Source organism: Vreelandella halophila, from assembly GCF_019903425.1.
GTDB classification, from domain to species: Bacteria; Pseudomonadota; Gammaproteobacteria; order Pseudomonadales; family Oleiphilaceae; genus Halospina; species Halospina halophila.
In genome coordinates this window covers 1,374,641-1,462,034 of record NZ_JACHUZ010000013.1, presented here as the reverse complement: position 1 = coordinate 1,462,034, position 87,394 = coordinate 1,374,641, and the positions used below count along the sequence as shown (strand labels likewise).

Annotated in this window: 85 protein-coding genes and 1 pseudogene (1 of these 86 only partly in view); 44 read left to right on the top strand and 42 right to left on the bottom strand. The window is 63.9% G+C overall.

All coding sequences use genetic code 11. The features are described 5' to 3' along the window. The 5 genes and pseudogenes from H4I92_RS11050 to mlaD all read right to left on the bottom strand — a co-directional run. Positions 1–287 (bottom strand): annotated as a pseudogene (locus H4I92_RS11050) (type 2 periplasmic-binding domain-containing protein); the annotation flags it as partial. A 23-nt stretch (positions 288–310) separates the two neighbouring features. Further along, positions 311–1,573 (bottom strand): UDP-N-acetylglucosamine 1-carboxyvinyltransferase, encoded by a 1,263-nt coding sequence (murA, locus tag H4I92_RS11045; RefSeq protein ID WP_077530646.1) that lies wholly within the window; start codon positions 1,571–1,573, stop codon positions 311–313. Positions 1,574–1,601: 28 nt separating this feature from the next. After that, positions 1,602–1,847 (bottom strand): BolA family protein, encoded by a 246-nt coding sequence (locus tag H4I92_RS11040; RefSeq protein ID WP_077530645.1) that lies wholly within the window; start codon positions 1,845–1,847, stop codon positions 1,602–1,604. Between the two features lie 112 nt (positions 1,848–1,959). Continuing rightward, a complete protein-coding gene (locus H4I92_RS11035) occupies positions 1,960–2,655 on the bottom strand; it encodes an MlaC/ttg2D family ABC transporter substrate-binding protein (protein ID WP_218668199.1) in 696 nt (231 codons plus the stop codon). Between the two features lie 41 nt (positions 2,656–2,696). After that, complete coding sequence (gene mlaD, locus H4I92_RS11030; RefSeq protein ID WP_077530644.1) at positions 2,697–3,146, bottom strand: outer membrane lipid asymmetry maintenance protein MlaD; 450 nt, start codon at positions 3,144–3,146, stop codon at positions 2,697–2,699. A gap of 128 nt (positions 3,147–3,274) precedes the next feature. Between mlaD and H4I92_RS11025 the strand changes: the two genes are divergently transcribed. The 13 genes from H4I92_RS11025 (at position 3,275) to H4I92_RS10965 (ending at position 12,528) form a co-directional block, all read left to right on the top strand. Then, entirely contained in the window at positions 3,275–4,258 is a 984-nt protein-coding gene (locus H4I92_RS11025) for a calcium/sodium antiporter (protein ID WP_077530643.1), read from the top strand. 8 nt (positions 4,259–4,266) lie between these two features. Then, entirely contained in the window at positions 4,267–5,241 is a 975-nt protein-coding gene (locus tag H4I92_RS11020; RefSeq protein ID WP_077530642.1) for a KpsF/GutQ family sugar-phosphate isomerase, read from the top strand. A 9-nt stretch (positions 5,242–5,250) separates the two neighbouring features. Next, entirely contained in the window at positions 5,251–5,781 is a 531-nt protein-coding gene (locus H4I92_RS11015) for a KdsC family phosphatase (protein ID WP_077530641.1), read from the top strand. Beyond that, positions 5,778–6,383: an LPS export ABC transporter periplasmic protein LptC gene (gene lptC, locus H4I92_RS11010; protein WP_077530640.1), complete on the top strand. Its 606-nt coding sequence runs from the start codon at positions 5,778–5,780 to the stop codon at positions 6,381–6,383. Before H4I92_RS11015 ends, lptC begins: the two co-directional genes overlap by 4 nt. 23 nt (positions 6,384–6,406) lie before the next feature. Further along, positions 6,407–6,949, top strand: a complete 543-nt coding sequence (gene lptA, locus H4I92_RS11005; protein ID WP_077530639.1) for a lipopolysaccharide transport periplasmic protein LptA — start codon at positions 6,407–6,409, stop codon at positions 6,947–6,949. 9 nt (positions 6,950–6,958) lie between these two features. Further along, positions 6,959–7,684 (top strand): LPS export ABC transporter ATP-binding protein, encoded by a 726-nt coding sequence (lptB, locus tag H4I92_RS11000; RefSeq protein WP_077530638.1) that lies wholly within the window; start codon positions 6,959–6,961, stop codon positions 7,682–7,684. 152 nt (positions 7,685–7,836) lie between these two features. Next, complete coding sequence (locus tag H4I92_RS10995; RefSeq protein ID WP_077531738.1) at positions 7,837–9,387, top strand: RNA polymerase factor sigma-54; 1,551 nt, start codon at positions 7,837–7,839, stop codon at positions 9,385–9,387. A 66-nt stretch (positions 9,388–9,453) separates the two neighbouring features. Further along, positions 9,454–9,762, top strand: coding sequence for a ribosome hibernation-promoting factor, HPF/YfiA family (gene hpf, locus H4I92_RS10990; RefSeq protein WP_077530637.1), 309 nt, complete (start codon positions 9,454–9,456; stop codon positions 9,760–9,762). Between the two features lie 15 nt (positions 9,763–9,777). Next, positions 9,778–10,263 (top strand): PTS IIA-like nitrogen regulatory protein PtsN, encoded by a 486-nt coding sequence (gene ptsN / locus H4I92_RS10985; RefSeq protein WP_077530636.1) that lies wholly within the window; start codon positions 9,778–9,780, stop codon positions 10,261–10,263. A gap of 33 nt (positions 10,264–10,296) precedes the next feature. Next, a complete protein-coding gene (rapZ, locus tag H4I92_RS10980) occupies positions 10,297–11,169 on the top strand; it encodes an RNase adapter RapZ (RefSeq protein WP_077530635.1) in 873 nt (290 codons plus the stop codon). A gap of 16 nt (positions 11,170–11,185) precedes the next feature. Continuing rightward, positions 11,186–11,455, top strand: a complete 270-nt coding sequence (locus H4I92_RS10975; RefSeq protein ID WP_077530634.1) for an HPr family phosphocarrier protein — start codon at positions 11,186–11,188, stop codon at positions 11,453–11,455. Continuing rightward, positions 11,452–11,976 carry a ribosome biogenesis factor YjgA gene (gene yjgA, locus H4I92_RS10970; protein WP_077530633.1) on the top strand — a complete coding sequence of 175 codons (525 nt, stop codon included), beginning with the start codon at positions 11,452–11,454 and terminating at the stop codon, positions 11,974–11,976. Before H4I92_RS10975 ends, yjgA begins: the two co-directional genes overlap by 4 nt. A 258-nt stretch (positions 11,977–12,234) precedes the next feature. Further along, positions 12,235–12,528, top strand: a complete 294-nt coding sequence (locus H4I92_RS10965) for a ComEA family DNA-binding protein (protein WP_077530632.1) — start codon at positions 12,235–12,237, stop codon at positions 12,526–12,528. Here the strand turns inward: H4I92_RS10965 and H4I92_RS10960 are convergent. The 7 genes from H4I92_RS10960 to H4I92_RS10930 form a co-directional block, all read right to left on the bottom strand. Then, positions 12,525–13,367: a carbon-nitrogen hydrolase family protein gene (locus H4I92_RS10960; protein ID WP_077530631.1), complete on the bottom strand. Its 843-nt coding sequence runs from the start codon at positions 13,365–13,367 to the stop codon at positions 12,525–12,527. The two genes, H4I92_RS10965 and H4I92_RS10960, sit on opposite strands and share 4 nt — an antisense overlap. Beyond that, positions 13,364–17,305 carry a YhdP family protein gene (locus H4I92_RS10955; RefSeq protein WP_179105690.1) on the bottom strand — a complete coding sequence of 1,314 codons (3,942 nt, stop codon included), beginning with the start codon at positions 17,303–17,305 and terminating at the stop codon, positions 13,364–13,366. The genes H4I92_RS10960 and H4I92_RS10955 overlap by 4 nt, the downstream gene beginning before the upstream one ends. A gap of 66 nt (positions 17,306–17,371) precedes the next feature. After that, on the bottom strand, positions 17,372–18,847 hold the full coding sequence (rng, locus tag H4I92_RS10950) for a ribonuclease G (protein ID WP_077530629.1): 1,476 nt from the start codon (positions 18,845–18,847) through the stop codon (positions 17,372–17,374). Continuing rightward, positions 18,840–19,454: a Maf family protein gene (locus H4I92_RS10945; protein ID WP_077530628.1), complete on the bottom strand. Its 615-nt coding sequence runs from the start codon at positions 19,452–19,454 to the stop codon at positions 18,840–18,842. Before H4I92_RS10945 ends, rng begins: the two co-directional genes overlap by 8 nt. Positions 19,455–19,459: 5 nt before the next feature. After that, entirely contained in the window at positions 19,460–19,939 is a 480-nt protein-coding gene (mreD, locus tag H4I92_RS10940; RefSeq protein WP_077530627.1) for a rod shape-determining protein MreD, read from the bottom strand. Position 19,940: 1 nt separating this feature from the next. Then, positions 19,941–20,810: a rod shape-determining protein MreC gene (gene mreC / locus H4I92_RS10935; RefSeq protein WP_077530626.1), complete on the bottom strand. Its 870-nt coding sequence runs from the start codon at positions 20,808–20,810 to the stop codon at positions 19,941–19,943. 94 nt (positions 20,811–20,904) lie between these two features. Continuing rightward, positions 20,905–21,948, bottom strand: a complete 1,044-nt coding sequence (locus H4I92_RS10930; protein WP_077530625.1) for a rod shape-determining protein — start codon at positions 21,946–21,948, stop codon at positions 20,905–20,907. 221 nt (positions 21,949–22,169) lie between these two features. Here H4I92_RS10930 and gatC point away from each other — a divergent pair, with 221 nt between their 5' ends. The 12 genes from gatC to lnt all read left to right on the top strand — a co-directional run bounded on the left by gatC (position 22,170) and on the right by lnt (position 35,697). Then, positions 22,170–22,457, top strand: coding sequence for an Asp-tRNA(Asn)/Glu-tRNA(Gln) amidotransferase subunit GatC (gene gatC, locus H4I92_RS10925; RefSeq protein ID WP_077530624.1), 288 nt, complete (start codon positions 22,170–22,172; stop codon positions 22,455–22,457). A gap of 8 nt (positions 22,458–22,465) precedes the next feature. Beyond that, positions 22,466–23,920, top strand: a complete 1,455-nt coding sequence (gatA, locus tag H4I92_RS10920; protein ID WP_077530623.1) for an Asp-tRNA(Asn)/Glu-tRNA(Gln) amidotransferase subunit GatA — start codon at positions 22,466–22,468, stop codon at positions 23,918–23,920. Between the two features lie 240 nt (positions 23,921–24,160). Further along, on the top strand, positions 24,161–25,615 hold the full coding sequence (gene gatB / locus H4I92_RS10915) for an Asp-tRNA(Asn)/Glu-tRNA(Gln) amidotransferase subunit GatB (protein WP_077530622.1): 1,455 nt from the start codon (positions 24,161–24,163) through the stop codon (positions 25,613–25,615). 111 nt (positions 25,616–25,726) lie between these two features. Further along, positions 25,727–26,146: a PilZ domain-containing protein gene (locus tag H4I92_RS10910; RefSeq protein ID WP_077530621.1), complete on the top strand. Its 420-nt coding sequence runs from the start codon at positions 25,727–25,729 to the stop codon at positions 26,144–26,146. 33 nt (positions 26,147–26,179) lie between these two features. After that, positions 26,180–27,163 carry a sulfate adenylyltransferase subunit CysD gene (gene cysD / locus H4I92_RS10905; protein ID WP_422821988.1) on the top strand — a complete coding sequence of 328 codons (984 nt, stop codon included), beginning with the start codon at positions 26,180–26,182 and terminating at the stop codon, positions 27,161–27,163. Positions 27,164–27,198: 35 nt separating this feature from the next. Then, positions 27,199–28,863: a sulfate adenylyltransferase subunit CysN gene (gene cysN, locus H4I92_RS10900; RefSeq protein WP_077530619.1), complete on the top strand. Its 1,665-nt coding sequence runs from the start codon at positions 27,199–27,201 to the stop codon at positions 28,861–28,863. Between the two features lie 3 nt (positions 28,864–28,866). Beyond that, positions 28,867–29,886, top strand: a complete 1,020-nt coding sequence (locus H4I92_RS10895) for a nucleoid-associated protein (RefSeq protein ID WP_077530618.1) — start codon at positions 28,867–28,869, stop codon at positions 29,884–29,886. A 639-nt stretch (positions 29,887–30,525) separates the two neighbouring features. Further along, positions 30,526–31,869 carry a tRNA (N6-isopentenyl adenosine(37)-C2)-methylthiotransferase MiaB gene (miaB, locus tag H4I92_RS10890; protein WP_077530617.1) on the top strand — a complete coding sequence of 448 codons (1,344 nt, stop codon included), beginning with the start codon at positions 30,526–30,528 and terminating at the stop codon, positions 31,867–31,869. Positions 31,870–31,881: 12 nt separating this feature from the next. Beyond that, positions 31,882–32,853: a PhoH family protein gene (locus tag H4I92_RS10885; protein ID WP_077530616.1), complete on the top strand. Its 972-nt coding sequence runs from the start codon at positions 31,882–31,884 to the stop codon at positions 32,851–32,853. Continuing rightward, the gene (gene ybeY / locus H4I92_RS10880) at positions 32,850–33,299 is read left to right on the top strand and encodes an rRNA maturation RNase YbeY (RefSeq protein ID WP_077530615.1); all 450 of its coding nucleotides are present in this window, start codon (positions 32,850–32,852) and stop codon (positions 33,297–33,299) included. The genes H4I92_RS10885 and ybeY overlap by 4 nt, the downstream gene beginning before the upstream one ends. Before the next feature lie 33 nt (positions 33,300–33,332). Beyond that, positions 33,333–34,172 (top strand): HlyC/CorC family transporter, encoded by an 840-nt coding sequence (locus H4I92_RS10875; RefSeq protein WP_077530614.1) that lies wholly within the window; start codon positions 33,333–33,335, stop codon positions 34,170–34,172. A gap of 13 nt (positions 34,173–34,185) precedes the next feature. Further along, positions 34,186–35,697: an apolipoprotein N-acyltransferase gene (gene lnt / locus H4I92_RS10870; protein ID WP_077530613.1), complete on the top strand. Its 1,512-nt coding sequence runs from the start codon at positions 34,186–34,188 to the stop codon at positions 35,695–35,697. Here lnt and H4I92_RS10865 read toward each other — a convergent pair. After that, entirely contained in the window at positions 35,694–36,677 is a 984-nt protein-coding gene (locus H4I92_RS10865; RefSeq protein ID WP_077530612.1) for an aspartyl/asparaginyl beta-hydroxylase domain-containing protein, read from the bottom strand. The two genes, lnt and H4I92_RS10865, sit on opposite strands and share 4 nt — an antisense overlap. Before the next feature lie 78 nt (positions 36,678–36,755). After that, complete coding sequence (locus tag H4I92_RS10860) at positions 36,756–37,313, bottom strand: zinc ribbon-containing protein (protein WP_077530611.1); 558 nt, start codon at positions 37,311–37,313, stop codon at positions 36,756–36,758. 122 nt (positions 37,314–37,435) lie between these two features. Here H4I92_RS10860 and leuS point away from each other — a divergent pair, with 122 nt between their 5' ends. The 3 genes from leuS to holA are packed head-to-tail and all read left to right on the top strand — an operon-like array spanning position 37,436 to position 41,597. After that, entirely contained in the window at positions 37,436–40,021 is a 2,586-nt protein-coding gene (gene leuS / locus H4I92_RS10855) for a leucine--tRNA ligase (protein WP_077530610.1), read from the top strand. Between the two features lie 20 nt (positions 40,022–40,041). Further along, positions 40,042–40,596, top strand: a complete 555-nt coding sequence (locus tag H4I92_RS10850) for an LPS-assembly lipoprotein LptE (protein ID WP_077530609.1) — start codon at positions 40,042–40,044, stop codon at positions 40,594–40,596. Next, entirely contained in the window at positions 40,593–41,597 is a 1,005-nt protein-coding gene (gene holA, locus H4I92_RS10845) for a DNA polymerase III subunit delta (RefSeq protein WP_077530608.1), read from the top strand. The genes H4I92_RS10850 and holA overlap by 4 nt, the downstream gene beginning before the upstream one ends. Here holA and H4I92_RS10840 read toward each other — a convergent pair. From H4I92_RS10840 to bioB, 9 genes are all read right to left on the bottom strand, one after another. Further along, on the bottom strand, positions 41,594–43,387 hold the full coding sequence (locus tag H4I92_RS10840; RefSeq protein ID WP_077530607.1) for an acyl-CoA dehydrogenase C-terminal domain-containing protein: 1,794 nt from the start codon (positions 43,385–43,387) through the stop codon (positions 41,594–41,596). The two genes, holA and H4I92_RS10840, sit on opposite strands and share 4 nt — an antisense overlap. A gap of 105 nt (positions 43,388–43,492) precedes the next feature. After that, positions 43,493–45,292 carry an acyl-CoA dehydrogenase C-terminal domain-containing protein gene (locus H4I92_RS10835; protein WP_077530606.1) on the bottom strand — a complete coding sequence of 600 codons (1,800 nt, stop codon included), beginning with the start codon at positions 45,290–45,292 and terminating at the stop codon, positions 43,493–43,495. Between the two features lie 107 nt (positions 45,293–45,399). After that, positions 45,400–46,335: a putative metalloprotease CJM1_0395 family protein gene (locus H4I92_RS10830; RefSeq protein ID WP_179105689.1), complete on the bottom strand. Its 936-nt coding sequence runs from the start codon at positions 46,333–46,335 to the stop codon at positions 45,400–45,402. An 18-nt stretch (positions 46,336–46,353) separates the two neighbouring features. After that, complete coding sequence (locus H4I92_RS10825; protein WP_077530605.1) at positions 46,354–46,617, bottom strand: hypothetical protein; 264 nt, start codon at positions 46,615–46,617, stop codon at positions 46,354–46,356. Positions 46,618–46,697: 80 nt separating this feature from the next. Beyond that, entirely contained in the window at positions 46,698–47,399 is a 702-nt protein-coding gene (bioD, locus tag H4I92_RS10820; protein ID WP_077530604.1) for a dethiobiotin synthase, read from the bottom strand. Between the two features lie 21 nt (positions 47,400–47,420). Next, positions 47,421–48,224: a methyltransferase domain-containing protein gene (locus H4I92_RS10815; protein WP_077530603.1), complete on the bottom strand. Its 804-nt coding sequence runs from the start codon at positions 48,222–48,224 to the stop codon at positions 47,421–47,423. Continuing rightward, complete coding sequence (locus H4I92_RS10810; RefSeq protein WP_077530602.1) at positions 48,221–48,934, bottom strand: alpha/beta hydrolase family protein; 714 nt, start codon at positions 48,932–48,934, stop codon at positions 48,221–48,223. The genes H4I92_RS10815 and H4I92_RS10810 overlap by 4 nt, the downstream gene beginning before the upstream one ends. Continuing rightward, complete coding sequence (gene bioF, locus H4I92_RS10805) at positions 48,931–50,094, bottom strand: 8-amino-7-oxononanoate synthase (RefSeq protein WP_077530601.1); 1,164 nt, start codon at positions 50,092–50,094, stop codon at positions 48,931–48,933. Before bioF ends, H4I92_RS10810 begins: the two co-directional genes overlap by 4 nt. Further along, positions 50,087–51,142 (bottom strand): biotin synthase BioB, encoded by a 1,056-nt coding sequence (gene bioB / locus H4I92_RS10800; protein ID WP_077530600.1) that lies wholly within the window; start codon positions 51,140–51,142, stop codon positions 50,087–50,089. Before bioB ends, bioF begins: the two co-directional genes overlap by 8 nt. A gap of 56 nt (positions 51,143–51,198) precedes the next feature. Between bioB and H4I92_RS10795 the strand changes: the two genes are divergently transcribed. Continuing rightward, positions 51,199–51,945 carry a ComF family protein gene (locus H4I92_RS10795; RefSeq protein ID WP_077530599.1) on the top strand — a complete coding sequence of 249 codons (747 nt, stop codon included), beginning with the start codon at positions 51,199–51,201 and terminating at the stop codon, positions 51,943–51,945. A gap of 6 nt (positions 51,946–51,951) precedes the next feature. Here the strand turns inward: H4I92_RS10795 and H4I92_RS10790 are convergent, their stop codons facing one another. Next, the gene (locus H4I92_RS10790) at positions 51,952–53,049 is read right to left on the bottom strand and encodes an NAD(P)/FAD-dependent oxidoreductase (RefSeq protein WP_077530598.1); all 1,098 of its coding nucleotides are present in this window, start codon (positions 53,047–53,049) and stop codon (positions 51,952–51,954) included. Between the two features lie 81 nt (positions 53,050–53,130). On the opposite strand from H4I92_RS10790, the gene H4I92_RS10785 reads away from it, so the two are divergent. From H4I92_RS10785 to cmoB, 4 genes are read left to right on the top strand one after another with little or no spacing between them, the layout of a single operon-like run. After that, positions 53,131–53,583 (top strand): hypothetical protein, encoded by a 453-nt coding sequence (locus tag H4I92_RS10785; RefSeq protein WP_077530597.1) that lies wholly within the window; start codon positions 53,131–53,133, stop codon positions 53,581–53,583. Positions 53,584–53,586: 3 nt separating this feature from the next. Beyond that, a complete protein-coding gene (locus H4I92_RS10780; RefSeq protein WP_077530596.1) occupies positions 53,587–54,582 on the top strand; it encodes a serine/threonine protein kinase in 996 nt (331 codons plus the stop codon). Between the two features lie 29 nt (positions 54,583–54,611). After that, on the top strand, positions 54,612–55,379 hold the full coding sequence (cmoA, locus tag H4I92_RS10775) for a carboxy-S-adenosyl-L-methionine synthase CmoA (protein ID WP_077530595.1): 768 nt from the start codon (positions 54,612–54,614) through the stop codon (positions 55,377–55,379). Then, a complete protein-coding gene (gene cmoB, locus H4I92_RS10770) occupies positions 55,376–56,374 on the top strand; it encodes a tRNA 5-methoxyuridine(34)/uridine 5-oxyacetic acid(34) synthase CmoB (RefSeq protein WP_077530594.1) in 999 nt (332 codons plus the stop codon). Before cmoA ends, cmoB begins: the two co-directional genes overlap by 4 nt. Before the next feature lie 3 nt (positions 56,375–56,377). Here cmoB and H4I92_RS10765 read toward each other — a convergent pair whose 3' ends face one another. The 12 genes from H4I92_RS10765 to H4I92_RS10710 form a co-directional block, all read right to left on the bottom strand. Next, positions 56,378–57,673, bottom strand: coding sequence for an adenylosuccinate synthase (locus H4I92_RS10765; protein ID WP_077530593.1), 1,296 nt, complete (start codon positions 57,671–57,673; stop codon positions 56,378–56,380). A gap of 54 nt (positions 57,674–57,727) precedes the next feature. After that, complete coding sequence (locus H4I92_RS10760; RefSeq protein ID WP_077530592.1) at positions 57,728–58,906, bottom strand: ATP phosphoribosyltransferase regulatory subunit; 1,179 nt, start codon at positions 58,904–58,906, stop codon at positions 57,728–57,730. 60 nt (positions 58,907–58,966) lie between these two features. Continuing rightward, positions 58,967–59,152: a DUF2065 domain-containing protein gene (locus H4I92_RS10755; RefSeq protein ID WP_077530591.1), complete on the bottom strand. Its 186-nt coding sequence runs from the start codon at positions 59,150–59,152 to the stop codon at positions 58,967–58,969. A gap of 109 nt (positions 59,153–59,261) precedes the next feature. Then, a complete protein-coding gene (gene hflC, locus H4I92_RS10750) occupies positions 59,262–60,137 on the bottom strand; it encodes a protease modulator HflC (protein ID WP_077530590.1) in 876 nt (291 codons plus the stop codon). 2 nt (positions 60,138–60,139) lie between these two features. After that, complete coding sequence (gene hflK, locus H4I92_RS10745; protein WP_077530589.1) at positions 60,140–61,366, bottom strand: FtsH protease activity modulator HflK; 1,227 nt, start codon at positions 61,364–61,366, stop codon at positions 60,140–60,142. Positions 61,367–61,469: 103 nt separating this feature from the next. Next, a complete protein-coding gene (gene hflX, locus H4I92_RS10740; protein ID WP_077530588.1) occupies positions 61,470–62,789 on the bottom strand; it encodes a ribosome rescue GTPase HflX in 1,320 nt (439 codons plus the stop codon). A 14-nt stretch (positions 62,790–62,803) separates the two neighbouring features. After that, complete coding sequence (gene hfq, locus H4I92_RS10735) at positions 62,804–63,058, bottom strand: RNA chaperone Hfq (protein ID WP_077530587.1); 255 nt, start codon at positions 63,056–63,058, stop codon at positions 62,804–62,806. Positions 63,059–63,076: 18 nt separating this feature from the next. Further along, the gene (miaA, locus tag H4I92_RS10730; RefSeq protein WP_077530586.1) at positions 63,077–64,102 is read right to left on the bottom strand and encodes a tRNA (adenosine(37)-N6)-dimethylallyltransferase MiaA; all 1,026 of its coding nucleotides are present in this window, start codon (positions 64,100–64,102) and stop codon (positions 63,077–63,079) included. Positions 64,103–64,104: 2 nt separating this feature from the next. Further along, a complete protein-coding gene (mutL, locus tag H4I92_RS10725; RefSeq protein WP_077530585.1) occupies positions 64,105–65,979 on the bottom strand; it encodes a DNA mismatch repair endonuclease MutL in 1,875 nt (624 codons plus the stop codon). A gap of 18 nt (positions 65,980–65,997) precedes the next feature. Then, a complete protein-coding gene (locus H4I92_RS10720; protein WP_077530584.1) occupies positions 65,998–67,332 on the bottom strand; it encodes an N-acetylmuramoyl-L-alanine amidase in 1,335 nt (444 codons plus the stop codon). Further along, on the bottom strand, positions 67,329–67,808 hold the full coding sequence (gene tsaE, locus H4I92_RS10715; RefSeq protein WP_077530583.1) for a tRNA (adenosine(37)-N6)-threonylcarbamoyltransferase complex ATPase subunit type 1 TsaE: 480 nt from the start codon (positions 67,806–67,808) through the stop codon (positions 67,329–67,331). Before tsaE ends, H4I92_RS10720 begins: the two co-directional genes overlap by 4 nt. Then, positions 67,801–69,336, bottom strand: coding sequence for a bifunctional ADP-dependent NAD(P)H-hydrate dehydratase/NAD(P)H-hydrate epimerase (locus tag H4I92_RS10710; RefSeq protein ID WP_077530582.1), 1,536 nt, complete (start codon positions 69,334–69,336; stop codon positions 67,801–67,803). The genes tsaE and H4I92_RS10710 overlap by 8 nt, the downstream gene beginning before the upstream one ends. 102 nt (positions 69,337–69,438) lie before the next feature. Here H4I92_RS10710 and queG point away from each other — a divergent pair, with 102 nt between their 5' ends. After that, the gene (queG, locus tag H4I92_RS10705; RefSeq protein ID WP_077530581.1) at positions 69,439–70,500 is read left to right on the top strand and encodes a tRNA epoxyqueuosine(34) reductase QueG; all 1,062 of its coding nucleotides are present in this window, start codon (positions 69,439–69,441) and stop codon (positions 70,498–70,500) included. 67 nt (positions 70,501–70,567) lie between these two features. Here queG and H4I92_RS10700 read toward each other — a convergent pair whose 3' ends face one another. Both H4I92_RS10700 and orn read right to left on the bottom strand, forming a co-directional pair. Beyond that, positions 70,568–71,494, bottom strand: coding sequence for a ketopantoate reductase family protein (locus H4I92_RS10700; RefSeq protein WP_077530580.1), 927 nt, complete (start codon positions 71,492–71,494; stop codon positions 70,568–70,570). A 129-nt stretch (positions 71,495–71,623) separates the two neighbouring features. Then, positions 71,624–72,178 carry an oligoribonuclease gene (gene orn / locus H4I92_RS10695; RefSeq protein ID WP_077530579.1) on the bottom strand — a complete coding sequence of 185 codons (555 nt, stop codon included), beginning with the start codon at positions 72,176–72,178 and terminating at the stop codon, positions 71,624–71,626. Between the two features lie 71 nt (positions 72,179–72,249). On the opposite strand from orn, the gene rsgA reads away from it, so the two are divergent. Then, entirely contained in the window at positions 72,250–73,239 is a 990-nt protein-coding gene (gene rsgA / locus H4I92_RS10690) for a ribosome small subunit-dependent GTPase A (RefSeq protein WP_245800881.1), read from the top strand. Here rsgA and motB read toward each other — a convergent pair. Continuing rightward, on the bottom strand, positions 73,229–74,164 hold the full coding sequence (gene motB, locus H4I92_RS10685; protein ID WP_077530577.1) for a flagellar motor protein MotB: 936 nt from the start codon (positions 74,162–74,164) through the stop codon (positions 73,229–73,231). The two genes, rsgA and motB, sit on opposite strands and share 11 nt — an antisense overlap. Positions 74,165–74,198: 34 nt before the next feature. Continuing rightward, on the bottom strand, positions 74,199–75,050 hold the full coding sequence (motA, locus tag H4I92_RS10680) for a flagellar motor stator protein MotA (protein ID WP_077530576.1): 852 nt from the start codon (positions 75,048–75,050) through the stop codon (positions 74,199–74,201). A 181-nt stretch (positions 75,051–75,231) separates the two neighbouring features. Here motA and H4I92_RS10675 point away from each other — a divergent pair, with 181 nt between their 5' ends. The 6 genes from H4I92_RS10675 (at position 75,232) to asd (ending at position 81,177) form a co-directional block, all read left to right on the top strand. Further along, positions 75,232–75,549, top strand: a complete 318-nt coding sequence (locus tag H4I92_RS10675) for a hypothetical protein (protein WP_077530575.1) — start codon at positions 75,232–75,234, stop codon at positions 75,547–75,549. A 59-nt stretch (positions 75,550–75,608) separates the two neighbouring features. Continuing rightward, positions 75,609–76,205 (top strand): CBS domain-containing protein, encoded by a 597-nt coding sequence (locus H4I92_RS10670; RefSeq protein ID WP_077530574.1) that lies wholly within the window; start codon positions 75,609–75,611, stop codon positions 76,203–76,205. A gap of 11 nt (positions 76,206–76,216) precedes the next feature. Beyond that, a complete protein-coding gene (locus tag H4I92_RS10665; RefSeq protein ID WP_077530573.1) occupies positions 76,217–77,638 on the top strand; it encodes an acetyl-CoA carboxylase biotin carboxylase subunit in 1,422 nt (473 codons plus the stop codon). Positions 77,639–77,660: 22 nt separating this feature from the next. Then, positions 77,661–79,451, top strand: a complete 1,791-nt coding sequence (gene oadA, locus H4I92_RS10660) for a sodium-extruding oxaloacetate decarboxylase subunit alpha (RefSeq protein WP_077530572.1) — start codon at positions 77,661–77,663, stop codon at positions 79,449–79,451. Positions 79,452–79,513: 62 nt separating this feature from the next. Then, positions 79,514–80,326, top strand: a complete 813-nt coding sequence (locus H4I92_RS10655; RefSeq protein ID WP_077530571.1) for a sulfurtransferase — start codon at positions 79,514–79,516, stop codon at positions 80,324–80,326. After that, positions 80,323–81,177, top strand: coding sequence for an archaetidylserine decarboxylase (asd, locus tag H4I92_RS10650; RefSeq protein WP_143512664.1), 855 nt, complete (start codon positions 80,323–80,325; stop codon positions 81,175–81,177). Before H4I92_RS10655 ends, asd begins: the two co-directional genes overlap by 4 nt. A gap of 10 nt (positions 81,178–81,187) precedes the next feature. Here the strand turns inward: asd and epmA are convergent, their stop codons facing one another. Both epmA and efp read right to left on the bottom strand, forming a co-directional pair. After that, positions 81,188–82,132 (bottom strand): EF-P lysine aminoacylase EpmA, encoded by a 945-nt coding sequence (epmA, locus tag H4I92_RS10645; protein ID WP_077530570.1) that lies wholly within the window; start codon positions 82,130–82,132, stop codon positions 81,188–81,190. Further along, entirely contained in the window at positions 82,132–82,704 is a 573-nt protein-coding gene (gene efp / locus H4I92_RS10640; protein WP_077530569.1) for an elongation factor P, read from the bottom strand. Before efp ends, epmA begins: the two co-directional genes overlap by 1 nt. A gap of 33 nt (positions 82,705–82,737) precedes the next feature. Between efp and epmB the strand changes: the two genes are divergently transcribed. From epmB to H4I92_RS10625, 3 genes are all read left to right on the top strand, one after another. Beyond that, positions 82,738–83,784, top strand: coding sequence for an EF-P beta-lysylation protein EpmB (epmB, locus tag H4I92_RS10635; protein WP_143512663.1), 1,047 nt, complete (start codon positions 82,738–82,740; stop codon positions 83,782–83,784). Between the two features lie 101 nt (positions 83,785–83,885). Continuing rightward, the gene (locus tag H4I92_RS10630) at positions 83,886–85,658 is read left to right on the top strand and encodes a GTPase (protein WP_077530567.1); all 1,773 of its coding nucleotides are present in this window, start codon (positions 83,886–83,888) and stop codon (positions 85,656–85,658) included. 41 nt (positions 85,659–85,699) lie between these two features. Next, a protein-coding gene (locus H4I92_RS10625) for an EAL domain-containing response regulator (protein ID WP_077530566.1) crosses the window boundary here: on the top strand, positions 85,700–87,394 show its 5' portion. Its footprint extends 393 nt past the window's final position; 1,695 of the gene's 2,088 nt are visible here — the first part of the coding sequence; it begins with the start codon at positions 85,700–85,702; the stop codon falls past the right edge of the window.

Here is an 87,394-nt window from a genome sequence, read left to right as displayed (position 1 = left end):
CCCTGGGCAAGGGCCAGCCCCGGCGCCTGGAAGGGCCCGCCCCCGCCATGTTCCATGAGCACATCCTTGCCCGCCACGCCCATGTCCGCGCCACCGTATTGCACATAGGTGGGCACATCCGTGGCGCGAATGATCAGCAGGCGCACCCCGGGGACCGTGGTGCCAAACACCAGCTTCCGGCTTTTCTCCGGATCCTCTTCGGGCTCAATGCCAGCACCGGCGAGAAGCGGCAGTGTTTCTTCCAGAATACGGCCCTTGGAAAGGGCAATGGTCAGCTGTTCAGACATAGTCCCGTCAGTGTCTGCGGAGGTCACGAGGGCATCCGGCGGATGGTGGCGCCGAGCAGCTGGAGCTTCTCCTCGATGCACTCGTAACCCCGGTCAATGTGGTAGATGCGGTCAACCATGGTCTCGCCCTCGGCCACCAGCCCGGCAATCACCAGGCTGGCCGAAGCGCGAAGGTCCGTGGCCATCACCGGTGCCGCGGTGAGCCGGTCAACGCCGCGCACAATGGCGGTGTTGCCTTCAAGGCCAATATCGGCCCCCATGCGGATCAGCTCCTGGACGTGCATGAAGCGGTTCTCGAAAACCGTCTCCGTCACCGATCCAATCCCTTCGCCCACGGCGTTCATGGCCACGAACTGGGCCTGCATGTCCGTCGGGAAGGCCGGATAGGGCGCGGTTCTCAAATTGACCGCTTTCGGGCGCCGACCGTGCATGTTGAGCTCGATCCAGTCAGGCCCGGTATTCACCTCGGCCCCGGCCTCCCTGAGCTTGAGCAGCACAGCCTCCAGAATGTCCTCGCGGGTATCCTTGAGCCGGACATGACCTTTCGTTGCAGCGGCCGCAGTGAGATAGGTGCCGGTCTCCACGCGGTCCGGAAGTACCTCATAGTGGCAGGGCTTCAGCCGTTCCACACCGTGGATCTCGATGGTCGCCGTGCCCTGGCCGCGAACATCCGCGCCCATGGCATTGAGGCAGTCGGCAAGGTCCACCACTTCGGGTTCGCGCGCGGCATTCTCGAGAATGGTCACGCCATCCGCGAGCGCAGCCGCCATCATCAGGTTTTCGGTGCCCGTGACGGTGACCGTATCCAGAAATATATGGGCTCCCTTGAGCCGCTGCGGGGCATAGGCGTGGATATAGCCACTGTCGACCTGGATCTCGGCCCCCATCTGCTCCAGCCCCTGAAGGTGCAAGTTGACCGGACGGGTACCGATGGCGCACCCACCTGGCAGCGACACATGCGCCTCACCGAAGTGGGCCACCATGGGCCCAAGAACCAGGATGGAGGCGCGCATGGTCTTGACCAGCTCGTAGGGCGCGGTGAGGTTGTTGATGGTGGTCGAATCCACCTCGACACTCATACGCTCGTCGACCATGAGCTCCACACCCATGTGACCGAGCAGCTCGATCATGGTGGTCACGTCGTGCAGGTGCGGCAGGTTACCCACGCTCACCTTGCCGTCCGCCAGCAGCGTTGAGGCCAGTATCGGCAGTGCCGAGTTCTTGGCGCCGGATATTCGGATCTCGCCGTGCAGCGGCTGGCCGCCCTGAATCAGCAGTTTGTCCACGTTATGCTCCCGGGGCTCTGGGCCGCCTTTACTGACTCTGGCGCGCCTGCCATTCCTGCGGCGTCATGGCGCGGATTGTCAGGGCATGGATGGTGCCTTCCGCCAGCAGATCCTCGAGCTCCCCGTAGATCAGCTGCTGGCGCTTCACGCGGTTGAGATCGGCAAAGCGCTCACCAACGGCGACAACCAGGAAACGGTTCCCGTCGTTCTGCACCTCAATCTCACACTCCGGCAGCGCTTCCACGAGCCGTTTCTGAACATCTTCAGCCTGCATCCAAACTCCCGTTGTCTCCGGCGGTTACTGTCGCCGGCGCGGACACCGCGCCGGGGGGCGCGATTATAGCCCAGATGACGGGTGCTTGACACGCTGTGTTCGGAGTTGCCGTCTACCCGTTTTCCTTGGCCTTCTCCTGCTCGACCGCATCCTCAAGCCCTTCGATGTCGCCCACATCCGTGGACCATTCATCGATGACCTTGCTCACGTTGCCGTCGGCGGCCTGCATTTCCTGTTCAAACCGATCGCGGAATGCCAGCCCCATGTTGATGCCCTCAACGATGACGTTCTCGACCTGCCAGTTGCCGTCATCCGGCTCGTACATGGAGTAGGCCACCCCGTAGCGCTCACCGGAATTGGTGATGATTGACAGGTTCACCGTGGCGCGGTCCTTGTGGCGGGGGTTGATCTCGACGCTGTCGACTTCCAGGTCAAAATCACTGCTGTCGATGCTGACCGCCGCGCCGCCGTAGGCGTCGTAGAGGCTGCGGCGGAAAGCACTCACAAACTCATCGCGCTCCTCCGGGGTCGCCTGCCGTGCGTACTTGCCCATGATCCGGGCTGCCACGCGCCGGAAGGCCACAAACTCACCCAGAGCCTCATCCATGGATTCATAGAAGGCTTCACGGTCCGAGTCATAGAGTTCGCGGATCTCATCCAGCTTGTCCACAAGGCGGATGCTGTTCTCACGTACGTACTCCCGGAGCTTCTCCTCCTCGGACTGGGCCATGGCCATGGGTGCTGTCAGCAGCGCCATGATGAAACCCACGAGCAGGGTAGCGGGGGTAAAAGTCCGGATTCTGTTCACTGCGTCCTCCTGTGTGCTGCAGCGGTGCCACCAAGCTGGTTTCAGCGTGGACTGGCAATCCGTCGACGGATCAGTGTCTCAATACTCATCGCCGACTGGGTGTCCTCGATATAGTCATTATCCGAGAGCGTTTCCGGGTGACCGCCAGGCGAGATCTCCACATACTGCTCGCCGAGAAGGCCGGCGGTCATGATGATGGCGACGCTGTCGATGGCCAGGTTATCCACGCTTTCCTCAATGCGCATCCGCACTTTCGCCCGGTAACCACGCGCATCCAGTTGTACGTCAGCCACTTCGCCAATGGTCACTCCGGCCAGTGCCACACGGGCACCCCGCTCCAGTGTACCGGCATCCGCAAACTCGGCGTAAAGGGTGTAGTGCCCGCCCGCGTCCGCCTGTTCGTTGCCCCCGGACGGCGCCAGCCACCCCGTGACCAGCAGCAGTGCCAGCGTGGCCCCACTGCCAAGGGCAAAGAACACCAGACGCTGCATGTGCAATGGGATCGTCTCTCCTGCCCGGCCTCCCGGATCATCCTGCCGGCCCCCGGCTGTACGAAGGTCCGGCCAGCGGATACAGTACGACGCCAGTCTGCTGCCCACAACCCACGGAGCCTTACATCATGGTCACTGCCCTGCTCGCGGTCCTGGCCGGTCTGACCCTGCTGATCTGGAGCGCTGACCAGTTCATCACCGGCGCCATCGACAGCGCCCGGCGCCTGGGGATGAGCCCGATGCTGATCGGGCTGACGCTGGTGGCCTTCGGTACCTCGGCCCCGGAGGTACTGGTCTCGGTGGTCGCCGCCATCACGGACGCCGGCGACATTGCCGTGGGCAACGCCATCGGTTCGAACATCGCCAACCTGGGCCTGGTGCTGGGCATTACCGCCCTTCTGGCCCCGGTGGCGCTGGCCCGCCCCACCCGCCGCATCGAGCTGCCCCTGCTCGCCATCGTGACCATTGGCACTTGGCTGCTGTTCCAGGACGATTACCTGAGCGCCAGGGATGGCCTTTTCATGCTTGGCATCCTGGCCGTAGCTTTCACCGTGCTTGTGCGCTATGGCCAGGCCGCCAGCATGCTGGCCGAAGAGATGCCGGAGCCCCACGAAAACCGCTCGACCGGCGTCCTGACCCTGCAGATCACCGGTGGGCTCATACTGCTGCTGGCCAGTTCCCGGCTGCTGGTCTGGGGCGCGGTGGAACTGGCGCTGACGCTGGGCGTGAGCGAGCTCGTGGTAGGGCTCACCGTGGTCGCCGTCGGAACCAGCCTGCCGGAGCTTGCCGCCAGCATCGCCAGCGCCCTCAAGGGCCGCCATGACATGGTCATGGGCAACCTGATTGGCTCCAACCTGTTCAACCTGCTTCTGGTGCTGGCGGTGCCGGCGCTGGTAGCCGGTATTCCGCTCAACAGCGACGCCATCACCCGCGACTACGGCGCCATGGTGGCGGTCACACTGCTGCTGGCGGCGCTGGCCATCGTCTACCACCGCCAGGGGCGGCTGAGCCGGATCGGAGGTGGTATACTGCTGGCATTCTACATCGGCTACGTTGCCCTGCTGGTGACCGGCGATGCGCCGGTGCCGGCCGCAACGCTGTCAGCACTCTGAGGAGAACCATGGCGCCTTCGGACGCACTCACGGAATCGGCCCGCCGCACCATCACCCTGGAACGCGACGCCATCGACGCTCTGCTGCCGCGCATCGACGACCAGTTCAGCCATGCCTGTGAGCTGATCCTGCAGTGCAAGGGGCGTGTCGTGGTCACGGGAATGGGCAAATCCGGCCACATCGGCACCAAGATCGCGGCAACCCTGGCCAGCACCGGAACCCCCGCATTCTTTGTGCACCCCGGGGAAGCCAGCCACGGCGACCTGGGCATGATCACCGGGGAGGATGTGGTCATCGCCATCTCCAACTCCGGCAGCACCGGCGAACTGGTCACGATCCTGCCACTGATCAAGCGCAAGGGCGCCTCGCTGATCAGCATGACGGGAAAGGCCGACTCCCAGCTGGCCCGCCAAGCACACGCCAATCTGGACATCGCGGTGGAGCAGGAAGCCTGCCCCATGAACCTCGCCCCCACCTCCTCCACCACGGTCACACTGGTCATGGGCGATGCCCTGGCGGTGGCACTGCTGGAGGCGCGCGGGTTCGGGGCCGAAGACTTTGCCTTCTACCATCCCGGCGGCACGCTCGGGCGGCGGCTGCTGCTCAAGGTCTCGGACCTGATGCACACCGGCGATGCCCTGCCCCGCGTGACACAGCAGACGCCCCTGGGTGAGGCGCTGCTGGAGGTCTCGCGTAAGGGGCTGGGCATGACCGCCGTGGTGGATGACAGCGACCGGGTCATCGGCATCTTCACTGACGGGGACCTGCGCCGGACCCTGGATCAGGGCGTGGATATCCACAGCACCCCTATCGGGAACGTCATGACCAGTCACTGCCGCACCGCGCGCGAGGACATCCTCGCGGCCGAAGCCCTCAAGATCATGGAAGACAACAAGATCAACGGCCTGCTGGTAACCAGCGGCGAGGGGCGCCTGGTGGGGGCCCTCAACATGCACGACCTGCTGCGCGCGGGCGTGGTCTAGGAGGACCGGATGACAGCACGCCTGAACGAACGCGGCGCCATGGTCCAACTGCTGGCCATGGACGTGGACGGCGTCCTGACCGATGGAAGCCTCTACTTTGCCGCCAGCGGCGATGAACTCAAGGCCTTCAGCATCCTCGACGGCCAGGGCCTGCGGCTGATCCAGAAACAGGGGCTGACCACCGCCTTCATCACGGGCCGTACATCGCCACTGACGGAGGCCAGGGCCAGGAACCTGGACATCGGTTACCTGATCCAGGGGCGCACGGACAAGCTGACAGCTCTGCGGGAACTCTCGGAGCGGACCTCGATACCGCTGGAGGCCATCGCCTATGTGGGTGATGACCTGCCCGATCTCGCCGCCATCGAAACCGCCGGCGTCGGCATCAGTGTGCCCAACGGCTGCGCCGCGGTGCGCGAGTCAGCGGACTGGTGCACCGCGGCGCCCGGTGGTCGTGGTGCCATCCGCGAGGTCTGCGAGTGGCTTCTGGAGTGCCGCGGGGTACTGGATCAACTGGTTGACGGGTACCGTGCGCCATGAGACTGCCCGACTGGATGCTGCCGTCCTGGCTGAGAGACCGCTCCATTGCTCTGTGGGGCATTGTCGGCGTCGTACTCCTGGGCCTCGCCCTGCTGGTCCTCCAGGAGGATGATCCGATCCGCGACACCACAGCCACGGACCTGCGCGGGCCGAAAAAGCCGGACGGCTTCGTGGTCAACGCCACCTTCCGCGCCTTTGACAGCGGGGGCCGCCTCAAGTCACGCATTCGCACCCGCCGGGCCGAACAGTTCCAGGATGAGAATCGGATCACCATGGAACGCCCCCGTGCCATGCTCATGGCCCGCAACGGCGGCGCCCCCTGGTTCGTGCGTTCGCGCACCGGCCTGTACCGGCCCGATGTAGCCGAGCTCATGCTCGAGAAGGATGTCCGGGCCCGCCACAGCAGCACCGAACGCGGGGATGTGCTGATCCTCAGTGAACGCATGATGCTGGATAACAACGAACGGATTGTGCAGACTGACGCCCCGGTGACCCTGATCGACCGCAGCAGTCTGACCAATGCCGTGGGCATGACGGGCTGGATCGACGAACGCGCGATCAGACTCGAGAATGATGTCCGCAGCCGGTACTTCAACCGTTGATGCACAGGAGACACAGCCTGCTCATGACCAACCCGGCACGCACCCGAAAAGCCTGGCGGTTCCTGGCAGGCCTGCTTCTGAGCAGCCTGGTACTGCCCTTATATGCCTTCAACCTGGAGTCTGACAAGCCCATCAGGGTTGAATCCAACAACGCCCGGCTGGATGACCAGGAAGGAACCGCCACCTATACCGGCAGTGTCCGGGTCACCCAGGGCGAGGCCCTTTTGACGGCGGACAGGGTGGTTCTCTACAGGGACGATGCTCAGGGCCTCAACCGGATGGAAGCCACGGGCAGCCCCGCCACCTACGAGCAGCCGGAAACCGAGCAGGGACCGGCCGTCTACGCCGAGGGCCAGACCATCATCTACCGCGCCGACGACGAACGCATCACCTTTGAGCGCGAGGCCTTCATCCGGCAACAGGGCGACACCTTCCGGGGCAACCGGATCGTTTACGACGTGGCCGAGCGGGTGGTCACCGCCTCCAGCGCCGAGGACGACGCCGATGACCGGGTGGAGATGACCATCCAGCCCGGTCGCGACAGCAGCAACGACAACAGCGACTGAGCGCACCCCATGGCGACACTGGAAGCCCTGAACCTGGCCAAGAGCTACCGCCGCCACCCGGTGGTGATGGACGTATCCCTCAGCATCCAGAGTGGCCAGATCGCCGGGCTTCTCGGCCCCAACGGTGCCGGTAAGACCACCTGTTTCTACATGATCGTGGGCCTGGTTCCCCATGACCGGGGCCGCATCCGCATCGATGACCGCGACATCACCCATCTGCCCATGCATGGCCGCGCCCGTGCCGGTATTGGGTATCTGCCACAGGAAGCCTCGGTGTTCCGGCGGCTGACCGTGGCGCAGAACCTGATGGCGATCCTCCAGACACGCCGTGACCTCACCAAAGCCGAACGTGTAGAGCGCATGGAGTCGCTCCTGCGCGAGTTCCACATCAGCCACATCCGCAACAGCCTGGGCATGAGCCTGTCCGGCGGTGAGCGACGGCGCGCCGAGATCGCCCGCGCCCTGGCGGTGGAACCGGCCTTCATCCTGCTGGACGAACCCTTCGCCGGAGTGGACCCCATCTCCGTCAGCGATATCAAGCAGATCGTGCGCCAGGTCCGCGACCGCGGCATCGGCGTACTGATCACCGACCACAACGTGCGTGAGACGCTCGACATCTGCGAAACGGCCTACATCGTCAGTGAAGGCCACATCATCGCCTCCGGCACTTCCGAGGACATCCTCGCCAATCAACAGGTCAAAGAAGTCTATCTGGGCGACGAATTCCGTCTGTGACATGGTCCTCCCAAAACCGTTGTCGCCCCGCCCAATTGGCCTGTACACTCGATTAAAAAGACGTTAAGCAAAATCCCTGCCGGCCTACGAAAGGATCGGGTTAAGGTTACGTAAACACGGGACAAACGGTAACGGGAAAGCAGTCGATGGTTATGAAAGCGTCCCTGCAGCTGAAGATGGGCCAGCAGCTCACGATGACGCCCCAGCTTCAGCAGGCGATACGGTTACTCCAGCTCTCCACACTCGACCTGCAGCAGGAGATCCAGCAGCAGCTGGAATCCAACCCCATGCTCGAAACGGCCGAGGAAAGCGAAGCGGACGCTGAAGCCGGAACTGACGACAACAGCGAACGCAGTGACAGCGGGGAGGAGGCTGGGGATTCCAGCGGGGCGGAGGACTCGCAGGAAGACGAATCGCGGGAAACCGCCGACGCTGAGCCCGAGAGCTGGGAAAACGAGAACTGGCAGGACAACAGCGAAATCCCCGATAACCTGCCCGTGGATACCGCCTGGGACGACGTCTACCAGACCGCCCCTGCCTCGCCCGCCAGCTCACGCCCCGAGGACGAAGGCGGCGAGTCGGACTTCGAGAGCCGCAACAGCCGCGGCGAGACTCTTCAGGATCACCTGTACTGGCAGCTCAACCTCACTCCCATGTCCGAGCGCGACCGGGCCATTGCCCACGCCCTGGTCGACGGCATCGACGATACCGGCTACCTGACCCAGAACCTTGAGGAGATCCATCAGGGGCTGAGCGCACCGGACGATGAAGACCCGCTGGAGATGGACGAGGTCGAGGCGGTCCTGCACCGGCTGCAGCACTTCGATCCGCCCGGGGTGGCTGCCCGGGACCTGCGCGAATGCCTGCTGATCCAGCTCAACCAGTTGCCGGCGGACACTCCCTGGCTGAAGCAGGCACGGCTGGTGATCAGCCACTACATCCAACTGCTGGGCAGCCGGGACTACCGCCAGCTCATGCGCCGCAGCCGGCTCAGCGAGGCCCAGCTCAAGGAGGTCCTGGGGCTCATCCAGAGCCTGCACCCCCGCCCCGGGGATGCCATTGGCGAGGAAGAGACCGAATACGTGGTCCCCGACGTGATCGTCACCCGCCAGGAAGGCCGCTGGAAGATCGAGCTTAACCCCGAAATCGCACCCCGGCTGCAGGTGAACAGCCTCTATGCCTCGCTGATCCGCCAGTCCGACAGCAGCAAGGACAACACCTATCTGCGCGACCAGTTGCAGGAGGCCAAGTGGTTCATCAAGAGCCTTCAAAGCCGTAACGAAACCCTGTTGAAAGTGGCCTCCCAGATCGTCGATCATCAGCAGAGGTTCTTCGAGGAAGGCGAGGAAGCGATGAAACCGCTGATCCTCTCCGAAATCGCCCAGGCGGTGGAAATGCACGAGTCCACCATATCCCGCGTCACCACCCAGAAGTACATGCACACCCCGCGGGGCATTTACGAACTGAAGTATTTCTTCTCCAGCCATGTGAGCACGGACGAAGGGGGCGAGTGCTCGTCCACCGCCATCCGTGCCATGATCCGCAAGCTCATCAACGAGGAGGAAAGCCGGAAACCACTGAGCGATAACCGTATAGCGACTATACTGAGTGATCAGGGCATCAATGTGGCACGCCGCACGGTGGCGAAATACCGCGAGGCGATGCACATTCCACCCTCGAACGAACGCAAACGTCTCGTCTAGAGGGTCTGACGCCTGTATGATGGCCACCTTCCGGTGGCCGGGCCGAACCGGAAACAGGAGCGGACTATGCAACTCAACATCTCAGGTCACCACATCGAGCTGACTGAAGCCCTCAAGGACTATGTCCGGAGCAAGATGGACAAGCTTGAGCGACACACCGACCAGATCAGCAACACCCAGGTGACGCTGTCGGTGGTCAAACAGAGACAGACCGCCGAGGCCACGCTCCACGTGACCGGTGGCGAAATCAACGCCAAGGCCCAGCACGACGATATGTACGCGGCGATCGATCAGCTTGTGGACAAGCTTGACCGGCAAATTCTCAAACACAAGGAGAAGCAGGTGGAGCGCATGCACGGTGCGGCCACCCGCTGATCCCAAGCGGTACCCATGGTCCATTCATCACTGTCCATTGAATCCATCCTTGCCCCGGAACTGGCCCTCTGCGGTGTTCCGGGGACCAGCAAGAAACGCATCCTCGAGACCATTGCCGAAAGGGTGGCCCAGCACTACCCTGAGCTTGAGGAGAACCAGATCTTCAACAATCTGGTGGCGCGGGAGCGCCTCGGCAGCACCGGCATCGGACAGGGCATTGCCATTCCGCACTGCCGGCTCGAGGATTGCAAGCGCGTGGTGGGCGCGCTGCTGACGCTGGATGACCCCATCAACTTCGATGCCATCGACAGTGAGCCGGTGGACCTGCTGTTCGTGCTGCTGGTGCCGCAGAACGCCACCAGCGAGCACCTTGAACTTCTCAGCCAGCTGGCGGAAAAGTTCAATGACCGTGGCCTGTGCCGGCGCCTGCGCCAGTGCCAGTGCCAGGATCCACAGGAACTCTATGACCTGATTGTCGCCAGCGAGAAGGCTTCGCCGTAACGTCGACCCATCCAGCCAGCGGGAGATCGGGCTGTGAAACTGACCATCGTGAGCGGCCGCTCGGGCTCCGGCAAGAGCACCGCGCTCCATGTACTGGAGGACCTCGGCTACTACTGCATCGACAACCTGCCCATCGGGCTGCTGCAGCCGCTGACGCGCAAGGCACTGGAGTCAGACGAGCAGCAGCGCGACATTGCCGTCAGCATTGACGCCCGCAATCTCTCCGGGGACATTGCCGATTTCGAAAACCTTTACCGCCAGCTCCAGCACCCGGACCTGAGGGTGGAGGTGATCTATCTGGACGCGGCGGACAGCATGCTGCTACAGCGCTTCCATGCGACCCGGCGCAAGCACCCGTTGAGCACACCGGGGCGCTCCCTCTCCGAGGCGATTCAGGACGAGAAAGCCCTGCTGGAACCCATCGCACGGCTGGCCGACCTGCACATCGACACCACGGAGCGTTCCATGTATGAGCTCCGGGATATGGTACGCGAGCGCGTCGTGGGCCGCGACGAGCAACAGATGGCGTTGCTGATCCAGTCCTTCGGCTACAAGCACGGCGTACCCATCGACTCGGATTTTGTCTTCGATGTGCGCTGCCTGCCCAATCCCTTCTGGGACGAATCCCTGCGCGGCTATACCGGCCTGGATGCCCCCATCCGCGAATACCTGACCGGCCAGCCCGGAACCACGACCCTGCTCGAGGACATCAAGGGGTTCCTGGACCGCTGGCTGCCGGAGTTCCACACGGTGAACCGCTCCTACATGACGATTTCCATCGGATGCACTGGCGGCCAGCACCGCTCGGTCTACATGGCCGAGGAACTGGTGGCTCACCTGCGGCAGGCATTCAGTACCGTCCAGGTCCGGCACACGGAGTTGCCCCACGCGCAACCGACGCCCTGAACACACCGGAAGCCCAATGATCCGAGAACCCATCACCATCATCAACAAACTCGGCCTGCACGCCCGCGCCGCAGCCAAACTTGTGAGCTGTGCCGAACAGTTTGAAAGCAGCATCCAGCTCGGGCGTGACGGGCGGGAAGTGAACGGCAAGAGCATCATGTCGGTGATGATGCTTGCAGCCAGCTGCGGTACCGACATTGAGCTGATCATCGAGGGTGCGGACGAGAGCGACGCCCGGGAAGCATTGATGGAACTGATCAACAACCGTTTTGATGAGGACGAATGAGCGACGCTGACACGCCCGGGCAGCCCCAGGACGAGCTGCCCAGCAAAAGCCAGGCGAAACGGGAGATGCAGGAGCTGCGGGATCTGGCGGCGGCCCTGGCCGCCCTGCCCGAGGAGCGCATCCATCAGTTGCCTGCCTCCAGTGCCCTCATCGATGGGCTCCTGGAGGTCCGGCATCTGCCCGAGGGCGACCCGCGCCGGCGCCAGACCCTCTATCTGGGCCGCCAGATCCTCGAGGAGGACGAGCAGGCCCTGCGCCGGGCGGTGGCCGGGCAGACCGCCGGCACGCCGGAACATACCCGCCGCCTGCACATGGCCGAACGCTGGCGCGAGCGCCTGATCCACGAAGGCAAGTCGGCGCTGACCGAATTCATGGACCGTTACCCGCAGACCGATGTCCAGCACCTGCGCCAGCTGATCCGTAACGCGGCCAGGCAATCGGAAAGTGGAGACCGCAACAGCCCGCGCAGGCGTCTCTACCGCTATCTGCGCGAGCGCATTGACGAGGGCGAGACGTTGTAGGAAATCGCTTACACGACGCATCGGCGATGTCCTATTCACCCAATAACGGATCTGACTAGAATAAGCAGTTGCAGGGACGCGATGCGGTGCAGGAGGCACCAGATCAAAGGGACTGACAGCGCCCAGGGATTCGGGCAGGGCCGGTGCAGTTCGGGGGCAGGGATGCCGCCCGTCTGGGCCACCTCAATCACCCCATACCGTCATCTCCGGGTCTGCTCTGTTCCCACCCCAAACGCGAACAGACAGGAGCACATCACGATGAAAGGAATCGTTACCGCAACCGCCCGCCTTCTGGCGCTCGCACTGGTTCTGGCAACCATGCCGGCCCTGGCTCAGGACGCCGCGGAAGAGACTGAAACCGTCAACATCAATACCGCCAGCGCGGACGCCCTGGCCGATGCCCTGCACGGCGTTGGCCCGGCCAAGGCGGACGCCATTGTCACATGGCGCGAGGAGCAGGGTGAGTTCACGACCCCGGAGCACCTTGAAGAGGTGGACGGCATCGGCCCGGCCACTATTAGTGACAACCGGGAGAAGATCCGCCTCGACTAGAGGCGGCGATGCTCCCATACCGGGATGGCGCTGCGGGTGCTGGCCAGCTGGTCGCGATCCACGACGGCACTGACCACACCGGGCCCATCCTCGGCGCGCTCGGCGACCACGCTGCCCCAGGGATCGATGATCATGGAGTGGCCCCAGGTCTGTCGGCGCTCATCGTGCTGCCCACCCTGATTGGGCGCACAGATCCACACCTGATCCTCGATCGCCCGGGCCCGCAGAAGCGGCTCCCAGTGCGCCTCACCAGTCCGGTGGGTAAAGGCCGAGGGCACCACCACCCATTCCGCACCCGCCTCGCGCAGCCGGCGGTACAGCTCCGGGAAGCGCAGGTCGTAGCAGATGCTGAGCCCGAGCCGCCCCGCCGGGGTATCCACGGTCACCACCTCGTCGCCAGGCTCGAACAGGTCCGACTCCTGATAACGTCCCTGGGAATCCCCCACCAGGGCATCAAACAGATGGATCTTGTCATAGCGGGCCACCCGCTCACCCTGATCGTTCCAGACCATGCAGGCGGCCCGGACTCGGCCATCCGGCACCACCGTACCATCCGGGCGCGTCCCCATGGGCAGGGAGCCGGCAACGATCCATAAGCCCAGGCGCGCGGCCTCCCGACCTACAAAGGACTGGATGGAGCCGTCCTCCCCGCGCGCCTCGGATTGGCCCAGGTCAGCCAGACGGCGGTTCTGGAAGGCCGCAAAATTCTCCGGAAGAACCGCCACGCGGGCCCCGTCCTCAGCCGCCTGTTCCAGCAGCTCACGGGCTCGCACCAGGTTCTGTTCCACCTCGAAACCACTGACCATCTGAATGGCTGCTACCGATACCGATGCCGTCATCGCCTGATCTCCCCTGCGGGCCTTTCGGGGGCCTCCACCCCCACCTCGGGCCGTTCATAGCTATCCAGGTCCGACTCCGTGTCAAACAGATTGCGGAGCTCGACTTTCGGGTCACTCCAGGTGCCTTCCACGGTATAGGTGGCACTGGTCACCCGACTCAGGATACCCCCAAACACCTTGTCGAGCACGAAAAGCGCGCCTCCGATAGGCGGCGCGTAGCCGAACAGAACCGCCGCCAACGGCAGATTCTGGGTGACCGGCAGCACCACCACCAGGCGCATATCGAGGGCCTCACTAATCAGGTCCGCCTCGCCGCTCATGCGGAAACCGCCGGAGGGCGCCTGGATCGACACGGCCGGGTCAAAAATCAGCCGGCCCTCGTGGATCAGCACCTCGCCCTCGATATGGTCGAACGGAATTCCGGACTCATAGACGTCCGAAAAATCCAACTGAAGCCGCCGCCAGAGCGTATCCGTGTTCAACAGCCCAAACACCCTGAATACGCGCGCGCCCTCAATATCCTGGTCAATGATGCCATCCTCCAGCCGGAAGTCCATGGCCGCACGCAGGCCCGCCAGGCTGAAATCCGTGGGCCCGCCAGGCCAGGCCATGTTCAGCGAGGCCTCAGCCCGTTCGCTGCTGATCGGCACCGTGGTCTGGCCAAGCAGCGTTTCGAGTCCCTTGAGATCACGCCCATCCAGGGTGCCGGAAAACTCGCTAACGCCCTTGTCCAGCGCCGACTGCCAGGTCAGGCTCCCCTCCAGGTCCAGATCTCCCATGGTAAACGCCAGGGGGTCGATACGGATACGACTGCCGTCCGGCACAAGCACCAGCGACAGATCCGTAACCCGGCGCTCGCCGAAAACAAGACGATCGATACGTATACTAGTCTCTGGCCAGTCCCGGGCACCACGGGTCAGTGCCCCGCTGTCCAGCTCTGATCCCTCCTCACCATTGGGACCCGCACGCGGAAGCACCAGGTGGTCGAGATCCACGGCCAGAGCCCGTTCATTGCCACTGCCCAGGGTCCCGCCGATCCAGTCCGAATCCAGACGCACCTGCCACTCGCCCCGGAGGTCAGCCTCGGCCAGGAGCTGGACCGGTGACAGGGTCCAGCTCCCCAATCGCGGCTCCCCAATACCAAGTTCGACCCTGAGCGGAGGCAGCAAAGGCTCCTGCGATACCCCGCCCTCACCCGATGCCACCACTTTCCCTGCCGGAATGTCCTCCACGGCCTGCCACCACTGTTGCAGGTCAGCGCCAGGCAGATTACCGGTGAGGCTGAGCACCGGCTCGTCCGGAAGCTCCGTGCGCCGTACGCCCAGGCCAATACGCCCACGCTCCACGGCCCCGTCACGCATCACCAAGCGGAACGCGCCCAGGGGCTGCCAGTCACCCTGGATGCGCACCGCCTCCGAGTCCGCGCCGCCAAAGTCCACCTGGGTTGTGAGACGGTGATCATCGCCCGCGACCTTGCTGAACGGGGCCGGCCAGTCGAGCGCCAGATCCGCAAGGTCGGCATCCAGCCTCAGTGTGGGTCCTTCCGTGGGCCGGAAGGCCGCTTTATAGCTGAGCTGGCCATCAACCCGGGGCAGTGGCCGCTCAAGCCACTGCGCCAGCCGGGCCACCGTCAGGCGCCCCTGCTGGCGGAAGACCGGCGCCTGCTCCGGGCCATCACGCAGCTGCAGCGTTACCGGCTCGCCCATGAAACGCGCATCCAGGTCCGTGTTCCCGAATCCGTCATCCGTGGAGAACCGTATGGGTCCGTTCACATCCCGCCACTCAAGCTGCGCAGGGACGAAGCGCACATGGCCATCGGCCAGGGCAAACCGGACATCCGCCCGGGCATCACGCGCCTGGCCCGGCCACAGGCTGAGGGAGAGGTCGACATGGCTGGATCCGGTCACGCGGAAGTCTTCCAGCCAGTCGCCCGTAACCCGCGCAAGGGGACTGCTGCGCCACTGCTCCGTGAGCAGTTCGCCCTCGCGGCGGGCCCCGGTATCCACATCCACGCGCAGCCCCTCCTCTTCGTCACCCGTTACCCGGATCTGACTGGGCTCAAGCTCAACACCGGCCACCGCACCTTCATCCAGCTGGATACGGCCCTCGTCGCCCTGAACCCGGACCTGCCCGGCAGCGCCCTCAAGTGCCGGCCAGTCCGGATCGTAGGTCAGCTCAGTGTCGCGGAAGCGGTACGCCATACTCGAGGTGAAGGCACGATCATCGGCCGTTTCACCGGCGTCGTCACCCCCAATATCCCCATGACCGTAATACCACCCGCTGGTCACGGTGCCACTGCCTATGGCCTCGGTAAGAAAGGAATAGAGCTCCTGGGGCACCCGTTCCCGGGGTATAAAACGGCCCAGCATGCCGGTTCTGCCGCCGGCGATACCTACCCGCAGTGACAGCGTATCGGAACTGCCCTCGTGCAGTCGCAGCCGGAACCCGCCAGAGGCATTCATGCCCTCGTGACGCCCGACAAGACGCCGTGCCACCATTTCCCAGCCGTCACTGCGACGTGCCCAACGGATATGCCCCGCGAGCCGCTGGAAACGCCAGTCGGTGTGGAAAAGTTCCGGGAACCCGATACGGGCCGGGCCGGATTCAATGGTTACGCGGCCTTCGCGGGGACCAGCCTCAAGGTAACCGTCCAGCCCGCTGCCCGAGGGCGCCCCATCAACCGCCACCACAGCGACATCCCTGAATGTTCCCCGCAGCCGCCAGTGGCCATCGTCAGGGACGGTAACTTCAAGACGCTCCACCAGGCCCGAGGGATCATGAGCGGCCAGGCGCTCCTGCTCTTCTGCCGGCAGCAGGCCGCTGCGGTGCACCATGGCACTCACCACGCTCAGGTCCAGACCCTGCGCGGACACCCTCAGCGCATCACTGTCGCGCTCCACCCGGCCCGAGAATGCGCCGGCGTCCTGTTCACCCCAACCGAAGGCCGAGCCACGTGTCTGCAGCAGCCAGCCCGCCTCCGTGCGCTGCCACAGCAGCTCAGCGCTCAGATCGCTGAGCCGGGGCACCGGTGCCACCTGAGACGTCAGTCCAAGTTCAGGCAACCGCAGCGTCATCCGTGCCCTCTGGAGCTGGGCCCGCCTGAACGTCAACCAGGTCTCAGCCCGGGCGTTGAGGGCATCAACAGACAGCCCGCGCCACTCATAGGGGGCAAACAGGCTGCTGAAAACGCCGCCAGAATCCAGATCCAGAAAGAGGTCTCCTGTGAACCCACTGCTCAGTAGGTGTCGCCCCTCCAACGCAAAAGCACCGATACGGCGGCGGTCCCCGTCACCTCCGACCAGGCGCCCACTGGCGGAAAACAGGCCGTCCTCAAAACGCACATCCATCGCCGGTACACTGAGTGACAGAGACTCTCCGGAGGCCGGTTCCACGCGGAGCTGAAGATCCGTAAGAGTCACGACCGGATCGGACAGGAGCCGACCGGCCTGATCAATCCATTCGCCCAGATGCCCATCCAGGGCCGCGAGCGCGTCCGGGGCCCGGGGTTCATCACCCCTTTCGGATGGCTGCCATATACCCGCAACAGCGAACCCGCCGTCAGGCTGCTGCGCCAGTGTCGCCTCGGCACCGCTGACACGGAGCTCGCGGAAAACCAGACGCAGGCGCACCAGCGAGGCCCAGCTGTCGAGCCGAACTTTCAGGTGCCCCAGCGAGACATCTTCCTGTCCCCGCTCTCCAACGGTCATTTCTCCAACCCGGAGAACAGGGTCCAGTCCCTGCCAGTCACCGCTCAGATCACTGAGGTGCACAGGTCTCCCAAGCGCCTGGGTGAGTGCCGTTTCAATCTCGGTTTCAAAATGATGGAGGTTGGCCATGACCTGGCGGCCCAGGCCCACGTAGAGTGCAGCGAGAATCAGCAGCGTCAGGGTGCTGATCCATACGACCGTTACCAGACGGTTGAGAAGTGCCCACAGCACCGGGCGGACACCTCCCGATGCGGCTCTTTTCATAAACCGCAACCCCGGGGCAGGCAGTCTGTGATGCTAGAGCAGGACCACATCGTACTGCTCCTGGCTGTAGACCAGCTCAACCTGGAACTTGATGGTCTTGCCGATGAACGTCTCGAGATCGGCGACGTTATCCGAATCCTCGTCGAGCAGCCGGTCGATCACGCTCTGTGAGGCCATCACCAACAGCCCCTCCACATCGTAGGCACGGTTGACCCGCATGATCTCCCGGAAGATCTCGTAGCAGACCGTTTCCGGTGTCTTGAGAAAGCCCCGCCCGTTGCACACCGGGCAGGGCTCGCACAACAGCTGCCCCAGGCTTTCGGTGGTACGCTTGCGGGTCATCTCCACCAGACCCAGCTCGGAAACCCCGGTGATCTTGGTCCGGGCATGATCCCGCTCCAGCATCTTCTCGAGCATGCGCAGCACCTGGCGCTGGTGCTCCGGGTCGGCCATGTCGATGAAATCGATGATGATGATTCCGCCCAGATTACGCAGTCGCAGCTGGCGGCTGATGGCGCGGGCCGCCTCCAGGTTGGTCTTGAAGATGGTCTCTTCGAGATTGCGGTGACCGACAAAGGCGCCGGTATTCACATCGATGGTGGTCATGGCCTCAGTCTGGTCAATCAGCGCATGACCACCGGATTTGAGCTGCACATGGCGGCTCAGCGCCTTCTGGATCTCATCCTCGACACTGTAAAGATCGAACAGAGGGCGCTCACCGGGGTAGAACTCAATCATCTCACGCAGCTGCTCGACAAAGCGGTCCGCGAACACCAGCAGTTTCTCGCAGCTCTCTCGCGAGTCGATACGGATCTTCTCCGTCTGGGCCCGCACCAGATCCCGCACCGTACGGATGAACAGCGGCAGATCCTCGTAGATCACGCCGGGTGCCTGAACATCCCGCGCCCCCTCCATGATCGAAGTGGACAGGCGGTTGAGGTAGTCCATGTCCCGCCGGATATCGTCCTCACCCACGCTTTCGGCGGCGGTACGCACAATGTAGCCCCCGGCATCCAGCTCATAGTCCCGCGCCACGGACTGGATCATCTCACGCAGGCGTTTGCGCTCGCTTTCATCCTCGATCCGCTGTGAAATGCCGATGTGGGACATGGCCGGCATGTAGACCAGGTAGCGCGAGGGAATTGAAAGATGGGTGGTCAGGCGCGCGCCCTTGGTGCCAATCGGGTCCTTGGTCACCTGCACGATGATGGACTGGCCCTCTCGCAGCAGTGAACGGATATCCGGAACCGTGCGAGGCGTGCTGCTGTCGCCATCACCACCCAGTTCAGCCACATCCGAGGCATGGATGAAGGCGGCCCGCTCCAGGCCGATGTCCACAAAGGCCGCCTCCATACCCGGCAGCACCCGTACCACCCGGCCCTTGTAGATATTGCCCACAATGCCCTTGTTGCGGGTCCGCTCCACATAGGCTTCCTGGAGCATCCCGTTTTCCACCAAGGCCACCCGGGTCTCGACTGGGGTCACGTTGATCAGGATCTCTTCACTCATCAGGCGTCACCCACCACCGATGCACGGGTTGATCCACCTGATGAAGCAGATCCGTAACCGCCTCAAGCGGCAGCCCGACCACGGCGGTATAGCTCCCGGACAGTTCCGATACCAGCGCTGCCCCGCGCCCCTGGACCGCAAAGGCCCCGGCCTTGTCCAGTGGCTCGCCGGTGGCCACATAGTTGTCAATCTCGGCGCTGGAGAGCGGGCGCAGTCGTACCCTGGAGGCAACCACCCGCTCGCGGACGGCATGGGGCCCGGTCAGGGCCACGCCACTCATCACCTGGTGCTCGCGCCCGGACAGCCGTGCCAGCATGGTCCGGGCTTCCTTCGCATTGTCAGGCTTGCCCATTACACGGCCGTCCACGACGACGGTGGTATCCGCGCCCAGAAAAAGGCGCCCGGCATCATGCCAGCCCGCCTGACAGGTCAGCGCCTTCTGCCTGGCCATCCGCAGCACATAGAGATCCGGCGCCTCATGTTCGCCGGGCGTTTCATCAACGGTGACAGGGGCGATCTCGTACCGGACCCCGATCTGATCCAGCAACTCACGCCGGCGCGGTGAAGCGGAGGCCAGTACCAGTGGCTGGAAGGCTGGGCTGAGCATTCGGATTACTCCAGCTTACGATTGACGAAATCCCAGAAGCCCCGGAAGACCGGCCATATGAGGCCGCTGGTGACTGCGGGGAGCAGATAGTCAAAACCGCCGCCCGCCTCCCCCAGCAACTGGTGAAGGAAGTGCACTACCATGTGTGCCAACCCGATCATGAGAAAGACCACGAGCGACTGCTGCGCCAGGGGAAACAGCTTCAGCCGCTGGTGGGCGGCCAACACCATGAAGGCGATCAGGGCCATGGCCAGGGCATTCATCCCCAGAATATCCGCCCGCAGCACATCCACCAGCAACCCCAGGCACCAGGCCAGCACAATGCCAAAGGTCTGGGGGGCCCGCAGGACCCAATAGATCACAACCAGCCCGATCCATTCCGGGCGCCAGTGCCCAAGCTCCTGCGGAAACAGGGAGATGGTACCGACCAGGGCAACAACGGCACTCAGGATGGCAATCGGATAACTGACCGAACGCAGTACCATGTCAGTCCTCCTCCCCGGTCGCCTGCGGCTCCGTATCCGCGCCGGTTACCGACCCGCCACTGAACACCACCAGCACCTCGCTGCTGCTGTTGAGTTTGGCCATTGGGCGGGCCTCGACCTGGGCAAAGGGCTCACCCGGGTCGTGTTTGATGCTGTTGATCCGCGCCACCGGATACCCCTCGGGGAAACGCCCGCCAAGCCCGGAACTGACCAGCAGATCCCCGACCTCCACATCGGCGGTATCCGGCACATGGGCAAGCTCCATGCGGTCATGCTCGCCCGTCCCGAACATGATCGCACGCAGCCCATTACGGTTCACTTTTACGGGAACCGCATGACTGTTGTCGGAGATCAGGATGGCGCGGGAAGCATGGGCACTGGTATGCACGATCTGGCCCATGAGGCCCCGGGCATCCAGCACCGCCTGCCCCTGGGTCAGACCATCGGATTCGCCCTTGTTCAGGATGATCTCATGAGTCAGGGGGTCCGGCGTCACGCCGATCACATCGGCGACGAGCACCCGATCATCAAGCTGCTCGGAGGCGTTCAGAAGTTCCCGTAGACGGGCATTCTCCGCAGCAAGGGCGGTATAACGCTGGGCGCGACGCTCCAGCACCAGCAGGCGGGACTCAAGGGCCTCGTTTTCCTGCAACAGATCAGAGCGGCTGGTGGTCAGCTCCCCCATCCACCCAAGGAAACGGTCGGGCGCATGCCCCAGCCAGTAGACCGGCGTCAGGCCGGTCATGAGCCAGCTGCGCACACGGTCGCCATAGGGCAGGTACAGATCCGCGCCGACCAGCACCCCAGACAGGAGCACCACCAGCAGCAACCTGGGACCAATAAGTGGGCCTTGGGTAAAAAGCGTGTTGATGGACCGTCCCCCGTTCAGAACGACAGCCGCCGCTGGCGCCGGGACGGCAGCGGCGGGTCTTCTTGCGATTCAACCGGAACCGGTGGCGACTCTGTCAGCCGTCCTGGGAAAACATGGTCGCGCCGCTCTTGTCGATACGCTCAAGTGCCTTGCCGCCACCCCGTGCCACACAGGTCAGTGGATCTTCCGCCACTACTACAGGCAGGCCGGTCTCCTCGCTGAGGAGGCTGTCCAGGCCACGCAGCAACGCACCGCCACCGGTCAGAACAATGCCCCGCTCCGCAATATCCGATGCCAGCTCGGGGGGCGACTGCTCGAGGGCGCTCTTGACGGTCTGGACGATCTGCGCCAGCGACTCCTGCAGCGCCTCCAGAATCTCATTGCTGTTGAGGGTGAACTGGCGCGGAACCCCTTCGGCAAGGTTGCGCCCGCGCACATCGATCTCGCGCACCTCGAGACCCTCGTAGGCACAACCGATCTCGTGCTTGATGCGCTCCGCCGTCGAGTCACCGATCAGGCTTCCGTAGTTGCGGCGAACATAGGTGACGATGGCTTCGTCGAACTTGTCACCGCCAACACGCACCGATTCCGCATAGACGATGCCGTTGAGTGAGATGATCGCGATCTCGGTGGTACCACCACCGATGTCCACAATCATGGAACCACTGGCTTCCTCCACCGGGAGCCCCGCGCCAATCGCGGCCGCCATGGGTTCCTCGATCAGGAACACTTCCCGGGCGCCGGCACCCAGCGCGGATTCGCGGATCGCCTTGCGCTCAACCTGGGTACTCTTACTCGGCACACAGACCAGAACCCGTGGGCTCGGAGTGATGAAGCTGTTCTCGTGCACTTTGTGGATGAAGTGCTGGAGCATCTTCTCGGTGACCACGAAATCCGCGATCACCCCGTCCTTCAGCGGGCGAATGGCCGTGATATTGCCGGGTGTACGGCCCAGCATACGCTTGGCCTCGCTGCCCACGGCCGCCACTTTCTTCTGACCGTTGGAGGTGCTGACGGCAACCACGGATGGCTCATCCAGGATGATCCCGCGTCCACGGACAAAGATGAGCGTATTGGCGGTGCCCAGATCGATGGACAGATCGCTGGAGAACGCGCCTCGGAGTTTCTTGATGAGCATCAGTGCTGTTTCAACCTGGCTTTACGGATTCGATGGCCGGCCTCGCCCTCCCCGTTTCCGCGGCGAAACCTCTTGGATGCCGGAACTTTAGCAGTGGCGGGGGTTTCAGGCAAGACAAGCCATGCCGCGACCGCTATCCCACTGCCCGGTACGGGAATGCAGGGGGTTCGGAACACCGCCGTATCTGCTATCATCGCGCCCTCCGAAGGGAAGGAAACAGCATGAGCATTTCCAGAGACAAGATCGAACAGGTGGCTTGGCTGGCGCGCATCCAGCTTGAGGATTCCGAGAAGGAAGCCCTCGAAGGCAAGCTGAGCGACATCCTCGGCATGGTCGACCAGCTCCAGGCTGCGGACACCGACGGCATCACCCCCATGGCCCACCCGCTGGACGCCACCCAGCGGCTGCGCCCGGATGAAGTGACCGAAACCAACAAGCGCGAGCGGTTCCAGGCCGTGGCCCCCGAAACGCAGGACGGGCTCTACCTGGTACCGCGGGTAGTGGAGTAAGCGCCGCCATGCACACCAGCACCCTTTCCGAACTGGCACAGGCACTCGAGGCGGGCGAAACCACCAGCGAAGCCCTGACACGCGAAACCCTTGAGCGCATCCAGGCCCACGACGGACGCTACAACAGCTTCATCACCGTCGCCGAAGAACGCGCCCTGGAACAGGCCCGCGCCGCCGACCAGGCCCGTGCCGACGGCCGGGCAGGCCCGCTGACCGGCATTCCCTTCGCGCACAAGGACATCTTCTGCACCGAGGACCTGCGAACCACCTGCGGCTCGCGCATGCTCGAGAACTTCGCGCCGCCCTATAACGCAACGGTGGCCCAGAAGCTCGACGACGCCGGCGCGGTCTGCGTGGGCAAGGCCAATATGGACGAGTTCGCCATGGGCTCGTCCAACGAGACCAGCTACTTCGGCCCTGTGACCAACCCCTGGGGCGACGGCCTGGTACCCGGCGGCTCCTCCGGCGGCTCCGCTGCGGCGGTGGCCGCGCGCCTGGTACCCGCCGCCACCGCCACGGACACCGGCGGCTCCATCCGACAGCCCGCAGCGCTGTGCGGCCTCACGGGCCTCAAGCCCACCTACGGCCGCATCTCACGCTACGGCATTATCGCCTTCGCCTCCAGCCTGGACCAGGCCGGCACCCTTACCCGGGATGCCCGGGACGCCGCCCTGATGCTCAACACCATGGCCGGTTTCGACCCCAGGGACTCCACCAGCCTGGACCGCGAGGTGCCCGACTACAGCGCCAGCCTTGAGAACGACCTCAGCGGCCTGCGCATCGGCCTGCCAAAAGAGTACTTTTCGGACGACCTGTCACCGGAAATGGCCGAACAGGTCCGCAACGCCGTGCGCGAATACGAGAAGCTCGGGGCCACGGTGAAAGAGATCAGCCTGCCCCACTCGCACCTGGCTGTTGCCGCCTACTACGTCATAGCGCCCGCCGAAGCCTCCGCCAACCTGTCGCGCTTCGACGGCGTGCGCTACGGCCACCGCTGCGAGAACCCGCAGGACCTCAACGACCTCTATCTGCGCTCGCGCTCCGAAGGCTTCGGCGAAGAAGTCAAACGCCGCATCCTGGTCGGCACCTACGCCCTCTCGGCCGGCTTCTTCGACGCCTACTACCTCAAGGCCCAGAAAGTCCGCCGTCTGATCCAGCAGGACTTCACCGACGCCTTCAGCGAGGTCGACCTGATCATGGGCCCCACATCGCCCTCACCGGCCTTCGCCCAGGGCGACAAGACCGATGACCCGATCACCATGTACCTGGAGGACATCTTCACCATCGCCTCCAACCTGGCGGGTCTGCCGGCCATGTCCATCCCGGGCGGAATGGTGAACAACCTCCCGGTGGGGTTGCAGATCATCGGCAACTATTTCGACGAAGCCCGCATGCTGAACGCCGCCCACCGCTTCCAGAAGGTGACGGACTGGCATGAAAAAGTGGCGCCGAACAGCGTCTGATGTGTTGATCTGACTTGAGAGACCACTCGCGCTGGCAAATGTAGACCGGGCGAACAGGTTAATGACAGCTGGACCGCTGAGGGCGTGGGTGCGGGGTGGTTTTACAGGAAGCTCGGTCGCCATGGATGGCGACCGCGCAGCGTCCAGGGATGGATTCATAGCGATTCCTGTAAAACCACCCAGTGCCCGCGCCTGCATCAAGGCCAGCATGCAAGAGACATAAGCGGGAGCACAGCAGCAATGCAATGGGAAACCGTGATCGGGCTGGAAGTCCACGTACAGCTCGCCACCCAGTCCAAGATCTTCTCCGGCGCCAGCACCGCCTTTGGCGCCGAACCCAACGCCCAGGCCAGCGCCATCGACCTGGCCATGCCCGGCATGCTCCCCGTGCTCAACGAAGGCGCCGTGCGCATGGCCGTCCAGTTCGGCCTGGCCGTCAACGCCAACATCGCACACCGCTCCGTCTTCGACCGCAAGAACTACTTCTACGCCGACCTGCCCAAGGGCTACCAGATCAGCCAGATGTACCACCCCATCGTCGGTAAGGGCGAGGTCAGCGTGAACCTGTCCGATGGGAGTGAGCGCACCATCGGCATCGAGCATGCCCACCTCGAGGAAGACGCCGGCAAGTCCCTGCACGAAGACTTCCAGGGCCAGTCCGGCATCGACCTCAACCGCGCCGGCACACCGCTGCTTGAAATCGTCTCCGAGCCCGACATGCGCAGCGCCGAGGAAGCCGCCGCCTACCTGCGGAAAATCCACGCCATCGTCACCTACCTCGGCATCTCCGACGGCGACATGTCCCAGGGATCCATGCGCTGCGACTGCAACGTCTCCGTGCGCCCCAAGGGCCAGACCGCGTTCGGCACCCGCAGCGAGATCAAGAACGTCAATTCCTTCCGCTTCGTGGAAAAAGCCATCAACAGCGAAGTGGAACGCCAGATCGAGCTGATCGAGGACGGCGGCCAGGTGGAGCAGGAAACCCGCCTGTACGACGCGGACCGGGACGAGACCCGCTCCATGCGCACCAAGGAATTCGCCAACGACTACCGCTACTTCCCGGATCCTGACCTGCTGCCGGTCGAGATCGACGACGACTACATCGATACCATCCGCGACGGCCTGCCGGAACTGCCGGACGCCAAGCAGGCCCGCTTCGTCACCGAGTATGGCCTGAACGCGGACGAAGCCGGGCCCCTGGTCCAGAGCCAGGCACTGGCCGACTACTTCGAGCAGGTCGCCGGCGGCAGCGGTGATGCGCGCCAGGCCGCCAACTGGATCATGGGCGAGCTGGCCCGGTTGATGAACCAGAACGAGGTCGCAATCCAGGACTGCCCGGTCAGCGCCGACAGCCTCGCCACCCTGATCCTGCGCGTCCAGGACGGCACCATCTCCGGCAAACTCGCCAAGCAGGTCTTCGAGGCCCTATGGAATGGCGACGGCAGCCCGGATGAGATCATCGAGAAACAGGGCCTCAAGCAGGTCTCGGACAGCGGCGAGATCGAGGCACTGGTCGACCAGGTACTGGCAGACAACCAAGCCATGGTGGACGACTACCTGGGCGAGGAAGTGGCCAAGAAGCAGAAGAAGAAGTTCAACGCCCTGGTCGGCCAGGTCATGAAAGCCTCTCAGGGTAAGGCCAACCCGGCCCAGGTGAACGAGATCCTGCAGAAACGGCTAGACACTAAAGGATAGGAGGCTACATTCCGTAACAGGGCGAGGGAGATCAATGCCCTGGCCCGGATTTGTATAATCCGCGCACAAGCGCTACGCTTTGAGTCAAATCGCGTCAATCGGGGTTGACTCATGTCAGCACTGTCCACATCCGCGAGCCTCACAGGCCGCCCCAACCTGCGCCACTACCACCGTATTCCGGTGAATCTGGAAGCGTTCCTTGAGCGTGGCGGCGAAACCCTGCCCAACTGCACCGTCAACGATCTGTCCCGTGCCGGCCTCCAGATCGAGTGTGCCCCTGACACCCTTGAGCAGCTGGTACCCAATGGTGAGCCTGTGGCACCCCACATGGCCATTCCGGTCCAGGTCGTTTTTACCATTCCCCTGGGCAAATCCGACAGCACCTGCATCCGCGCCCGTTGTGACGTAGTGGCGGTCCGCCGCATTGCCCGCGACTGCTTCCACGTGGGCATGTCCTTCGCGGAATTCGAGGAGGACGCCCTCCCGATGCTCGACCATTACATCAATGAGCAACTTTCGGCCGGCGCCTGAACAGACCCTTCTTACTCGCCCTCACGCTCTGGTATAATTCCGCGTTCAGTTGAAGCCGTTTGTTATAAGAAGCGGTTCCATTCCGAGTCAACAGCGGTACAGAGCGCGATGACCCAATACAACCTCACGCACCTCAAACAGCTGGAAGCGGAAAGCATCCACATCATGCGGGAAGTGGCAGCCGAGTTCGACAACCCGGTCATGCTCTATTCCATCGGCAAGGACTCCTCCGTGATGCTCCACCTGGCCCGCAAGGCCTTCTGGCCCGGCCGGATTCCCTTCCCGATGCTGCACGTGGATACCACCTGGAAGTTCAAGGAAATGATCGAGTTCCGGGACCGGATGGCCGAGAAGTACGATCTGGACATGATCGTCCATATCAACGAGGAAGGCGTGAAGCAGGGCATCGGCCCCTTCAGTCACGGCAGTGCCAAGCACACCGACGTGATGAAGACCCAGTCGCTCAAGCAGGCGATGGAAAAGTACAAGTTCGATGCCGCCTTTGGCGGGGCCCGCCGTGACGAGGAGAAATCCCGCGCCAAGGAGCGCGTCTACTCCTTCCGGGACGAGAACCATCGCTGGGACCCGAAGAACCAGCGCCCGGAGCTCTGGAACATCTACAACGGCCAGATCAACAAGGGCGAAAGCATCCGCGTCTTCCCGCTGTCCAACTGGACCGAACTGGACGTCTGGCAGTACATCCATCTCGAGAACATCGAGATCGTGCCGCTGTACTTCTCCAAGCCAAGGCCCGTGGTGGAACGCGACGGCACCCTGATCATGGTCGATGACGATCGCATGCCGCTGGAGCCGGGCGAAGAGCCCGAGATGAAGTCCGTGCGCTTCCGCACCCTGGGCTGCTACCCGCTGACCGGCGCCATCGAGTCCGAGGCGGACACGCTGCCCGAGATCATCCAGGAGATGCTGCTGACACGCAGTTCCGAGCGCCAGGGCCGGGTCATTGACCACGACAGCGCCGGCTCCATGGAGAAGAAGAAACAGGAAGGCTACTTCTAAGCGCGCCCAACCCGGTTTTTCGGAGACAAGATCCAATGTCACATCAGTCAGACCTGATCGGCACCGACATCAACGCCTATCTCAAGCAGCACGAGCAGAAGGAACTTCTGCGGCTGCTGACCTGCGGCAGCGTGGACGACGGCAAGAGCACCCTCATCGGTCGCCTGCTGCACGACACCAGCATGATCTACGAAGACCAGCTGGCCGCGCTGGAGTCGGACAGCTCCAAGGTGGGCTCCACCGGCGAGAAGCTGGACCTGTCGCTGCTTGTGGACGGCCTGCAGGCCGAGCGCGAACAGGGCATCACCATCGACGTGGCCTACCGCTATTTCTCGACCGCAAAGCGCAAGTTCATCATGGCCGACACCCCCGGCCATGAGCAGTACACGCGCAACATGGCCACCGGTGCCTCCAACGCGCAGCTCGCGGTCATCCTGATTGACGCCCGCCACGGTGTGCTGACCCAGACCAAGCGCCACTCCTTCCTGGCCTCGCTGCTGGGCATCAAGCACGTGGTCGTGGCTATCAACAAGATGGACCTGGTCGATTACAGCGAGCAGCGCTTCAACGAGATCAGGGAGGAGTACCAGCACTTCTGCGGCAACCTCGGCCTGGAGGATGTGCGCTTTGTGCCCATCTCCGCGCTCGATGGCGACAACGTCGTCTACCCCAGTGAGAACATGCCCTGGTTCGACGGCGAGCCCATGATGCAGGTGCTGGAGACCGTACCGATCTCCCACGACAAGGATTTCGAGCACTTCCGGTTCCCGGTCCAGTACGTGAACCGCCCCAACCTCGACTTCCGGGGCTTCTGCGGCACCATTGCCAGTGGCGTTGTGAAGCCGGACGACGAAGTGGTTGCCCTGCCCTCGGGCCGCTCCACCCGCGTGGACCGGATCGTTACCTTTGAAGGGGACCAGGAGTCAGCCCATATCGACCAGGCGGTCACCCTGACCCTGAAGGACGAGATCGACGTCAGCCGCGGCGACATGCTGGTGCACGCCGGCAACATGCCCGAGGTGGCCACGGCCTTCAACGCCAACGTGGTCTGGATGATCGATGAGCCACTGGCCCCGGGCCGTCAGTACGACATCAAGCAGGGGCCGCGTTACACCTCCGGCGCCATGCGCCGGGTGCACTACAAGACGGACGTGAACACCCTGGAACAGCAGGAAGGCAGCGAACTGGGCCTGAACGAGATCGGCCTGTGCGAGTTCGCGGTCAGCCACCCGCTGGCGTTCGACCCCTACCCGAACTGCGGCTCCACGGGCGCGTTCATCATCATTGACCGGCTGACCAACATCACCATCGGCGCCGGCATGATCAAGAGCACCGCCAGCGACGCCGAAGGCCTGATGAACCCGGTCACCATCGAGGAGTGGCAGCGCCGGCTGGACCAGAAGCCGCTGGTCATCGACTGCGGCGGCGAGGCGGCGGACAAGCTGGCTACGGCACTGCAGCGCAGCCTCTTCGACGTGGGCAAGACCGGCATCGTGCTGGACAACACCAACACGGATTCCGAGGAGGACCGCGGCAACATGGCCGAAGTCCTGCGCAGCCAGGGCCTGATCGTGCTCACGGCTGGCATCAGCGGCACACCGGCGGACTACAGCGTCAGTGCCGACGATGACGCCGGCATCAGCAAGGCCGTGCAGGAGCTGCTTCAGACACTGCGCCGGGAACAGCGGCTGCAGGGCTGACCCATGGCCATTCGGCAGCTCCGGCTCATGCGGGCGACCCTGCCCGGCGGCGGCCAACCGGCGCGCACCAACGCCGGCGAGGCCATGGCCGAGCCGGGTGGTGACTACGAAGCCCTGCACCGCCAGCTCAAGAAGCTGTTCAACAGCCGCCCAGGCAAGGCCTACGGCCGCTTCTCGGACGACGTCGGCAGCCACCCCATACGCGGCTGGCTCGGCAACTACCTGGACGGCCAACAGGGCTTTGAGGCCTTCACCGACCAGCTCCTGGACCAGTGGCAGGACGAGATCACGCGCGCGGACACGGACCCTGAGCGCCCGCTGCTCATCGTCCATGAGTCCCTGGCCGACGGCGAGGTACTGTACCTCTTCGCCCTGGAGATGGACCCGGTCTTTACCCTGGATGCCAACCTGGAGCTCGCTCCCACCGAAACCATCAGCCGCTCCCGCCTGAACCTGGCGGCGCGTGTTGAGCTGGAGGACTGGCGCGGCGAGTCCGGCTCGGAGAACTACCTGACGGTGCTCCAGGGCCGCGGCACGGGCGAGATCGGCAAGTGCTTTGCGCGCTTGGTAGGCTTCCAGCAGGAGGTGGACGTGGAGGCCGAGACCCGGACTTTCCTTGAAGCGGTGGAGTCGTTCGCCCAGCAGCAGACTGAGCCGGAACACGCCCAGAGCGTTCGCCACAAGGCGTTCGAGTTCTGCAATGAGCAGGAGGCGCTGGGCGAGCCGGTGCCCCTGTCGGCGCTTTCCAGCTACATCGACGACAGCCAGCCGGAGCGGTTTGCCGAGCATGTGGCGGAATCCCAGGCAGTGGGACCGGACCAGGTGCTGCACCCGGACCGCCGCAAGGTGCGCAAGCTGGTCCGCATCGCCGGCAAGGGCAACGGCTTGAGCCTTTCGTTCTCTTCCGATCTGGTGAACCAGGCGGTCCACTACGACCGCGACCGCGATGCCCTGATCATCACCCAGGTCCCCCGCAGCCTCAAGGAACAACTCCAGAGTTATCTAGACGACTCCTCTGACTGAGGTGTTGTCTCCAGCTTGGATGGTTTCGGTTTTGGTTCAGGGACTTTCCGGAATTTAAGTTTTGTCTCAGGCATGATGGCCAGTGCCAGGCATTACGCTGGGGGAGCCCTTTCAGGGACCGCTGTGAACCCATCCATGGGCGCTGGCGCGATGACATCCTGTCATCGAGCCTCCCTGAAAGGGCTCCCCCACCGCAATGCTGTTGGGTGAGTCGGTATCGCATCCATTCCCGCCTGAAGCTCATTGCTTTGCCTTTGCAGATCCAGTGAATGCCGAGACACCAATCACTCGCCAAGAGCAGAAATAATCTTCCGGGCAAGGGTAGCTCCCCTGTTAAGCCCTCGCTGGCCGAATTCTTTCACTGCGAGGTACAGCTTTCTGTTGAGGCCCTGAGAGGGCCTGCGAACAGCAACTGTCTATGAGCGTTGGGGCATGGGGGTCTTTTCCGGGAGGCTCGATGGCAGGGATGCCATCGCGCCAGCGCCCATGGATGGGTTCACAGCGGTCCCGGAAAAGACCCCCATGGTCCGACGCCTGCAATCGGCCAACAGGCCTGAGACAACCCAATACGTTTGTGACAGAACCAGACCGCAGGCGTTATAATCGCCGATCTTCCAACCAGACAGAACGCCGCCAACCATGGGAAAGAAACTCTTCATCAAGACCCACGGCTGCCAGATGAACGAATACGACTCATCGCGCATGATCGACCTCCTGCGCGAGAGTCACGAAGTGGAGCTGACCGACACCGCCGACGACGCGGACATCCTGCTGCTCAACACCTGCTCCATCCGTGAGAAAGCCCAGGAAAAGGTCTTCCACCAGCTCGGCCGCTGGAAGAAACTGAAGAAGGACAACCCGGACGCCATCATCGGCGTCGGCGGCTGCGTCGCCAGCCAGGAAGGCCAGGCCATCATCGACCGGGCCCCCTACGTGGACATGGTCTTCGGCCCCCAGACCCTGCACCGCCTGCCCGAGATGATCACCAAGGCCAACAGCGAAGGCAGCGTCGGCGTGGTGGACGTGAGCTTCCCCGAAATCGAGAAGTTCGACCAACTGCCCGGCCCAGGCGTGGACGGCCCCACGGCCTTTGTCTCCATCATGGAAGGCTGCAGCAAGTACTGCTCCTTCTGCGTGGTCCCCTACACCCGGGGTGAAGAGTTGAGCCGCCCGGTCGAGGACGTCCTTGAAGAGGTTCGGGACCTCGCCAGCCAGGGCGTGCGGGAAGTCAATCTACTTGGCCAGAACGTCAATGCCTACGACGGGGAAACCCTCGACGGCGACACCATGGACCTGGCCGAGCTGATCACCTGGGTGGCGGACATCGACGGCATCGACCGCATCCGCTTCACCACCTCCCACCCAGTGGAGTTCTCGGACGCCCTGATTAACGTCTACGAGCAGGTACCGGAGCTGGTGAGCCACCTGCACCTGCCGGTCCAGGCCGGCTCGGACCGCATCCTGGCGCTGATGAAGCGCGGTCACACCGCCTTGGAATATAAATCCAAGATCCGCAAGCTGCGCCGCATCCGCCCCAACCTGAGCCTGTCCTCGGACTTCATTATCGGCTTCCCGGGCGAAACCGAGAAGGACTTCGAGGACACCATGAAGCTGATCAACGATGTCGGCTTTGATGTCTCCTTCAGCTTTGTCTATAGCGCCCGCCCGGGCACCCCGGCGGCGGACCTGCCGGACGACACGCCCGAGGACGTCAAGAAGGAGCGTCTGCGGATTCTCCAGGACCGCATCAACCAGCAGGCCATGGACATCAGCCGCAAGATGGTGGGCAATACCGAGCGCATCCTGGTCACCGGCGTCTCCAAGAAGGACCCTGGCGAGTACCAGGGCCGGACCGAGAACAATCGGGTCGTCAACTTCCGCACCGAGGTGCCCGGCGTGGTCGGCTCCTTCGTGGACGTGGAGATCACCGAGGCATTGCCGAATTCACTGCGCGGCGTCATGATTGATGACAACCGTTACTGAGCCGAGGCCCGATTGAGCGCCGACACCCGAGAATTCCAGCTGGAACCCGCCGATACCGAGCGCCTGGCCGCCCTCTGCGGCCAGTTCGACGAACACCTCAAGCACATTGAAAAGCGCATGGGCGTGCGCATCGGCTACCGGGGGCATCACTTCCGGATCACCGGTGACGGCGAGGCGGCAACCGCCGCCATGGAAGTGCTGAAACACCTGTATCGGGAAACCGAGGCCAGTGACGACATCGACCCGGACACGGTCCACCTGTTCATCCGCGAATCCGGTTTCGAGCGTCTGCCCGAGACCAGTGATTACGACGGCGCCCAGCAGGTGATTGAGACGCCCCGGCTGAAGATCCAGCCCCGGGGCGAGAACCAGCAGCGCTACGTGCACGCCATCCGCACCCATGACATCAACTTCGGCGTGGGCCCGGCCGGCACCGGCAAGACCTGGCTGGCGGTGGCCTGTGCGGTCGAGGCCCTCCAGGCGGAAGAGGTCAAGCGCGTGATGCTCGTGCGCCCGGCCGTGGAAGCCGGTGAAAAGCTGGGCTTCCTGCCCGGGGATCTCTCCCAGAAGGTGGACCCCTACCTCAAGCCGCTCTATGACGCCCTCTACGAGATGCTTGGCTTCGAGCAGGTGAACAAGCTCATCGAGCGTGGCGTGATCGAGATCGCCCCGCTGGCCTTCATGCGCGGGCGCACCCTGAACAACTCCTTCATCATCCTGGACGAAAGCCAGAACACCACCCGGGAACAGATGAAGATGTTCCTCACGCGCATCGGCTTCGGCTCCACCGCCATCATCACTGGCGACATCACCCAGATCGACCTGCCACGCGGCCAGCATTCCGGCCTGGAGCACTGCCTGCGTGTACTGCGGGAGGTCAAGGGCATCGGCATCACCTACTTCGGCGCCGAGGACGTGGTCCGCCATCCGCTGGTCCAGCGCATCGTGGAAGCCTACGACGACTGGGACGACCGCAACGCATGAGCCGTGTCACCCTGGACCTGCAGCTTGCCTCCGAGCACACGGACCTACCCGACCAGGCGGATTTCGAGACCTGGGCGGCACACGGCTGGCAGGGCCACGGCGAAACCGAGGTCACTCTGCGCGTTGTGGACGAGGCGGAAGGGCATGAGCTGAACCAGCAGTACCGGGGAAAGGATTACGCTACCAATGTCCTGTCTTTCCCCTTTGAAGCGCCCCCTGGTGTCTCACTGGGCCTGCTCGGCGATCTGGTCATCTGCGCTGGGGTGGTCGAACAGGAAGCCCGGGAGCAGGGTAAGACGTCCAGGGCCCACTGGGCACATCTGGTTATTCATGGCATGCTTCACCTTCAGGGTTACGATCATCAGGACCCCGATGAGGCGGAAACCATGGAAAATATTGAAGTGCGTCTCCTTGCCGAACTTGGTTTTCCCGACCCCTATCGGTAGCATCCCGCGAACAGGAATCCGGACAGCGACCCCATGAGCGACGACTCATCCAACGGCCAGACGAAGAGCTCCTGGCTGGAGCGATTATCCCAGGCCTTCTCCAGTGACCCCCGTACGCCCGAAGATCTGCTGCGCATACTGCGTGACGCGGAATTCCAGCAGCTGATCGACTCCGATGCCATGAGCATCATTGAGGGCGCCATGCAGGTCACCGACATGCGCGTGGAAGAGATCATGATCCCGCGCTCGCGCATGGTGACCGTCAAGGCTGAGGCGGATCCTTCTTCGTACATCAACGAGATCATCGAATCCGCCCACTCCCGGTTTCCGGCCATCGGCGACACTTCAGACGAGATCGTCGGCATCCTGCTAGCGAAGGATCTGCTGCCACTGGCGCTGCGCAACAACCTCACCCGCGACAGCATCCGCGATATCCTGCGCCCCGCCACCGTGGTGCCGGAGAGCAAGCGCTGCAACCAGCTGCTCAAGGAGTTCAAGGAAAACCGCAACCACATGGCCATTGTGGTCGACGAATACGGGGGAGTGGCAGGGCTGATCACCATTGAGGACGTACTCGAACAGATCGTCGGAGACATTGAGGATGAGCACGATGTTGATGATGACGACCGCATCCGCGAGCGCGAGCACGGGATCTATGCGGTCAAGGCCCAGACGCCCATCGATGAGTTCAACGAATTCTTTGGTACGGACCTGGACCAGGAGGCCTTCGACACCATCGGCGGCCTGATGCTCAAGGAGTTCGGCCGACTCCCAAGACGTGGTGAAACCACTACCGTGGACCGCTTCCGGTTCAAGGTGCTGAACGCCGATAACCGCAAGATCCGCCTGATCCAGGTCAAACCCATCGCATGACGCCGGACGCGCCATGATCCAGAACCGCCTTATCCGCATTCCCGCGCTGATCGCCATCGGCGCGCTCCAGACACTGGCGTTTGCGCCCTTTTACCTGTGGCCCGCTGCCCTGCTATCCCTCGTACTGATCCTGCTTCTCTGCACCGGCCGGGAGGCGAAGCCCCTGTTCCGCGATGGCTGGTTCCTCGGCCTGGGTCTGTTCGGAAGCGGCGCCTCCTGGGTCTACGTGAGCATCAGCGAATACGGCATGACGGCTGCGCCCCTGGCCGCTGTCATGACGCTGCTCTTCGCCATGGGTCTGGCCCTCTTCCCGGCCATTGCCTTCTGGTGCTGGGGCCGGCTGGCCGGCAGCCACACCGGTCGCAGCCTCTGGCTGTTCCCGGCGGTCTGGGTCCTGATGGACTGGGTTCGGGGCTGGCTGCTGACCGGCTTTCCCTGGCTCTATGCCGGCACCGCCCAGGTGGATGGCCCACTGGCCGGCTGGGCGCCGGTACTGGGTGTGCACGGCGTCACCTTCATCACGGCGGCCACGGCGGCCCTGCTGGTCGCCGCCTGGCGGCATTACCGTTCTGCGCCGTACTGGGCACCCATTGCCTTCACCGCGGCGGCCTTGCTGCCCTGGCTTCTGGCCCCACTGATCAACCTGGTGGAATGGACACAGCCACAGGGAGAGCCCCTGTCAGTGGCCGCCGTCCAGGGCAACATCTCCCAGCATGACAAGTGGGATCCGGAAAAGCTCAGGGAGCAGATCCGGATCTACCGGGAGCTTACCGAGCCGCTCTGGGGCCGGGACCTCATCCTTTGGCCGGAAACCGCCCTGCCGGCCACCCAGGGGCAGGCCTCCCGGGTCCTGGATGCACTGGAAAGCCGTGCCTTCAAGGCCGGAACCACCCTGGTTACCGGCCTTCCCTGGTACGGCAACAGCCCGCGCTATCCGGAGCCGGTCTTCCACAACAGCCTGATGACGGTAGGCCCCGGCCAGGGAACCTATCACAAGCAGCGGCTGGTGCCCTTTGGTGAATACGTGCCGCTGGAATCGCTGCTGCGCGGTACCATCGAATTCCTCAACCTGCCCATGTCGGTCTTCCGGCCGGGCCCGGAAAACCAGTCGCCATTGGCATTCGACGACACCAGCACCCACCCGGCCATCTGCTATGAGATCGCCTACGCGGACTTCGTCGCCCGCAACGCGGGGGAAACGGGCTTCCTGATGACGGTGAGCAATGACGCCTGGTTCGGGCGCTCACTCGGCCCGTTCCAGCACCACCAGATCGCACGCATGCGGGCCCTGGAAACCGGTCGGGAACTGCTGCGTGGAACCAACAACGGCATCACATCCATCGTGGACCGGGAAGGCCGCATCCGCACCCGGGCCCGGCAGTATGAACGGGATGTTCTAAAGGGGGAAATCCAGCCGATGACCGGGACCACGCCTTTCATGGCCACCGGCTCATGGCCGGTCATAACGCTGGCGGCCGTTATGATCGTATTCGGCCGCCAACGGCGGAAGCGCAACACGGACTAGGCGATCGAGGCCACCAGCCCGTCCAGTGCCATCAAACCACCCAGAAGCACCCCGCCCAGGGCCAGCGCCAGAAGCGCATTCACGGAATACTTGAGCGCCTTGTACTGGCGCCGGTTGGTCTTCTTAAGTTCACGTACCCGGGCCAGTGCCGGCGAGATCCGCGCGAACAGGCTGTTGGCAAAGCCGCGCTGGTCGCCGTCCATGTTCGGCACTACCGTCAGCCGCATCAGCCCCTTGTAGAAGAAGTTGATCACCCGCCCGAGCAGCCAGGTCGGCCGCTCCACGTCGCACATCAGGATCAGGCGATACTGCTTGGCATCGTTGTGGGCGTAATGGAGGTAGGTCTCGTCAAAAATCAGGTCCTCGCCATCGCGCCAGGAGTAGTCCCTGCCATCAATGTTGATGTAGCAGCGGTCGTCATTGGGCGTGGAAAGACCGAGGTGATAGCGCAGCGAGCACGCCACCGGGTCGGCGTGACGGGTCAGCTGTGAGCCCACTGGCAGGATCGAGAACATGGCCCCGTTCACCGATGGCACCTGGTCCAGGATTTTCAGGGTTTCCGGGCAGCTCGCCTGGGCGGAGTTGTGCTTGGTGCCGTACCATTTGAGATAGAACTTGCTCCAGCCGTATTTCTGGAAGGTACGGAAGCCGATGTCGTAGTAGGCACTGGATTCCGGATCGCTGGTCTGATCGAACACCCGGTTCTCATACAGCCCCACCGCCTCACGACGGATGGTTTCCCAGTTGTCCTGAATCACCTGCAGTTCCGGAAACTGCTCCCGGTTCATGATCGGCGCCCGCGCCCGTTTCTCGGTGAAGAGATAGAGCAGACAGTTCAGCGGACTGAAGATCGGCCAGCCCTTGCGCCAGTACTCACCAACGCTCTTATAGCGCTCCTGGCCACGGAATCGGTACACATAGACCATGGACCCCACAATAAAGGCCACGATCAACACAAAAACGGTCACAGTGACCGGCATGGAAAACCTCCCGGAATGAATGGTTTGAACCGCCACTCATTCTGGGATAGTTCGAAAAATCAAGCAAAGGCCGCTGGCTCAGTCTGTGCCCGGCTCCACATCCGGCGTATGCGCCGTAACCCGCTCGAAGTAATGGGATTCACACCGCTCACAGGGCTCCAGGCGGGTTGTTTCAGACAGTGTCCGCATGTGACCACAGTTCAGACAGCGCAGAACGCCCGCCATGGCGAGCTCGCCCGCGAAATAGTGATCCGCGTCGCTGTTCTGCAGTTTCTGCTGCAGCTCAAGGGTATCCAGACGGGTGGGATCGGCAATCGACAGAAGCCGCTCTACCAGCCAGTCCTCGATCCATTCCAGGTCCGTGCGCAGCCATTCCGCCACGCCATCACCGGTACTGGAAACGAAACCCAGAAGATGGGAGAGATCCCGCCGCAGGTAGGCGGCGAGCAGATTGAGCTCATCGCGGGTGAGCTCCGCCACTTCCTGCTCGAACTCAACCGCGTCCTCAATCTCCTGCTGGAGCTGCTCCCAGGTTCGTTCCTCCGCTTCTGCAAGGCGGGACTCCACCCGCTCAAGCATACGGTTATAGGCGGTTTCGGCACCGTCACTGAGGCGGGGGCGCTGCTTTTCGGCCACGGTTCTCTCCTGCTGATGGGTTGGAAGTCGGCATGCCTACCTGTCACCTTCTCTCTACGCTAGAATGAGCCCTTTCCCGATGCAACAGCCATTTTCGATCCGAGAGCAAAAGGCACCGACCCATGGAAGAGCATTACCGCCCCGACGCCGTCGAGCGCAACGCCCAGCAGTACTGGGAGTCCAACGATGTCTTCGCGGTACGGGAAGAGCCCGGCAAGCCCAAGTACTACTGCCTCTCCATGTTTCCCTACCCCAGCGGCAAGCTGCACATGGGGCATGTGCGCAACTACACCATCGGTGATGTGATCTCGCGCTTCCAGCGCATGCAGGGCAGGAATGTGCTGCAACCCATGGGCTGGGATGCCTTCGGCCTGCCGGCGGAGAACGCGGCCATCAGCAACCGTACCGCCCCGGCGGCCTGGACCCGGCAGAACATCGAGCACATGAAGACCCAGCTCAAGCGCCTGGGCTTCGGCTACGACTGGAACCGGGAGCTGGCCACCTGTGATCCGGAGTACTACCAGTGGGAGCAGTGGTTCTTCACCAAGCTCTATGAAAAGGGCCTGGTCTACAAGAAGAACGCCACCGTCAACTGGGATCCCGTGGACCAGACGGTGCTGGCCAATGAGCAGGTAGTGGATGGTCGTGGCTGGCGCTCCGGTGCCGTGGTGGAACAGAAAGAGATTCCCCAGTGGTTCGTGAAGATCACCGACTACGCCGATGAACTGCTGGACGACCTGGATAAGCTCGATGGCTGGCCGGAGCAGGTCAAGGCCATGCAGCGCAACTGGATCGGCCGCTCCGAGGGCGTCGAGCTCGATTTCCAGATGGAGGACGGTTCCGAAACCCTGAGGGTCTACACCACCCGCCCGGACACCCTCTACGGCGTTACCTACATGGCCCTGTCGGCCCGCCATCCGGTGGCTGAAAAAGCTGCTGAACGCTCCCGTGAAGTGGCGGAGTTTGTGGATGAGTGCCGTAACACTGTCGCCTCCACCGCCGACATGGAGACCATGGAAAAGAAAGGCGTGGAGACCGGCCTGTATGCCCTCCATCCGCTGACCGGCGAACGCCTCCCCGTTTACGTCGCCAACTTCGTGCTGCACGAGTACGGTACCGGCGCGCTGATGGCGGTCCCCGCTCACGACGAGCGCGACCACGACTTCGCCCGCAAGTACCGCATCGCCATCCGGCAGGTCATCAGCCCCAGCGACGGCCGCGATGTGGATACCTACGAGGAAGCCTTCACCGAAAAAGGACTCCTGGCAAACTCCGGCCCCTACACCGGCATGAGCTCGGAGGAAGCCATTGCAGCCATTGCGGAGCAGTTGGAGAAGCGCGGCATCGGTGAGCGCAAGACCAACTACCGCCTGCGCGACTGGGGTGTCTCGCGCCAGCGTTACTGGGGCGCCCCCATTCCCATGCTCACCCTGGAGAATGGTGAGTCGGCCCCTGTCCCGGAAAGCGACCTGCCGGTCGCCCTGCCCGAGGATGTGACCATGGACGGCGTCCAGTCGCCGCTCAAGACCGATCCCGAGTGGGCGAAGACCACCTATAACGGCCAGCCGGCCTTCCGCGAGACGGACACCTTCGACACTTTCATGGAGTCCTCCTGGTACTTCGCGCGCTTCTGCAGCCCCTGGAAAGACGACGGCATGCTGGACCCGGAGGCGGCCAACTACTGGCTGCCCGTGGACCAGTACATCGGCGGCATTGAGCACGCCATACTGCACCTGCTCTACGCCCGGTTCTTCCACAAGCTGCTGCGCGATGTGGGCCTGGTGAACAGTGATGAACCCTTCAACCGCCTGCTGTGTCAGGGCATGGTGCTGGCCGAGACCTGGTACCGCGAGACGGACAACGGCGGCAAGGAGTGGTTCTCGCCCCAGGACGTGGATGCCGAGTACGACGGCAAGGGCAACGTGGTCAGCGCCACGCTCAAGGCGGATGGCAAGCCCGTCCACCCCGGTGGCGTGACCAAGATGTCCAAGTCCAAGAACAACGGCATCGACCCCCAGGCCATCATCGACGAATACGGCGCCGATACGGTGCGCCTGTTCATGATGTTCGCTGCGCCCCCCGAGCAGTCCCTGGAGTGGTCCGACAGCGGTGTGGAAGGCGCTCACCGCTTCCTGCGCCGGCTCTGGCGGATGGTGCACCAGCATGTGACGGACGGGGGCACCGGGCATGCCATGCCGGATGACGCTGATGAAGCCCAGCAGGGTATGCGCCGTAAGACGCACCAGACCATCGCCAAGGTCAGCGATGACTTCAGCCGGCGCCTCACCTTCAACACGGCCATTGCCGCCGTCATGGAGCTGCTCAACGACGCCGGCCGCTTTGACGTCCGCAATGACGGGGACCGGGCCGTGATGCAGGAGGTTCTGGAAACCGCCGTACTGGTGCTGGCCCCTGTGGCACCACACATCACGCACGAGCTGTGGCAGGCACTGGGTCATGACACCCCGGTGGTGGATGCGGAATGGCCTGTTGCCGACGAGTCCCTGATGAAGCAGGACAGCATCGAGCTGGTGGTGCAGGTCAACGGCAAACTGCGCTCGCGCATCCAGGCGGACGCCGAGGCCGACCGCGACCAGCTCGAGGCCCTGGCCCTGGCGGACGACAACGTGCAGCGCTTCATCGAGGACAAGACCGTTCGCAAGGTGGTCGTGGTCCCCGGCAAACTCGTGAACGTGGTCGCCAACTGATCCGGCTCCGGAGGTCATCCATGCCCCAGGCCGCCTGGAAACCCATACTCACGCTGGCCCTGGCCACGGTGCTCACCGCCTGCGGCTTCCAGCTCCGGGGCACGGGTATGGTCCCGGATGCCCTGGCACCGCTGGCCCTGTCCTGTGGTGACGGTGTGCCCGGGCCGGTCTGCTCGGGTTTGCGCGAACGCCTTGACCTCTACAAGCTGCTGGCTGAGGACGGGGAAACCGCCGAGTACCGGCTCAATCTCAGTGGTTATGAACAGGAACGGCGCACCAGCGCGCTGGATGACCGGGCGGCCGCCGCCGAATACGAACTCAGTGCCCGGGTCGCGGTGGAGCTGACCACCGAGGACGGTATCCCCCTTCTGGCGGATACCGAACTGAGCGCCAGGGAGTTCTACCAGGCGGACGAGCAGCAGGTCCTGGCCGGTGAACGGGAACAGCAGGGCATTGAGGGCCTTCTCCAGGACCAGCTGGTCCAGCAGGTTACCCGCCGGCTGATGCCCTTCACCGAGGAGCGCATTCGCCGGATCCGTTCCGAGCACGAAAGCAGCACGGACACGGACAAATGAAGGTCACCCCGGAGCAGCTCCCGGATCAGTTGGCCAAGCGCCTTGATGCCGGCTACCTGGTCACCGGTGATGAGCCTCTGCTGGTGCAGGAGGCCTGTGACCGCATCCGCGAACGAGCCATTGCCGAAGGCTACGAGGAGCGCACAGTCTTCCAGACGGATGCCCAGTTCGACTGGCAGCAGGTCCACGACGAAACCCAGGCGCTGTCACTGTTCGCCAGCCGCCGCCGCATCGAGGTGCGCCTGCACAGCGGCAGACCCGGCAAGGGCCGTGAGGTTCTGGAGGCCTTCGCCAAGGCCCCTCCGGAAGACGTCATCCTGATTGTCTCCGGTCCGCGCCTGGACAGTGGCGAGACCAGCAAGGCCTGGTTCCGAAACTGGCAGAAGGTCGGCCTCCACGTGCCGGTTTGGCCGGTGGACCCGGCGGACTTCCCGCGCTGGCTCTCACGCCGCGCCGAAACCATGGGCCTGAAACTCACCCGCAATGCCGTGACCCAGCTCAGTGAACGCCTGGAGGGCAACCTGCTGGCCGCCCACCAGGAACTGGAGCGACTCAGGGTGGTCGCCGGGGATGAACCGGTGGATGACGCGGTTGCCATTGGTGGTGTTGAGGACAGCAGCCGCTACAACGCCTTCGAGCTCAGCGCCGAGGCGCTGTCCGGTAACCGGGTACACGCCCTGCAGATGCTGCGGCGCCTGGAGGAGGAAGGAACCAGCACACTGGCCATACTGGGCGTTCTCCAGCGTGACCTGAAACATCTTGCCAACCTGCAGCACAGCCTGCGCCAGGGCAGTAACGCGGCCACCTGGTTCAAGCACAACGGGGTGCGCCAGCCGCCACTGAGAAAGGCACTGGAAAAGGCTTCACGCCGGCACGGCAGCCAGTCGATCAGCAGGGCCTGGGAACAGGCCAGACAGGTGGACCGGGCCAGCAAGGGTCAGGACCCGGCCATGCCGCCCTGGTCCGCCCTTGCCGCCCTGGTTGAGACGCTCTCGGCTTAGCCGAACTCGGCTTCGTCGAACGCCATCATGCTGTCGCCGCCATTGCGGATGGATTCAGCCAGGGCAACCGACTGCGGCAGGATGCGATCGAAGAAGAAACGCGCCGTCTTGAGCTTGCCGGTGTAGAAGCCGGAGGTATCGTTCTCCGCCCTGGGCGCGGCTGCCTGCACCATGCGAACCCAAAGAAAGGCTTCAGCCGTGAGCCCGAACAGGTCCAAGTAGTCCACGGCGGCCGCACCGATCTCCGCTGGATTGCCATCCGATGCCTTGATGACGCTTTCGGTCACATCGGAAAGACGTTCAAGAGCCGCCGCCAGGGGCTGGATGTATTCGGCGACCGCCGGCTCATCCTGGTTGGCATTGATGTAGTCGGCCACGTCATTCGCGAAGAGTTCGAAGAATTTGCCGCCGTTACCAACAACCTTGCGCCCCATCAGATCCATCGCCTGGATGCCGTTAGTCCCCTCGTAGATCTGGGTGATCCGGGTATCACGCACCAGCTGCTCCTGGCCCCACTCACGGATGTAGCCATGACCGCCGTAGACCTGCTGGCCGATCACGCAGGTATCCAGTGCCCGGTCGGTCAGGAAAGCCTTGGCCACCGGCGTCAGCAGCGCCACCATGCCGTCGGCTTTCTCCTTCGCCTCCGGATCCTCGGCGAACTTGGCCTGGTCCAGCCACTGCGCCACATAGGTAATGAAGGCACGGCTGCCCTCGGTGTGGGCTTTCATCTTCAACAGCATCCGACGGACGTCCGGGTGAACGATGATCGGGTCCGCCTGCTTTTCCGGAGCTTGAGGGCCGTTGGGCGAGCGGCTCTGGATGCGCTCGCGGGCATAGGCCAGGGCATGCTGGTAGGAGGCTTCCGCCGCCCCCACGCCCTGGATGCCCACACCCAGGCGCTCGTAGTTCATCATGGTGAACATGGCCATCAGGCCCTTGTTGGGCTCGCCCACGAGAAAGCCACGGGCATCATCGTAGTTCATGACGCAGGTCGCGGAACCGTGGATGCCCATTTTCTCCTCCAGCGAACCGCAGGAGAGGTTATTGCGAGCGCCCAGAGAACCGTCCTCGTTCACTTCGTATTTCGGTACCAGGAAAAGCGAGATGCCCTTGGGTCCGGCCGGGGCGTCCGGCAGCTTGGCGAGCACCAGGTGGATGATGTTCTCCGCCATGTCGTGCTCACCCCAGGTGATGAAGATCTTGGTGCCTGAGATGCTGTAGGAGCCGTCATCGTTGGGCTTCGCCTTGGTGCGGATGATGCCCAGATCTGTGCCGGCGTGGGGCTCCGTCAGGTCCATGGCGCCGGACCAGGTGCCGTCGTACATCCTCGGGAGGTACTTCTCCTTGAGTTCCTCGCTGCCGTGGGCATGCAGAGCCAGGCAGGCGCCGGCGGTCAGCATGGGGCAGAGACCGAAGGCCATGTTGGCCCCCTGCATCATCTCCTCGACCTGCCCGACCAGGCTCTTGGGCATGCCCATGCCGCCGTAGTTGGGATCACCGCCGAGACCGACCCATCCGCCCTCGGCGAAGGTCTGGTAAGCCTCCTTAAAACCGTCAGGCGTGGTGACCTCACCATCCTTCCATTGACAGCCCTGCTCATCGCCACTCTGGTTGATGGGGGCGAGCGTTCCCGCTGCGATCTTGCCGGCCTCTTCCAGAATGGCATCCGCCGTCTCCGGATCCACGCTTTCGCTCAGACCGGGCAGAGAAGCCCACTGGCCCGGTGCATCGAAGATCTCGTTGAGCAGGAACCGCATGTCCTGCAGGGGCGCCTTGTACTCAGCCATGGATTGTCCTCACTTTGAACGTCTGCGGGGCTATTCTACCCCGGGATTTCTCACAGAAAAGCCCGCACATGGCGGGCTTTTTCATGCTTACCGGATCATACCGGTTCAGAAAGCGAAATGCTCTTCCTGCATGTCCATAAGGTTGTCCGCACCACTGACCATGGCATCGGCGTGTGCCTTAGCCCGTGGCAGCATCCGCTGGAAGTAGAAGCGGGCTGTCTGGAGCTTGGCTGTATAGAAGGCTTCTTCGGTGGTGCCTTCTTCCAGCTTACGCTGGGCCACTTCCGCCATCTCCGCCCAGAGGTACGCGAGCACGCCGTAGCCTGAGTACATCAGGTAGTCGTAGGACGCCGCCCCAACCTCTTCACGATCCTTCATGGCGGCCGAGCCCAGCTTCATGGTCAGGTCGCCCCACTCCTTGTTGAAGGCCGCCAGCGGCTCGATGAACTCCGCCAGCTGCTTGTTGTCACCATGCTCCTTGCAGAACAGGTGCACTTTCTTGGTGAAGCGCTTGAGCGATTCGCCCTGGGTCATCAGTACCTTGCGACCCAGCAGGTCGAGGGCCTGGATGCCCGTGGTGCCTTCGTAGATGGTACCGATGCGCGCATCACGGACGATCTGTTCCATCCCCCACTCGGAGATATAACCGTGACCGCCCAGAATCTGCATGCCCTGGTTGGCCGCGTCGACTCCGGTTTCAGTCAGGAACGCCTTGGCAATCGGCGTCAGGAAGCCAAGCAGCTCGTCAGCTTCCTTACGGGCGTTCTCATCCCGGCTGCGCGTGGCGATGTCCGCCTGCTGAGCCGCGTAATAGATCATCGCACGGCCACCTTCAGCCAGCGCCTTCTGGGTCATCAGCATGCGCCGGACGTCGGGGTGGACGATAATGGGATCAGCCGGGCCGTCCGGATTCTTGGCCCCGGAGAGCGAGCGCATGGCCTGGCGGTCCTTGGCGTATTCAAGCGATCCCTGGAAGGCCAGTTCCGCGGAGCCCAGCCCCTGAATGGCGGTACCGATACGGGCGATGTTCATGAAGGTGAACATGTAACTCAAGCCCTTGTGCGGCTCGCCAATAAGGAAGCCTTTGGCACCATCAAAGTTCAGCACGCAGGTGGCGTTGCCGTGGATGCCCATCTTGTGCTCGATGGATCCGACGGAGACGCTGTTGCGCTCGCCCGGGTTGCCGTTCTCGTCGGGAATGAACTTGGGTACCACAAAGACCGAGATGCCCTTGGTGCCCTTGGGCGCATCCGGCAACTTGGCCAGTACCAGGTGGATGATGTTGTCCGACATGTCGTGATCGCCAGCGGAGATGAAGATCTTCTCACCGGTGATGCTGTAACTGCCGTCAGAATTCGGTTCCGCCTTGGAGCGCATGATGCCGAGGTCGGAGCCACAATGGGATTCGGTCAGGCACATGGTGCCGGTCCATTCACCACTGATCATCTTGGGCAGATAGGTCTGCTTCTGCTCTTCGGAACCATGGGCTTCCAGCGTGTTCAGGCAGCCGTGACTGAGGCCGGGATACATACCGAAGGACCAGTTGGCCGTACCCACCATTTCACTCATGACCATGGAAAGAGAACCGGGCAGCCCCTGGCCGCCAAGCTCCTCATCCGCAGTCATCGAAGGCCAGCCACCCTCAATGTACTGCTTGTAGGCTTCCTTGAAACCGGTGGGCGTCTTCACCTCACCGTTTTCCAGGGTGCAGCCCTGCTGGTCCCCGGTCTGGTTCAGCGGCGACAGCACCTGCTCACAGAACTTGGCCCCTTCCTGGATAATGGCATTGACCATGTCCGGCGTGGCTTCCTCGCCACCCGGAATCTGCTGATAATGCGTTTCAGTATCCAGCAGCTCGTTCATGACAAACTGGATATCGCGCAGCGGTGCTTTGTACTGGGGCATGGCTCGTACCTCGGTTCATGCAATTAAACGGCTGTTTGAAACATACGTTTGGAGCGGGTCTCATGTCAAGAGACATAACCGCCGTGAATGCATTTCCCAAGGGTCATTCAGGCCGTGGCACGGAAGCCTGAATCGGTGGCGGTCGCGGGGTCCGTGGACGCTAAATCCTCCACATCGCGGAAGAGGCTGATGCGGGCATCCTCCCCTCCGGAACGGTCGGAGTCGGTGGCCTGCGTTTCCGGCGTGCTCTGTGGCCCGTCATCGCTACTGCCACCTTCTTCCTGGCGTGATGACCGCAGCTCCGACTGGGCCTGCAGCAGCTGACGGGTCGCCTCCTGGGCCACCCTGAGATCCTGGGGAGAGGGTTCGGCCGGCGCCAGTGCGGCGGAGCGCACTGTCTGCATCTTGCTGATGGTAGCTTCCGGGTCATCAGGGATCGGGCTGGTATCAATGGAGACCTGCCCACCAACGGCATAGAGCTGGCCCTCCGGTCCCCGCTGGTAGGTGTAGGTGGGCGCACCGGCGTACTGCCCCCCCACCACCTGATGCGCCTGTTCATGCTGGCGCACTTCCTGGTCCCGACTCCTCAGTTCCTGAACGGCCGACTGCTGTTCCGGGGATGGCCCGTCATCCTCCTGCCCCGGCTGGCGTCGGTCGCCCCGATCTTCCTCCTGTCCGGAGTCCGGCCCGGCCTCATTGCGCGGCCGTGCCGGGCGCGGCTGAGAGGCCTCCTCCCCGGCTCCCGGGCCATTACGATCTCCCTCCGCTGGTCCCTGCTGCCGAGCCTGCTCACTGATGGAGACCTGGACGCCACCACTACTACCCCCGTCACTACGCGTGGAAGGAGGTGCTGGCCTGGACGGAACTGTCGGGTTGGAAGGTGTTGCCGGATTGACGGACGTTGTGGAAGAGGATGGTGACGTGCTGCTACTGGACGTACGGGTCTGTGGCACGTTGCCGGAGGCCGTACCGGGAGGTGCGGCGCTTCGGGTTACAACGCCGCCGCCGTTGCTGATCGCGGGCTGGATGGATGTAAGCTGCACGGCGATTCCATTCCGGAGTCAGGCACGTTCATCGAGCAGCGTCCCCACCATCTCGTCCGCTGTCCGAACCACTTCAACGGAAGCCTCGGCGTTCCGCTGGTTGACCTTCAGATCCACGATGGATCCCGCCAGGCTGTTCTCACCGGCACCACCCGGGGCAGCGGCCTCCTGCGGAGGCGTTTCCGTGGTTCCCGACCGCGCAATACGGCTGGCTGCATCCTGCATGCCACGCTGGGCATCCTGAATGCCATTCACACCAATGGACAGGGTATTACTGATCATGGGCACACCTCTCGCCCCGAGCGTTCGTGAACATTACACCACAGCAGTGTTTAAAATTCAAACAGCTCTGCCAGAGCCATTCACTCGCCGCGCAGAGGCAGTGACAGGTAGCGGGAGGCCTCTTCCGCCATGGCAGCCGGATCCTGGGAAGCCAGCCAGGGCACACGCCCCATGCAGGGCGCCGGCATGTACTCGCAGAGGGTCTCGAAGGTCTCATCTTCCCGGGCCATGGACTCCGGGGTGCAGCGGTTGGCCACCCAGCCCGCCAGCCTGCAGCCGTCATGCTGGATCAGCTCGGCGCTGAGCAATGCGTGATTGATGGCCCCAAGGCGCAGTCCCACGACCAGGATCACGGGAAGCTGGAGATCGGTTACCAGATCCTTCCAGGTCTCACGGTCATTGAGCGGCACACGCCAGCCCCCAGCGCCTTCAACCAGGAACAGGTCCGCCGGGCGCATCATGGCGCCACGACAGAACCCCGCCAGACGCTCGACACTGACCCGGCGTCCCGCATCCCGGGCGGCCACATGGGGCGCAATTGCCGGCTCCAATGCAACCGGGTTCACCGACTCATAGGGCATGGACTCGGTCATCCCCTGTGACAGCGCCAGGGCATCGGCATTGCGCAGGCCTTCGCTGGTCTGCTCACAGCCGGACGCCAGTGGTTTCATGGCACGGGTACTCAGGCCATTGCGGGCAGCCAGGCGCAGAAGGCCAGCAGTGACCACCGTCTTGCCGGAGTCCGTGTCAGTACCTGTGATGAAGTAGGATTGTCTTGGCATGGGCGTTATGGAAGGTTCCGGTTATTGCCTGGGTCCAGTCAGGCGCACAAAGGCGACCTGCCAGGTTGCGGGCACACCATACTGGGGATCCCGGTGGCGGTCATAGGCGCGGCGCATGGCTTTCAGGCGCCCCGGGCCGAGTGCGCCCCGGTGGCGCTGTTCATCCTTGTAGCTGGCCCCGAGGGTCTTGAGCTCTCCCAGCAGTGCCATGACATCCGGGTACCACAGCACCAGCGGCTCAACATCAACGGTCACGCCCTCAAAGCCCTCGGCCAGCCGCGTCTCCAGTTCGGCCCGGGTCAGGAAGTGGTTGACGTGGCGGCGGCCGGGATCGGCCTCCTCCCACGCGGATTCTAGCTCGGTCAGGGTGCCGTCCACCAGGGTCGCCAGATGGGCCTCGCCATCAGACCCCAGCAGCCTTGCCATCTCCCGGGCCACGGCGCCAGTGTCCTCGCACCACTGGATCATCAGGCTGGACTGGATCCAGTCCAGGCTACCCGAAGCCAGCGGCACATTCGCGGCATCAGCCACCAGCCAGCGCGCGTCCACGCCCCGCTGTGCCCGGGCATGATCGATCATTCCGGGGGACAGGTCGGCAGCAATCAGCTCCCTCGGGGCCAGCCTGCGCTCCAGCTCCGGCAGGCTGAAACCGGTACCACAGCCCAGATCGAGCCCCACACCGCCCCCGGGGACATTCATCCGGGCCAGCAGATCCAGCGCCACGCGCTGCTGAAGGCGCGCCGCCGCATCATAGCTCTCAGCGGCGGCGCCGAAATCATCGGATACGCGTTGGCGACTGACCTGGTTGAACTGCCGCGCATTCATGATGTCACCTGCTCCAAAGCCCCACTGATCCAATCCGTCACTCCAGCGGCGGAAGCCGGCCAGTGGCAAGCATCCGCCGCCAGATGACAGCGCTCTCCAGCCAAACCGAGCGCTTCCGGTACAGCCCCGCTGACCAATGCATCACGCCCGCAGAACAGATGCCGCGCTCCAGGACCCGCCTTATGCCAGGCATCCCGCTGATCGAGCTCGGCAAGCCACGCCAGGCTGTTGGCCAGCCCCTGCTGGTACTCCGCGGTCAGATCCGGCCACGCCAGCGCCTTCAGCTCACGGCGCACCTGCCTGGGGGAAGCGCTGCCCTGGCTGACCAGGGCGCAGAAGCGCCCGAGTGTCTGCTCCACATCCGTCAGCATGCCCTCCCGGAAACCACGGAAGTCGGCGCCCGCCATGCCCACGGGCCAGTCCGGCGCCTCCAGAAAGCGCGGCGTCGAGCACAGGGTGACCACGCCGCTCACCTGCTCCGGGAACCACTCTCGGGCCGCCATGGCCACCTGACCGCCCAGGGACCAGCCCAGCCAGGGCACCCCCGCCGGAACACGGGCCATCACGGATTCCAAGGCGGACTCCAGGTCCTCATGCCCCACCGCCATCCGGGCCGGCTCCAGCACCACGGGCTCCACGCCAGCGGGCAGCAGGGGCCGCAGCGCCTCTGCCGGGACACCCCAGCCGCCGACAACCACCACCGTGGTCATGCCGCCCCCGTTTCGCTGCGCGCAGCCCTGAGCGCCTCCAGAAGCCGCTCCATGTGTTCATCCGTGTGGCTGGCACTGAAGGTGAGGCGCAGCCGCGCCTCACCCTGGGGAACCGTCGGCGGACGGATCGCCGGCACCAGGATATCGCGCCGCGCCAGCGCCTCGCTCAACGCCATGGCCCGGTCCGAAGGCCCCACGATCAGTGGCTGTATCGGCGTCCAGGATTCCATCAGCCGGTAGCCGAGCGCCATGGCCTCATCCCGGAACCACGCCACCAGCTTCGCCAGGCGTTCACGCCGCCAGCCCTCTTCCCGGCAGAGTTCCAGGCTGCGCCGGGTCGCGGCCGCCATCGCCGGCGGCATGGCCGTGGTGTAGATGTAGGTGCGGGCCTTCTGCACCAGGTAGTCCACAAATTCCTGTGAGCCGGCAACAAAGGCGCCACCGACACCCAGTGCCTTGCCCAGTGTGCCCACCAGTATCGGCACTGCGGACTGGTCAAGACCGCGGACCTCGGCGATACCGCCGCCCTTGCTGCCCAGCACCCCCAGACCGTGAGCGTCATCAACCATCAGGGGCAGATCCCGCTCCCGGCAGAGCGCGGACAAACCGTCCAGCGGTGCCAGGTCGCCGTCCATGCTGAAGACCCCATCGGTCGCCACCATCGCACAGCGGGATTCCGACTCCAGCAGCCGCGCGGCGGCCTGGGTGTCAGCATGGGTATAGCGTTTAAGGCGGGCACCCGCGAGACGGGCACCGTCCAGTAGTGAGGCGTGGTTCAGGCGGTCCTGAAGGATAACGTCATGGCGGCCGGCTATGGCGGCGGTGACACCGAGGTTGGCCATATAGCCCGTGGAAAAGAGCGCCGCCGCTTCGCGGCCGGTATGTTCCGCAAGAGCTTCCTCGAGTTCCTGGTGGAGCCGGTGGTGGCCATTCACCATATGCGAGGAGCCGCTGCCCACCCCGTGTTCACGGGCCGCGTCCGTAAGCGCCTCAATCACACCGGGGTGGTTGGCAAGCCCGAGGTAGTCATTGCTGCAGAAGGCCAGCATGCTGCGGCCGTCCACAACAATCTCCGGGCCCTGAGCGGAGTCCAGAACCCGGCGTTCCCGCAGCAGCCCCTGCTGCCGCAGTGTTTCAAGCTCCGCTTCGTAATCAGGCATTGGCCGCGTCGTAGAACAGGGCGCTCTGGCGTTCCTGCTCCATGCGACGGCTCAGCTCCTCGGCTTCATCCTCGTCCGAACGGTTCGTTGCCAGCGGTTCCGGCACAATGCCAAGGCGCCGGAACAGCGCCCGGTCCTGCTCGGCCTGCGGGTTTTCCGTGGTCAGAAGCTGATCGCCGTAGAAAATGGAATTGGCACCGGCCATGAAGCACAGGGCCTGCATCTGGTCGTTCATATCCTCACGGCCCGCGGAAAGGCGTACGTGGCTCTTCGGCATCAGGATGCGCGCCACCGCAATGGTGCGCACGAACTCGAACGGATCCAGATCCTCGACATCCTCCAGCGGCGTACCCGGAATCTTGATCAGCATGTTGATCGGCACGCTTTCCGGGTGATCCGGCAGGTTGGCCAGCTGCAGCAGCAGGCCTGCCCGGTCGTCTTCATCCTCGCCCATGCCCATGATGCCGCCGCAGCAGACCTTCATGCCGGCGTTGCGCACGTTCTCCAGAGTATCCAGGCGGTCCTGGAAGGTCCGGGTGGTGATGATCTGGTTGTAGTAGCGCTCGGAGGTATCGAGGTTATGGTTGTAGTAGTCCAGCCCCGCTTCCGCGAGCTCCCCGGCCTGATCCTCGGTGAGCATGCCCAGGGTCATGCAGGTCTCGAGACCCATGTCCTTCACGCCACGGATCATGTCCAGCACATGCGGCAGATCCTTCTTGGTGGGGCTGCGCCAGGCGGCGCCCATGCAGAAGCGGGTGGCACCGCTTTCCTTGGCCGCTTTCGCCTGTTCCAGGACCTTCTCGACCTGCATCAGTTTCTCTTTCTCGAGGCCCGTGTTGTAGTGACCGCTCTGCGGGCAGTACATACAGTCCTCAGGGCAGGCACCGGTCTTGATGGAGAGCAGTGTCGAGACCTGCACCTCATTCGGATCAAACCACTGGCGGTGCGCCTGCTGGGCCCGGAAGACCAGGTCGTTGAACGGCATATCCAGAAGTTCGCGGACCTCCTTCAGGGTCCAGTCGTGACGGATGGCATCGGAAGCGGTCATACTGGTGTCCTTATCCTGCTGATCAGTGGTCTGTCACACGGAGGTGCCCAGACGGAATGGAAACCATGATAAGGATGGCCGAACGCCTGTCAACCGGAGCGACCCGACTGGTTAACAGGGTTAACACTGCCCGCCCCCGGCTGAGCCGGTGTGTCATCTGCCTGGCCTCGGACCAGGGCGGCGGACTCTGCCGCACATGCCTGCTCGACCTGCCGCACACGGATCCCTGCTGCCGGCGCTGTGCCCTGCCGCTGTCCATTGGGGAGCGCGGGGCGCAGCTGTGTCGCCAGTGTGAGCGCACCGACCCACCCCAGGATCTGAGCCGTATTCCATGGCGCTACGAGTGTCCCGTGGACCGCATGATCCAGAACTACAAGTACCACGGCACGCGCGCCCAGGGCGCCGCACTGGCCCGCAACTGGCTGGAAGCCGCCGACGTGCCCGAACCACTGCCCCGGGCCCTGATTCCCGCGCCCATGGACCCGCAGCGGCTGCGCGAGCGCGGCTTCAGCCAGACGGCGGAACTGGCGGACTGGTTCGCCCGCGCCACAGGGGTGCCGGTGCTGGCCGGCCGGCTTCAGCGCCACGCCGGCTACCGCGCCCAGGCAAGCCTGTCGCGCGGCGAGCGACGCCGCAACCTGGTAGAAGCCTTTTTTGTCAGCGGCAGCGCGCCCCTTCCGGAGCATGTCGCCCTGGTCGAGGATGTGGTCACCACCGGGGCCACTGCCGAGGCCATGGGGCACTGCCTGCGCCGGGCCGGCGTGCAGCGCCTGGAGGTCTGGGCCCTGGCGAGAACCCCCTAGATCCCACTACAGCCGCTGGAGAACACGCTCGGCGAGCGCCAGGGAGGCGGTCAGCCCCGGGGATTCGATACCGAAGAGATTCGCGGCCCCGGCCAGGCCGTGCTCCCTCGGCCCCTGGATCATGAAATCCGCCGGTTTGTCGTCAGGGCCGTGAATGCGGGGACGGATGCCGGCATAGGCGGGCGTCAGGCGCGCGGGGTCCAGTCCGGGCCACCACTGGCGGACGGCATCGGCAAAGGTGGTGGCCAGCGACTCCGGAACCGACCACTCGAGGGTATCCACCCAGTGCGCGTCCGGGCCGAAACGGGCCTGCCCGGCCGTATCAAGGGTCAGGTGCACACCGAGACCACCAGCGGCCGGCAGTGGGTAGATCAGGCGCTGGAAGGGATGACGGCCGCTGTAGGCGAAGTAGTGGCCCTTACTGAACCACTGGCGCGGCACGGCCTCCGAAGGCAGCCCTTCCCATCGCCGGGCCATGGGCACGGCGGCCAGCCCACCAGCATTCACCACGATGGCAGCGCTGAGCTCGCTCGGCGTATCACCGCCCACCTGTATGCGGTGGCGCCCCTGTACGGTCTCGATCCGCTCCACCGGAGCCCGGCGCACCAACCAGCCGCCGTGGGCCTCCATATCCCCCAGCATTGCCTGCATAAAGGCATGGGAATCGACAATGCCGCTCAACGGTGATTCCAGCGCGGCCGCTGCGCGAAGCTCGGGCTCCTGGCTGAGCTCACGACTGCTGAGCCACGCCAGTGCCACGTCGTTGTCCGCGGCGTTGCAGCGCAGCCGCTCCAGAGCGGGGATCTCGTCCTCACCGGTGGCCACCAGCCACTTGCCGCAACGCCGGTGGGGCACACCGTAGCGCTGGCAGAAATCGTACAGCCGGTCGCGGCCCTCACGGCACAACTCCGCCTTGAGCGACCCCGGCGGGTAATAGATGCCCGCGTGGATCACTTCGCTGTTGCGCGAGGAGACCTCCTCGCCGGGGTGGGCATGGCGTTCGAGCACCAGCACCTCGTGTCCGGCCCTGGCCAGGGCCCGGCCCACGGCCACCCCTACAACCCCCGCACCAATGACGACCGCGTCAACCTGTTCCGAATCCATGGTCAAAGGATACCAGCCGGGGCTCTGATTGAAACGCCCAAGCGGTTATACTGGTGGTCTGGCCATTTCAGTGGGGGAAGCATGTCGGACATCCGCCAGTTCATCGCGGTCATGATCGTTGCAGCCCTGTTTGTAAGCTGGCTGGGATGGCGTGGCTATACCGTAATGGAACTCAACGAAACACTCCGGGAGCAGTCTGCGCTGGCGGACTACCCCTACCCCTTCCGTGTGCTGCGCGTGGAAGGAGAGACGGCCGTGATGAGCACACTGCGGTCACCGCGCGTGGACACCGCCCAGGCCATGCGCGAACTGTTCCCCGACCTCCGCCGGATACAGGAGACCAGCCGCGAGTTCCGCCGCGCCGAACAGGAGTACGCCCGCCTGCAGGCAAGGGCGAGCGAAACCGTCACCGCCTCACGCAGCATCCGGCGGGTGCGCTGGGAGCTCGACGAGAACTGGTACTACCTCAATGACATGGAGACCCGCCGCACCCCTGGCCAGGCGGCTCCCATCAACCCCGCGGCAGGCGGCTGATCCATGGAGACAATGGCGCACCCCTACCAGCACCTCACTCCCGACCTGGTTCTCGATGCGGTTGAGGCCTGCGGCTATGCGGTCAACGGCCGGCTCTTCCCGCTCAATTCCTATGAGAACCGCGTCTACCAAGTCGGAATCGAGGATCAGAAGCCGCTGATCGCCAAGTTCTATCGCCCCGGGCGCTGGTCGCGCCCACAACTGGAGGAGGAGCATGGATTCGTCGAGGAGCTCGAGTCCGCCGAAATTCCAGCGGTTGGCGCTCTGCCCATGCCCGGGGGCGGCTATCTCGCCGACCATGGCGGCTTCACGCTGGCGCTCTATCCCCAGCGCGGCGGCCAGGCCCCGGACATCACGCTTCCGGACACCCTGTTCCGCATCGGCCAGTGGCTCGGCCGCATCCACCAGGTCGGCGCCCGCAAGGACTTCCTGCACCGGCCCACCATCGACCCAGTCCGGGTGATTGAGGAGGGACAGCGCTATGTCCTGGATGCCGGATTCGTTCCGGATGACCTGGTGCCGGCCTACCGCAGCCTGATCCCGGACCTTCTCGATGCCATCCGTGCCTGCCAGGAGCGCGCCGGCGAGGTGACGATCCAGCGGCTGCACGGTGACTGCCATATGGGCAACATCCTCATGCGCGAGGAACGGCTGCTGTTCGTGGACTTCGACGACGCCCGCCAGGGCCCGGCCGTCCAGGACATCTGGCTGATGCTCAGCGGCGATGCCGAGGAACAGCGCTGGCAGCTGGGAGAACTCATCGAGGGCTACGAGCAGTTCAACGAATTCAACCCGGCGGAATGCCACCTCATCGAGCCACTGCGCACCATGCGGCTGGTCAACCAGGCCGCCTGGCTGGCCTGGCGGTGGGACGACCCCACCTTCCCCATGCACTTCCCCTGGTTCGGCCAGGCCCGGTTCTGGTCCGACCACATCCTGATGCTGCGCGAACAGCTCGCCAGTCTGCAGCAGCCACCGGTCCGCCCGCCCGGGCCCTGACAGCGCACACGAACGACGGAAACCGCACCATGAATGATCCAACCGGTCGCTTTGATACCGAAACCGATGCCGTGTACGCGGGTGCTGGCGCCTCCGACGACCCTTTCCGGTTTGACGAGGCCGTGGCGCGCGTCTTTCCGGATATGATCCGGCGCTCGGTGCCCGGCTACACCACCATTGTGCCCATGATCGGGGTAATCGCGGCGCGTTTCGCACGGCCGGATACCGTGCTCTATGATCTGGGCTGCTCACTGGGTGCCGTGAGCCTGGCCATGCGCCACAGCGTCAAGGTCCATGGCGCACGCATAGTGGCAGTGGACAACGCCGCTTCCATGATCGAGCGCTGCCGCCACTACATTGCCCTTGACGATGGGCCACTGCCGGTGGAACTCCAGTGCGCCGACATCCGGGGCATCGACTACCAGCCCGCCAGCGTGGTGGCCCTGAACTTCACGCTCCAGTTCCTGCCCCCGGAGGACCGGGACGCGCTTCTGGAACGCCTCTGCCAGGCCCTGACACCCGGTGGTGCCTTGGTGCTTTCGGAAAAAGTGGCATTCGCGGATGCCGCCGAGCAGTCACTGCTGGAAGAGCTGCACCTGGACTTCAAGCGTGCCCAGGGGTATTCGGAGATGGAGATCAGCCGCAAACGCAACGCACTGGAAGAAGTGCTGATCCCCGAGTCCATTGCCACGCACCGCCAGCGGCTGGAGGCGGCCGGCTTTGAGCAGGTCACGCTCTGGCACCAGTCGCTGAACTTCGTCTCCATTCTGGCCATTGCGCCGGAGGCAACGGCATGAGCACGGACTTTGACTGGCGCGGCGAATACGCCAACCTGCTGGACTGGCTGCGCGACAGCGGCCGCACCCAGTGGCACGAGCAGCTGGAACAGCGCCTGACCAGTGTCTTCGAGACCCACCCGCACGGCGACCTGCCGCGCTGGCTGACGGCGCTCAATCAACTGCCCCGGATCCCCGGCACCGAGGCGGAGCTCGACCAGCCGACGGTCACCCTCACAGCGCCTGAAGCACTGACGGAAACCCAGCGGGGATCGCTTGAACAGGGGCTGCGGGGGCTGATGCCCTGGCGCAAGGGCCCCTTCGATTTTTTCGGGACCCATATCGACACGGAGTGGCGCTCGGACTGGAAATGGGATCGGGTCCGGCCCGGGCTGAGCAACCTGCAGGATCGCGCGGTGCTGGATGTAGGCTGCGGCTCCGGCTACCACTGCTGGCGCATCCTGGGGGCCGGCGCCCGTCGGGTCGTGGGTATCGACCCCGGCATGCTGTTCCTGATGCAGTTCCAGGCGCTGCGCGGCTATCTTGGCGATCCGCCCGCCCATCTCCTACCCCAGCGGCTTGAGGACCTGCCCCACCAGCTCCAGCTGTTCGATACCACCCTGTCACTGGGGGTGCTCTATCACCGGCGCTCCCCAATCGACCACCTGATCGAGCTCAAGGGCACGCTCAAACCCGGCGGCGAGCTGGTGCTGGAGACGCTGGTGATCGAGGGGGAAATGGGCGAGACACTGATGCCGGAAGACCGCTACGCGCGCATGCGCAACGTCTGGTTCATCCCCAGTGTGCCCACCCTGGAGCGCTGGCTTCAGCGCGCCGGCTACCGGGATGTCCGGTGCGTGGATGTAACGCGCACCACCACGGATGAACAGCGCGCCACCAACTGGATGCAGTTCCAGTCACTGCCCCACTTCCTGGATCCGGATGATGAGCACCGGACCATTGAAGGCTATCCGGCGCCCCGCAGGGCCACACTGGTGGCCCGCAAGCCGGCCTGAGTTTCAGGCGTTGAAGGGATGGCGCAGGGTAACGGTCTCGATCCGGTCCGGCCCTGTGGAGATGACGTCGATGGGCGCCTCGATCTGCTCTTCCAGGAAGCGGATGTAATTGCGCGCATTCTCCGGAAGCTGATCCAGCGCCGTGATGCCCGAGGTGCTTTCCGACCAGCCGGGAAGGGTCTCATACACGGGCTCAATGGCCTCGTACTGGGCGCCGCGGATCGGCGGCCGGGTCACGCGCCCTTCACGGGTGATGTAACCCACACAGACCTTCACTTCGTCCAGGCCGTCCAGGACATCCAGCTTGGTCAGGCAGATGCCCGAGACACTGTTCACCTGGATGGCGTGGCGCAGCGCTACCGCGTCAAACCAGCCACAGCGCCGGGCGCGGCCGGTAGTGGTACCGAACTCGTGCCCCTGGCGCGCCAGGTGTTCACCACAGGTGTCGAACAGCTCCGTTGGGAAGGGACCGGACCCGACACGGGTGGTGTAGGCCTTGGTGATCCCCAGGATGTAGTCCATGTACTGGGGCCCGAAGCCGGTACCCGTTGCCGCGCCACCGGCAGTGGTGTTCGAGGAGGTGACGAACGGATAGGTGCCGTGGTCAATGTCCAGCAGAGCGCCCTGGGCCCCCTCAAAAAGGATGTGCTCGCCGCGCTTGCGCAGGTCATGCAGCATATCGGTGACGTCCGCCGCCATGGGCAGCAGCTCCTCGGCATAGGCGCGGAAGTCCGCCAGGGTGGCATCCACATCCACCGGCTCTTCACCGTAGTACTCGGTGAGCACGAAGTTATGGTAACCCATCAGGTGGCGCAGGCCCTTCTCAAACGCCTCCGGATCCGCAAGGTCACCGAAACGCAGGCCCTGGCGGGATACCTTGTCCTCATAGGCGGGGCCGATGCCACGCCCGGTGGTACCGATGCAGTCCTTGCCCCGGGCGCGCTCGCGGGCCTGGTCCAGGCGCTCATGGGTCGGCAGGATCAGCGGGCAGGCCTCGCTCACCCGCAGCCGTGAGCGCACATCCACGCCGCGCGCCTCCAGCTTGCGGATCTCCTCAAGCAGGGCTGGCAGCGCCAGCACCACACCGTTACCGATCATGCAGGTGATGTGCTTGCGCAGAATCCCCGAGGGAATCAGGTGAAGCGCTGTGGTCTCACCATCGATCACCAGTGTATGGCCGGCGTTGTGTCCGCCCTGGAACCGCGCAACGGCCGAGACCTGCTCGGTGAGCAGATCAACGATCTTGCCCTTGCCTTCGTCACCCCACTGGGTGCCCAGCACTACGACGTTCTTACCCATGAATGGCTCGCTGATCCGTTCACAAACTCATGATTGACGTTCACGCCGCTGCGGCTACAGCGGCTCCACCTGCCAGTCACCGTCCCTCAGGACGAGCTGGCGGTCACAGCCGGGCGGGATCCCGTCTCCGGCCTCGTCGTCCAACTGCTGGAGGACGGTGTCATTCTGGCGCAGCTCGCTGATGCGTCGGCGCAGCGCCGCATCCGTTCCAGCCGGCGCCAGAATGGCGCCCCCGCTGGCCCCGAAGGCGCGCTTCCCGGCTTCCAGAAGCCGGTTCAGGTCGGCACTGAAACCAGTCGCCGGCCGGGCGCGGCCGAAATCCTCGCCCACGGCATCGTACCGCCCTCCCTGGGCCAGGGCTTCCTCCTGGCCCGGGGTGTAGGCGGCGAATACCAAACCGGTGTGATAGTTGTAGCCGCGCAGTTCGCTGAAATCGAACCCAATGGCAACGCCGGGGTGGCGCTCACGCACCCGCGCGGCGGTCTGCTCCAGCTGGTCAATGGCCTCAAGCACGGGCGTGGGCGCCCCCGCCAGCCGTTGCCGCGCAGCATCAGGCACACCCTCACCACCACTGAGCCGGCCCAGCTCGCGCAGCATGGCACGCGCGGAGCCGGCTTCGGCACTGCCCAGAAGCTCATCCAGCTCCGGTATGGAGCGCCGACGCAGGGCATCAAAGACCCGCTGCTCCAGATCGCCTCCCAGAGCCGCCTCTTCCGCCAGGCACTGGAAGATGCCCACATGGGCGATGTCCAGGTGAACCGTTTCGACACCGGCCGCGGTCAGGGTCTCCAGCATCAGGTCGATGATTTCCTGATCGGCGGCGCTGCTGCGGCTGCCGAACAGCTCACAGCCGACCTGAAGGGGAGTACGGCTGGCCAGCATGCTGCTTGGCCGGGCATGCAGGACATGCCCGGCATAACACAGGCGCGTGACCCCCGGGCGGCGCAGGCTGTGCGCGTCCATCCGCGCCGCCTGCGGGGTCATGTCGGCGCGCACGCCCATCATCCGCCCGGTCAGCTGATCAGTGAGCTTGAACGTCTGCAGATCCAGATCATTGCCGGTACCAGTCAGCAGCGACTGCAGGTATTCGATCATCGGGGGGATGATGAGCTCATAGCCCCAGCGCCGATAGGTATCCATGAGCTCGCGGCGCAGGGCCTCGACCTTCTGGGCCCGGGGCGGGAGGACATCGGCCACCCCATCGGGCAGCAACCATCGATCAGACGTACTCATGACGCTTGAATCCGTGATTGATTGACTGAGCAGGAACGTCTCAAGCGGTTCCAGGGGAACCTAGCGAACAGCATAGAGCAGGATCACACCCACCAGCATGCTCGCCAAACCCGCCCACCGCATGTTTGAGGGCGCCATCTGCGCCAGGACTTCCACCATGCGCTGCCAGCGCTGCGGGCACAGAAACGGCATCACGCCCTCAATGATGAGCACCAGCGCCAGAGCTGTCAGCAGATCCTGCCACATAGCAATACCAGGCACCGTTCGGGTTTGTTACAAAGCCGCGATTCTACGCCCATCGCACACATAAAAAAACCGGAGCCGAAGCTCCGGTTCATGTGTAGGGCGACAGAACCTACTGCCCGCCCATGGGTCCGTCCAGCATGTTCATGAAGTCGCTCTGGGAATCCATCAGGAACACGTCCTGGCGACTGTTGAAGGTGCTCCGGTAAGCCTCGAGCGTACGATAGAGTTCATAGAACTCCTTGTTCTGCCCGTAGGACTCTGCGTAGATGGTCGCGGCCCTGCCGTCACCTTCACCACGGGTTTCCTGGGCTTCACGGTTCGCCTCGGCCAGCAGCACCGTCACCTTACGGTCCGCCGCGGCGCGCACACCCTCGGCCTGTTCACGCCCACGGGAGCGGTATTCCTGCGCCTCCGCCTGGCGCTCAGTGCGCATCCGCTGGTAGACCGTCTCACTGACCTCTTCAGGAAGCTCAATGCCCTTGATCCGGATATCCTGAACGCGGATGCCGAATTCTTCGCGCGTGAACTCATCCACGTTGCCCTGAATCTTCTCCATCAGCTCATCACGGGCACCAGAAACGACCTGCGTCATGTTACGCACCCCGAATTCATCCCGGAGGCCATTTTCAATCCGGGAGGCAAGAAGCCCTTCAGCCCGCATCTCACTGCCACCGGTTGCCCGGTAGAAGTCGGCCACATCGATGATCTGCCAGGTCACGTAGGAATCCACATCCAGTGGCTTCTTCTCCATGGTCAGATACCGCTGTGTTTCGATATTGAGTGTCAGAATCCGCGTATCGAACTCCTCTGCCGTCTCGACCCAGGGAAGCTTGAAATGCAGTCCGGGCTCTACGCCTGTCTTGACGAGTTCACCAAACCGCAGAACGACGCCGCGATGGGTTTCCGGCACGATGTAGACGGTCGCCGACACGAGGTAAAGAACCACGACACCGGCTATGATCGCCAGTATACCCTTAGTGTTCATGCTTAACGCCTCTCCCGGCCGGAATTGCTGTTCTGCTGATCACGGATCCGATCGATCACCTGATCGCTGATCCGGTCAATGCGGTCATTGGTGGAACCAATACCCTGATGCTGTGTGTCGCCGGAGCCACTCCCGCCCGGAGCATCATCCGCCATGGCCCTGGCACCACCCTTCATCATCTGATCCAGCGGCAGCATCATCAGGTTATTGCCCTGCTCAATGTCGACAACCACCTTGCTCGTCCCGGTGAGCACCTGCTGCATAGTATCGATGTAGAGCCGGCGGGCCGTGATCTCCGGAGCCTGCTCATAGACGCCGAGCACATCCAGGAAGCGGGCTGTCTCACCCTCGGCGGCTTCCACCACCTTGTCTCGATAGGCCTTTGCTTCCTCCCGAATACGCTGTGCCTGACCCCGCGCCTCTGGAACCACCCGGTTACGATACTGTTCCGCCTGGTCGACGAAGCGCTGCATGTCCTCACGGGCACGCTGCACATCACGGAAGGCTTCCTGCACCGGCTCCGGGGGCTGGGTACTCTCGACGTTCACTCGCAGGATCTGCATGCCCACCGTATACGTGTTCAGAAAACGCTGCAGGCGCTTCTCAACCAGCTGCCCCAGCTCCGCACGGCGCTCCGTAAGCACCCCATGCAGGGTTGAACTGCCCACTTCGTGGCGCAGGGCACTGTCCGTAGCGTATTGCAGGGTCGTGCTGGGACTTCGCACATTGAGCACAAAGTTCCTGGGCTCCTCAACCCGGTACTGGACGCTCAGGTTCACGCTGACGATGTTCTCGTCCTCGGTGAGCATGTGACCGGTGGACTGGAAAGAACGCACGTCCGTCACTGTGACCATGCGGACATCGTCCAGTAGCGGAATCTTGAAATTCAGGCCCGGCATGGTGGTTGTGTGGTACTCACCGAAGCGCAGGACAACGCCGTTCTCCCGCTCGTCCACGATGTAGACGGACTGCCAAGCCAGGAACCCGAACACCAGCAGGCCGACCACAGCCAGAATAAGCCCAAAACCACCACCGGAGCCGCCGCTGCTGCCCGATCCACCACTGCCGCCTGAGCCGCCCTTGTTGCCGAACAGCCGGTTCAGTTTGTCGAGGCCCTTTTTAAGCGCCTCATCAAGGTCCGGCGGCCCCTGATCGTTGCCGCCGCGATTGCCCGAGCTCCAGGGGTCGCGGTCGTTGTTGCGGTTACCACCCGGTTCGTTCCAGGCCATAGTGTTCTCCGTCTGAAGTTATACGCTGCAGCGGCGCCCGGGTCTGCCGGGCACAACAGATGCAAATAGTAGGTGTTCTGACAGGCCGCGACAACCGGGGGCACTACACCGCCTCGACCGCCATCCAGTCACTGCCGTCCAGGCAGGCCAGCCGATCCTCGTCCGTGCCGGCGCGCGCCAGCAGTTGATGCCAGTCACGGGCTTCCATGCGCAGCTCCAGCACCGGCTCGCCACTTTCGGACATGCGCTCCGCCACCACGGCGCCACTCTGGTAGAACTGGGCCCGCAGCCAGCCGTCCGCGGGGGAGAGTTTCACGTAGCGATGGATGACGTCCTCGGCCAGGCGTTCCGCAACCGCGTCGCGCAGTTCCTCCATACCAGCCCCGGTATGGGCCGACAGCCAGACGCGCACCGGACGACCGTTCTCGTCCCGCTCCACACCCGGCTGCGCGCCGGGAATGAGATCAATCTTGTTGCACACCTGCAGAACCGGCACGTCACCGGCTCCGATCTCTCCCAGCACCGATTCAACCTGCTGGATGGTGTCATCACGGGCCGGATCAGTGTTATCAATGATATGAAGCAGCAGTGAGGCCTCAACCGTCTCCTCGAGCGTGGCGCGGAACGCCTCCACCAGGGTGTGCGGCAGGTGCCGGATGAACCCGACGGTGTCCGCCAGCACCACCGGCCCCACATCCGGTACGCTCACACGGCGCACCGTGGGGTCCAGGGTGGCGAACAGCTGATCCGCCTCAAAGACCGTGGAGTCGGTCAGGTGGTTGAACAGCGAGGATTTACCGGCGTTGGTATAGCCCACCAGCGAGACCACCGGGATCTCGGCGCGCTTGCGCGAGCGCCTGGCCTGCTCGCGCTGACGCCGGACCTTCTCCAGCCGGCGGTTGATCTGGTTGATGCGCGAACGCAGCAGCCGGCGGTCGGTCTCGAGCTGGGTCTCGCCCGGCCCCCGCTGACCGATACCGCCCTTCTGGCGCTCCAGGTGGGTCCAGCCCCGGACAAGCCGGGTAGACATGTGCTCCAGCTGGGCCAGTTCCACCTGCAGCTTGCCCTCGTAGGTGCGGGCGCGCTGGGCGAAGATATCGAGAATCACACCGGTACGGTCCAGCACCCGACATTTGAGTTCTGCCTCGAGATTGCGCTCCTGGCTCGGGCTGAGCTGGTGATTGAACAGCACCACGTCCGCGCCCTCGGCGCTCAGGGTCGTACGCAGCTCCTCGAGCTTGCCCTTGCCCAGAAAGAAGCGCGAACTGGGCTGATTCCGGCTGCCCGTAACAACCGCCGCACAGGTCACCCCAGCGGACTCGGCCAACTCGCGGAATTCATCCGGATTTTCCGGCTCCATCTCGGACGCCAGCGTAATGTGAACGAGAAGGGCCCGTTCACCGACCTCAGGACGCTCAAACAATCAGGTGCTGCTCCTCATTCGGGATCGACCGCCTCGCCCTCGTCACCGGGATGCTGGGGCGCCTTCACATTACGCGACGGCACAATCGTGGAAATGGCGTGCTTGTAGACCATCTGGCTGACAGTGTTGCGCAGCAGGACCACGAACTGGTCAAACGATTCGATCTGCCCCTGGAGCTTGATGCCGTTGACCAGAAAGATGGACACTGGGATGCGTTCCTTGCGCAGGGAATTCAGGTAAGGGTCTTGTAGGGAATGCCCTTTTGACATGATGTTGCTCCTGTTTTTTTATGTTTGCTCGCCCCCGGGACGATCCCCGGGTGCTGTTCCGTTCATACCATGCGGCGTGGCGTCTGGATCACCGGAGACAGTGGTGCCGCCGTTGATGATTTTCAAGGCATCGGCCAACGGATCCGTGCCCTGACTGTCCAGCCAGTGGGCGCCCGGCCATCTGCGCAACCAGGTCAGCTGACGCTTGGCCAGCTGACGGGTGGCCGCCAGCGCACGCCCAATCATATCATCATATGGGATTGCGCCGCTCAGGTAGTCCCATACCTGCCGATAGCCCACCGCCCGGATGGACGGCAGATTGGGGGACAGGTCGCTGCGCGCATGAAGCGTTCGCACTTCCTCGATCAGCCCCTGCTCCAGCATCGCCATGAACCGGCGCTCGATCCGCTCATGCAGAATCCGGCGCTGTGGCGGCGCCAGCGCAAGGCTGATGGTACCTTTGGGGAGGCCCCCGCCCTGAGTCTCAGCCGAGCCCTGCGCCCAGTACTCGGAGATGGGTCGCCCGGAAATGCGATAGACTTCCAGGGCACGGATCAGGCGCTGGCGGTTGTTCGGATGCAGGCCGGCGGCGGCCACTGGGTCCACAGCTTCCAGCTCACGGTAGAGGGTGTCGCCGCCCTCGGCGTCAAAGCGGTGCTCGAGTTCCGCCCTCACACGTTCATCAGCCTGCGGCATGCTGGCCATGCCCTGACGAAGCACATTGAAGTAGAGCATGGTACCACCCACCAGGATCGGCACCCGGCCCTCACCCCTGATGCGCTCGATCAGTGCCCCTGCATCGGCGGCGAACTCCGCCGCCGAATAGGGTTCTGCCGGGTCGCGGATGTCAATCAGGTGATGGGGCGCCCGGCGCAGGGTGGCCGCATCCGGCTTGGCGGTACCAATGTCCATGCCCCGGTAGACCAGCGCCGAATCCACGCTGATAAGCTCGCCGTCCAGGCGTTCGCGCAGCTCAATGGCCAGGTCCGTCTTGCCCGAGGCCGTTGGCCCCATGACCAGAACCGCCGGAGGTCGCCACGCCACCGCTACTGTCCCCGCATGAAGAGCTTGTCCAGGTCACCCATGCTCATCCACGTCCAGGTGGGCCGGCCGTGGTTGCACTGGCCGCTGCGCTCCGTGGCTTCCATATCGCGCAGAAGCGCATTCATTTCCGGAATCGTGAGCTGGCGGTTGGCCCGCACCGAGCCGTAGCAGGCCATGGTGCCCAGCAGGTGCTCAATGCGCGCCTCGACCTGCTGGCTGCGGCCGTGGGTGACCAGATCCGAGAGCACATCGCGCACCAGCTGCTCCATATCCGCATCCCGCAGCAGCGCCGGAACCTGGCGCACGGTGACCGTCTCCGGGCCCATACGGTCCAGCTGCAGGCCCAGGGTTGCCATGTCGTCGGCGTACTGCTCGGCATGATCCGCCTCACGCTGGCTCACGTTCAGGGTCAGTGGCACCAGCATCGGCTGGGAGGTCACGCCCTCCCCTGCCACGCCGCGCTTCATGCGCTCGTAGACGATGCGCTCATGGGCGGCGTGCATGTCCACGATCACCATGCCCTCAGCGCTCTGGGCCAGGATATAGACGCCATGGAGCTGGGCGACGGCGTAGCCCAACGGCGGCACATCCCCTTCCGATGCCTCAGGCATGCCGGAGGGTGCCGTGGTACGGCTCTGGATGAAGGGGGTCGGTGAGGCTTCCCTCACGACATTGGCGGAAGGGCCGCCACCCTGGTGGAGGCCGCCATAGAATGCCATCTGGGCCTCGGTCTCCGAGGGGCTGGCCGGCCTATCCCGGTTCTGCGCCTGACCGCCCGCCACAGTGGCACCGGCCGACCCCGTCGCTACCGCGTCACCGGCTGCGGTTGGCTCACCACCCTCTCCCTGCGCTGGCTCGGTGCTGTCATCGCCAGGACGCACCTCCGCCAGGGCGCGGTGCAGGCTCCGGAACAGGAAATCATGAACCAGGCGGCCGTCGCGGAAGCGGACCTCATGCTTGGTCGGGTGGACGTTGACATCCACATTGGCGGGGTCGACTTCCAGGTAGAGTACAAAGGCAGGGTGGCGCTGGTTATAGAGCACATCCCGGTAGGCCTGGCGCACCGCGTGCGCCACCAGCCGGTCCCGGATCGGGCGGCCGTTGACGAAGAAATACTGCAGATCCGCCTGGCTGCGCGAGAAGGTCGGCAGCGCCACCCAGCCCTGCAGGCGCAGCCCCGAGGCCTCGACGTCAATACTCAGGGCATGTTCCATGAACTGGCTGCCGCAGAGACTGGCCACCCGCTGCTGCCGGTCGCGCTCGGTGGTCGCCGGCCGCAGGGACTGCACCGCCCGGCCGTTATGCTGGAGCGTGAACCCCACATCGAAGCGGCTCAGCGCCTGGCGCCGCAGGTTCTCTTCCAGGTGGTTGAACTCGGTTTTCTCGGTCCGCAGGAACTTGCGCCGGGCTGGGGTGTTGAAGAACAGGTCCCGCACCTCGACGGTGGTTCCCTGGGGATGGGCAGCCGGTGACACCCGAGTCTGCATGTCCTGCCCCTCGGCCTCCACGCACCAGCCCTCGCTCTCCCCCCTGGCACGGGAGGTCAGCGTCAGCCTCGCCACGGAACTGATGCTCGCCAGTGCCTCGCCGCGGAAACCCAGCGAGCTCACCGCCTCCAGATCATCAAGACTGTGGATCTTGCTGGTGGCGTGGCGGCTCAGCGCCAGCGGCATCTGGTCATGGGCAATACCGTCGCCATCGTCACGCACCCGGATCAGGCGCGCGCCGCCCTGCTCCACCTCCACTTCGACCCGGGAGGCGCCGGCATCCAGCGCGTTCTCGATAAGTTCCTTCGTGACCGAGGCCGGGCGTTCAACAACTTCGCCGGCCGCGATCTGGTTGGCGAGACGGGGGGGTAGGGTCTGGATGGCTGCCATGACCGGAATGGTACCAGATCAGGACGAGGGGATGCTGATCACTTGCCCGATATGCAGCGTCTCACCATTGATATCGTTGGCGGACTTGAGCTTCTGCACCGATACCTGGTTGCGCCGGGCGATGGCCGACAGGGTATCGCCACGCCGGATTTCGTACTCGCGCTTGCCCTCTGCGTTCCCCTGACGGTGGGCAATCAGCGTCCCGGGGGGTGGCGAGGCACGGAAGTGACGACCCAGGCCGGCGACAACCGCATCCGCAATCCGGCGCTGATGGGAGGCCTGGGTCAGGCGCTGCTCATCCGTCGGGTTGGAAATAAACCCGGTCTCAACAAGGATGGACGGAATATCCGGGCTCTTGAGCACGGCAAATCCCGCCTGCTCAACAGATGACTTGTGCAGTTTGCCCACTGAGTCCAGCTGTTCGAGGACATTGGAACCAACCCCCATGCTGTACTCAATGCTCGCCGTCATGGACAGGTCCAGCAGCACGCCCGCCAGCATCTCATCCTTATCCTTGAGCGAGACTCCCCCAACACCGCCGATCAGGTCAGCGCTGTTCTCGCTTTCCGCCAACCAGCGCGCGGCCTCACTACTGGCGCCGTCCGTCGACAGCGCATAGACCGATGCACCGCGCGGCCGAGGGGAACGGAAGGCATCCGCATGCACGGACACAAACAGATCCGCGTTATAGTCCCGGGCGATCTCGGTACGCTTGCGAAGACCGATGTAATAGTCGTCCTTGCGAGTCAGATAGGCCTCGTAGCCTTCCATGGCATTGATCCGGTCCACCATCCGCCTGGACAGTTCCATGGTGACGTGCTTCTCCTGAACCCCCGAGGGACCGATGGCACCCGGGTCCTCACCCCCATGGCCGGCGTCCACCACAACGATGATGTCCCGCTGTTTGCTCTCACTCTGGTCTTCCAGAACCGCTTCCTGCTCCTTCTCACGGGTCTTGTCGAGGTCCATGAGATCCACGACCAGACGGTGACCGTATTTCTGGTTCGGTTTGAGCAGGAAGCTGCGGGGTTCCACCTCCTCCTTCATATCCAGGACCACGCGCAGGTCCCCGTTCTCCCTGCGGCCCGTGCGGATCTGGCGGATGGGTGTCTCATCCAGATCCAGTTCGCCGAGATCGGTCTCCAGGTCCGCCTGCTCCACGTCGATCACCAGCCGACGCGGCGATTCCAGTGCAAACAGCCGATGATCCACAGAATCACCGGTTTCCAGCACCAGCCGGGTGTGGTCCGTAGCCGGCCAGATCCGGGCGTTGTCCACCGGCGTACCGGCCTGTGCCACAGCCGCCAGCATCAGAACCAGACTCGCCAGAACGCGTGTGATCCATGTGCTCATTGCGTGTTGCTCCTGCTGGCCAGGGCTTCGGACAGAGCCCCGGCAATGCGATCATTCGTGTGGATACGGGCACTGCGCCCGCTGCCCGCATCCGCAAGTTCAACCCGGCATTCCGGCGCCGGCAGAATGCCACCCGCGCGTTCGGGCCACTCGATCACCACCAGGGCCCCTTCGTCCATGTAGTCGCGGATGCCCATCATCTCCAGTTCCTCCGGGTCGCCGAGCCGATAGAGATCAAAGTGATAGACCTTGGGCGACAGCATTTCGTACGGCTCCACCAGTGTGAAGGTGGGGCTGCGCACCGCGCCTTCGTGCCCCAGCGCGTGCATGAGCCCGCGCGCCAGGGTGGTCTTGCCGACCCCCAGGTCACCGGCCAGGTGGATCACCCCGCCGGTGGAAAAGGCCCGGGCCAGGGCTGCCCCCAGGGCCTCCGTGGCCTGTTCGTCTGCGAGTTCCAGCGCCAGCGCCTCAATCACGGGCCGCCTCCGGCGAAAAGGAACCCGCCGCCGACCCAAACGCCGGTATAAGATCACCGGCCAACAGTCCCTGGACGCCCGTATGCGCCAGAGCGTGATCCGCAGCGGCCGCGTGCCAGGCAGCACCGGTCACGGCAGCGCCCAGCGGATCCATACCCTGACCCAGAAGCGCCCCCAGGGCACCGCTGAGGACATCCCCCATGCCGGCCGTGGCCATGCCGGGATTGCCACCCTTGATAACAGCCGCCGCTCGTCCGGGCGCCCCTACAAGGCTTCCGGCGCCCTTGAGAATGACGGTAGCCCCCTGTTGTTCAATCAGTGTCGCAAGGGCCTGATAGCGATCGGCCTCGACCTCCGGCACACTGCATCCCAGCAGCCGGGCCGCTTCTCCGGGGTGCGGCGTCAGGATCCACTGCCCGGCATCCGCCGGCAACCCGTGCTGCTGCATCAGTGCCAGGGCGTCCGCATCCGCGACCACAGGCCCGGAGAACCCGGCCACCCGCTGCAGCATCTGCTGCCCCCAGGCGTTGCTCCCGAGACCGGGGCCGACGACGACCACATCCACGCGCTCCAGCAACGGATCCAGATCATTACCGTGTTCCACGGCCCGCGCCTGGATTTCCGGGCGTCGCGCCAGCGCCGCCGACACATGGGCACCCCGTGTTGCCAGGAACACCAGGCCGGCACCACAGCGCAGGGCCGCCTCGCCAGCCAGGATTCCGGCACCGCCCATGCCCTCATCGCCACCGACGATGAGCACGCGACCGCATTCGCCCTTATGGGTGGTGGGATGTCTGTGGGGCAGACGGGCGAGAGCGGCTTCCGGAGGCCAGAGCCAGGCTTCCGGAGCTGGTTCCGCGTTATAGACCGCTGAATCCACTGAAAGATCGTCGAAGGTGACGGGCCCGGTGCAGTCCCGCGCCCGCCCTGTGTAAAGCCCCGCCTTGCGCCCGATGAAGGTGATGGTGGCCGCTGCCCGGACGGCCGTGCCCAGCACCCGGCCCGTGCCACTGCACAGGCCAGACGGGATATCCACGGCGAGCACTGGCACTGATGAGGCGTTGAGTTGATCGATCACCCCAGCATAGGGCGCACGGACCTCACCGGCCAGGCCGGTTCCGAGCAGGGTGTCCACAACCAGGTCCGATTCCGTCAGCAGTGCGCCGAGTTGCCTCTCATCCAGGGACTCAAATGGTGTTACCTCGATCCCGCTCTCACGGGCAAACGCATGGGCGGACGCTGCGGTGCCACTGAGCTTCGCAGGGTCGGAAACCGCCACACAGTGGCAGGCGATCCCCTGCTGGGCGGCCAGCCCGGCCACCACATAACCATCGCCCCCGTTGTTGCCACCACCGCAAAGCACCAGCAACTGGCGCGCCTCCGGCCAGCGCCGACGCGCCAGCCGGAATGCGGCTTTACCGGCCCGCTTCATCAGGTCAAAACCGTCCACCCCGAAGTCCTCGATGGCGGTTCGATCCAGGTTGCGTACCTGCTCAGCGGTGTACAATGGCAGTGGCTGGTCGGGCATATTTTCGCTCAAAAATGAACCAGTTATCACAATGCGGTTTAAGAAATTCGCACAGAACCCTGATAAGCATAGCAAATTCCGACTCAAACGCCATAGGACCGGATGACCGACGATCTTACCGCCACCGCCGAAAGAATCCGTGACTGGGCCCACGACCTGGGCTTTCAAGCTGTCGGGATTACGGATACGGAACTGGAACAAACCGGCCAGCGATTGAACCAGTGGCTGGACAGGGGGCTGAACGCCGACCTCAGCTACATGGCCCAGCACGGCGAGAAGCGCTACAGGCCGGCGCAACTGGTGGAAGGCACCGAAAGGATCATCGCGGTCCGCCTGGATTACCGCCCCGATCCCGACGCCCCGGACGCGGTCCTGGCCGACGACGAAAAGGCCTACATCACCCGCTACAGCCTGGGCCGGGATTACCACAAGCTCATGCGCAAGCGCCTGGCGAAGCTGGCGAAGTGGATCGACGAGGCCCTGCCGGGCTACTACCATCGCGCCTTCGTCGACAGCGCCCCGGTGATGGAAAAACCCATCGCCGTGAAGGCGGGACTGGGCTGGCAGGGTAAACACACCCTGTTGCTGCACCCACAGGCGGGCTCCTGGTTCTTCCTGGGCGAGATCTACACCAGCGCCCCACTGCCCGTGGACGAGCCCTGGACCACCGACCACTGCGGCAGCTGTACCGCCTGCCTGGACGTCTGCCCCACCAACGCCTTCCCGGAGCCCTATGTTCTGGACGCGGCCCGCTGCATCTCCTATCTGACCATCGAGAACAACGGCCCCATCCCGGAGGAACTGCGGCCCCTTATGGGCAACCGCGTCTTCGGCTGCGACGACTGCCAGCTCGTCTGCCCCTTCAACAAGTTCAGTGAATCCACGGATGAACCCGACTTCCAGCCCCGCCACGGACTGGACAACAGCACCCTGTCAGAGCTGTTCCTGTGGGACGAGGAGACCTTCCTGAAACGCACGGAAGGCTCAGCCATCCGGCGGGCGGGCTACGAGGGCTGGCTGCGGAACCTGGCAGTGGGACTGGGCAACGCCCCGAGCACCATTCCGGTGATCGAGGCGCTCAGGGCACGGGAGGATCACCCCTCAGAGATGGTTCGGGAGCATGTGCAATGGGCGTTAAGACAGCATGAAACAGGATTGACCTGAGAAGTACTTGAGATGAGATGGCAGGAATGGCTGGAAGTTTAACCTCCAGCCTGCGTCCCCGACTCGTTCAAGCCACGGGCTGACGCATCCGCAGGGCAGTGAGAATGGTTTCCAGGTGGGGCACCGGGACCTGATGCCTGTTAGCGATTGCCACTACGTTACCCAGTACCGCGTCCAGCTCAATGGGCTGCCCATTGAGGTAGTCCAGGGCCATGCTGTTTTTGTAGGGCGGCATGTTGCGGGTGCCCTTGATGTTTTTGTCAATCAGCTCCGGTTCCATCGTAAAACCGTCTGCCGCTGCCACAGCGATCACCTCCGCCATCAGGGCGCGAATCAGCGCCTCTCCGCCCTCGGCGTCGAGGATAGTGAGCGTGTCGGCGCCGTTAGCGAGCACCGAGAGCGGGTTGAATGGCGTGTTCCACAGGCACTTGCGCCAGCGTTCAGCAATCACCTGCTCCGTCAGGTCAACGTTGATGCCGCCTTCCCGGAACAGGGCCGCCAGGTTGTGGCTGTGATCGTCCAGACCGTCCGGAAAACGGCCCATTACCAGCTTGCCGTAGGCCTGGTGGTCAATCTCCCCCGGTCCGGTACGGCTGGACGCGATAAAAGCCAGACAACTGATGAGCGGATTCTTCGGATAGGCATCGGCCAGCTCGCGCTCGATATCAATCCCGTTCTCAATCAGGACCAGGCAGGTTGCCGGGCCTATCCAGGGTCGTACCAACGCAGCCCGGTCCACGCCCGGCAGAACCTTCACGCAGAGAATCAGATAGTCCGGTGCCTGTGGCAGCGTGTCCCCCTCTCTGTAGACCGCGTCCGGTGTATAGGATAAGTCGCCCAGCGGGCTGTTGATGCGGATACCCCTGGTTCTGACCGTCTCGTACTCTGAGCGCAGGACGACACTGACCGAGCAGCCTGCCTGTTTCAGAATGGCGCCATAAAAACTGCCGATGGCCCCGGCGCCAACGATCAGGATATTGGGTTTGTCGCTCATGGTGCTGCTCCCGTTGGTACGCCTATTCGATTTTGCTGCGTTGGCCAGGCACCGGACTTCCGATTCCAGGACCAGGTCAGCAATGAACACTCCCTCGCGGTTTTACCGGGGCCAGAGTCAGCCACGGCTTCAGAGCGCGAACAACGTCTTCCGGTAATGCTGCAGCTCCGCGATCGACTCGCGGATGTCATCCAGCGCCAGGTGCGCTCCCTTCTTCTTAAAACCCTCCATTGCCTCAGGCTTCCAGCGTCGGGCCAGTTCCTTGACGGTGCTCACGTCCAGGTTGCGGTAGTGGAAGAAGGCTTCCAGTTCCGGCATGTAGCGGGCGAGAAAGCGCCGGTCCTGGCAGATGCTGTTGCCACAGATGGGGGATGTACGCTCTTCCACCCACTCCTTCAGGAAGGCGATGGTTTCCAGCTCGGCGTCGCGCTCGGTCAGGGTGCTCTGGCGCACGCGCTGGGTCAGGCCGGAGTTGCCATGGGTGGTGGTGTTCCATTCATCCATGGCCTCGAGCACCGCATCGGACTGGTGCACTGCCAGGACCGGGCCTTCGGCAAGGGCGTTGAGGTCGGCGTCGGTGACGATGGTGGCCACCTCGATGATGCGGTCGCTGTCCGGATCCAGGCCGGTCATTTCCAGGTCGATCCAGATCAGTCGCTGGGCCCGGTCGTTCTGCTGCGCCATGGCTGATGCGCTCCTTTTCCGATAGGCTGTTGGCTTGGCGTCATCTTCTCACAGCATCAAGACAAGACCCAGTGCCCCGCAAACGCAACCTTTCCCACCAGCAACAGCGCCGCATCCAGTCCCGCCAGGAAGAGTGGCAGGACGCCGCGCGCGAAGTGGGCCATGACGGCACCGTCGTGGCCCACTTCGGGGGCGAACTCCTGATCGACTATCCGAACGACGGCGATTGGGTGCAACGCCGTGCCCAGGCGAGGGCCAATCTCGGCGGCCTGGTCGCCGGTGACCGGATCGTGTGGCGCGAGGAAGAAAACGGCACCGCCGTGGTCGTGGCGCGACAGCCGCGCGAGCGCGAGCTCCAGCGCCCGGACCGCTACGGCCGGCTCAAGACCATGGCCGCCAACATCGACCGGCTGGTGCTGGTCATCGCGCCGGCACCAGCGCCCCAGCCGGCGCTGATGGACCGTTACCTGGCGGCGGCGGAGATCCACGGGCTTTCCGTGGTCATCCTGCTGAACAAGGCCGACCTCCTGGACGAGGACAGCATGGACCTGTTGGAGGAGGTCCTGGCGCCCTATCGGGACCTGGGGTACCCGGTGGCGCTCACTTCAGCCTCGGAAGAAGACGAGAGTGCCCTGCCCGATCCCCTGGCGGACACCGCCACCAGCATCATCGCCGGCCAGTCCGGGGTCGGCAAATCAAGCCTGATCCGCCGCTGGCTCCCGGGCACCGAGATCCGCACCGGCGAACTCACACGGCGCGGCGAAGGCACCCACACCACCACCACCGCCTGCCTCTACCGCCTGGCCAACGGCGGCGCGATCATCGACTCACCCGGCATCCGCGAATTCGGCCTCTGGCACATGGACCCGGACAGGGTAATCGATGGATTTCCGGACGTGCGGGAATGGATCGGCCATTGCCGCTTCCGGGACTGCCGGCATGAGAAGGAGCCGGGGTGTGCCCTGCAGGAAGCCGTGGAGAATGGGCACCTGGACCCACAGCGGATGGAGCACTACCTGATGATCCGGGATGAGGCCGAGGCCGGTCGCTCTACCAGTTGACCTCGGACTCGTCCACCTGGCGCTCCCGTGCACGCTCCATCCAGTCATCATTGGCCATGGTTTCGCGGTCCTCGGCATCCGCGGTATTGGCGGATTCCCGCTCCTCCATGGCTTTCCTGGCCGCCTCGGTCAGCACAATGATCGAGATGCGACGATTCACCGGCGCCTGCGGCTCCTCCTTGTTGAACAGGACCGAGTCGGCCAGCCCCACGACCCGGCCAATGTGATTCTCCGGAACACCACCGGCCACCAGGGTCCGGCGTGCTGCGTTGGCGCGATCAGCCGACAGTTCCCAGTTGGTGTACTGCTCATTCCGTTCGGCAAAAGGCGTCCTGTCTGTGTGGCCGGTGATACTGAGCTTATTGGAGACTTCCGCCAGCGGCTCGGCCAGCTCGAACAGAATATCCTGCGAATAAGGCTTGAGCTCGTCGCCACCGCTGTCAAACATCGGGCGCTGGGAGCGATCCACAATCTGGATTCTCAGACCTTCGTCCGTGATGTCGATCAGCAGCTGGTCCTTGAACTCCTGGAGGGTCTCGCTTTCTTCAAGCTTCTGATCAAGCTCCTGCATAAGCTCTTGGGTCTGTCGGCGCTCCACCGATTCTGCCATCTCCTTGACCTGATCCTCTTTCAGGCTCAATGGCTCCGGCGCCACATCACTGGGCCCTTCATTGCGAGTAACAGCCGGTGCGCCTCCAAGATCCACAGGATTGGGATTACCTCCTTCCTCGTAACCCACCGGATCAGAGAAATAGCGCGAAATATCCTCTTTCTGTTCGGGCGTGGCCTGGTTGATCGCCCACATCACCAGAAAGAACGCCATGAGGGCCATGGCGAAGTCGGCGAACGCGACTTTCCAGGCGCCGCCATGATGTCCGCCACCCTTTTTCTTGACGCGCTTGACGATGATCGGCCGATCTTCCACCGCTTACCTCCGGTTCCAATCACCTGCGCCGGTATCAGCGCGAACGGACATGATCATCCAGCTCCTGGAAGCTGGGCCGCGATTCGGTTGGCAGAACCTTACGCCCGAATTCAATGGCCATCTGAGGCGCCTGACCCGAGACCGTGGCCAGCAGTGAATTCTTCACGCACTCGTAGCACTTCATCTCTTCATCGACCTGACGCTCCATGGTCTTGCTGATCGGCCCCACATAACCGTAGGCCGCCCAGATACCGGTCAGGGTTCCGGCAAGCGCGGCGCCGATCAAACTGCCGATCTGCGAGGTTTCTCCCCCCAAATAGCCCATGGTGATAATGATCCCGAGAATCGCCGCCACGATACCCAGCGCCGGCAGGCCATCCGCAATGGCGCCAACCGCGTGCGCTGGCTCCTTGAGCTCCTCCTCACGCTTTTCGATCTCCTGATCCATCAGTCCCTCAAGCTCATGGGCTGCCATGTTGCCGGTACTCATGATCCGCAGGTAATCCGTAATGAAATGAAGCAGCTCCTCCATCTTGATGATGGCGGGATACCGGGTAAAAATCTGACTCTCCTCCGGATCATCCACATCCGCTTCGATCGCCATGATGCCCTGTTTGCGGGACTTATCGAACACGTCATACATCAGGCTCAGAAGATCCATGTTGAACGCCTTGTTGAAGGGCGTCCCCATGATCAGTCTGGGCCATGCCGCAAAGGTGGCCTTGACGGTATGGAAGCTGTTACCGATCAGGAAAGAGCCAAACGCGGCCCCAAAAATGACCAGAAGCTCGGTGGGCTGCCACAGCACGGGCAGGCTGCCTCCATGCAGTACATACCCGACCAGCACGCTGAACGTGACAACAACGGCGCCGATGATGATGAGCATGGGTAAGCGTGACTCCTGGCTGGACTGGTCTCAGTGCGGGATACGACCCGCCGCTAATTCTGGACCAGAGAAGCGCCCCCCGCAAACTGCACAGCTGCCCACACCGCCAGCGTCGCACCAGAACGTCAGAGCGTGGTAAACTTATCATTGATAAAAATCATTTTCCCGGGATCATTCCGCAATGCGCTCGAGCATCGCCCAACTGACAATGACTGCCCTGGTCGCGCTGTGCATCATCAACGCCCTGGCAGTCAGCCACGTCCCCGATGCTGCTGCAGACACGTTTGGGCTCAGCATTGCGGAATATACCGAGACGACCAGTGGCTCCGACGACAACCCACCACCGGAACCGGAAGACGTCACGAACCGGCTGACTAACATCAGCAGCCCTGCCAGACAGCATGCAGGCCTGCCTGGCATCCCGCACAGAGCGCTTGAGGCCCGGTATCAGCTCACCCGCTTTCCCAGACTCCCCCAGGGCCCGCCCTACCACGCCTGAACGTTCCGACACGATGCCTTGAAGGCGATTCTGTCCAATCACGATTCAGGAGTGATGCTATGAGCACCTATCACCCAATACCCACGGTCCGCGCGCTGGAAGCCCAACATATCGCGCATCCCCAGATGCACGCCGACCTCAGCACCGACGCACCCGCCCTATCACTGCTCATCGATTTCCGCGAGCAGCGGCCACCGGTCATTGACGGCCACCTCGAGGCGGGTGAGGCCAAGATCCGCATGCGGATGGCCGACTCCGCCCTCAAGCTGGTCCTCAACCCCGCGGAAGACTGCATCGGCCTGCTCACCCTTAAGGATGTCCTCGGGCGCAAGGCCATGTCCCGTGCCCATGAGATGGGGCTTCCCCCGGAGGAAGTCCCAGTGCACGACATCATGCGGCCCATTGACCGCCTGCCAGCCATCACCATCGAGGACCTGGAGGCCGCGCGGGTCGGTGACCTGGTGTACACCTTCAACGAGGCGCACGAAGAGCACATGCTTGTCATTGAAGACACTCCCGAGGGCGGTAGTATTGACCTCAGAGGGGTCATCCCGGCCAGCCATCTAACGCGACGCGTACGGGTGTCGCTGGACAGCCGGGCCCGGGCGACCTCCTTCGCGGAGATTGTCCGGGCCGTCAACGGCGAGTTCGACTGAGGAGAGGACCTATGCCTGTCAGAAAGGTACTGATCGCCAATCGGGGTGAAATTGCCGTGCGCATCGCCCGGGCCTGCCAGGAGCTGGGGCTTACGGCGGTCGCCATCTACTCGGAAGCGGACCGGTATTCACTGCATGTCAAAAAGGCCGATGAGGCCCACTGCATCAGCCAGGATCCACTCTCGGGGTATCTCAACCCCCACCAGGTGGTGAACATGGCAGTGGAGACAGGGTGCGACGCCCTGCACCCGGGCTACGGGTTCCTGTCCGAGAACGAAACCCTCGCAGCCGTCTGCCGGGATCGCGGGGTCCAGTTCATCGGCCCAGCCCCGGAAGTCATCCATTCCATGGGCGACAAGACCGAGGCCCGGAACACGGCCATCCGCGCCGGGGTTCCGGTAACGCCGGGCTCCGAGGGCAATCTGGAGGACGTGGAAGATGCGGTTGCCCAGGCGGGGCGCATCGGCTACCCGGTCATGCTCAAGGCCACCTCCGGCGGGGGTGGTCGTGGCATCCGCCGCTGTGACGGCGAGAAGGAACTGCGGCAGAACTACGAACGGGTCATTTCCGAGGCCACCAAGGCTTTCGGCAGCGCCGAGGTTTTCCTGGAGAAATGCATCGTCAACCCGCGCCACATCGAGGTCCAGGTTCTGGTCGACCGCCAGGGCAACGCCATCCACCTGTACGAACGTGACTGTTCCGTTCAGCGGCGCAACCAGAAACTGATCGAACTGGCACCCTCACCGCAACTCTCCGAAGAGCAGCGCCACTACATCGGGGATCTCGCGGTTCGTGTTGCACAGGGCTGTGGTTACGAAAACGCGGGTACGGTGGAGTTCCTGCTGGATGACAGCGGCGAATTCTACTTCATGGAGATGAACACCCGGGTGCAGGTGGAGCACACCATCACCGAGGAAATCACCGGCGTGGACATCGTGAAGACCCAGATCCGCATTGCCGCCGGCGACCCCCTGCCCTGGGACCAGACGCAGATCAGTTACCGGGGCTTCGCCGCCCAGTTCCGGATCAACGCCGAGGATCCGCAGAACGGCTTCCTGCCGAGCTTCGGGCGCATCAGCCGCTACTATTCGGCCGGCGGCCCTGGCGTGCGGACGGACGCGGCCATGTACACCGGCTACGAGATCCCGCCGCACTACGACTCCATGTGCGCCAAGCTGATCGTCTGGGCACTGACCTGGGAGGAACTGCTGGAACGCAGCCGGCGCGCCCTGAATGACATGAGCATCTACGGTGTGACCACCACCATCCCCTACTACCAGCAGATCCTCCAGCATCCGGAGTTCCGGGCCGGCGGTTTCAATACCAGCTTCGTCGAGAACCATCCGGAACTGCTCGAGTACAGCACCAAGTCCAGGCCCGAATCCGTCGCCACCGCCATCGCCGCGGCCATTGCCGCCCAGGCCGGTCTGTGAGCCCCGAATCAGGAGAAACATCATGAGCCAACGCAAGATCCACATCACCGACGTCATCCTGCGCGACGCCCACCAGTCCCTGATCGCCACGCGCCTGCGGACCGAGGACATGCTCCCTGCCTGCGAGTGGCTGGACCAGGCCGGCTACTGGTCCCTGGAATGCTGGGGCGGTGCCACCTTCGATGCCTGCGTGCGCTTCCTCAAGGAAGACCCTTGGGAGCGGCTGCGCCAGCTGAAACAGGCCCTGCCCAACACCCGGCTGCAGATGTTGCTGCGCGGCCAGAACCTGCTGGGTTACCGCCACTACGCGGACGACGTGGTCGAGGCCTTCGTGCAGAAGGCAGCGGACAACGGCATCGATGTTTTCCGCATCTTTGATGCGCTCAACGACGTGCGCAACCTCGAGACCAGCATCCGCGCCGTGAAGAAAACCGGCAAGCACGCCCAGGGCACCCTCTGCTACACGGTCAGCCCGGTTCACGGCACCGAAGCCTTCCTGGAGCAGGCGAAGGCGATGGTGGATCTCGGGGTGGACAGCATCGCCATCAAGGACATGGCCGGGCTGCTCACGCCCGCCGCCACCTCCGAGCTGGTCAGCGGCTTGAAGCAGCGTTTCGACGTGCCCATATTCCTTCACTCCCACTACACCTCCGGCATGGCCAGCATGTGCCAGTGGGCCGCCGTGGAGGCCGGCGTGGATCACCTGGACACCGCCATTTCCTCGTTCGCCGGCGGCACCAGCCATCCACCCACCGAGTCCGTGGTGGCCGCCCTCCATGACGCCGGCTACGAAACCGGGCTGGACCTGGAGAAGCTGGACAGCATCGCCCGCCACTTCCGGGAGGTCCGGAAGAAGTACCACCAGTTCGAGAGCGAGTACAACGGCGTGGACACCACCGTGCTCCTCTCCCAGGTGCCCGGCGGCATGATGTCCAACCTGGCCAACCAGCTGAAGGAACAGGGCGCGCTGGACCGCATCCAGGACGTGTTCCGGGAAATCCCGAAGGTCCGGGAAGAGCTGGGCTACCCGCCGCTGGTGACACCGACCTCCCAGATCGTGGGCACCCAGGCGGTCATCAACGTGCTGTCGGAGAGCCGCTACGGCACCATCACCAACGAGGTGAAGAAGTACCTCCAGGGCTGGTACGGCAAGGCCCCGGGCAAGGTGGATCAGACACTGCAGCAGCGCGCCGTTGGCAAGGAAGAGCTGGTCGAGGAACGCCCGGCCAACCTGCTGGCCAACGAGTTCCACAACCTGAAGGACGAGGTCTCGGACATTGCCGAATCCGAGGAGGACGTGCTCACCTACGGCATGTTCCCGGATCAGGCACGGACCTTCCTGGAACAGCGCCGTGACGGCACCCTGCAGCCGGAAGTCCTGGAACCGGAACCCTCGGAGAAGGCCTCCGGTCATGTCCCCACCGAGTTCCGCATCCAGGTGCACGGTGAGACCTACGACATCCAGGTCACCGGCGTGAGCCCCGGTGGCGATGACCGCCGCCGGTTCTACATGACCGTGGACGGGGTGCCCGAAGAGATCGAGCTGGAAGCCGTGGGCGAGTCGGCGCCGGGTGGCGGCCAGCGTGCCCGGGCCACCAAAGAAGGCCATGTCACCACCAGCATGCCCGGCAACATCGTGGATGTGCTCGTGAAAGAGGGTGACAGCGTCGCCGCCGGCGATCCGGTGCTGATCATCGAGGCCATGAAGATGGAAACCGAGGTCAAGGCCCCGGTGGCCGGTTCAGTGGCGGCCGTGCACATCAGCAAGGGCGACCGGGTAACCCCCGGTGAGGTGCTGGTCGAGATCGAATAACCTCGTCCGCACCCGGGGCCTCTGGTATCCTTCGCCCGAATACGGACGATACCGAGGCCCCAATGCCATCCCTGCCGATGATTCTCGAGCCGGATACACTGAATCAGCACCTCAATGATGACACTCTGCTGATTGTGGACCTTTCCGGTCCGGAACATTACGCCGAAGCCCATATACCGGGCGCCATCCACGTGCATCCCCGCGAGACCCGGGGAGCCGCTTCGCCCGTGCCCGGCCTCCTGCCGGAGAAGGCGGAGCTGGAGCAGCTGCTCGGGCGGCTCGGGCTGAAACCAGAGCATCATGTGGTCGCCTACGACGATGAGGGCGGCGGCTGGGCAGGGCGCTTCATCTGGCTCCTGGAGTCCGTTGGGCACCGCAACTGGAGCCTTCTCAACGGCGGGCGCATCGCCTGGGTCAACGAGGGCTACCCGACCAGCACCGAGGTGCCGAAGGCCCCCGAACCCTCGCGCCCCGCAATCACCCTGGATCCCTCCACGACCGCGAATCTCGAGGAAGTGCTGGAAGCCGTCAGGGCCGGTAACACCGCCATCTGGGATGCGCGTGCCCCCGCGGAGTACCGTGGCGAGCGCCAGTCGGCGGCGCGCTCCGGCCACATTCCCGGCGCCATCAACCTGGAATGGATACAGATCATGGATCCCGAGCGGAACTACCGCCTGCTGCCGGAAGACAGGCTCCGCGAGACCCTGACCTCGCTCGGCATTGAGCCCTCGAAACCGGTGATCACCCACTGCCAGAGCCACCACCGCTCCGGCCTCACCTATGTCGCCGCACGCGCCCTGGGCTACCACGACGTGCGCGCCTACGCGGGCTCCTGGGCGGAATGGGGCAACCGGACGGAGACCCCCATCGAATGATCCGCTCCCTGATCGATGGCGGTTTCGTCACCGCCCAGCACCTGGCGCCCCAGCATGGCCTCTCGCGCCTGGCGGGGCGTGTGGCGGACTCCCGGCACCCGGGCCTGAGCCAGCGCCTGATCAACGGCTTTATCCGGCGCTACGGCGTGGATATGAGCGAGGCGGCGGACCCCGATCCGAAGGCCTACGCCAGCTTCAACGAGTTCTTTACCCGCCCCCTGCATGACGGCGCCCGCCCCCTCGAGGGGGATGAGCGGACCCTGGCATGCCCGGCGGACGGCGCCCTCAGCCAGAGCGGCACCATCAGCCGGGGCCGCCTGTTCCAGGCCAAGGGCCAGAGCTTTTCCGCGGCGGAACTGACCGCCCAGCCCGAATCCGAGCTGGCCGCGTTCGAGCAGGGCCGCTTTGCCACCATCTATCTCTCGCCAAAGGACTATCACCGGGTGCATATGCCCGTGGCGGGAACGCTTGAACAGACCACCGCCATTCCCGGTCGCCTGTTCTCGGTGAACCCGGTCACGACCCGCAATGTACCGCGCCTGTTTGCCCGGAATGAGCGTCTGGTCTGCTGGTTCCGGACGGAATTCGGGCCCATGGCGGTGATCATGGTGGGCGCCATGATCGTGGCGGGCATTGAAACCGTCTGGGGCGGGCGTGTGCCCCCCGGCGGGCGTGGCGTGCAGCACGAGACGCACGATGGTCCCCATATTGACCGTGGCGGTGAGATGGGGCGCTTCTATCTTGGCAGCACCGTTATCCTGATGCTGCCCCGTGGCGCATTCGAACCGGCGGTCGAATTGAAGCCCGAACAACCCGTTCGATTGTGCGAGGCCCTGTTCCAGGCCCGGTGAGGGAGCAGGGCTACAGGCGATCCAGCGAAAAGGCCATCACCTCATCCAGTGACGTCGCACCCGTCCGGTGCATCAACAGCCGATCCACCCCGATCGCCATGCCGCTGCACGGCGGCAGGCCCGCCTCAAGGGCCGCGAGCAGTTTGGGGTCCGGCTCCGGCGTGGGCTGGCCGGCAGCCCGGCGACGCTCGTTATCCGCCTCGAACCGCGCGCGCTGGGTAGCCGCATCCAGCAGCTCCTCGTAGGCGTTGCCCACCTCAATCCCGTCCAGGTAGAGCTCAAAGCGCCGGGCAACGCGCACGCCGCCCACCTCGGCCACCGTGGCCAGGGCGCACTGGTCCGGCGGGTAATGCTGGATGATGACCGGTCCCTTGCCAACCAGGGCCGGCTCCACGCACCCGCTCATCAGCAGGTCCAGCGCCTCGCCCCGATCCAGTTGCGCCGCCGCAATGCCACTGGTGGCCGAGGCCCTCGCGGCCAGGACTCCGTCATCATCCGACCAGGGGTCGACACCAGCGTGGTCACGCATCAGGTCCCGGTACTCAACGACATGGGGCCCGGGGCCATGAAGCGCTTCCCGCACCAGATCCGCGACCTCATCCACCAGCGCCTCCAGGCGGAACCCGACCCGGTACCACTCCAGCAGCGTGAATTCCGGATTGTGGCGCCTGCCCTGCTCGTCCGCGCGGAACACCGGCCCGATCTGGTAGATGGAACCGGAGCCGGCCGCCAGGAGGCGCTTCATGAAGTACTCAGGAGAGGTCTGGAGCCAGCCGCTCAGTCCGTTGGCGTTGACCGGCAGGCTCTCAATGGCAGGTTCAGTCACGGTATGGCGCCCCAGGACCGGAGTCTGGACCTCCAGAACCCCGCGCGCCTCGAAGAAACCGCGCAGATCCCGGAGAAGCGCCGCGCGGGCATGCAGCATGCCCGGTGTCGCGCCCGGCTGCCAGCTCATCAGTTGCGGACGCGGGAGACGTACTCGTTCTTGCGGGTATCCACGCGGATGACTTCGCCGATTTCCATAAACAGCGGCACGTTCACCACGGCGCCGGTGGACAGGGTCGCCGGCTTGGAACCGCCCTGGGCGGTATCGCCCTTCACACCCGGGTCGGTATCCACGACTTCCAGGTCCACGAAAGCCGGCGGTGTGACGTTCAGCGGCGCGCCGTTGTACAGTGTGACGGTGTAGACGTCCTGTTCCTTGAGCCACTTGGCGGCATCGCCCACGGCACGTTCGTCTGCGGCGAACTGCTCAAAGGAGCCATCGGTCTTCATGAAGTGCCAGAACTCGCCGTCGCTGTAGACGTACTCCATGTCGAACTCGAGCACATCCGCCGCCTCCAGGGTCTCTCCGGACTTGAAGGTGCGTTCCCAGACCCGGTTGGTCATCAGGTTGCGCAGCTTGACGCGGCTGAACGCCTGGCCCTTTCCGGGTTTGACGAACTCATTTTCAACAATCACGCAGGGGTCGCCGTCGAGCATGACTTTCAGCCCGCCGCGGAATTCGTTGGTAGAATAGGTCGCCATCGATGCCTCGCTCGAATTGCCAGTAAACTTGGGATGCCAATGATACAGTCCGGTCACGCGCCTGTCGAAACCACAACCATCGCCAGCGACCGCCCCCGGTGGCAGAAGGAGCTGGGGCAGGCGGTGACCACGCCCGAGGCCCTGTGTCATCGCCTGGCGCTGCCGGAATCCATGCTTGCCGGTATGACGCCGGGCCACCGCCAGTTTCCGGTCCGGGCCCCGGAACCCTGGCTGCGGCGGATCGAGCCCGGCAACCCGGACGACCCACTGCTGCGCCAGATCCTGCCCATGCCCGAGGAAGGCGAGGACCAGCCCGGCTATGTCAGCGATCCGCTGGAGGAAGTCAGTGGCGACAGTGCCAGCGCCGTCTCCGGGGTTGTGCACAAGTACGCCTCGCGTGCCCTGCTTATGGTTACCGGCGCCTGCGCCATCAACTGCCGTTACTGTTTCCGCCGCCATTTCCCCTATGACGAACACCAGCTGGGCGGCTCCGACTGGCAGGCCGCGCTCGACCGCATCGATGCCGACCCGGCCATCAACGAGGTGATCTTCAGCGGCGGCGACCCGCTCGCCAGTCCGGACCGCCTCCTGGCCCGGCTCGCGGCGGCAGTGGCCGGCATCGACCATGTGCGCCGCCTGCGTATTCATACCCGGCTCCCCGTGGTCATCCCCCAGCGTGTGAATGCCGAACTGCTGGAGTGGCTCGGTGAAACACCCCTGCAGAAGGTGGTCGTAGTGCACATCAACCATCCGGCGGAAATCGACGACGACGTCCATGCCGCGCTCAAGGCCATGGCAGACACTGGCACCACCCTGCTGAACCAGGCGGTTCTTCTGCGCCGGATCAATGATAACGCCGACACCCTGGAACAACTCAGCGAGCGGCTGTTCGAGTGCGGCGTCCTGCCCTACTATCTGCATGCCTTTGACCCTATCGCCGGCGCCGCACACTATGACCCCGGCGATGAGAGGGCTCGGGCACTGACCCGGACCCTGCTGGAGCGGCTGCCCGGTTTTCTGGTGCCGAAACTGGTACGTGAAGTCCCCGGCCAGCAGGCCAAGCAGCCCCTGAATCTTTAAAGTCGTTGTCAAATCAACGGCAAAACCCTGTTGCGCTTGCTATTCTCACTACCCTGGACTTGTATTGTAAGCGGACACCCAGAAACCAGCGGTAACGATCAATGGCGGGCAAAGCAGGAAAGCCGGATCTCACGCTTCCGGAACAGAAGCTCACCAGTCTCTCCTTCTGCGAGGCGTCTCCGCGTGCTTTCAGGGAATGGGTGGACGGGCTGCCGATCGCCAATGTGGGGGAATCAGCGCGCCAGCTCTACCATGCCGCCATCGAGCTTAACCAGCTCGACATCAACCCGGCCCTGAGAATGAAGCTCCTGGGCCAACTGCGCCCGCAACTTAACTTCATCTGCGATCAGCTCTCCCAGCATTTTCTGGGGCGCTCCATCGCCCTGACGGAAAAGCAGCGCAAGGTCGCCAACCTGGCGCAGGCCCTGCAGCGCCACCTGGCCACGGGCTACAAGATCGTCGTGGGCCAGCTGGCGGAAGCCCCCAACCCGGACAAACAGAAGATGGCCAATGCCAAAGCCTGCCACCGGGCCATTTCCAGCCTCGGCAGCACGTTGCTGCGGGCCAGCCAACTGTACGCGCCGAGCCCGGCCGCCACCTGGTACGAGGCCCACCAGATCTTCAGCTGGGCATTGTCAATGCAGATCACCGACATTGCCATTGAGGACCCGGTCAACCAGTACCACCGCCAGACCACTGTTGAGGACGCCTACAAACGCCTGCTGCTGCTCGGCTGCTGCCGACCGAACCAACTCCGTCAGAAGGAACTGGCGGAAGTGTACAGCCTGTTTGAGTGCTGGACCGGCCATACCCGGATCCTCCAGCGCGGCATGAATGACGCGCTCTTTGTGATCAACCTGGGCCAGGATGCGCCCCCGACCTACCGCAACCTGCTCCGCACCCCGCTGAGCGCACAGCATATCGGTTTCGACAGCACCGAACTTGCGGAGGGCCTGGCCGCCCTGGCGGACAGCAGAGGCGCTACCCCCGCGGCAGACGCCCCGGAACTGCCCGTAAAAGTCAGTGATGCACTGCTCATGCACTTGGGCCGGGCATTGGGGGTTCTGACCCAACGCTCCTACAGGCGCATCGAGAGCTCCGGCATCCTGGAAGTAGCAGTTGGCATGACCTCGGTACACTATTTTTCCGCCGGCCAGGTGACCTTCAACCAGTTCGTGGACAGCCAGGACGCGGACTCCGGCGAGAACGCCTTCCTCGGCGCCGCGCAGCGGCGCAATGACCCCTGGGCCAGTGCCTTCGATGCGGGTCGCCAGGAATCGATGACCCCGCCGGATGCGCCGATCAATTTCCGGGGCTCCGGCGGTGATATGGCCGGCGAGAGTGAGCGTGCCTATCCGCTCTACGAAGTCAGCCTTGAGAACACCAGCCCCGGCGGCTACTGCATCAACTGGAATACGGAAATGCCGGCAAGCCTGCAGACGGGCGAGATCCTGGGGGTAAGGGAGAATCGCGATCACCCTTGGAGCGTCGCCCTGATCCGATGGATCCGCCAGGGAGGCCAGCAGAGAGCCCAGCTTGGCATTGAGCTGCTGGGACCCGGCGCCATGCCCTGCGCGCTGCGCCTCGATAACAAGAGCGGCAGCAGCAGCGAATTCCTTCGGGGGCTGCTGCTGCCCGAGCTGAGCGCCATTGGCCAGCCAGCAACCCTGCTCACACCACGCATGCCCTTCCAGACCGGGCACCGCATCACGCTGCTTCGCGACGGCGAGCAGGAGGCCGCCCAGCTCAGCCGACGTGTGTCCGCCACCAGCAGCATCAGTCAGTTCGAGCTGCGCTTCCGTGGCCCATCCGGCCAGGGCCAGTCCAGCACCAGTGACGACGATGACTTTGCTTCACTCTGGCAATCGCTGTAAAACTGTGGCCTGCAATCAATTCAGGGAGTTCGCGCGGCATCATGCCCCAGAAGACTGAAACCATCCACCTGCTGCTCCTGGACCCATCCCAGAATGACGCGGAGCAGGTCGTGAGCCTTTTGCGCAATGCCGGGCGTGCCACAAGGGCTCACCGGGTCACCTCGCCGGAAGACCTACAGGAAGCCCTCGGCAGTGGCACCTGGGACCTGATGCTCATCAGGGATGCGGAACAGGAACCGTCACCGGAAGAAGCGCTCGACCAGATCCGGCGCCAGGACCGGGACCTGCCTACAATCCTCATGACCGCAAGCGAGGATGGGGACCGCCGCAGTGCCATCATGGAGCGTGGCGCCCAGGATGCGGTGTCCTTCGACAACAGCACCCTACTGCGCCAGATCATCGACCGGGAGCTGGCCAATCTCGGTGAGCGCCGGCAACGCCGATCCCTCTCCGGCCACCTGCGGGATGCGGAGCAGCGCTGCCACCTGCTGCTGGAAAGCTCCAAGGACGCCATTGCCTACATCAATGACGGCCTGCACGTCTACGCCAACCAATCCTATCTGGAATTGCTGGGCTATGAGGACCCCGACGATCTGCTGGCCCTGCCGGTGCTGGACACCCTTGAAAGCGACAGCCAGCAGCTCTTCAAGGAAGCCATGAAGCAGTTCCGCGAAGGCGAGGAACTACAGGAACCGCTCACTGTCACCATCGAGCGCCCGGACGGCGAAACCATCGAGGTCACTGCCGAACTCTCCGCTGCCACCTATGATGGCGAGCCCTGCATCCAGATCGTGGCCCGCCCCGTCCAGGACAGTGCTGAACTGGCCGAAAAGCTCCGGGAGATCAGCAGCAAGGACGTGCTCACCGGGCTCTATAACCGCCACCACCTCATGGAGGTCCTCTCCCAGACTATCGCCCGGGTCCAGAAGGACAGCTCGGATGCAGCACTGGCCTACATCGCCCTGGATGAGTTCGTGCACAAGAAAACCCAGATCGGCATCTCCGGAGCGGACCTGGTGATCGGTGACATGGCCGGACTCATCGCCGCCTGCGCCGGGGAAAACCAGGTGGTGGCGCGACTCAGTGACGACGCCTTCTGCATCCTCGGTCCCCAGGACACGGTTGAGAGCATGAAGGAGGTCGCCGAGACGCTCCGAAAACGGGTTGAGGATCACCTGTTTGACGTTTCCGCCCGCACCCTGCAGCTGACGGTCAGCATCGGTATTGCCGCGATCACCGAAAACGCCCCGCAGACGGAGGATCTGGTGGGGCGTGCCCACACCGCAGCGGACGAGGTCCGCCAGCAGGAAGGCCATAAAGGTGGTAACGGCATCAACGTCTACGAACCCCAGCTGCAATCCCATGGCAGCCCGGACGGCACCGCCGACGCCATCCAGCAGGCGCTCGACAACGACCAGTTCAAGCTCCTGTTCCAGCCCATCATCAACCTGCGCGGCGAGGGCGAGGAGCACTACGAAGCCTTTGTGCGGATGCTGGATGAGAATGGCAAAGAGGTCTCCCCCTACGACTTCCTGCCTCCGGGTGGCCCGGTGAACACGGCCGCCAAGATCGACCGCTGGGTGGTCCTTCAGACCATTAAGCAGCTGGCCAGCCACCGCTCCAAGGGGCACGAGACCCGGCTGTTCCTGAACGTGACCGCGGAAACCATCCAGGACCAGACCTTCCCGTCATGGCTGGGCGTGGCCCTGAAGGCTGCAAGGCTGCCGGGGGATTCA

Bases quoted from the DNA above. Each gene is read 5' to 3' on its own strand.
- H4I92_RS11025 (WP_077530643.1), top strand. From the start codon at position 3,275: ATGGTCACTGCCCTGCTCGCGGTCCTGGCCGGTCTGACCCTGCTGATC.
- epmB (WP_143512663.1), top strand. From the start codon at position 82,738: ATGCCAATGATACAGTCCGGTCACGCGCCTGTCGAAACCACAACCATC.
- leuS (WP_077530610.1), top strand. From the start codon at position 37,436: ATGGAAGAGCATTACCGCCCCGACGCCGTCGAGCGCAACGCCCAGCAG.
- H4I92_RS11020 (WP_077530642.1), top strand. From the start codon at position 4,267: ATGGCGCCTTCGGACGCACTCACGGAATCGGCCCGCCGCACCATCACC.
- lptC (WP_077530640.1), top strand. From the start codon at position 5,778: ATGAGACTGCCCGACTGGATGCTGCCGTCCTGGCTGAGAGACCGCTCC.
- H4I92_RS10795 (WP_077530599.1), top strand. From the start codon at position 51,199: ATGGAAACCATGATAAGGATGGCCGAACGCCTGTCAACCGGAGCGACC.
- H4I92_RS10945 (WP_077530628.1), bottom strand. From the start codon at position 19,454: ATGCTCAGCCCAGCCTTCCAGCCACTGGTACTGGCCTCCGCTTCACCG.
- ptsN (WP_077530636.1), top strand. From the start codon at position 9,778: ATGGTCCATTCATCACTGTCCATTGAATCCATCCTTGCCCCGGAACTG.
- miaB (WP_077530617.1), top strand. From the start codon at position 30,526: ATGGGAAAGAAACTCTTCATCAAGACCCACGGCTGCCAGATGAACGAA.
- H4I92_RS10930 (WP_077530625.1), bottom strand. From the start codon at position 21,948: ATGCTCATCAAGAAACTCCGAGGCGCGTTCTCCAGCGATCTGTCCATC.
- H4I92_RS10665 (WP_077530573.1), top strand. From the start codon at position 76,217: ATGCCTGTCAGAAAGGTACTGATCGCCAATCGGGGTGAAATTGCCGTG.
- epmA (WP_077530570.1), bottom strand. From the start codon at position 82,132: ATGAGCTGGCAGCCGGGCGCGACACCGGGCATGCTGCATGCCCGCGCG.
- lnt (WP_077530613.1), top strand. From the start codon at position 34,186: ATGATCCAGAACCGCCTTATCCGCATTCCCGCGCTGATCGCCATCGGC.
- bioF (WP_077530601.1), bottom strand. From the start codon at position 50,094: ATGCCTGATTACGAAGCGGAGCTTGAAACACTGCGGCAGCAGGGGCTG.
- H4I92_RS10815 (WP_077530603.1), bottom strand. From the start codon at position 48,224: ATGAATGCGCGGCAGTTCAACCAGGTCAGTCGCCAACGCGTATCCGAT.
- mreD (WP_077530627.1), bottom strand. From the start codon at position 19,939: ATGGTACTGCGTTCGGTCAGTTATCCGATTGCCATCCTGAGTGCCGTT.
- yjgA (WP_077530633.1), top strand. From the start codon at position 11,452: ATGAGCGACGCTGACACGCCCGGGCAGCCCCAGGACGAGCTGCCCAGC.
- H4I92_RS11015 (WP_077530641.1), top strand. From the start codon at position 5,251: ATGACAGCACGCCTGAACGAACGCGGCGCCATGGTCCAACTGCTGGCC.
- H4I92_RS10895 (WP_077530618.1), top strand. From the start codon at position 28,867: ATGGCCATTCGGCAGCTCCGGCTCATGCGGGCGACCCTGCCCGGCGGC.
- cysN (WP_077530619.1), top strand. From the start codon at position 27,199: ATGTCACATCAGTCAGACCTGATCGGCACCGACATCAACGCCTATCTC.
- H4I92_RS10965 (WP_077530632.1), top strand. From the start codon at position 12,235: ATGAAAGGAATCGTTACCGCAACCGCCCGCCTTCTGGCGCTCGCACTG.
- rng (WP_077530629.1), bottom strand. From the start codon at position 18,847: ATGAGTGAAGAGATCCTGATCAACGTGACCCCAGTCGAGACCCGGGTG.
- cmoB (WP_077530594.1), top strand. From the start codon at position 55,376: ATGAGCACGGACTTTGACTGGCGCGGCGAATACGCCAACCTGCTGGAC.
- ybeY (WP_077530615.1), top strand. From the start codon at position 32,850: ATGAGCCGTGTCACCCTGGACCTGCAGCTTGCCTCCGAGCACACGGAC.
- H4I92_RS10760 (WP_077530592.1), bottom strand. From the start codon at position 58,906: ATGAGTACGTCTGATCGATGGTTGCTGCCCGATGGGGTGGCCGATGTC.
- oadA (WP_077530572.1), top strand. From the start codon at position 77,661: ATGAGCCAACGCAAGATCCACATCACCGACGTCATCCTGCGCGACGCC.
- H4I92_RS10755 (WP_077530591.1), bottom strand. From the start codon at position 59,152: ATGTGGCAGGATCTGCTGACAGCTCTGGCGCTGGTGCTCATCATTGAG.
- gatC (WP_077530624.1), top strand. From the start codon at position 22,170: ATGAGCATTTCCAGAGACAAGATCGAACAGGTGGCTTGGCTGGCGCGC.
- H4I92_RS10840 (WP_077530607.1), bottom strand. From the start codon at position 43,387: ATGGCTGAGTACAAGGCGCCCCTGCAGGACATGCGGTTCCTGCTCAAC.
- H4I92_RS10670 (WP_077530574.1), top strand. From the start codon at position 75,609: ATGAGCACCTATCACCCAATACCCACGGTCCGCGCGCTGGAAGCCCAA.
- H4I92_RS10975 (WP_077530634.1), top strand. From the start codon at position 11,186: ATGATCCGAGAACCCATCACCATCATCAACAAACTCGGCCTGCACGCC.
- H4I92_RS10960 (WP_077530631.1), bottom strand. From the start codon at position 13,367: ATGACGGCATCGGTATCGGTAGCAGCCATTCAGATGGTCAGTGGTTTC.
- H4I92_RS11040 (WP_077530645.1), bottom strand. From the start codon at position 1,847: ATGCAGGCTGAAGATGTTCAGAAACGGCTCGTGGAAGCGCTGCCGGAG.
- H4I92_RS10785 (WP_077530597.1), top strand. From the start codon at position 53,131: ATGTCGGACATCCGCCAGTTCATCGCGGTCATGATCGTTGCAGCCCTG.
- asd (WP_143512664.1), top strand. From the start codon at position 80,323: ATGATCCGCTCCCTGATCGATGGCGGTTTCGTCACCGCCCAGCACCTG.
- H4I92_RS10765 (WP_077530593.1), bottom strand. From the start codon at position 57,673: ATGGGTAAGAACGTCGTAGTGCTGGGCACCCAGTGGGGTGACGAAGGC.
- hflC (WP_077530590.1), bottom strand. From the start codon at position 60,137: ATGAACACTAAGGGTATACTGGCGATCATAGCCGGTGTCGTGGTTCTT.
- lptA (WP_077530639.1), top strand. From the start codon at position 6,407: ATGACCAACCCGGCACGCACCCGAAAAGCCTGGCGGTTCCTGGCAGGC.
- motA (WP_077530576.1), bottom strand. From the start codon at position 75,050: ATGCTCATCATCATCGGCGCCGTTGTTGTCACGTTCAGCGTGCTGGTC.
- queG (WP_077530581.1), top strand. From the start codon at position 69,439: ATGACCGACGATCTTACCGCCACCGCCGAAAGAATCCGTGACTGGGCC.
- H4I92_RS10865 (WP_077530612.1), bottom strand. From the start codon at position 36,677: ATGCCGGTCACTGTGACCGTTTTTGTGTTGATCGTGGCCTTTATTGTG.
- hfq (WP_077530587.1), bottom strand. From the start codon at position 63,058: ATGTCAAAAGGGCATTCCCTACAAGACCCTTACCTGAATTCCCTGCGC.
- gatA (WP_077530623.1), top strand. From the start codon at position 22,466: ATGCACACCAGCACCCTTTCCGAACTGGCACAGGCACTCGAGGCGGGC.
- H4I92_RS10825 (WP_077530605.1), bottom strand. From the start codon at position 46,617: ATGATCAGTAATACCCTGTCCATTGGTGTGAATGGCATTCAGGATGCC.
- gatB (WP_077530622.1), top strand. From the start codon at position 24,161: ATGCAATGGGAAACCGTGATCGGGCTGGAAGTCCACGTACAGCTCGCC.
- holA (WP_077530608.1), top strand. From the start codon at position 40,593: ATGAAGGTCACCCCGGAGCAGCTCCCGGATCAGTTGGCCAAGCGCCTT.
- H4I92_RS10675 (WP_077530575.1), top strand. From the start codon at position 75,232: ATGCGCTCGAGCATCGCCCAACTGACAATGACTGCCCTGGTCGCGCTG.
- H4I92_RS10710 (WP_077530582.1), bottom strand. From the start codon at position 69,336: ATGCCCGACCAGCCACTGCCATTGTACACCGCTGAGCAGGTACGCAAC.
- H4I92_RS10655 (WP_077530571.1), top strand. From the start codon at position 79,514: ATGCCATCCCTGCCGATGATTCTCGAGCCGGATACACTGAATCAGCAC.
- H4I92_RS10630 (WP_077530567.1), top strand. From the start codon at position 83,886: ATGGCGGGCAAAGCAGGAAAGCCGGATCTCACGCTTCCGGAACAGAAG.
- lptB (WP_077530638.1), top strand. From the start codon at position 6,959: ATGGCGACACTGGAAGCCCTGAACCTGGCCAAGAGCTACCGCCGCCAC.
- mlaD (WP_077530644.1), bottom strand. From the start codon at position 3,146: ATGCAGCGTCTGGTGTTCTTTGCCCTTGGCAGTGGGGCCACGCTGGCA.
- cmoA (WP_077530595.1), top strand. From the start codon at position 54,612: ATGAATGATCCAACCGGTCGCTTTGATACCGAAACCGATGCCGTGTAC.
- hflK (WP_077530589.1), bottom strand. From the start codon at position 61,366: ATGGCCTGGAACGAACCGGGTGGTAACCGCAACAACGACCGCGACCCC.
- orn (WP_077530579.1), bottom strand. From the start codon at position 72,178: ATGGCGCAGCAGAACGACCGGGCCCAGCGACTGATCTGGATCGACCTG.
- efp (WP_077530569.1), bottom strand. From the start codon at position 82,704: ATGGCGACCTATTCTACCAACGAATTCCGCGGCGGGCTGAAAGTCATG.
- H4I92_RS10910 (WP_077530621.1), top strand. From the start codon at position 25,727: ATGTCAGCACTGTCCACATCCGCGAGCCTCACAGGCCGCCCCAACCTG.
- H4I92_RS10810 (WP_077530602.1), bottom strand. From the start codon at position 48,934: ATGACCACGGTGGTGGTTGTCGGCGGCTGGGGTGTCCCGGCAGAGGCG.
- H4I92_RS10850 (WP_077530609.1), top strand. From the start codon at position 40,042: ATGCCCCAGGCCGCCTGGAAACCCATACTCACGCTGGCCCTGGCCACG.
- H4I92_RS10700 (WP_077530580.1), bottom strand. From the start codon at position 71,494: ATGAGCGACAAACCCAATATCCTGATCGTTGGCGCCGGGGCCATCGGC.
- H4I92_RS10720 (WP_077530584.1), bottom strand. From the start codon at position 67,332: ATGAGCACATGGATCACACGCGTTCTGGCGAGTCTGGTTCTGATGCTG.
- hpf (WP_077530637.1), top strand. From the start codon at position 9,454: ATGCAACTCAACATCTCAGGTCACCACATCGAGCTGACTGAAGCCCTC.
- mutL (WP_077530585.1), bottom strand. From the start codon at position 65,979: ATGGCAGCCATCCAGACCCTACCCCCCCGTCTCGCCAACCAGATCGCG.
- H4I92_RS10835 (WP_077530606.1), bottom strand. From the start codon at position 45,292: ATGCCCCAGTACAAAGCACCGCTGCGCGATATCCAGTTTGTCATGAAC.
- bioD (WP_077530604.1), bottom strand. From the start codon at position 47,399: ATGCCAAGACAATCCTACTTCATCACAGGTACTGACACGGACTCCGGC.
- H4I92_RS10875 (WP_077530614.1), top strand. From the start codon at position 33,333: ATGAGCGACGACTCATCCAACGGCCAGACGAAGAGCTCCTGGCTGGAG.
- H4I92_RS10780 (WP_077530596.1), top strand. From the start codon at position 53,587: ATGGAGACAATGGCGCACCCCTACCAGCACCTCACTCCCGACCTGGTT.
- H4I92_RS10995 (WP_077531738.1), top strand. From the start codon at position 7,837: ATGAAAGCGTCCCTGCAGCTGAAGATGGGCCAGCAGCTCACGATGACG.
- H4I92_RS10790 (WP_077530598.1), bottom strand. From the start codon at position 53,049: ATGGATTCGGAACAGGTTGACGCGGTCGTCATTGGTGCGGGGGTTGTA.
- bioB (WP_077530600.1), bottom strand. From the start codon at position 51,142: ATGACCGCTTCCGATGCCATCCGTCACGACTGGACCCTGAAGGAGGTC.